This is a genomic window from Priestia sp. 40 (genome assembly GCF_049368575.1).
Classification (GTDB): domain Bacteria; phylum Bacillota; class Bacilli; order Bacillales; family Bacillaceae_H; genus Priestia; species Priestia zanthoxyli.
On sequence record NZ_JBMPZA010000022.1, the window covers coordinates 57,672 to 138,887 of the forward strand.

The window sequence follows — 81,216 nt, forward strand, 5'->3', positions numbered from 1 at the left end:
ACGGTAGAAAACCGACATCCCCTACTTATAATATTCAGGGAGTAGCTCTTGGATGAGTTCAAAGGTAATAACTACCGATTCTCACCAACCATCGGCTCTCTGACAAGTTTAGATATCCTTCTACTATTTCCAATCTTTGCTTATTATTATTTGATTACATGCAATATTATATCTATCTATTCAATTTGTCAACGTATTTTTTTGAATACAAAATTTATTCTGACTATAATAATATCCTTTTTGCAAATTATTAATTTGCACATAAATATCCACTATCCTTAAGTAATGTTTAGAGTGCTTTCTTAAAAATTTTTTTATATTACTACATTAGTGAAAAACCAATTATTTGTCGTCACCTAGAGTAAATGGTACAACTTTAATTTTTATAAAAGAGGTTGTGCATTTACATCTATATATAAAATTAATTTACTATTTATCTTTAACAAAGATTACGTTAATAAAAGCACTCTAAAGTTAAATGATTATAAATTTTCTTTTAAGTCATTATGAATACAAAAATTTTTTTAGAGGTAAAGATAAAATAGATTGATATATATTAAAAGGTGAAAATGTTTATTTGTTGTTGCTAAGTATAGATAATAAAATATTAATCTTTATGATTTAATTTTTATCTTTTTTCAGCTAATTGAAGACATATGAAAAATATCTAAAAAGAATATAGGAGCGTAATTACGCATATTACATATTATTCTATGTCTCACTTCATCTATCAACCTTGCATAAAAAAAGTGCAAAAGGGAATACTGTTTGCAAAATAGAAAAGATAAAGGGGTTGACGTTTTATGGAAAATAATGTACTTAATGAAATGAATCAAGTTGATCCAAATTTAAGCGATGAAATGTTGGCTGAACTGTTTTTAGATCAAATGATGAATGACTTCAAAAGAAGTAAGATTCTCGAAAAAATTGATCAGTCCTTAGAGAATAAAGATAAAGAAGCTTTTTTATGTTTAACAGAGAAACTTAAATCCATACCTTGATCAAGGAGATATTATTATAATAGAAGAAACTTATAAAAAAACCTTTACGTGTTATGTTTAGTAAAGGTTTTTTCTTATAAAGAATTTAAAATTACTTTAATAGTTATATATATTGTAGAAAAAGCCTTCTATTAATAGATTATTAACGACAAGAGTAAATAAGTTATGTTAACTAGGTACGAATATTTTGAAGCGCTAGAGGTGCCTTAATTATATTCCTATCCCTCTATAGGTGGTATAATATGGATGATTGTATCAGTGAAAGGGGAGAAAGAGATGGACAAACTTGTATTCAAACAATTTGAAATCGGAAGAGAGTACTTCCTCAAAATCATAGAGGCTGTTTCTAAGGGGCAAACTGATGTACAGCCAGATGGTTTTAACAACACAATTCATTGGCATACAGGTCACGTTTTGACAATTACTGAACAAACTATGTTTGGTTTTCCTCATGCAACAACCCATCTTCCAGCAAATTATATGGAATTGTTCGGAAATGGTACGAAACCAGCCGATTGGACGGGGGATGTACCTACTATGGATGAGCTTAAGATCCAACTAAAAGATCAATTGGCTCGTATTCAGCAAATTCCTGCTGAACAGCTAAACAATAACTTGGAAAAGCCATTTTTGGGATGTAAAACCTTTGGAGAGCTGGCGGGTGTTACACTGATGCATGAAGCGACTCATATGGGCCAGATTCAGGCAATGAAGCGAATAATTGAACATGTGGGTGTGAAAAATTAAATTTTAAAAAAATGATATAACAAAGTTATCGGAGATAATAAAGCCTATATATTTTTTATATAGGCTTTAGCAGTTTATCGTTATATTGAAGCCGAAACTTTTTGTTTTCTTCTCAAGTTTAAGAAGCCAGAAGCTGTTAAAACACCTAAAATAACTAAACATGTACCTATTACTTGAGGTAATGTAATAAGGGATCCGGTTAAAATAGAAAGAATCATGGTGACGACTGGAACTAAATTAAAAAATAAAGATGTATTACTTGCGCCAATCGTAGCCATTCCTTTATTCCACCACAGATAGCCTAATACACTTGTAAATAGAGCCATAAAGAGAATAGCTCCCCAAGCTGACCATGTAACGTGAGACAAAGGCTGAGGGCTTGGTGAAAAAGCTGTTAAGACTAAAAGACAAAGAGAACCAACAATCATTGTATAAGTAGTTGTCTCCATTGAAGAACTACCCTTTAAATATTTTCTTCCTAATACACCATATAAAGCCCAACATAAGTTCCCTGTTAAGATTAATAAATCCCCTTTAGAAATCGATAGTGTTAGAATAATTTTTAACGAACCTTGCGTAAGGACAAGAATAACGCCTACTAAAGCAAAGGATATACCCAACATTTGCTGTTTTGTAATGGGATTCTTTAAAATAAAATAAGCAAAAAGTGCAGTTACTAGAGGGTTAGTTCCCATGATGAGAGCCCCGTTTAAAGGTGAAGTATATTGCATTCCTAAAAAGAAAAAAGCATTGAACCCAAAGATTCCTATGATGCCAAGTAAGATATACATTTTCCAATAGTTCTTAATGGCTTTTGACTTTATTTGTTTTTGTAATCCTAATATAAGAACCATAGCGAGTGCAGCAATACCAAATCGCCATGCTGCAGCACTTGCAGGGGAGAAGTAGTGAACAGCATACTTAGCCAAATTGAATGTAGCACCTGTAAATATAGCGAAGCCTATCAACATAAGGTATATTCTACTTTTCATCTTTTAAGTCTCCAATCATTGTTTTGTACGCCTCTAATTTCTCTTTTGTCACGTTCATAACAGTTTCAATCTCTTGTTTTTGCTTCTCTAAAAGAAGTAAGTGTTTGTTTAAAATCTCTGCCCTCGTTTGAATCTTTTTTAATTGAATGGCTGTAGAATCAATATTTTCTAGGAGACATCCATCCTTTAAAAATTCCTGGATATCTTCCAAAGACATCCCTGTTTGTTTTAACATTTTCATAAATTTAAGAAGGCGAATTTCACCTTCTGTATATCTTCTTTTTCCACCTTTTCTTAATGGTGAAGTTAATAACCCAATCTTTTCATAATAACGTAATGTATGAGCTGTGAACCCAGTTTTCATAGCAACTTCAGATATACTATACATTTCCATTTCCTCCTTTCTTTACATGTTACAACTTAGAGTTAGCTCTAAGTCAACGGTTAATTTGCAAACAATAAAAAAAGACTCAGATTTTTTCTGAGCCTCTTTGTTTAGTTACCCTAATGTGAATTATCGGCAATCATTGAAATATCTATATTAAGTTAATGGACTACCTGATGTTATCTTTTTAACCCATTCTTTTAGCTCCATATCTTCATGAAAATATATATTTGGTTCAATTTCTAAATCAATACCTAACAAAAAAATAAGGTATTCATGTAGTTGTTCTTCATCAGAAGAGAGGATATTTCTACTCTCTAGGTTTTGAACCCATTTATAAGACCATTGATTAAATTGTTCTCTAGACATATTTCCTTTAAGAACTTTCTCTAATTTGTTTATCAAATCTTGTTTAGTTGGCTGACTTTCAAACATTGATTTCACCTTTCGCTTTCTGAATAACAGCTGTTATAAATGGTGCTTTCGCTTCTGTATATCCAACTCGGTCAAAACTATATTTTTGAACCAATTCAATCTTCAACTGATTATATTGATCGCGTATATCTGAATATTTTCTTAGATAATCTCGAAATAAAATATTATTATTCCATTCTTCGCTTTGGTATTTATATATGTGTAAATGATGTGTTCCTGCTCGCCATAACCCTTTTCTAAAGAACCTTCTATTTGGAAAATCCTGATGAAATATATGTTCATATCCAATATTATTTAGTGGTTCAATAAAGGCAACTACTTCTTCTAGGTTACAAACTCCAACCATAATGTCTAATATTGGTTTAGCTCCTAATCCCTTAACAGATGTACTTCCAATATGTTCAATTGATAGAGCCATATTGCTCATAATATCTTTTAAAAGCTTTTCCTCTTCCTTAAAAGATAAGGCCCAATCAGACGTATATTTCTCAATAACTACTCGCTTATCCATATGTATGTCTCCCTAGTATAATATATATTTTTTCCTACCGATATAAAGTAAATGTGATGAAACGCCTAAAGTATAAGGGTCGGTTGCTGTTTTCTTTAATAATTCAATTAGTCGATCAACTTCGGCTTGTCCCTTATTTGTCCAGTAATCCCATTGTTCTTTAGATAAAAGGGAACCAATACTAGATGATCCCACTACACTTAGAGTTTCAAATCCTTTAGATTCCATAAAAGGATTAATTTCTTGTATATCAAAGTAATAAGCTCCTGTAAATCTTCCTTCATCCTGATGATTAAAGTCCCCAGTAGCAATAAACTCTTCGATATTGTCTATTGTATTATTGGGTTTCCACGATTCTGGATGTAACAATGAAGAGATAGTGTGCCTAATTCGGGACATAAAGGCAACAAATACAACTCCCTCATCTTTTGTCACTCGGTACAATTCTTTAACTGCTGCGTCACGATCTTGTTCATTCTGTAGATGATACATTGGCCCCATCATCAAGCAAGCATCGAATTCTTGATTTTTTAATACACTTAAATCCTTTGCATCCATAATATGAAATCCATTAAATTGATTAAAAAGCTCAAGCTCTTTTGCTTTATGTTCAGCTACCTTTACTAATTTAGGAGTGAGATCAGTTAGCGTTACCTGAAATCCTTTCTCGGCTAGTTTCATTGCATATTTACCTGGGCCAGCCCCATTATCTAAGATACATCCGTTTTCCGGTAGATACTTTTGTATATAATGCCAGTTAATTTGAAACTCTAACGGTTCCCTATCTAGACGTCCCCACTCGTCAAATGTTGAGTAATAATCCATTACTTTGTTCATTAATTAAATCCCCTTTTATGTCTTATACAACTTCCAATATAAGTATTATTCCTTTTGTGGAATTTGTAAACTATTGATGGATATGAGATACAAAATCAATTAACATAATGTATCAGTTGTATCGGTATCTTTTCAAATTTAGTTAGTTTACCTTTTCATACACATGAAAGTAATGTTCATAATGATTGTTTTCATCCTCAGTACCTTTCTCAACCGATAACTCTTTCCATAGGGAGAGATCAACTTCTGGAAAAAAGCGATCACCCTTAAAATAATGATTGATCCTAGTTATGTATAATTTATGAGTATAGGGTAAGAACTGGCGATAAATTTCTTCTCCGCCAAGGATAAATACTTCTTCTCCTTCACACATGGAAAGAGCATGTTCAATTGAATATGCTATATGACAATCTTGAGCTTTATAATTTTCATTTGTAGTCATGATGATATTTTTACGTCCATCTAAAGGTTTTCCAATAGATTCATAATTTTTCCTACCTAAAATAATTGAATGCCCCATAGTAACTTTCCTTAGATACTTCCAGTCATTTGGGAGCCTCCAAGGAATATCGTTATCCTTTCCAATTACATTTCCTTTTCCTACAGCAACCATTGCAGATATAATCATATATTTTTCATCTCCTCCACTATAATTTTACCAAATAAAGAAATCCTTAACTTATAATATATCTATAAATGGTAAAGGAGGAGATATAATGGATTTCAATCGAATAGATGTAGCTTACAGTCTATTAGTAGACAAGGAGAAAGAGAAAATCTTAGTGGTATTAAACAGAAATAATACATGGTCCCTTCCAGGTGGAGGAGTAGAGAAAGGAGAGACTCTGGAACAAGCAGCAATCCGAGAAACAAAAGAAGAAACGGGATATGATATCAAAGTAGATAGTATCGTTAGTTTGAATGAAGCATTTATAGATAATAATCATATTCTTTTTATAGTATTTAAAGGGCAAATCACCCAAGAGTCAAACCAAATTCCTCTGGATGAAAACATCCTGAAGGTGGAATGGGTTGATTTAAAGACAGCAGATAAACTTATGCCTTATTATCCTAATGGCATCAGTACTTTAATTAGTTCTCCAAATGCTCAATACATAGTTCAAGAATAAAAATTAATTGTGAAATTTAGATTTTACTTAATGTATATCATATACAACCTTAGTTTACGTAAAGGGATTTATCGGAAATCACATGTAAAAAAGCCCTTTTATTAAGGGCTTTCACTTGTTTACTCTTATATATTTAATGTTACATTTTGGGAGCTTCCATACCGAAATTCGACCAATCTTCTTTTGATGGCCCATAAATACCTGGAACGGGTAATCCTGCCTGCCTCATAAGAACGGTCATTTGTCCCCGGTGGTGGGCTTGATGTTGTATTAAAAACATTAAAAGTGACCCATTTGGTATTTTCTTACCCAAAAAGTCTATTCGTTCTTCTAACGTTTTGTCGATCCATTGAGTTTTTAATGCTTGTACAAATGCGTCACTTGCTTGCTGATAGCTGTCTGCTATAAACTGAGCCGTAGTCGGAACAGGCCAATCTTCAGACGGTGCCTCAAACGTTAAGTTAGTATTTGAAGCAATTATGTGAATGGCAGCTACTGTATGCCAAGCAATACGTCCTAGAGTCCAATTCTGTGAAGTAATTTCCTGTTTAAGAGACCCATCAGTTAAATTTTTTAGTAATCTCTGGGTAGCATTTGCTTCATATTCCCAAGATTTTAAAAAACTATCTAAACTTTGAAACATAAAAATCCTCCTTTTGTTTATCCTTTTAATTCCATTTTAACAATAGTTGTATTATAAAACATTATGTATGAGACGTTCATTCCTAGTTAATATAAAACGGTTTATCGATACTCTTAGAGAACATTATTACTTGATTAAACTAGCTTCATATATTCTTGAGATACTCCCCCAAGGGTGATAACCATCTCCTATATATGAGAAATCGTACTTTTCATAATATCCGATATGATTGGTACATAAATAAAGCTTATTGAATCCAGCATTTTTAGTATCTTCTTTGATTTTTAAAAGAAGCTTTTCCCCTAAAGACATACCTCGATAGCCTTCTTCAATATAAAGAGCACATACCCATGGCCACAAATCCATACGACTGATGAAATCGTTACTAATAAGTCCTGCACAGCCAATGATTTCTCCTCTATTCTCTAACAGATACCAAATTGGAAGGCTGTTATCTGTTTTCAAACTATGTACAATACAATCTTCATAAAGCTTGAGAGTATTTTCGTTTGCCCATTTGTTCTGAATGTATTTTATTGCTTTCTCTTGATACTCTACATGTTCTCTAACATTAATGATTTGCATAATATATTTCCATCCTTTATAAAAAATAACATGTCATTATTTATATTCTACATGTTTTTAATTTACATAAAGAGAATTATCTATAATTTAGTTACCATAATGGATTTTATAGGGAGTCATCTCGACTACTCTATACTCTATTTACAAGACAAAGCTACTGATCCCTGTTCAGTAGCTTTGTCTTTTTAAAATGAATATTCTATACATTTGTAGTTAACATAAAACCATTTGTAGGTACTAAAAAGTCTAATAAACTAAAAATGGGTTTATTAGGCTTTATCTTTAAATAACGTTCCTTTTAATTAAGTCCCTAACTGCATTTTGTACGCTTTCAGTTTGGGAATATTTAGTCTTGAAGCCTAAACTTCTTATTTTTTCATCATCCCAAATCCGATTTGTACTGAAAGTACTTAAAGCGTAAGATAGGGGTGTACTTTCCTCTACTATTTTAGATAAGTCACGTACACTTGCTACTTTCCCTCTAGCCTCGTCTATAGCTGTTTTTAGACTTCCCCAGGTTGTATCAAATCCTTTAAGTAAAAAGACGTTTTGTTTTTTTGTAAACGTCTTATAGGTACCTAGCCATTCCATTGCTCTTCCTATATCGCGTGTATCAATTAAAGAAACTATTGTTTGGCCATTTTTCAAAATCGGAAATTTATTATCTGAATGATCTTTTAATAATCTTGAGAAAAAAGAAGCCTTATCTCGAGATCCTATTGCACTTGCTGGACGTAGGATAATTGTTACCATATCTGTTTCTTTTCCTATTTCTTGAACAATCTCTTCTCTTTTTAGAAGTAACTTCTGAATAGGGTACTCTGGACGTATATCATAGGATTCAGTTATAGGTTTATTTGTACGAAAATCATATACTACAATTGAGCTTAATTGTATAAAACGCTCAACGCCATTTAAAGCAGCCTGTTTAAGGAGTTTTCTTGTCAATTCAATCTCCACAGGTGCTTCTAAATTAACTTCAGTGCTTAGGTTAGCATCTGCGGTACAGTTATAAACTTTTTGATGCCCTTTAATAATCTCTCCAAAAGATTCTGTTCTGGAGAAGTCTACTCTAACTACTCGCACACCTAAGTTATCCAAAAAGGAAGTTTCGCTAGTTTGGCGAACCACCGCTGTAACCTCGTGTCCTTTTAACCGCAATTGTTCTACCGTATGACTTCCTATAAAACCTGTACCTCCAAAAACAATGGCTTTCATCCTTATCATTCCTTTTATAAATGTATTATAAATAACCATTTACTGGGCGATTTATAATAATTATACTAAATGAAGTACTTTCATTTTTATAGTCCTGATATTTTTTATAGTAAGTATCCTTATGAATAGTAATGGAGGAATATCATGAATAATCAACTTGAACTAAAATCTAATTCTTCTAAATGTCCTATAGAAAAGACGATGAATGTTATTGGAGGGAAATGGACCTTCTTAATCTTAAGGGAACTTTTTACTGGACCAAAACGTTTTGGAGAAATACAAAAATCTTTAAAAGGAGTAAGCCCTCGGACTCTTTCTTTACGTTTAAAGGAACTACATGAGGAGGAAATTATTACACGTAAAATATATTCAGAAATACCTCCTCATGTAGAGTACTCTCTTACTGATAAAGGAAAAACAATGCGCCCAATATTTGAAGCAATGAAGGAATGGGGAAATACATGGGATGTGTTAGGTATTAAAGAAAGGGAATAAATACTTTTTAGTTGCCAAACCTTATGTATGGCATATTTAATCTTTTAACGTAATCACAGTTCTAGGAAACAACAAATAAAGAGCCTTAAATAATAAGGCTCTTTATTTGTTCTCTATTTACCTTTGTGCTTGGCCTTTGCTTTTTGTTTCTTCATTAGGTATTTTTGTTCCTTCAGTTCTTCACGATATTGTTTAGCTCTCTTTTTTTTGCTTTTTTTCTTTTCTTCATATTCTTGTTTTATGGCTTCTTCAGCTTTAGTCGAAACACCAACTTTATTTCTTTCTTTTGCTACTTGGCGCTGTAAACGTTTAGGATTTATCTTTTTATCGGATTTTCTTTTTACATCAAGACCTGAATGAACCGATTGATTGATAATATCTAGCAGTCTGTAATAAACAAAGTCTAATATCTCTGTATCTTTAGGCTCTGCTCCAAATACATAACGAAATGCTCTTAATTTACCGTCTTCTACAACTTCAATAATTCCTACCCAAAACTGACCATCATGGTAAATCGTTAGTGACATAACGATTCCCTCCTCTAAACATACTATGAAATGATGGACATCCCGAGGAGGGGAAGGTCACTGACATTAATACATATTAATGCCTTCGGACTACCAACCGAAGTGTGTTTTTACATTCCATATACAAATTTTAACATAAAAACATTCAGTATAGATATTTTCCTTTAAAAGACTATTTAAAGATGCATATTAAACATATCGTAGTTAACATATCGTAGTTAACATAACCATTAATATCGGAAGTAATAATCTCATATAAACAATAATATTGTTTATAAATCTCTTATACGTTTTTTAATATCTGCTGCCACGCTAGTGGAATCATCAATTTCAAAAAAGACATACTTGTACCTTTCATGCCCTTCAAGTTCAATCATTACAAGAGGTACTCTGTTTTCGTAAGAAAGAAAATACCATTCATCGGCGTATTTAAAACTTCCCTCAAAAATATTAAGAGGAGAAATTGATGTTCCAGGCATGCGAAGCATCCATTTTGGAGCATCAAAATAGTCAACATATACATTTTTGATAGTGCTATAGGGCATTTTTAATTCGGACTTTAATGCAAAGAATCCTGTCATTCCATTTAATTTTAGAATCATAACTTCATCATTAAACTGTACTTCTCTTTTCATAATTCTTCTCCCCTAACTTTATTAATTAAATTCAGTTTTTTAAATTTACAACTATAATTAAGACGATTTATTTCATCAAAACGTTCATTATTAATTATTTTTTTTTTGCATATTGTATTCACTTCTAGTTTACATAATCACGATTATCAGAAATAAGTAATAGCATCTTATTTAATAAGATGCTATTACTACTGAGCTTAAATACTTTTTAACTTAGTTTGTTTAACTGACTCATTTTTATATTTCTCTTGAAATTTATTTAACATAGAAATGTTTGTTAATACTCCCGTAGCCAACATTAATAATGTAAGGGAGGATCCACCATAACTCACAAAAGGTAAAGTTACACCTGTGATAGGCAAGATACCGGTTACTGCTCCAAGATTAACGAACACTTGAATACCAACCATAACTGAAATACCTATAGCTAACAGTGCTCCAAAAGGTTCTTTACATTTTTTTGCTATGGTTAGACCTTTTACAATAATAAAAAGTAATAGCCCTAAGACAATAAGCACTCCCCAAAAACCTAATTCCTCAGCAATAACTGCCATAATAAAATCTGTGTGTGATTCAGGAAGATAACCAGCTTTTTGAACCCCTTGTCCTAACCCTTGTCCTGTCAAACCCCCAGTACCTATAGCCAAGTAGGAGTTAACCAGTTGGTATCCATCTCCTTGCTGATTCGCAAAAGGATGGAGAAAACCCGTGAAACGAGCTAAACGAACAGGAGAAAAGACGGTAGCAATATGTCCTGTTATTAATAAAACGAATAGCATAACAATAATGCCTATTACTCCTAGTACGGCAATCTTTATCATTGATTTTATTGAGATGCCTGAACATAAGACAATAGCTGCGACAATACCCAAAATGAGGAGAATTCCACCATAGTCCGGTTGCATGGCAATTAAGAAGCAAATAAAAAATACAATAAGCATAGGCGGAATAACAGAGCGCTTTAAGTCGTTTATATACTCTTGCTTATTCGTAAAGACGGCTGACAGATACAAAATGATGGCTAGTTTAGCTAATTCTAGTGGCTGTATTCTAATTGGGCCCAGTATAAGCCAACTTTGTGCATTCCCTGCTGTGTGTCCAACGATAAGTACCAACACAAGAAGAATAATCACTGTTACTAATAAAAATTTTAACACTTTTTTCTCTTGATAAATTTTATAAGGCACAAAGGCTGCCATACAGAAAAGGAAAAACCCTGCTATAAGAGCAAGTTTTTGCTTTTGATAAAAGTAATCACCTTCTACCCCATATCGACTAATAGCAGTTATCATACTTGCACTATAGACCATCACTAAACCGATAAGGCATAGAACAACTAAAGCTGCAATGAACTTGTAATCGTAACACCTTATAATTTTCTTAAACATAAAACGTCCTCATTTCTTGCAAATATAGAGAATTATAGTTCTTTTAAAAAAAGATACTCAATAAATTATATAAACCAAATCCCGAACTTGCTGCTATTGCCGTAATCCCTGTTGCTTTATTTCTTGTAGTTAAATAATAGTTTACGGCATGTAGTATAAAAGCAATGGAGACAACAATTATGGCTGCTTCGTACCAAATAGAACTATTTAGATACCACCCTAAGCTCATAAAAACAAGAAGAAGAGCTAAAGAGATACCTCTTATTTTACTTTCTGTAACAACGTCTACGTACTTCATATAACACTCCTATTACTCTATAGAATTACATATATCTATTTTGGTGCTAGTAAATAGTTAAACTTCCTTTAGAAATGGACTACTTATTAAGGTATATCTAGAAGTAAGGCTCTTATAAGAGATTTCTGTGAAAGTATTTCCTTTTTTTAATAAAAGTGTGCGATGTTTATCGTCTTTTTCTGTTAAGACGTACCCTTTCTTTTTCATCATTTCGATGTACGTATCCAAATGTCCTTTAGGTACCAAATACATAATGTTATTATCAACATCTGTCGTTTCAGCTATATCCTTATCTTTAAATTCTAATTGGTACATCGCTTTAGCATTTGCTATAGGTCTGGTGTCACCAAAGATATGCTCCCAATTAATAAAAATAACAGAGAGTACTATAATGGTTGATATAAGAATAGCTAAAAATAATGCCAAAATCTTTTTTGCTTTATCCATTATTTCGTTCCTTTCAGAGTTAATTACTAATGTCATTTAGGAAATAAACACATACAATTATTACATAAATTAGAAAATATTTAAATTTGTATTTTGAAATATGTTTAATTCTGTTTTTTTCTTTGAAAAATATCTCGTTTTGGATGCACAAAAATAAGCAATGCACCATTTTGCATGCATTGCTTATTCTTTATAAATTGCTTCGTAAACTACATATGCAATGAACAAAGCTATAAAAGTAATTCCTATTTCTATAAACAATCCACAGATTATACCTTCAACACATATTTGGCCATTATAAAAAGACACTCCCACAGTTAACATCCCTATATATAACGGTGTTAAAGTATATGTTTGTATGTGTCTTTCTAGTTAACATAAAACGTGTTATCGGAAAAGTATTAGTATAAATCTTTATAGAGTGAATTTTTTGATAAGTACGACCTAATATTTTAATTCTCGTGCAAACATTATTCCTAGCACTAGACCTTTTAGATAAGTAAAATAGACTTTTATCGGGGGATTGAAAATAATAATTTTATGTTATAAAATGAAAGCATTCTACAATAAGGAGGATTATTAAAAATGACTGCTTCAATCAGATTGCGTATCCGTACTTTGAACAAGTAATTTAATACGTTCAGAGGCTCTGTTTAATACTTGCAGAGTAAACAGGATCAGTCTGTCCATTTTTAATAATCTTCAACGGACATAGCAATGTGTGACATGAGAAAAGGTGGGTTCATCTATCTTTCTTTTGTTATACCTAAAAATGTACTTTTTTTCTTGAACAATTCATTGTTATGGTTTCTTCAAGGTATTACTGAGTACATGGACGTTGATACTTGTTTACTTTAAGCTGCAGACAGAGATTTCTGCAGCTTTTTTTGTGTTTCTAATTGTTGATCTATACTGATAAATAACTATTAATTAATAACATTAGTTGTGAGAAGAAGAGCTATAGATAATAAAAAGGGCAATGAACAAAGTGAAAAAAATTGAACATTTATGGGAGGATAATTAAGGTGAATAAACTAGAAATTAAAGAATTAGCAAAAAGAAAAGGCCTAAATGTAATCGAAAAAACAATGAAATTGAATGAATCAGGCTTAGATTTCCAAGTTGCCCATGCAGAGGATGAGCAGGGACAAAAATGGATTTTACGAATCCCGCGCAGACCAGACTCTATGACAAAAGCTAATCAAGAAAAGAAGGTTTTAGATGCGGTAAATCGATATACAACCATTCAAGCACCCGATTGGGAAATTTTCACCAATGAACTCATTGCTTATAAATCATTAGACGGAGTGCCAGTGGGTACCATTAATCCTAAAATTCAAAATTACGAGTGGGTTTTAGATATAGAAAATATTCCGTCCACATATTACGAATCATTCGGACGCATGTTAGCAGAGTTACATCAACTGCCAACAAACGTAGTAGAGAAGGCTGGTATTAAGATTTATACGGCAACTGAAGCAAGAGAGTTAATGAAAGAAAAAATGCAAAAAGTAAAAGATGAATATGAGGTGCGTAATAATCTGTTAAATCGTTGGGAGGCCTGGGTAGCTAATGATGATATGTGGCCAAACTATACCGGTCTTAGCCATGGTGACATTCATCCGGGGCATATTTTGATTAATCACCAAGCAGAGGTCACTGGCTTAATAGATTGGACCGAAGTAGCTGTTACAGATGTATCTCGTGATTTTCTTGCTCACTATTTATTCACTGGAGAAGTTGGATTGGAAAAAGCTATTACTGCATATGAGAAAGCAGGGGGGAAAGCGTGGCCACTTATGAAAGAGCATATCATAGAGTTAGCAACAACACAGGCGATTACGGTTGCTGAATTTGCTAAAAGCTCTGGGATGCAAGAGTATAAAGATATGGCCCAACAGATGCTTGGTCCAATTGAGTAATAAAATAACTTTGATAAAAACTTATATAATGAGCAAACTACTTAAGAAATCTTTTAGGACTCCACTTACAACCTAATTTGTTTATCAGTAGAAAAAGCTATCTTCCCCAAAGGTAGCTTTTTCGCCTTTTATCGGAAATCTAAATATAAAAATAAAGCCTCTTCTAGAAGTAGAGGCTTATTAAGCTTACCTTTAAAACTGTATACATTAAATCTGATTAGGCTTTAGAACCTTTGCATAAATACAGGTGTCTCTCAAGTCTAACCCATTAGCTGATACATCATCATTTTCTAAAATACCTTCTAGCCTAAACCCTAGTCTTTCAGGTATAGCACGACTTTTAATATTACTTGAGTCACATTTAATTTCTAACCTTTTGGCCCCTAATTCTTTTAGAGCAAAATTCATAATTCCTTCAACAGCTTCAGTCATGTATCCTTTCTTACTAAAGCGAGAATTAATCCAGTAACCAATTTCAAATTTAGGAACATTCCAATTTATACGATGTAAACCAGAAGATCCAACGAAGTCACCCGTCTCTTTTAGAAAAATTAAAAGCCTTAAGTCTTCTCTTTGTAAAAACTCTGTATGAGATTTTCGAATACTTATTTCTGCTTCTTCTACGGTTTGCTTATTTTTAGCAAAAGGCAGCCATGGTTTTAATTCTTCAATAGATTCATTTATTGCTTGAGATACAACTTTTCCATCCCCAGGAAGAGGCAGTCTTATAAAGAGCCTTTCAGTATAAAACTTCGTAGGGAAATCTAATAACAGTGGATTCACTTAAACACTCCCCAACTTTTCTTCATTTATTAAAATAAGTCTATATTATTAATAAAAAAATGCAAAGAAATCATATATATGATGTGCATTGCTAGTTTACATAGTCACAGTTATCCGTAGAAAAAGTACTTGAATTAATTCAAGTACTTTACAAATAGAACCTTATCTTGATTTGGTTTATTCCCCTGTTCAATTTCAAAACCCATTTTAGTATGATAAGCAATTGAAGCTTTATTCACAGGAGAAGTCACACAGCGAACAATATTGCGGCCATTTTGTTTAATTACATCGAAAAATTGATTATATAATTGTTTCCCAATACCTTTTCCCCTGTACTCCGGATCGATTCCAACAAAGTGAATATATGCTTCATTCGAGTAGAATTGAGATAAGAATCCAATTAAAAAACCTATGATTTTACCTTCTTCTTCAACAATAAAGCTAGTATTTTTAAAATGATCAAAAAAAAGCTTTGGCAACAAGTCAGACATTTGTCTTCCATTCCACCAATCGTTAATTAACGGAGATATTATATAATAATCTGATCCTTTCACTAAACGAATTGTCATTATGATCTCTCCCTAATTTATTTATGAATTCACTTAAATTGATGCTATCACAGGAAGAAAATGTTATGTTGTTCTTTCTCTTTTTTTTAATAAATTCCAATGTGAAAAGTGAATAGAATATACAAAATCAGTTTACATAATGTTTTTTTATGGGCAGCAATAAAGAGCTTGGATCAATTGATCCAAGCTCTTTACCAGTTATACCAAATAAAAATTCCGACTATAATTAAAGGCACACAGGCCATTAAGACTCCATAAAGCGAGAACTCGAATTTCTCTGGGTTACCCATATAAGATCTTATCCCTGCTCTATCTAGGCTAGGCTTTTCAATTTCCGATTCCTCTTTCTCTTTATCAGACATACTAATCCACTCCTCCATCTGGAAATAAAATTCCAGTTAAAATAATTACTAATCTAGAAATCATGTATTCTATACATATTTTTAATATTGTAAGCAACTTTTTATAACTGTCCGGCTACTGATAACAGTAAAATTAAAAGAATCACAAATACTAATAAAGTTGAGCCTCCTATTATTAGCAAAGTCTTTTTGGTGTTTAAGTTGTAAGCTTTTCGTAGGAATAATCCAAGAAAAGTTATCGCTAAAAACATGGACCAAACCCCTAGCCACTCTAGATGTATATATTCTAAAATTGAAAAATTAAATATAAATGGCATAAAAAGAAATTCGTGCAAAAAAAGAAATGTAAAAAATATAAATAAAAAAAGGTATGTAACAGATGACAAGCTTTTAAACAAGTTTATTTCCTCTTTCCTAAACAACATTAGAAGTTATATAAACTAGATAATATTGCTTTATTATTTCTCTTTCTTTCTAATTAATTTTACCATAAAAGGTATTTAGAGGTAATTTATTAGTGTATATACCGTGCATTTTTAGTTACCATAATCAGCATTCTAGGTAGCAGAAGAAACCTATAGAATTTTCTATAGCTTTCTTTAAATATCTTAACTAATAAGTTAACTTAAAAGAAATTATTTACCATCATGTTGGTTGCGATTATACATTCCGTTTTGAACCATATAATATTCTATCACTTGATCTAACCATTTTTCTTCTTCCTCTGTATAAGGTGAGGCCATCATACTTTGAAAATCTTCTATTTCCTCGTTCTCTAATTTTCCAAAAGCATATATAGCTTCCTCACCAACGTATTTAAGAGATGCCTGCAAATGTTTATTTGCCAACTCTTGTACTTCTGGATCATGAACTGGTTTTCCGACTAACCTTTTCGCTTCTCTCGATAAATCAATAAATTCTCTATCTAAGGACAAATTCTCCTCGTCAGATTTATCATAAACCTTATCTGCAATCTCTTTAGAAGTGAAATGCTCAAGCCATGTACGTTGATCTTCTTCATTTTGAATGTTATTAATCAAACTAATTAATATTTCACTTGGAACATCCTCTTGATCACCTAATAAAGAAATCGTCTGATTAATTGCCTTCAGAACTTTGTCTAAATGCTCCTTTTTCTTCTCAAATGCTTTTTTCTGTTGAATTAAAGTGTTCTCTAAGTTTAAGTTCAGATTTGTATTTGTTAGCATTAATCCTATTTCTTCTAGGTTATAACCTAAGAATTTTAATGCTAAGACTTTTTGAAGTTTTACTATATGGTCCTCTCCATATAGGCGATGGCCAGAACTGAGATCTTTTTGAGCTTTGAGTAGCCCTATTTCGTCGTAATAATGCAACGTCCTTATTGAAACACCCGTTTTCTTAGAAAATTTACCAATTGAGAAACCTAAATCATTACCCAACTTACATAACCTCCTTAAAATCTATTATTAATCTAATTAATTTCATCATAATACCTGACGTAACCGGAGGTTCAAGTGTTAATTTTTAAATATACATTTGTAGTTAATATAATGTGACTTATCAGTACAAAAAAAGCCTTTAGACTCATAAATCTAAAGGCTTAAAATATGGTTAACACTTTATTAGCTATACCTGATTAAAAGCTTGGTAAAAATAAGTCCACTTAATGATGGGAACAATAAATACGCTCCTAGTGCTCCCAAAACCATTCCATCCCATCCGCCTACTACCAAAATGCTAATTGCGATTATAGTCAAAGAGATGACAAACCCAATGTTAAAAACTTTATCCCCTATGTGTTTATCAGAGTTTCTTTTTCTCTGAACCGAATGAAATATATAGGCTAATACTAATGCAGCTATAATGCTCACTAAAATGATCTTAATATCCATAGAATACCCCTTTTATCCTTTTAATTCCATTTTAACAATAATATTAAGTGAAATCACTATGTATATCATATACAGAGCTAGTTTACATAAACACTCTTTCCGGAAGACATACCAAGAAGAACCCCTTGTAGCACAAGGGGTTTGTTGAGTTCTCTTTTTATCGATTATGCAGTTTTTTATACATCCTTGGTGTCACAAGGTTTCATTCGATGGGATCAACTGAAATGATGTATAAAAAGTGCACCTTTTATACATATGCAATATCTCACCAGAGATAGCTTTTTTTAGGAAAAAATGTTAATATATAATTCCATAATGATGATGTTCAAAAGGCAACCTCTACTGACGACCAGAGGTTGCCTTTTAATTTTGCTTACCTTTTGATTAAACAAATTATAACCTAATACTATATTTTAGATATGTACATGTATATTTCACTTTTATCACATCTATATTTATCTATTAGAATAACGCTCTGCAAGCTTCTCTTTATGTGAGTTGAATATTTCTTCTAAAGAAATATCATATTTGTTAGCAATAACAATCAAGTTACCTAACACATCTCCTAGTTCTTCTGTTAGTTCTTTCTTATTCTCTTCTAAAGTTCCAGTTACTTCATCTGGTCGATCCCTTCCGATTTCTAAAGCCCTAATAGCTCTTGCTACTTCACCGGTTTCTTCAGCAAGAAAGCCAATTCGAACAAAAATATCTAAGTCTGACCAACCTCTCATCTTATAGTAGTCCTTCACCCATCGTTGAAATTCTGTTACATCCATTGATTGGTTCCACCTTTCATTTTTAAAGATCCACCTAAGTTTAACAAATGATCCATTATTATGTATAATCATTAACGGTGATTTAATTAGGAGGGGATACTTTTGAAAAGAATAGCTGTATTTTGTGGCTCAAGTAACGGGGCATCTAATCTTTATATTGAAGGAGCAAAAGCTCTAGGAAGAGAGCTTGCTAAACGTAACATTTCGCTTGTATATGGTGGGGCAAGTGTTGGAGTAATGGGTGCTGTGGCTGATGCTGTGTTAGAAGCTGGCGGACATGTCATTGGCGTCATGCCTACTTTCCTTGAAGAAAGGGAAATTTCTCATAAAAACTTGTCAGAGCTTATTGTTGTTGGATCTATGCATGAGAGAAAAGCCAAGATGGCTGAACTTGTAGATGGATTCATTACGTTACCAGGGGGTCCAGGGACATTAGAGGAATTCTTTGAAATTTTTACATGGGCTCAGTTAGGGTTACATCAGAAGCCTTGCGGATTATTGAATATTAATGATTATTACACACCACTTATTTCTTTATTTAATCACATGACAGAAGAGCAATTTCTACAGGAAAAATATCGTTCTATGGCTCTGGTAGACACAGAACCACAAGGTTTATTAGATCAATTCAATACATATCAACCTCCTTCAGTTAAAACATATATCACAAAAGCTCAAAGCTAACAAAAGAACAGGATTAGATAGTAACTAATCCTGTTCTTTTTTGTTTATTTGCAATGTAGCTTAACATAATGTACCTTTCCGGAACGCACCACCAAAAAGAGTCCCCTTGGCATTGGGGTTCTCGATGAGGCCCTGTTTCTGTTTTATGCAGCTTTTTATAAATCTTTGAAATAACTGCGTTTACTCGATACCTGAATGGGAGGAGAATGTATCAAAATTGCATGTTATATATGTATGTTCGCACGGTAAAATGTAGTGTGTATGGAAGAGATGAGATATTATTTACTTGCGGTTATATTTGATAATTAGCATTTCTACTAGAAAGCTATTTCGCTTGCCAATGGCGGGGTAGCTTTTTATATTTTCTACAATTCTTATTACGCTCTTAGTCAAAAAAACCTTGGCTAAAAGATAATTAGAAGTTTCTTATACCGTTAGTACATTTTTTTATTAAAATTTTAAGCCAAATGCCCAGTCACTTTGTCTAATAGGTATAAAAGGAAAAAGTAGAGAGGATGAATTTCGATTATTAGGATCATTAAAAAAGCTCAAAAAGGTAATGATAAAGCCTTTTTGAAGCTTTTTCAGACATATGAACAAGATATTTATCGAATGGCTTATGTATATGTCAAAAATAAGGACGATGCCTTGGACGTGGTTCAAGAAGTAGCATACCGTTCTTTTAAAAACATAGATACATTAAAAAAGCCGGAATACTTTAAGACATGGTTAATCAGGATTACCATTAGGTGTGCAATCGATCATCTAAGAAAGAATAGCAAGGTCGTTCAATTGCACCCAGAACATGAGGAAATTATCGGTTCAGATATTGAAGATATTCCCCTTACATTATCCCTTCATCAATTAGTGGAAGAATTAAATGAAGATGAAAAAAGTGTTGTTATTTTACGGTTTTACGAAGGCTATTCTTTTAGGGAAATTGCTGAGACGTTGACCATTCCTTTAGGCACGGCCAAATCTATTTTATATCGTGCTTTAGCTAAACTTCGTAAACAAGTGAAAGGCGTTGGTATTTATGAAGAATAAACTAAAACAAGAACTTGAACAAATTGAAATTCCAAAAGAATTACATATGAGAGCCAAACTCGGTGTAGAAAAGGCTAAATCAGAGCAACCAAGAAGAACGTTTAAAAAAGCAATTGTATTTCCAGCTGCCGCAGCTTTATTCCTTATAGGTTCCGCAGGTGTAGGAGCAGCGACATTTCCAAGCTTCAACCACTTACTATCTCTTGTTAGTCCCGACATTGCCTTGTTTCTTCAACCTATTGAAACCACTAGTGAAGATAAAGGAATAAAAATGAAGGTTATAGGTGCCATGAACGATGACGAAATGGCTGTTATTTACGTTACGATGCAAGATTTAACAGGTAATCGCCTTGATAAAACGCTGGATCTTTATGATTACACATTAACTGACGGGCATATGTTTAATAGCCAAATTGTTGACTACGATAAAGATACAAATACAGCCACATTACGAATTCAAGCAAATGGAGGCACAAACTTTAATAATAAAAAAATCAAATTGCGAATAAGCTCTTTCCTTAGCCAAAAGCATAAGCATGAGCGAATCAAGATAGATACTAATCTGTCGGAGCTAAAGAATAAAAATGTAGATACAATCTCTCTTAGCACAGATAGTACATCCGGAGGAGGTGGGGAAATTACTGACCAACTCGACACGGGAGAAAGTATAGAAATCTTAAAGCCTAACGAAACCATTCTTTCTCTGCCAAAAATAAAATTTATGCATGTATCAAATATTGGATTTGTGAATGGTCAACTTCACGTTCAAACAAAGTGGTCCGATGAAGATATAGATAGCCATGGAGATTTTTATTTAGTTGATCCTTCCGGAAAGAAGATAAATGCTTCTTCTAACATCTCTTATGGAGTAGATAAATCAGGGGAAACTGTTTACGGAAATAACTACGTAGAATATATTTTTGATGTAAATAGTAAAGATCTTAGTAAGTTAAAGCTTATGGGAGACCTTGTATCTAATGGTAACTATACAAAGGGTGATTGGAGTACTACATTTAAATTGCATTCTGTAGAAAGCGAAAAAAGTCTGAGCTTTAATGAAGGCTTTGGCAGCTGGGAAGCAACTAAAATCACTCTTTCATCACTAGGTGTAACGCTATACGGAAAAGGGCATTTTAAAGACACTGATAACATAAAAGTGAGTGTTAAAATGAATAATGGCAGCATTCAATCACTCGATTCGTTACAAAACTTTAGTGATAATAAAAGCGTTAAAGCTAAATTTCTATCTTCTTCTCCTTTAGATTTATCAAAAATCAAAGCAATTAATGTAAATGGTACAGTTATTAAAGTACCTAAATAAAAGATAAAGCAAAGTTTCTTAATCCTATGAATAAGAAACTTTGCTTTTTTATTGTTCACTGTTTTAACGGCTACCTTAATATTAGTCCATTAAGATCACAACAAACACAGTCCGTAAAAGTATACATTTACGGACTTTTCTTTTATGTAATAAATCTATCATTTTTATTGTTCGTTTAAGTCAAAAAACCAATTGCGAACGTACACTTGAATTCAATAACTTTTACGAACGTTTTTTTGCAGAATAAGAGAGATCTTTACAGAGTAAACGTAAAAATGAAATTTATAGTGCCAAAATGAGGGTGCTATGTAAATAATAAAAAAATTCATACCTATTATAGGTATGAACCTTTTTAAAATATAATTAGTTTCCAATAGATATTTTTTATAATAGAACCAATCCAGCTACTAATAAAACAGCACCAAGCATAATACGGAACCCTGAAGAAGAGACCGGATCCGTTACTATATCCGATGCTACTGCTAAAAAAGCTAAAGTTTTCTTAGTCTTTCCTTTTGTGTTTTTATCTTTTACAACTATTAAAATTCCTGAGATTAATAGATACAAACCAATTAATAAAACTAATATAGGTATGAAAATCCTTTCCACCTGCTTTTATGTATTATAGTGTATTTATTTTCTATGCTTTTTATAATTTAACTTAACCTTCCGATAAACCATATTTCGTCGCGGTTCTCATATTCATATTCAGCATCAATCGGTTTATAGCCTTTAACGCTTAATCCTTCAGGTATGTTTATCTTCCACTTTTTTTCAAGATTTTGGGTTTGGTGTAAACGTATAAACGGTGCTTCATCTATCTCTGTACTAAAAAAACCTTCATAGAAGCTATCCATCCCTTTTTTAGTAAATAAAATTAGGATAACAGAATCGTCCAAATCAGATGAATTAAAGCTACAAAATATGCGGTATTCCTTTTGCGTTTCCGTTCGTATGTCAAGAAGATATTGTATTTTATTAACAATCTTCTGTACAAAATATCTTTTTACGTTAATTGGAACATTCTTTGAATGGGTAAAAAACATACTAAAAGGAATATGAAGAGAGGTATATCCTTTATAATTTGGATCTTTATTATTCTGTACAGGTAGAGAATCAATTTGTTCATTAAGATATTTTGAAAAAGTACGAAGCCTTCTTCCTAAGCCTCTTACTTTCTTTTTTGAATAACAATTCTGGTTCCATTGATTCATGTATTGATTTTCCTCCAATTAATCTTTTTCTCAGTGTCCATGTTAAATTTATAAACTCTGTCTATAATATTACCTAGACAGACTTAATTTTATATTAATTTTTGCATATTCACATATTTTTTAGTAAATATTCACCTTAAAATCCAAAAAAAGTTTTTTGGTTCCGATAATCAAACTTATGTCAACTCGAACAGAAAAAGCTTGTATCTTCTTAGATACAAGCTTTTTCCATACTGTTTAGGAATTTGTTTGCCCTTGTGAGGCCCTTTCGTTACGTATATCGGTTCATAACCAAAGTGCCTTGTGTAAGATATGAATATCTACTCTCAATTTGAGGTAATACGTTTGTTGAAGTCGCTGTTAATTCTTTCAAAACTAATCAGTCCCTTCATAAATTAAGTATTTACCTTTTTACAACAATCAATAATAACATTGGTGTTGTACTGTATGTTTACCACATGTTTTAAAGTTAAAACGTTAATCGTATAAATTCTTATAGATTTTTTCTTCTTAATGAAACGCTACGTTTATATTAAAAGCCGAATAATAAAATTAAAAATCATCTAGAGTATAATTTAAAGAGTACAGATATTTAATGCTATGCCTATATGTACTCCTTTTAATAACCATTATAGTGTGAATAGAAATTAATTATAGAAAATATATGGAAAGGAAGACACCAGTGATAGGAATTGATTTCTGTATTGCCAATAATGAAAAAGAAGCAGCTGTTTCTATTAAGACTGTAAAGTTCGAGGAAAATATACAGGATTACCTGTTAGAAAGTAAGTTGGGGGATTCATTCGAATTATTAACAGGATTAGATCAATATGGTGACAAGTTGTTTTCTGTACAAGAAATAAATCAATTAATAAAGATATGTGAAGTATTGCAGACTACCTGTCGACAACCACAGGAGATAGATCTAAAAGCGAGAACATTTGCTGAATCATTAAAGGGTCTTTGCTTAGAGGCACTAGAGCTAAATAAATTAGTATTTGCGGCTGGCGATTGATGTAGTATTAAAGTTGGAATCAACGCTGTAGTCCCATCGCTTCGATAATATGAATTAATAAATTCAAAGGGGAAAACATCTTGAAAAAAACATTTTTAAATAAAAATAACACACTTATAGGACTAGGATATGAGTTTTTAGTGGTTTGTCCTCATTGTGCCTCTTGTGCAAAAGTCATAGCTTTAGATGACCCGAGCCCCTATGTTGCTAACGTCAGAAGAAGGTTTATTTGTACTGCTTGCGGAGCAACAAAAGACAAAGTTATAAAAGCAAATGGTTACGGAGAAGCTAGAGTCTCCTATGAACCTAAAGCTAATTATGAAGTAATTTTAACTGGGGACCCCTGTGACTGGTATTTTAAACTTCCACTCTACTTGCAAATTGAATGTAGTGGAAACATCTTATGGGCATTAAACTTAGAACATTTAATTTATATGGAAAGCTATATAGAAGCTGAAATTAGGGAATCACATCCCTATTATTTGAGTGTCGAGAGTCGACTTCCAAAGTGGATGAAGCTTGCTAAAAACAGGAATGAAGTATTAAGAGCTATTCAGAAACTAAAGAAGAGGCTAAATGAAAAGAACTAGTAAGTGCTACTTTTTTGTCTCTATGATAAAGCAATAGAACCCTATATACGAATTGCTACAGGTGAGTATAAGAATTAGTTTTAGACAGAAGAGAAATTGATGCTCCTTGGGTACTTACTGAAAAACCGAGTTAGTATTCTTTTATCTTCTGACTACTGCGTTAACATATATTTTTAAAATAATAAAGGAGCTGTTAAGAAGTGATGAGCAAGCATTAAAGCAAAAGAGCAAACTCTAGTGATAAGGAGTTTACTCTTTTTATTTATGTCTCTTGAAACCAAAATGCATCATAGAAGCTATTACTAACGAGATAACAGCAGCAATAGCAATCTTTATGTAAGAAAGCTCTAAAGCCCAAGGCCCATATTTATCTAAATTCAAACGATACATAGACCACCACTGTCCATTTTCACCTTTAAAGAGCGATACGACAATCCATAAAAGAATTAATAACAAAAACCATACAAAAAAGATAATATAGTTCGAAACTTTCCTATTCACTGGTCATCCCTCCCCTTCATAATTCATACCCAACATTCTTGTCTCTTATTATAGTAACAATAATCGGGAAAACTTTAGAATTTTTATTGATTAAAGAACATTTGTTCGTATATAATATATAGAACAAATGTTCTTTAATTTAAGGAGTTCTTTTAATGGATGATGGGCAGCTACCAAACAGAGTGATTATTTGTATAGACATGAAATCGTTTTTTGCCTCGGTTTCCTCTGTCATACGGGGGTTAAATCCGTTGAAAACAAGGCTTGCGGTGGTGGGAGATATCAAAAGATCAAGATCGGTTGTGCTAGCTGCCACACCTTTATTAAAGAAAGAAGGGATCAAAACAGGAAGTCGTCTTTTCGACATTCCTAAAAGGAAAGATATCCATGTGGTGAATCCATCTATGGAGAGATATATTAAGGCTTCGAACTATATTTCGAGTTTGGTGTTACAGTATGTGGCTTCTGAAGATTTTCATGCCTATAGCATTGATGAGTTGTTTATTGATGCCACAGCTTCTTTGCATTTGTTCGCTAAAACACCAGAAGAATTAGCTCATCAAATCATCAACGAGATTTACCGTAAGACACGGCTGACAGCTACTGCAGGTATCGGTCCGAATCTCTTACTGGCGAAGGTAAGCTTAGATCATGAGGCCAAGAATATCCCAACAGGAGTTGCCTATTGGCGATATGAGGATATTCCCTTTAAGTTGTGGTCCATTCATCCGATGAAGGATTTCTGGGGGATCTCATCTCCTACGGAACGACGCTTGAACCGTTTGGGTATTCACTCCATAAAAGAACTCGCTCTTTCCTCTGTAGAGATGTTACAAAAAGAATTTGGTGTCCTGGGGGAAGAAATTCACCAACATGCGAATGGCATCGATTACAGTCGTATTTCAGATGTGTACATTCCTAGCTCTCGTTCCTTTGGAAAGAGTCAGATTCTCTTTCGCGATTATATTAACCGAAAAGAAGTGGAGTTATTGCTGTTGGAACTATTAGACGATGTATGTTTTCGCTTACGCATGCATCAAGTGGTGGCCCAAACGGTTCATTTATCCATTGGCTACAGCAAACAAACAGGTGGAGGCTTCTCCAGACAAAAGAAAATGGGGAGAGCTTCGAACTTAAGCCAGGATATCTTTCCCTATTGTTTAACCATTTTACATATCTATGATAGTGGCATGCCGATTCGCTCCATCGGTATTTCCTTATCACACACTAGCATTCAAGAAGAAGAGCAAATGAGTTTATTTGAGGACATTGACCAGCGTGAAAGAGCCCATGCTCTTGCCAAAACGATTGATGATATCCGGCTGCGTTATGGCAAGAATAGTGTACTACGTGCGTCTAGTCACCTTCCTCATTCAACAGCTCGTTATCGAAACGGCCTTATAGGTGGCCATAAAGCTTAAGGAGGAAAAAGAGATGGAATCTAGAGGAATGAAAAAATGGCGTCCATTCGCCACGATGCCCGAGCAATACATAGGATTAAAGGAAGTTATAAATAAGCAACTAGAGGTAGATCAACCTGTTTTAACAGAAGAACAAATGGAACAAGTGAATTTCACCTTAATTGAAGCCTTACATACAAATAAGCAAGTGTACCTTACTTATTATAAGCGAGGTCAATGCATAACAGAGACAGGATTTATTCAGTTTGTTGATTCTCTTGGGAATGTATTCATTTTCATTGATAACGTATTTGAGTTAAAGAATAAAATGAGATTAAGCAAGCTCATTGATGTACAATTTGTCTAACCTGGAAAAATCAAGAAAGTACGATTGATGTTTGTCCAAACAAGACAAAGAAAGGCTACTCATTTGAGTAGCCTTTCTAAAACAGCACCTAAGAGGATAAAAGGGAATTAGGGTTCCTTTTGATAGTATATCTATTTGTTTAGATGCCCAAAATTCTCTTTAGGTTTGGGTGAATACTCCGATATATAAATCGCAATTAAAATGAAAAAGGCACCTAACCATTCTATTCCTTGGACAGTTTCCTTGAGGACAATAAAGGCAAATACAGTAGCGAATATTGGTTCACTTAACTCTAAAAATTGAACTTTATTGGCCTCTAAATAATTAAGAGCTCTCGTCGTACAATAAAAGCCTCCTATAGTAGGAAAGATTGCTAAGGCTATTAAAGATGGCATTGAATTTAATTCCGGTATTACGATACCTTCTCGGTAGAAGGGAACGAACAAGTAAATGATTCCAAATAACATGAAGTACCAAATTAATGATAAACCGCCCTCTAAAGAGAATTTTTTGGTTAATACTAAAAATAAGCCATAACCAATACCTGCAATTCCAGCAAGTATTGCTCCCGTTGAAAGCCCTCCAGTAGCACCTTGTGCAAGAGCCATTATTATTAAACCGATTATCAATAAGATTAGTCCTACATATTTTAACTTATTCTTTTTTTCCTTTAGTAATAACGAACTAAATACAAAAGTTGTTAGAACAGATGAACCTAGTAAAATGAATACAACAAAAGGTACAACAGCATATTTATAAGCAGTTGTTTCGAAAAAGTATAAAACGAATATTCCTAAGAAGGAACAAAGAGCAATAGCCTTAACGTTTTTCGTTAATACAATAATATCTTTTCTGAAATTAGAGTTTAAAATAGCAAATATAGAAAGGACAATAAAAGCAATAAAACATTTATAAAACGAGACAGCTGCTGGCGTTAAACTACTTGAAAATAAGCCCTTACTCAATATTCCTACAGTACCATTTAGAATAGCTGCTCCTAAAGCCAAAATGACTCCTAGAGTGTATGTGTTTTTCATGCGCTTTTCCTCGATCTTTTTATAATAGGTAATTTATTATTTTTTATTAAATCAAAAATTAAAGGTGAATTAGAGTTAGAAGATATAAAAACTCCTCCCATTTTTTCATTCAGGTCTCTATATGTATTATCTTTCATCATAATAGTGTGTGCTTTAGAGATATTCCAATAAGGTATACTAGCTTGAAGATGATGAGTTAAATGGTAATTCTCTGCATGTATACTCAAAAAGAATGCTTCAGTCCAATGGCTATATCTATTACGGGTCATCTTAATACTTTTTTTATTATTTAGTACTAATGGATAATGCTCTGCCATTTCTATAAACCACCCAATCACCATAAAAGAAGTGAAGTATGGAATAATCCAATATAGAAGAAGATATTTTAGAGAATCGAAGTATGCAAGTACACCAACAATTAGAATCCACATTACAATCATAGCAGTAAATTGTTTGGGATATTGTTTAAGCTGTAGCATTCTATATTTAAAAACATAATAAGCGTAGCTTAAGATATTTAATAAGAAAAGAGGCCTTAACACATATTTAATAAGAAAATGATTGCTGTTTTTTAACTTATATAAGCCTGCTTCTATATGATACTGGTAATCAGGGTCTTTGTCAGGGTCGCCTAAATGAGTATGATGCCCCTTAACGTGAGAATCCTTATATATATTAAATTCTTGTCCAATAAGATAACCTGAAAAGTATGTTCCTAATATGTAATTTAGCTTTCGATTTTCGGCCAAACATAGGTGAGATGCATCATGAAGTATGGTTGCTAAAGCCCTTTGTCTCGACCCAATTATAAGTATAGAAATTAAATAAAGCCATATGTTGTACTGACCTAGTAATATAGATGCACTAATGATAAGGTAATCATACAAAATACCGATTATTCCTCTATAGTTATTTGACTTATACAATGGCCTTAATTCTTCTCTTACTTCCTTAGAGAAATTGTGGTATTCGTAACTAGCCAATTTAAAACCTCCTTGATAATTTTTAACACATTTACTAATATTATATAATTTTTACATTTTTGTCTATAATAAAAATTCTTCTTTGTGGTTATTTATTCATTAATCACAAAGAGATAAGAATTAAACAGATTATTAATCCTGTAGCAAATGCTTTTTGTCATAATCCTTTTCTTGATCATCCATAACTGTAAATAGCCAATAAATAGGTTAGGAAGTTGTTAATTTATACTTATAGAGAACTTTAAGTAAGTTGAAAAGCTAAGTAGTATATAGAATTACAGAAATTTATAATTAAGCAACTACTTTAATAGAAGAGCAAATGGAACAGATGAATTTCACCTTAATTGAAGCCTTACATACAAATAAACAAGTATACCGTACATGTTGTACGCAACAAAAACGAGATGCAAACGATTATGCATCCCGTCATGTGAAGAAGGAAAAAGTAGCTTTTGATATCGAACAAGGTCAACTTGGAGCACAAGCTGCTAACGTTCACAAAGCATAATCAAAAGTAATCACAAAAAGGACTCCTGTAAAGGAGTCTTTTTTTATGGTTTTATAATTAGGAAACCGTTATTTACCTATAAAGAAATAGATGTAGAAAAAGATATATACCTATACATTTTCTTTTACAATTCACCCTTTAAACCCTTATTATGGTAATAAACTCAAGATAAGATGGGAGATGAATTTATGAGAGCAAAGATTGAGAAAGCAAACCATGTGGTAATGTTTGAAACGGCTGGTGAATTTTATGCACATGAAGTGACTCACGGTATTAATGTAGGTTTCTTTGCCTGTCCCTCTTGTGGAGTAAAAGTGTATCACAAACAGGATCATTTCTTTTCACGTGAGCATGCGCGTACGTGTACTTACGTACAAGAGCAATCTAAGACAAAGTTCTAAAAATGTATTCTCCTAGTTTGTAAATTTATCATTGGTCAATTTATACATTTATAGTATAATATGAAAGTTGTACTTATGAGCATATAAAAGGAGAGTCAGCATGAAGGGACTAAGTACGTTGAGAAAGATAGATGCAGTAGGTCGTATAGTAATTCCTATTGAGCTCAGAAAGCTACTGGATATAGGTAAAGATGATGAAGTAGAGATTTTATTGGAAGACGATCATATAGAGATAAAAAAATACAAAGAATCTAATGAATGTCTGATTACAGGTGAGATAACGCCACAAAACTGTAGATATGCAAATAACTTAGTTCTAAGTCCATTAGGCGCAAAAATTTTATTTAACGAAATAAAAGACAAGCAAAAAACCTTTGAATCGTAAATTCAAAGGTTTTTTAAGTCGACCTATTTTTTATTCTGTATACTTTCCAACCAGTTTTGTACAGAAGACCCTAAGCTAGTTGCTCCTACTTTTAATTCATCCATAATATAAGAAATTAAATTGTGTAAACTGTACTCTTCCTTATAAGGGTTATTTTTATTGATGAATTTTAATACCTCTTTTAACTCCTTTACTCTTCCCTGATCCAATTCTTCTTCTAAATGCCGAGTCATGTATTCATCAACAAAATCAGAGTTCCTTATACTCGCTTCAATTAAGAAAGATCCTGCTAATGCTGGAGAGCAATCTAAAGCATAAGCTAAGCGTTTCAGAATATCATACGTTTCTCCATGTCCATCTTTTAAGCGCGTAGAGACACGCTCTTTCTCAATATTCTTGTATAGATGTCTAATTGGCTCTTTGGACATATCTCCCATATACACAGTGCTGCCAAAGCTAAATCCTCTTCTAAAATAATTTGATAGGTAGTCCATCACTTTTGAAGAAGCAAGGCCTGATATACAAATTGATTCAATTACATTTTTCACAGGTGTATTTGTAATGTAAGACAATCGATAAACACATTCTTTAAGATCAATCGGAAGTGATGGTTTTACATCTCGTTTTTTGTCACTTCGAATTTTTCTTTTCTTCTCTTCTACTCTCACATAATCACTCCTAAAATCTAAAATTATCTCTAGGACAATGACTTTTTGTACATACCTAAAACATGTATATGGCAGGGGAGGGAGGAGCATGTATATTTTTTTGAGATAGTGGAAAAAACTTATAATAGTAGAACATGAGAGGAGTCTTTTGTATGAAAATGACGAAAGAAGAAGCACAAGAAATCGCAAAAAAAATAAAAGAAAACTCTAATAAGTACGGCTTACCTGTGAAAAAAAAGAAAAATGCTAGTGCAACTTAAAAGGGGATATATAAGAAAAGGTCTTCAATTTAATAAAAAATAGAACACTTATATTTTCCTACTATAGTACGCAATAACATTTAGTACGCCGCATAATAAAGATAAATAGATATAAGCTAACTCAATTACAATAAACTTCAAATTAGATGTGCTGATAATGAGGAAGTTAAAAAAGGGACTGCCTAACAAATTAATTTGTTAGGCAGTCCCTTTTTTAATTATGATTATTGGTGACGTAATTTATCAATTTCTTCTGGTGTAAGGTTTGTAAATTCAGCGATTGTTTGGGTATCTAAACCCTTTTGAATCATACTTAGGGCCACCTTTATGATCCCTTTCTTTTCGCCTATTTCTTCACCTATTTGTTTTCCTTTTTTTTCTCCAAGTTTCTCAGCTCGTTTTAAAGCTGACTTTTCATCTAATAATGCTTTTCTTCGTGCTTCATATGCTAGTAGCACTTCTGGATCTTGGCTAACACGTTCCCACTCGTCCATTGCTTTCTTTAATACTTGATCTTCTTGCATCGCAATCTCCTCCAATACCTGAGTGATTTCTTCATCTTCGGATGCTTCAAGTAATAATAACCATCGTACAAGCTGATCTTCCCGTGGATCTACCTCTCTGTTACGCCATTTTATTAATAACTTAGGTAGCTCCATAAAATGAATTTCCAGCATATCCGTTAAGAGTAATTTTTGCTCTCGCTCATATAACTGAAAAGTGGAGTGATAATCATGAATATGAGATAAATAACGGAAGTTCACAATGTTAATGGTAATCGTTTTACAAAGCTCTCCGTAGTCCATTCCTTCTTTCATTTGACTACTGTACATTTTAGACCAGTAATAGAGTGTTCGTTTTTCCATGTCATGTTTGTTATTAAGCTGAATTTCAATATTAACTCGGCTTCCATCCTCTAACTGTGCATGCACATCTAAAATAGAGCGTTTATCTTCTTGGTTTTCTTTATTAAAATGCGGATCTAATAACTGCACCGTCTGAATTTTTTTATCATCTGGAAAACGGAGTGCTGCGTTCAAAAAAGCAGCTAAAATAGATTCATTTCCATGTGTGCCAAATAGTGATTTAAATGCAAAGTCGACACGCAAATCTAATCGTTTTGTCATAATACCCTCCATCATTTCCATGTTTGTTATTAGTATACCATGACTATATCGATTCCTTCTATCTAACACTTTAGGAGTAATTTTATTATCAATACAGTATCTGTTACACCTAATTATTAATGTTCTTCGGACAAAGAAGTAAGGAGGGGATTTAGAATAAATAGAAGTACTCGTGCTGATTGCTATTGCTCATAAATAAAATCCTCTTTACCACTATTCTTTTAGTCCGATCAGGTTCTTTATACATATAGAAATACATTAAAAATCAATAGAACATGTAAAGCAAAAAAGCCACTAGAATACTTAGTGGCTTTTTATTTTAAAAATCGCTATACTCTTCCAAATCATCGTCGTCTAAAGAACCAGATACTTGCTCTAAATCTGCAATCTTACCTTCTTTTAAGGTTTGACTTTCTGAAGGCTTGTCTTCTAATGCCTCTTGCTTGACTACAAAGCCATTAGTCTTAGCTAATTGTTTTAATTCCTTCAGTTCTGAATTGATATGTTCAAGAAGTTCTTCTGTTCTGTGACCTGAATCTACTTGGTCGGTAGATGAATGATGAAGGTCCCGAACAATTAAAGATGAAATATAGTCCCCTAATTTTCGAGACTTCGCATATTTTGCAAGTACGTCATAGACTTCATCACTCAATCGGTTGGTCTTAATCGTAAAGGCGTTTTGACGCTCTGACATGGTTATCACCTACGCTGTTAGGATTTAACGGCTTTCTTCTCAGCTTGTTTCTTTTGAAGGTAACCGATGCTTCGGATTTCTAGGCCAAATAAGTTTAAGTGACGGCTATCCTCTGGTACTTTATGATATTTCTCTGTACGTTCTTCGCCAATCTTTTCACTCATGCTTGTCATAATCGCTACTTCTAGTGTTGGAGCGACACCACCACTATATACGTATTTACGGATTTTATTTGCCGGTGGTGGGGCCACATCATTTAACTTCGCTAGTAAAATCTCCACATACTCTTTTAAAGAAGATGTAATTTGAGCTGTTAAATCAATGGCTGCGCCTGTATTTTCATTTTTTAACTCGAATTTTTGTTTACTATAGTTATCTAAAATAAATTGGTCAAAAGCACGTAAATCGGTAAACAGCTCTGGGAACTTCTCTTTACGTAACTTATCAATATGAGCTAAATAGGGAATACCCTCGATACTTTGGAATGATTCGCGACTGTTTGCAGCTTTTAATCCTTCAGGTAAGATAACAACATCAATGGATCCTCCACCAATATCGACCATCACCGTTTCACATTCTACATATTCATTAGCATCTTCACGATCTTGAAGTGTTAGGTCTTTCTTTAACGCAAAGCGCGCGATTTCGCCTTCTTTCAGGCAAGCACTTTCGTCCACAGCTACCTTCAATTCTTTTTCAAACCCTGGAGTATGAATACGGAATGTATGGTCACCTAGGAAGCGAGTAGCCATGGCTTTTTGAGCTTCTCCAAACGTACTTTCTTTTTTCAGTAACCAAATTGGTAACATCGTAGAGAAGTAGTCAATCTCGATGCTATTATCCTTTGGATCTTTCGCATGCAATGCGTGGTAGTATGCAATGGCAGCTAGAAATGTCACGTAAGGAATATGACTCGTAATTTTGTTATGTAAACGATTTATGTGATTGTTCGCAAGTTGTTGGCTTGCTGCGATATCACCGACTAAGAAATAACGTTCTTTCTCTTCGTCATCGATTGTTGTAGATAGTAAGATACGCTTCTTAAATTCTTCTGGTGCTGTCACCGCATCTGTAAAGAATGAATCAGCAGCCTCTTTTTGGAGTTCTACAACGTTGGTTGGGAAATCAAATAGGTATCCATCAATGATATTCATATCAACGGAGTTTCCACAGTCTTTATTAAAACGTGAAATTTTCATCTCTATACACCTCATTTTTAAGTTGAACTTCTGTTAAACTAATTATACAAGAATAGGGTTGTGTTTTCAAGCATTTAGTTAAACTTATCTATCAACAAAAACTTACATTTATCAACAATCATATTTGTTTAGTTGAACTTATTTTAAGATTAAAAATCTGAAGGTATACGTAGGTTTTTTATAGAATAAAAAGAGAGTTTTTAACACTCTAAAAAATAAGAGAGCATACAACATTTAGTTTTATCTAAAGAACTGATATTTGCTGCAATAGAGCTACCTACATAAAAAGGGTATCCTTTATTTGGTATTTGGAGATGAGGTATAGCATGAAAACGCCAGGGAGTATGCGAAAGTTAGACGAGTTAGGTCGTGCTGTCACTTCAATGGGGTTACGAAGGGTTCTTAGTATTAAAGAAAAAGGTCCTTTAGAAGTATTTTTTGACAGAAGTCATATTATTCTCCAGAAATATAAAGCTTCCAATGAATGTAGAATTACAGGAGAAGTGACTTTGCAAAATAGAGAATATGAAAAACAAGAAAAGCCCTCATACTTTGAGGACTTTTCTTACCTATGAAGAAGAAATGGACTTTTTATTCGCATCTACAAGACGTATTGTAACATATATAAAGTACAAAAAATGAGCTATTCAGACCTTAAAAAAGGTATTCTAAGACTTCAGCTGGTTTTTACAGAGGAAAGATGTTGTCATTCCGTAGAATTCTAGTTATTGTTAAATAAAAATATAACAGTTTAGGGAAACAGGTGATTGGGTTATGCAAACATATAGATACAATAGTGCTTTAAGAAAAGCTTTGATTGTAGATATAGAGGCAGGAAGAGAACTAATGGTTCAAATAGGTTTAGAAGAAGGATTTACTAGTAAAAATACCCTTGTCATCAGTCACTTTATTGATCAATTGTTGAACCAGTTAGCAAAGATCAATAAAACTGATTAGGGGTATCTTTCATGGAAAAGTAAAAGCAACCTCCGCATTGGCAAGCGAGGCTGCTTTTTATTTTGCTGTTGTGTGATATATATATAAATTTTTCACTGTGGTGTATGGAGAGGAGAAAAAGTTCCCTCTCTTTTTTTTGTGATTATATGGTATAATTGTAAAGTTTATCTTTACTGAAAATATAAACAGGATTATGCTATTTTAATCCAGAAATTAATTGTTTAACATTAAAATAAACAATATTCTTTGAAAATAAGATATAAGGAGAAGTGTATGAAAAAAGTAATTCTTTTTAACTTCAACGGGACCATTACAAATACAAAATTTTTAGCAATTGATATGTATAACGAAATTGCCGAGAAGCAGGGATACAAAAAAATTTCAGAAGAACATGTTCCTTATTTGAGTGCATTATTGATACGTAATAGATGCAAGGTACTTAATCTACCTTTATATAAAATGCCCTTAGTTGGTATCGCTATAAAAAGAAGATCTCAACAATATATTCCTAATTTAAAACCTGTGTCTGGAATGAAAGAAACTCTCAGTCTTTTAAAACAGGAGGGTTATAAAATAGGATTTACAACAAGTAATAATCAAGTTGTAATGAATAAATTTTTAACAAATCATTCTATTAATATATTTGATTATAGTCATTTTTCTTTTAGTCCTCTCTCTAAATCAAAAGATATTTCTTCATTTTTGAAAAAGTATGATTTAAAGAAAGAAAATGTGGTTTATGTAGGTGACGAACTAAGAGACATTAAAGCAGCTAAGAAAAATGGCCTTTTTTGTATAGCAGTATCTTGGGGATTCGACTCAGTAGAGCTTTTAAATACAGGACGTGCAGATAAGGTTATAACACAACCTAAAGAGATTGTAGATGTTTTATCAAGAATATAATAATGGCTTTTATATTTCTTAATCTATTCCGATAAATTTGAAAACCCTTTGCTTATATGGGCAAAGGGTTCTTTTTTTATGTGAATATTTCTTAAGTTGCAAACCCGTGGAGTTATATTTGTAGTCCTTTTTTTCCTGTATGTAATCTATCAGTATTTGGCGTTCATCCTCAAATAACATTTTTAAGTTACTAATCTCTGATAAAGGCTTCCAGCAAATATCTAATATCAACTCATCTGGATCTTGAAATTTCCTTTCCCCACCTAACAACTTCACTTCGAAATACTTAATATGGACATTTACATCATATGTGACTGTATCACGTTCACATATTTTATCAATGACCGAAATCTTGTATCCCGTTTCTTCCCAAACCTCTCTTATACAGCATTCTTCATATGTCTCAGAGCCTTCTATACCACCTGAAGGTACTGACCATAGTTCTGGCTGATTCGCCTTCTCCTGGGCTACCATTAATATTTAAATTTTTCAGATGCAACTAGTAGAAAAGCCAAAGTAATTTCAACATACACCTTTTATGTAAACCTAAGTGTGTTAGTCTATTAAAAGCGAAATAGAAAAGAGTGACCAACCTGGAAGAAATAAAAAAGCAAGAAATCGATCTTAATAAAGTGTATGACTATACTGAATTTCCGGATAAGATCTTAAATGGACTAAACTAATAAGAGGATATTATGTTCAATATATGAGCATATATCCTCTTTTCTTATTCGCATAAAGATCTCTATAGATATTTTAGTAAAATCATTGGTTCATTATTAAGAAATCATTTGTATTATCTTTTAATTTTATGGAATTAGTAACCTTTTTTTGTTTCAAATTATATTTTTCAAGAGTTTTACTTTCTGTAAGATAATAAAGGCTATCTTGCCAGTATTTTGTTTTAATGATTGCTTTATTAATTTTTAATTCTGTTTGATATATATAGCTATCATTGTAAAGAACAAATGTTGTAGTGTTTTTAGATGTATTATGTTTTATTAAAAATCCTTTTTTTAATGGAATAACTTCATTACCATTATCATATTTTAAATGAATCTCCTTTAGTTCGTTACTTTTGAGATTATAAATCAAGACTTTGCTTTCACTTTGCTTACCTTCTTCTAAATTAAACATTGTTAGATAAATTTTATTGTGTTTAATATTCATATCTGACAGCGCGTATGGAATGTCTAATTTCACTTTCTTTAAGACTCTTAAATCCTTTGTCGAAAGAATATTCAAAGAAAATTGCTTATCTATAGGTTCATTCATATTTCTGGCTACAGTATATATTTTATTACCATATTCCTGTACTGAAAATGGTATGCCTTCTAATCTTTTACTAACCAGTTCACCAGAACTTTTTTTTAATTCATAAGTATAAAAATTTATATCATTTTTTTTATCAAAATTATAAACCATTAGGTCCCAATTATTATTATAAATATTAAATAAAGGGTAGGGCAAAGAGGAATTTTGTTTCTTTACTTTACCATTAGAAAGAGTAATTATTTTAGAATTATAGCTAGACAGTATCTTATACTCCTCTGCATCATAAGATATTTGTGTTAAACCTGATTCGTTGATATTTTCAGTTTTTATATTATCCAGTTCTTTGTCCAAAATTGTAACTTCGCTATTATTGCTATCTAAATCACTGCTTAATACAGCTATAAATTCTCTGTGATTAGTACACCCGGTTAAAATAATTAAGAGTATACATATTATGGTTATATTCTTGTACATTAAAATACTCCTAACGAAAAAGAAAGCGATATAAACTCATCGCTTTCTTTCTTTTATAATATTATTTCAGTTTATTACTTTTTCGAATATCAACAGGGAATACACCTGGGATACTACTTGAATCTAAATCATATCCTTGTTCTTTCCAGGCTCTCCATACCAATTGTGAGCAATACCATGAATCTGTTTTATTCTTAGAAGCAAAATTATAATTGTATGGTTCATACAGCTGAGCTTTAGTATATTTGACGGCTTTTGCTCTTTGAGAGGCTGTAGAATTTTTTACTCTTTGTACCTTCGCGTCTTTCCATCTATTTTTCCAATTATTGGACCAATAGCGTACTCCATCTTTAGAGGGTCCTTTATTTCCATAAGCTTCAATAGTGTTAGCTGAGTCTACCACTATTGCAGCATGACCTCCTGGCCAGGCATTAGCAGTAGAACTACTTCCTTTCATAGTAGTCAATACATCCCCAGTACTCCCCATGGAACCAGATACAGCCGACGCATGATAAGTATTTTGCTGTTCTGAAGATAATGACTCTTCTCTTATTTGGTTAACAGTTTCCTTTTTGACACTCTGTAATTCTTTACTGTATTGATTGGAAAAATCACTATACTGTAATTCTTCACCCTTTTTTTGGTAGTAATCATCAGAATTTATTTCTTCAGCACTAGCGCTATTATAATTTCCCATTAACAAAGAAGTGCTTAAAGATAATGTAACTATGGACAACAAAGCAGTTTTTCTGTTCATGTAACATATCCTCCATTTTATTTTTTACTTAAAGATCCGTTACCACTTGTACCTTTGACATAAGGTGACATATTAAGTTGTTGTAACCTAATTGAATATGTACCATTTGTAAGAGATACTGTTTTGTTCAAGCTCTCTCCTGATTTTAGAGTCCAAAATTTAACTTCTCTATCAGGATAGCTATCGTAGGGGAACATTATAGAAACTCGCATACTAGCCTTTCCAGTGTTTTTAGCTTTGATAATGGCTGTGGTTTTTGTTTCTTTAGGCTTCGTAGAAAATATTTTCACCCATGACCCACTCGAACTAGTCTGGTTAGAAGTTAACTTTGCACTGGAACTGGCAGCTTGAGCTAGTGATGATGAAGTAAACACTAGAACAAGCATTACAATTAATGCAGTTACCAACTTTTTAATTTTTGTAATTTTCTTCATAATTTATCTCTCCTTTCCATTTAACATATTACAAAAAAGTAAAATAATTGTAAATAATATTTTGTTATTTTTTGTTATTTATTAGTTTAAATGTGATATATTCATTGCTGTATATTAAGATAAAATGGAAATCAACATGTATTTAGTGTAAATTTACACTTTGTGTATTGAAAATAAGCTTATATCCTGTATAATCTTAATAGTAAAATAATCCAAAGGAGTATTAATAAAGATGAAAAGTATTTTTATTACTATTTTATATTCAATTATAATAGTTGGGCTTCTATTGATTTTTATTAATGATTTTTTTATGGTAAATCCAAACATATTTCATTTTTCTGTAACAGAGAAGTTAGGAATTTCGCAGTATAGTTATTTGGCCATATTTCTAGCTGTTTTTTTCCTTGCTTTATATTTACGGTTTGAAAAAAACTTTTCGTTAAAGAAAACTATGATTATATCTTTAATTTTGTGTGTAATTATTATTTTAATTATGTTGATATTGATAGGAAGCGTTGCTGGTAATATATAAGTTATAAATCATATATCTATTCTAATGATAAGCATTTTTAATAAGCATTTTATAACCTAGAAGGGCAAACATGAACGAAGATAATCAACTTTGTTCATGTTTGTCCTTTTACATACATGGAGAGAAAACTTTTTGAAATTTAGGATCTATAATCCCTGACCAAGAGAAGAAAGCGTTGACATCATCTTCATTCATAGACTATAATAAGCGAAAGAAACCGGTTCCAAGTCGACTTTCATTTAGTAAAAGTAGCTTCTATGAAAAGAAACATTCAATTACTTATAAGCTGTTTTTTTTAGTTTTTTGGAACCGGTTCCTACTTGTTCAGGCTATATCTTTTATAGATAGCAAGAAATACAGTCACGATCGAATCAGAAATATTAGTTTTTTTCTTATTACAGTTTCATTATATTATCATCACCAAAGGGGTGTTATCATCAAGTGGAAAATGGTTACAAAGACATAGCTAGCAAAGTAGTTGAGGCAATAGGTGGAAGAGAAAATATTTCATCATTTGCTCACTGTGCAACAAGATTGCGTATTATGGTACATGATCAAACAAAAGTAAATCAAGAAGCAGTCGAAAATATAGAGAAAGTAAAAGGTGCATTTTATAATTCCGGACAATACCAAATTATTTTTGGTACAGGAACTGTTAATAAAGTATATGAAGCAGTGAATGAGTTGGGTATTAAAGGCACGTCTACATCTGAAGTAAAAGCAGAAGCTAAGAAACAAGGAAACGCTTTTCAACGAGCTATCCGAACCTTTGGTGACGTTTTCGTTCCAATTATTCCAGTTCTTGTTGCAACCGGATTATTTATGGGTTTACGTGGGGTACTAACTCAAGAAGCAGTGTTAAATTGGTTGGGTTATACACCCAATGATATCCCTGAAAACTTCATAATGTTTACACAAGTTGTTACAGATACAGCTTTTGCATTCTTACCAGCATTAATTGCATGGTCAGCCTTTAAAGTATTTGGTGGAAGCCCTGTTCTAGGAATTGTCTTGGGATTAATGTTAGTAAATCCAGCACTTCCAAACGCATATGCAGTAGGTTCAGGAGACGCACATCCTATTCACTTCTTTGGATTTATTCCAGTTGTAGGGTATCAGGGTTCTGTTTTACCAGCTTTCTTTGTAGGTCTTTTAGGGGCAAGATTAGAGCGTTGGATTCGTAAAAAAGTGCCCGATTCAATTGATTTAATACTTACGCCATTTCTGACATTATTGATCATGATTACATTAGGTCTCTTCGCTATCGGACCAGTCTTTCATTCATTAGAAAACATAATTCTAACAGGCACAAAAGCAATTTTAGATTTACCGTTTGGTTTAGCTGGTATTATTATTGGTGGCCTACAACAAGTTGTTGTAATTACTGGCGTTCATCATATATTTAATTTACTTGAAATTCAATTATTAGCTGATACAAAATTTAATCCATTCAATCCATTAATTACTAGTGCAATCGTAGCTCAAGGGGCTGCAACGCTAGCAGTTGGATTGAAATCTAAAAATAAAAAAGTGAAAGCATTAGCATTCCCATCAGCATTTTCAGCCTTTTTAGGAATTACAGAACCGGCTATATTTGGAGTAAACCTAAGGTTCTTTAAACCCTTTATAATGGGCCTTATAGGAGGAGCAGTAGGGGGATTCTTAGCCTCGATTTTTCATCTAAAAGCAACAGGAATGTCTGTTACAGCTATTCCAGGCTTATTATTGTACTTGAATAATCAGATTTTTATCTATATTTTCGTTAATTTGATTGCCTTTGCTGTATCATTTATTCTGACATGGCTGTTTGGTTATAACGACAAGATGCTTAAGAATCGTTAATTATATATAAATTGTAATTAATAAACTACAATGAATGACATTAGAAAAAGCCTTATATCTAAATGGGACTGACCCCTAATAGTGAGACAAATAAAAAACACCTTTAAGTTAAAAAACGGGTATATACTACCTAACAATCACTTGGAGGTGTTTTTTCTATGAGGACAAGAGTTAGTTATCCAGCAGAGTTAAAGATAAAAGCTATTGAGATGAGATTAGCTGGTATACCTGTCAAAGAAGTGCTTTCCCAATTAAATATTCGCAGTTACACCCAATTAAAAAGGTTGATGAGATGGTATAAAAATGGAGAAATGCCTCGATTTGAACAGCCTGTAGGCAAGCAGTATTCATATGTAAAGGGACCTGGCTTTAAAAACGAAATGTCAAAATTGAAAGCAGAAAACCGGTATTTAACACAACAGATTGAGGTCTTAAAAAAGTACAAGGAATTGGAGAGGAAGTGGTCCTAGAAATCGTAGTGAACGTAGTAGAAGAGTTAAAAGATAAGATGCCAGTCTATCAAATCTGTCAGCACCTTGATATCCCTCGATTGACTTATTATTGCTCGAGGAAACAGGAACAATCAGAACGGACAAAGAAAAAGAAATGGATGGAACAACAGATCGGTGAGCAATGTCAAAAACATAAGTTCCGATATGGCTATCGAAAAATTACAGCCTTACTTAATCGAACGATGAAGATTAACCATAAATTTGTACAACGTGTCATGCAGAAATACGCTTGGCAATGTCGCGTAAAACGAAAAAAACGAAAGCAAACAGGGCAACCTTATCAGGTTGCAGAGAATATATTAAATCGTGAGTTTCAAGCTGATCGCCCTCTTCAGAAATTAGTAACTGATATTACCTACTTGCCTTTTGGACCTAAGCAGTTGTATCTTTCAAGTATTCAAGATTTATTTAATGGGGAAATCATTGCATATTCGATTGGTGATCATCAAAATGTAGAATTTGTCTTAGATACGTTAAGCCAACTTCCTTTTTTACCTAAAGAATGTACGTTGCATAGTGACCAAGGATCTGTGTACACATCGCATCTCCATCAACAAAAAATTAAAGAAAGAGGCATTATCTGCGGATGTCCCGTAAAGGAACATCCGCAGATAATGCCTCCATTGAATCGTTTCATTCCTCGCTAAAGTCTGAAACGTTCTACCTCGACGAGTTAACATATACGACGACCACCATCGTCGAACAAATTGTCGAAAACTATATTACTTATTACAACAATGCCCGTATTCAAACGAAACTAAACAACCAGTCACCAGTACAATACCGGCAGCTGGCTGTTTAAAAGGTGCTTTGAGTCCTGTCTTACAAACAGGGTGCAGTCCCATGGTTAATAGGGGTTTTTAATTTTTAATCCAAATATGTATCTGATATACAAGCAAAAATATTTTTTATACCGAAAATACGCTATATGTAAACTGGTTCTGCATATGATATAAATTTAAAGTAGACATCTTCTTCATTTGTAAAGGCAAGCCATTCTTGTTGGCTTGCCTTATTTTGTGCTATTCTTATTTTGTGCTATTCTTATTTCATTTTATAATTTTTCTACTGCATATAATAACAATTCCTCAATGTTTCTTTTACCTAATTTTTTCGCTTTTTGCTGTAACTCTTCTTTCAAATCACTTGTTACTTTTACCCGTATAACTTCTAAGTCGCTATCAATATAAATCCCACGGCTGCGTTTATTAATATTCCCTGAGATAAGGACCGACTCTAATAACTCCACGATTTCTTGTGCTGATTCCGTCAATAATACAGGTTTGATTTCAACGATAAATTGCTCTTTCTCTTCTTGTGGTGTAATCCTCATATTGGTGGGGCTTAGGTACTGATAAAATAAATCCATGAGCTTATAAAGCTGTGATTTCGCATAAGCTGTCTGCTTAAAAGCAAACGTGGCATATCCTTCTTTGGTAATCGTTTTTTTAGATTCAATTTTATAGGCTGCTTCAAAGCCTCGATGAAGTAATTCCTCTAATGTTATCTCTTCATGCTGTTCTGTAACAGCCATAATTGGATCCTCTACCGAGATAATACGGGCAAGCTGCTCTTTTTCTTCGTCTTTCTTCACAAAAAGCTGAAATAGCGCAATGTTTTGTTCGGCATGATAAAAATGTCGCTTACTTGGTTTGCGCCCAACCTCATGAGTACGCTTAAACTCTTCTAAATCTTCCTCATTCACAAAATAACAATTGATTCCCCGGTATTCTTCTTGGAACGCTGGTAACAGTTCTTGTTTAATATACTTATTGACTGTTGTGACGGAGATATCCAGTTGCTGCGCGACTTCTTTTGTCGTAAGCCCAGGCTTCTTTAACTCTTCTTGTAAACGAACAACATCCTCGATATCAAATTCATAGCGTCCTTCAATATGCCAGTCATCTTTATTAATAGGATTCAATTTTCCTTGTTGAATATATGTATAAATCGTTTTCTTTGATGAAATAGATAACATCTCCATCACATCTTCAATGGTAATAATTTTAGTAGGATTATCAATCATGACATACACTCCTAATCTTTTTCTTTTATCTAATAATTAATTATATCATATTTACATATAGTTATATATTAAAAGTTTTCTTAACAGATATGTAAATGATAAAACTAACTTATATAATTTTATGTTTTAATATTTACTTTAGATGATGACAAATAGGAGATTTTTCTACAAACTATATAAATAATAAACTATTTTTACAAAAAGTAAGTTTACACTTTTACTTTTAAATAAGTTACAATTAATAAGTAATAAATATAATAAGTAACTGTAAAAGAGTATTTAATTATAGAAACCTTATATATTTATTTATTACAGCTAGTATTTTTAACATTTTTATTAAAATTATCAATGCGTTTAAAAGGGTAGTTGTAATCTATATACATATAAACAGAAACTTAACCCCTGAATAGAGAAAAAGATATCTTAAGACAAGGGAGATCTATAAATAAGATGGCATGCTTTACGAAAGGAGAGGTTTTATGCAAGATTTCTCATTAGTACATGTAGGAACAGAAGTAAGGGAAAGAAAAGGAGATTTCAATAAAATCGTTTCATTAATGCTGGACACTACATACTACGATGCCTTAGAAGAAAGAAATGAGCATCACCAGAGAAAAAATGAAGATATGTTTAGCGATTTTACGGATGAAGAAATGATGTACTACTATGTCCATCAACGAAAGCATATCAGAAAGGATCGAGAACGAAAAGAAAATACAAAAACCGAATACGTACGGATTTTGTTGCAGTTTTATCAGTATGCGGTACAAAGTGAGTCGTTCCTGCGCCAAGATGTTGACTATTATATAGAAGAAGCTATTTTTAAAAACCTACGTCCTTGGCATATACGTAACTACCAGGCCTATTTAAGTACCGCATTATTGGGTAAGGGTGGGAAACCTTATTCACCCGCAACTTTAGATGCCAAAATGACGATTTTAAAGAGTTTTATGAAGTGGTTACATGAAATAAAATATATCCAGCATTCTTTACATAAAGAAATCTTGAGTACATCACTATCTGAACAAGAAATTCCGAACCGAGATTTGTATTATCATGAAGTCAAACAGCTGCTAGACTACTACAAAGATCATCCCATTAATCATGGATTGTTAACGATGCTAGCCATGACAGGCCTTCGTGTTCAAGAAATAGCTAAAGCCTCGTGGGGAGACATATACCTAGACAGTTTAAGTGGTCATTATCGACTAAGAGGAGTAGGGAAGGGTGGAAAGAAATTTGATAAGTTACTCCATCCAAATCTTTATAAACGTATTCTTGCTTTTCGAGAACGGCGTCATGTCAGTACAGCATTAAATTCAAGTGATCAAGGTCCATTATTTCCAACTAAAGATGGAGACTATTATCAATATAAAAACTTAAGTAATTATATTGTGCGTATCATTGAACGAACGGAATTACCTTTTGTAAAAGAACGGAATGACAGGATTACGCCTCATTATTTCCGTCATTTTTATGCGATTTATAGTAGGCAGCAGGGAGCCGATATTTTCTTAATTCAAAAGGAGCTTGGCCATAGTGATCGTAAAACAACGGAACGTTATCTAGAGAAGGTTTTGCAAAGAGAGCAAGAAATTGGGCTAATGTGGAAGGAACAAGATTTTTAATTGAAATAATATTCTTCAATACCTCATAAAACTATTAGTATATTAGTTAACTAATATTATAGATTGGAGTCAAAATGATTGGGATATTAGGATATTGGGTAGCTTTACTGATTTGGTGGTTAATTAAACATTTTAAGGGTAGCTCACTTGGAGATATAAAAGACTTCATGAATGGATTGCCAGTGGGTTTTTGGACATTGCTAACCGGTATTTTAACGGCTATTGTAGCACTTGCTACTTTATTGGTCACACAGCTTATGAATGCTAGAACACAGAAAATTCAAATAGGTCATCAAGCAGAATTGTTAGAGAAACAATTAAGTCACCAAAGAGAATTGGCTCAAATTGAATACTTTAGAGATAAGAGAACAGAAGCTATATTGGACTTTCAAAAGAACTTGGAAGAGTCACGAGGTATCTTAGAATATTTCCATAGTGAAACAGCTGATTTTGAACGTCGCATGAAGTTGAAAATAAAATATAAAAAAGAGTTTTTGTCTACTTATCCAAAGTCACAAGAGCATGTTATACAAGAATTTGAGGCAGAGAATGTAAAAAACATGGTGGAATGCGCTTCTCATCAACTTCACAATATTGAAGAAAAGGTTTCATTTTTAAAAACGTCTTTTAATTTACTTGTAGTATATTTAGAAAAAGATGAAGAGAATGCATTGAGAGAGATTGTGAACGATATAGACTTCATATCTCATTATTTAACCTCTAAATTTAAGTTACTAAAAGAACCTTACTCTTCTGTCCATGAGCTGGATGTTTTAAGCTTGGTACATATATATGAGCCAAGTATAGTTTATCTTCAAAGGTCTCGTATAAAACTTGAACATGTAAGGAAAATCCTGCGTAGCTATTTACATTTTGAAAAATAATTCTTATCAAACTAAATCTGCATCTTTTATAGACATAAATATTATTGAAGTTAAAATCACACACCCTGTCAAGGTAGTATTAGATTGATTAAACTCAAGTAATTGTCTAATAAAAGCAAAATAGAGAAGAGTGATTAACTTGGAAGAAATGAAGGAGCAAGAAATTGATTTTGATAAAGTATATGACTATGCTCAATTTCCGGATAAGGTTAGTGGCCCATGCGATAACTGTAATTCAGCTTACTTCAAAAGTTCTGTAAAAGGTGGCGTTTTCTTACGTGAATGCCGGGAATGCGGAATGAAGAAGAGTATATAAACATATGATAACTGGGTCCTTCAGAATTTGAAGGGGCCTTTTTATTTATATGTAATATGGTTTAGTAATAGATATTTAAGTTTAAGCGAGAAGGCTAATAATTTAAACATTACGGTTTAGGCTCAATGTAAGAAGGAAACTCGGTAGGGTGTTGCATTCCTGTTACAATTAGAAGATAAGAAAACAGCAGAAATATAGTAATGATCCCTATTACTACAACGAAACGAAGAAATTTCTTGATTTTTCTATGTCTACGGAACTCATAAAAATTAATAACATTATTCATTCAAATACTCCTCGTCTTATTTTTTAGAAAAGCAGAATAAAAAAGGAAGATAAAACCTCCCCACTTATAATTCATAAGGTAGTTTTATCTCCCACTATACCATTATTTTATCTATATTATACTTATAATTTAAAATTATCTGTTATTTTCAATGTTAGCAACATTGGACACAACATTGAGAATTAGACTTTGTGACATTAGAGTTTCTAGATACAATACCTTTTATTTTTGAAAGGTAAGTCTCTTGAGCTAATGAATTAGTATCATGTATCTGTTGACGGGATGCGTAATTCATTGCACGTTGCTCTTGCATGAGTATAAACTCTAATTCATACATCATAATCAATCACTCCTTTATTATGTTATGCTTCTTTCTTCTGAACTTTATTGTTTTCACTTGAGCAACAAGTGCTTTTTTCTTCTTTTACTTCCACAATCTCAATATTGCAACAATCTTTCTCTTTCTTATTTCCTTTAAAAATCGACATTAGACCCATTTTCATCCACCTCCATTAAAGTTCTAATACTAAGAATAAATAGCCTGAAACAGTTGCCATTAAAAATACTGATACAATAAACGCACTTACTAATTTCTTGTGGAAAATACTCTTCAACATAATAATTTCAGGTAAACTTGCACCAGCACCTCCTATTAGCAGCGCCATAGTCGGAGCAATAGGGAATCCATTAACAAGTAAAGCTTGAGCAATTGGTAACATCGTTGATAGACGAATGTATAATGGAACTCCAATAATAGCTGCTAACGGAATAACCCACCATTGGTTTTGATCAGAAATAAATGTTAAGAAGTTGGTTGGCACTGCCTCTTTAATAATTGCTCCTACGAATGCACCAATTAATATATATACGAGAACTGAACGAATTAAATCTATAGTTTCCTTAATGGATTCCTTAATGTTTAAGACAAGATCTTTTCTGCGACGTTCATCTTGCTCTGGGAGATTCCCTTTAATCATGACTTTCTTTACTTGCTCTTTATAGTTTTTCTTATCTAAGTACCATCCAATGATCATAGAGAAAACAAAAGTTGTGACGGCGTAAATAGCTGTTACCTTTACCCCATAAATATAAGCCATCAACCCTAAAATCCAAGGATCTAATAAAGGTGAAGTAAATAAATAAGTCATTACGGTTTGGAAAGGAACATTACGATTAAGCATGGTTACCAGTAACGGAATAGTGGAGCATGAACAGAAAGGCGTAATAAATCCAAGCAAGGCACCTGCTAAGTTTCCTAGAAAAGGGTTTTTACTACCCATCCATTTTTCTACTTTTTCAAAAGGAACATAGGCTTGAATAAAACTAATGAAAAAAGAAATACCAAGGAATAAAACTAATAAGTTCTTACTTAAAGATAGAAACTCCAATAATACTTTGGTTACTACATCTGGCATAAAGCATTCCTCCTAATTCATTTAAATTTTGAAACTATGTATATTTACAATAGTTGCAAAATACAACTATTACTTTTAGAAAAAGAGGCATTAACAGCAACTGCTGTTTCTCATAGCCTCCAAAATTAAATCAATACTTTCTAAAACTTGACCACGTTTATTTTCTGGTACGTTAGAAAGGATTTCTTGAATATATACATTCATCTGTTTAGCAATTTCATCTTCGTATTTCTCTCCTTCAGGAGTAAGTGTAATCGTTACATATCTACGGTCGGTAGGGGATTGTATACGACTTACTAAATTGCGTTCTACCAACCCTTGAATATGACGACTTAATGTACTATTGTCTAGACCTAATGAAGACGATAGTTCATTTAATGAAGGTTTTTTTGTGCGCTCCACTTCAAATAATATATGACTTTGTACTAAGGAAACCCCACAACATTGGGCACCTTCTTTTTCAAGTAAACCAAAGCGTCTAATTAAAATTTGCAGCATCTGACGAAATTGATGAGATTCTTTTCCTACTTTTACGTTGTTCATATCCTTTTCACCACACCTTATTTGCTTGTTGAAACAATTGTAATCTACAACTATTTCAATTGTCAACAAATTAATTACCATTTTTTTCAGAATTTTTTTATTGACGCACCTAATAATTGGTTATATCATTTAATTAACAATAGATAACATTTTTATTTTTTACATAAAAATGTTAATTAAGTTAAAAGGAGTGTTGTAAACATGTTAGCTTTAAATCAAAAATTAAATTCTTATTTTGAAACCTTTTTTACTGAAGCAGTAGAAGGAGGCACATTACCTGAAAGAGAAAAAGTTGTAGCTATTCTAACATCAGCTACTTTGTTAAATGATCAAGCTACATTGAAGAACGCAGTTCTAACAGCTAAACAATTAGGGTTTACAAAAGAAGAAATCGGTCAAATAACAGGTATTGCAATCGCTGTAAACTCTCAAAAATTAAAGGATCAAGTTGAGTTAAAGGTAGAAAGTAAATCATCCTCTACATGCTGCCAGTAAGGAGACGATCTATGGATAATCAATATGTTATTTTAGTTAGCCCTAGAGATAATGAAGTTCAATTGGTACAAGAACAAGGTTATAAAACCATTTTATTAAGAAAAGAGATTTCATTTGATGAAATTTTCGATGTGGATGTGCCTGTTGAGATTGATTTAAACCATGAAGAAACCGTGTTAGAAAAGTGTCTAGAACTGGCTAATCAACTTGATATAATTTCGGTTTTTACTATGAATGAATATCGAATTCCTTTAGCATCTAAGATAAGTGAAATGCTGCAATTAAAGTATCAACTACCTTATGAAGCTAGCTTAAGATGTAGAAATAAAAAAATGGCTAGGCAAAAATTAAATGAATCTGGTGTAGGAGAGGTTCAATATCGTCTTGTTACTTCTGAAAAGAAGCTAGAATCTCAACTTCAAGGCATGGATTTTCCTCTTATCGTCAAACCATCTAACGATTCAGGAAGTAAAAATGTTTACTTATGCCAGAATCACTCAGAAATATCAACAGCTATTAAACATATTGTGCAAAGTAAGAAGAATATCGTGGGTCAAACCATTGATTCAGACATACTTATTGAAGAGTTTTTAGATGGGCCGGAGTTTAGTATTGAGTCTGTAACGGTTAATGCCCAAACTACTATTATTGGAATTACAAAGAAACTTGTAACTCCATACCCTCTTTCTATTGAAGTAGGACATGACTTTCCTGCAAACTTAAATGATAATGAAGAGAATGAAATTAAAAGGCTAGTAGAACAAAGCTTAGCTGCTTTAGGTGTGGATTTTGCTGTTACTCATACTGAAGTGAAATTAACAAAAAAAGGGCCAAGAATTGTAGAAGTAAACGCTCGACCAGGAGGTGATGAGATACCACATCTCGTCAAAGCAGTCACGGGGATTGATCTTAAAGCATTAGCTTTCCTTGTTACTTTAGGTAAAGGCATCGACTCTTTAGTGACATCTTCATCTACTGTTCCATCTGCTTCTATTCGATTTCTTTTAGCTAATCAGGATGGAAAAGTACAGTTTGACGAACAGTTCCGGTCTTCCTGCATAAAAGAACAAAAGTGGTATGTTAAAAATGGGGAATCAGTCAAACGAACCGAAAGTAATTTTGAACGTTTAGGCTACTTCATTGTCTATGGAGATGAACAGAACCTTTCAAGTAGCATAGCAGATTCCATAGAAAAGAAGTTATCTCTAAAAATTGGGAACTTGTTGGGGATTTAAATATGATTATAGACGTTGAAAATAAATTTAAAGCTCTTGGTGATAAAACTAGACTTGCACTTTTAAAGGAAATTTCCTGCTGTAAGGAGTTATGTGTCTCTGATCTACAAAAAAAGTTTGATATTTCTCAATCGAAGTTATCTTATCACCTAAAATTACTTGTAGATGCGGGAATCCTTATCCGTTGCGAAAGAGGAACTTGGTGTTACTATCAGGTAAATGATAAAGAAGTTAAAAGTATTCTGTCGCCTGTTACCTACCAAGAAATAATAAAAAACAGTGAGTCCAAGTAACTCACTGTTTTTTATTAAAAGCATTCTTTATAGGAATCTGCAGCTTTCTGATAGTCTCCTAAATGGAAGTAAACGTCGGCCACCTTTTTGCATACATGATCACATGGCATTGCTTGATTTACTAAAATCTTTTTTGCCTCCTCATAATTCTTTAGTGAGGTCTCTGTATTAGATAATTTATAATTAATATCTCCTAAAAGTTCGAATGCCTGTGCCTTATGCTTATTAACGTCATTCAGCTTTATAATGTCCTCGCATAAAGAAGACGCTTGTACATATTCTTCTTGTAAATAATATACTCTTGCAAGTTCTACCTGCGCATTCATAATTCGTGCTTCTTCAGCGTTAACATTCTTATAAATATTTATAGCTGTTCTCAAATCAAGGTCAGCTTGATAATAGTCTTTTTGGTAAGAAAATAAAATTCCTAGATTTGTATAGGTACCGGCTTCATGGTATTTATTTTCACTAAGTTTAAAATATTTAAGAGCCCGTTCGTAAGAGACTTTGGCATCTTTATAACGTTTCAACTCCATATTACAAATTCCTAAAGCCATAAAGATTTCCCCAGATTTATAAAAAGTACCTAGATTATCATTTAGATCTCTTGCTTCTTCTAAAAAGTTAATGGCAGAATAAAACTCCTTTAATTTACCGTGAACAACCCCTAGATTAACTAAAATTGATATCCTTATCATTCCACTAATTTGGTCATAAATCATAATACGATACGCTTTATTTAAGATATGAAGGGCTTTTTCATTATTGCTAACCTGACTGTGACAAGATCCTAGGGAATCTAAAGAGCGTAGCATCTCATTCGTATGTTTGCCTTTTTCAAGCTGGGAATAACTCTTTTCAAAAAAAGTAATAGCATGATTGTAGTCTTTTTTATACTCATAATACTTTCCATGTATCCACATTAAAATGCCTTTGTCATATTCATTTAAATCGTTACGAGACAAATATTCTTTCTTCTGAATAAATGTTTCAACTTTATCAAATGAATTCGCATTTACTTGGTTTTCTGCAGTTTTTATTTCTTTTTTCACTTGTGATAAAAGTAAGTCTTTGTTTTCTATTGTTTTAAAGAAATCATCAACTGTACAATCAAGTTTTTCGCTTAACTTTTCTAATACATCAAATGAGGGCTGAACAAGGCCTTTTTCAATTTGGCTTAGATAGCTTCTAGTAATGATGCCTTCTGATAAATCTTGCTGCGTTAACTTGGATTCTTTTCTTAATTCTTTTATGCGCTGACCTAACATAAAAACTACCCCAATCTTTTCTTATTTACCTATCTCTATTATTAACATTTTTGAACAAAATGTAAATAGTTTGTTAAATGTTCAAAATATGTTGACAAGGAATTCCACATCTATTACTATTTACTTAAAGATTTAACATTAATAACAAAAGTAAATAAAAATAAAAAATGTTAACTAATGTTAGTTAATGTTATAAGGAGGAAGATTAGGTTTTAGTTTGAAAACTATTAAAGAAGAATTACCCTTATTGTGATTGGTAGACAAATACAACTTAAATATTTTGAATATTTTTAAAAAAGGGGATAGGACGATGAAATTAAAATATAAGGTTTTGTTTATGAAGGTTACAATGGCAGCAGCTGTTATTATCATGATGTCAGACCCAGTTTGGCCAAGAGTTTAAATAAATAAATGAAATCAAAATTGAAATGTAAAATTGGGTTTATGTACGCAACGATAGCAGCAACTACTATTATCATGCTGATGACAGATCCGGTTTGGCCATAAGAAGAAATCAGGGGGATTAAATGATGAATATTTTACTAGTTTCAAACTTTGAAGGCGGCTTTCAACCCAACACTATTGCCACAGCAGCAACACCTTTAATCAAAGAAGGATTTAACGTTTCGATTTTAGATACGTATGTTGAAGGAATAGTTGAAGAAAAATTTCTAGATAAAGATTTAATTGCAATTTCGGTTCCCCTATTTGACGCAGTTCATGCTGGAATAGAAATTGCAAAACAAGCAGCTAACCTTAACTCCAAAGCTCACATCACATTTTTTGGACAACATGCTACTATCAATGCTAATCGTTTAGCTGGTAAATATAGTGATTCCTGTATTTGTGGGGAATGGGAACACCCATTAACTTTATTAGCTAAGCATCTTTCAGGCGATGTACAAGAAAAGATTCCAGGATTATTAAGCGCTGAACAAGCTATAAAAGGGGAATCAATACATCCTTACATGGCACGTAATCACCTAGACATACCTTCACGAGATTTACTACCACCTTTGTATAAATACCCTCAAAAACAAATTAATCATATTTTAGGATCAGAAGAAGTTGTAGGCTCAACTGAAATTGCTAGGGGCTGTCATCATAAATGCTTATATTGTTCAGTATTTGCAGCATACGACGGCAAAGTTATTTTAGTTCCAGAGGATATCGTGTTAACAGATATTCGAAATCTCGTAGCAGGAGGAATGACGCACCTTACATTCATCGATGCAGATTTCTTTAATGCGAAATATCATGGAATCAAAATTTTACGTAAACTTCACGAAGAATTCCCTGACTTAACATATGATTTTACAACTCGCGTAGATCACATCTTAGAAAATAAAGAAACTCTTTTAGAAATGAAGAACTTAGGAGTTAAATTTATTACGTCAGCATTAGAATTTCCTTCAGAAGAAGTACTTGATGCTGTCGCAAAAGATACGACGGTTTCAGATATCGAAGAAGCGATTGCTTACTTAAGGGAAATTGATATCAAATTAAATCCAACTTTTATTATGTTTAATCCATGGACTAAATTTGAAGATCTTACAACGTTCAGATCTTTCGTAGAAGAAAACCAATTAGGGAACATTGTAGATCCAATTCAATATGAAACAAGACTATATTTGTATAAAGGTTCTCCATTATTACACAAGGAATCTATTAAATCCTTAGATTTAGAAGAACATGAATTTCACTATGACTGGAAGCATCCAGATCCCAAACTGGACGAACTTTATTTTGAAATGTTAACGCCAGCTGAAGAGGGAATCTTCAAGCGATGCTGCTTGAAGTGCTAAGGAGGAATAACTAGTGGCTGAGAAATCTATGGTAGCAGCTCCTGTTAGGCAAGCACATGTCTTACCAAAGCTAGACCCTTACGCTGAAACAAAGAAAAAATTGATAGCAGAGTTCATTGGGACCTATTTTCTTGTTTTTGCAGGGACAGGAGCAATTGTTGTTGACTCTCTTACAAAGAGTTTAACTCATGTTGGAGTAGCCATCACGTTTGGTTTGGTTGTATTGGCTTTAATTTATTCATTTGGACATATCTCAGGAGCTCATTTTAATCCAGCAGTCACACTCGCTTTTCTATTTCTCGGTGAAATCAACAAAAGAGAAGCGACACTATACCTTTTTACGCAATTGATCGCAGCATCTGCATCAAGCATAACTTTATTACTTATGTTTGGGAATGTAGCGCACTTAGGGTCTACTCTACCTAGTGGTTCTTGGATACAAAGTTTCGTTTTAGAGTTTGTTTTAACATTTGTGCTTATGATGGTTATTTTAACATCAGCTGTGCATGGTAAAGCAGTTAAGTCATTTGCTGGCATGGCAATAGGAGCAACTGTAGCTCTAGAAGCAATGTTTGGTGGTCCAATTAGTGGAGCATCCATGAATCCTGCTCGATCATTTGGTCCAGCAATAGTATCAGGTACATTTAGTACTCTATGGGTCTACTTAGTAGCCACGGTATTAGGGGCCATTAGTGCTGCCTTAATTTATAAAATACTTCATGAAGAAGAGTAAAAAAACAGGGGGAATGGAAATGAAAACTGCAAAACTAGTGTTACTTGGAGGATTTTTAGGAGCTGGTAAAACGACTACAATGATTAACTCAGCTTTAAAACTTGAAGAGCAAGGCTATCGTGTCGCAATTGTAACGAATGATCAAGGAAAAGAGTTAATTGATACTGAGCTAGCTCGTAAAAATGGTCTAGATACAAAAGAAGTAACAGGTGGTTGCTTCTGCTGCCAATTTGAAGATTTATATGAAAATTTAACTGGTTTATTAGAGGAAAAGCAGCCTGATGTAATTATTGCAGAGGCTGTGGGAAGTTGTACAGATTTAGCTGCTACTGTGATTCAGCCTTTAAAACAGTATTATTCAGAACAGTTTAAGACTGCACCTTTAACAATTGTGGTAGATCCAGCGAGATTAATGCATGAGCTTAATGCAACGGATAAAACAAGACCTTCTTTTTCACAGTCAGTAAGCTATATTTTTGAAAAGCAATTAGCTGAAGCAGATATCATCGCGCTGAACAAATTAGATCGCTACTCTTCTGAAGAAGTTGAAAAACTATATAACTATTTACAACAACGTTATCCGCAAACTGTCATCCAAACAATCTCCGCAGAAAGGGGAGATAACCTTGATGTACTAACAGAAACATGGTTAACAACAGATTTAGGTGGAGACAAAGTACTTGATATCGATTACGAACGCTATGCAGAGGGAGAAGCTCAATTAGCATGGATGAATATTTTAGGTGACTTAAGTTCTGATCGAGACGTAGACCCACGTCAGTGGGCTGAAAGCTTCTTAGATAAATTAAATGCCCACTTTATAAGAGAGAAAATGGCTATTGCACATTTAAAAGTTCATGTAGGACTTGAAGATGGATACGTGAAAGCGAGTATGGTTCATACAGGTGATGAACCAACATTTACTGAGGAAAATGTACAAAATGCAAAACAACTACGAGTTGTTTTAAATATCCGTATTGAAGCATCTCCAGCTATCTTAAATCTGGTGGTGGCCGATGCCATTGGAGCTCTGAATAAAGAATTAGGTACGAAATGGAATGAAACATATAATGAGTGCTTTAGCCCACTACCACCAAAACCGGTTCATCGTTTATACGAAGTAATGTAAGGAGGACAAATAGATGAAATCAAATGATTTAATCGAAATTTTCCCAAGTATCCCAAGTGGCCAAGGAGATTGTTGTGATACAGATGCAGATTTAGTTACAGATACTGGTTGCTGTGAAGATAGCCAAAATTTTTATGAAGAAAGTCTAGAGTTAAAGGATCAATTAAAAGAGCACTTTGATAAATCAGTAAATGTACATCTTTATAATTATGATATTTCAATGGATCGAGTAATGGCTCAGAAAAAACTCAGTGAATTGATTAAAAAAAGAGGATTTGAGTATATAAGTGAGGATACGATTCTTAAATATGTAACGCCAGCTGTTGTAGTAAACGGTAACTTAGTAAGCTTTGCTACTAAGCCTCACTTAGAATTGGTAATAAAAGAATTTAATTAAGCGATAAGGAGTCAGCATGCTGGCTCCTTATTCATAGTAAGACTTATAGATAAAACATTGGCTTCCTAAATAAAAAGATAATCTTCCTTAAAGCTAAGGGACTATATCAGGATGAAAGGGTTTGAAGATAGAGATGCAAAATCAAAAGATAAGTACAGATATAGCAGTTCAAACAGGTTTAAGAAAGAAATTAAATATTGGGACTAACCCTTTAACCGGTTTAATCATTGCCATTTTAACTACATCTTTCTTTGTGATGACTGGTATTGTGCCATCAGGGTCTTTTATAACTTTTATAGGGTTATGTGTTGTAGCTTGGTTAGCAGCAGAAAATGGAGGAAACGATGTTTCTAAAGGTGTATCCTCATTAGTAGCTTCTGGCTACGCTAGTGCGTTAACAGCTATAATATATGGCGTTGTCATGACCGTAATTGGAGGAGTATGTTCCTTCTTTCTTGCTTCTAAACTAGTTGGTTTATTTACTGCCGGTTTAATGAATTCGGAATATCAACTCACAGGTATCATGGCTTTGGCTATGGCACTAGGGGCAACTCTTTGGGTAGCACTTGCCACTAAATTTTCATTACCTGTTTCTACAACACATGCCATTATCGGAGCCGTTATCTTAGTCGCATGCATCTCACAAGGTGTATCTAGTGTATTATGGGGGAATCTTGGAAGTAAATTTGTTTTACCTTTACTTCTTAGTCCAGTATTAGGTTTATGTATAGCTTGGTTCCTTAATTTATTTGTAGACAAAATTAAAATCAATCCTCAAGTAGGAAAAGGTATTGCCTGGATCTCTAGTGGTTTAATTTGTTTTGTTCGGTCGGTTAATGATACGCCAAAAATTGTAGCAATTGCTTTACTAGTCTCTGTATTAAATGGTTCCTCAGAGCAAGGCAGTACCTTACCTTTTTCATTCTTCATTTTAGTTACTGTAGCGATGAGCCTAGGGAGCTTAATTAAAGGGCTGCCAGTAACGGAATTATTAGCAAAAAAAGTGACTAAATTAGATGAAAATAGCTCCTTATCAGCAGTGCTCACTACCACCTCTTTAGTTATGGCCTCGAGTCAATTTGGATTACCGGCTTCTACAACCCATGTAAGTACTTCTTCTATTATTGGAGCTGGATTAAAAAATGGACGAGAAGCAATGAATTTCGGAGTTATTAGAGAGATTCTTCTATCCTGGGTTGTTACTTTACCTGGTGCCGGAATTATTGCAATGGTCTTCTACTATATTCTAAAGTTACTCCTTTAACAGCTATTATATCTTTATACGATTTCCGAAGTAGAAGAACATGTTAGAGATTCAAAAAAAGCCTGTCTCCTTGAAGAGGCAGGCTTTTCATTTAACAACAAGTTTTAGGGGCTTTTTCATTTGGCCCTACATTGGAGCTGATTTTATGAACATCACTATTTGCTTTAGTGTAAAAGAATTCCCATTCATTTCCGTCCGGATCTGTTACCCAAAATTTATCTTGAACAGCATAACAACAAGTTGTATCCATCTCCTCACGAGCAAAGAATCCTTCTTTCTCTAATCGTTCTTTATGAGCAATTACTTCTTCTGCATCATTAACTTGGAATCCAAAGTGGTTGACTTGGTTCCCGTTTACCTCATCACGTACGTTTAGAGTAAAGTTAAGTCCTGGTTCATCTAATAGAAATTTCGCATAGTCTTCTTTTATCTTCTCAGGTTTTATGCCAAATACCTTTTGATAGAACTCAATCGATTGGTCTAAATTCGTTACGTTAATTCCTACATGAACATATTTCATTTAAAATTCCTCCTTAGTAATATAAGCACTACGTTAAATCAAAAAAAATTGATATATCCGGTAAAAAATAAGGATAAAATTATCCTTTTTCATTTTTAAATAAACAACGTAGCTCCTCAGACAATGAATGATTTAGCTCTTCGTTGTTTAGATCATAGTAATTCCAAGTTCCCTTTTTTTCTTTTGTAATCAAGTTAGCATCCAATAAAATCTTCAAGTGATAGGATAGTTTTGACTGGGATATACCAAAGAATTCAGTTAAATCACACACACATGTTTGACCTCGTTGACAAAGCTCATGCATAATTTCTAGTCTTTTTTGATCCGCAAGAGCTTTAAACTTTTGTTCGTATTGTTCAAATGTTTGCTTCATATCTTTTACTGTATCCATTACTCTTCTCCTTAATCAACTTTTTTTGATTTAATAGGTAAATGTATTGTATGCTTTTTCAAAATTTGTATACGTAGTTTTTCCGCGTAACATTGGATCATCATGAAAAAAACGTTTGAATATAAGGGTTTTAGCTTCGTTTTTGTCTATATTTTGTGTATTGACGACTAATCGGAAATAAGCATGAAAATACTCTACAGATAGGTTTCCTGAATTGTTAATTCTCATATTTTAACCTCACATTGAATGAATCAAAATTTCTTGATGTATTAATCATATCAAAAAAATTACAGAAATCAATTAATACATCAAAAAAAATTGATATAATAATTAAAGACTTAAGATAGGGGGAGTTTTATGAATGTTCGAATCATGAAAGAAGAGGATTTACCACAAGTTTTAAGTATTTATAACGAAGGAATTGAAGACAGAATTGCTACTTTAGAGGAAGATGTAAAGGATTTACCTTACATAAAAGAATGGTTGTATCATCGCAATGATCGGTATGAGGTTATTGTGGCCGAAAGAGAAGGAGAAATAGACGGATGGGCTTCTTTAAATCCCTATTCTCATCGTTGTGCATATAATGGCGTAGCTGATGTATCCGTCTATATTCAACGTGAGAGTCGAGGAAAGGGGATTGGAAAAGCTTTATTGCACACCTTAGAAATTATCGCAAAGAAAAATAATTTTCATAAGCTAGTTCTCTCGACTTTTCCTTTTAATGAAGCAGGTCAGAAACTATACCGTAGTTTGGGGTTTCGAGAAGTTGGCGTTTTTTATGAACAAGGAATATTAGACGATCAGCATGTAGATGTGATGGCAATGGAGAAAATCCTTAAATAATTCGTAAAATCCTCTAAGGAATAATCTTGGGGGATTTTTCACATATAAGTAGAAGTTGATGTGAAGGTTAATTATTACATGAATTTCTTTATATATAAGTGAACAGTTAGATGGGTGCATGATAACAAGATGGGACTGATCTAACTTATTTAATCAAAAGGGTTGTAAATGTTTTAAAAAGCAAGTATATTAATACATATAAACATATAAGCAAATTATTATATATTAATTCTAGTTAACTAGGAGGTGTATGTACGTGGGTGTGAAAACAGTAGTTGAAATTGAAAAAGCAGCTCAAATTCTAAAATTGTTGGGTGATAAAACGCGCCTATCAATGATGAAGCTTTTACAAACAAATGAATGCTGTGTTTGCGAATTAGTAGAAATCTACAAGGCTAGTCAGCCATCCATTAGTCAGCATTTACGCAAGTTAAAAGATATTGGTTTAGTGAAGGAAAAACGAAAAGGACAATGGATTTTTTATTCTCTTAACGAAGCACATGAAAATCACGATTTTATAATCAGTTTGCTTGCTTCATTACCAAGTCAAGATGAACGTTTAACTGAATTAGAAAAACAGGGCTTACGTATTAGTTGTTGTGAGTAATTGGAGGTTTAAAAATTGACATCAGTTGTCCTGGCGTCACTGATCTTTTTAGTGACATTAGTTTTTGTTATTTGGCAACCTAAAAACCTATCTATAGGTTGGTCAGCCTGTGGGGGAGCCGTCCTGGCTTTGCTGGCAGGAGTCGTTGATTTTCAAGATGTTCTGGATGTAACAAGCATCGTATGGAATGCGACCCTCACATTTATCGCAGTTATTATTATTTCCTTAATTTTAGATGAAATTGGTTTCTTTGAATGGGCAGCATTGCATATGGCAAGAGCTGCAGGTGGCAATGGTGTTCGTATGTTTGTATATGTTTCGCTACTTGGAGCCGTTGTTGCAGCCTTATTTGCGAATGATGGAGCAGCCTTAATTTTAACGCCGATTGTACTGGCAATGGTTCGCGCATTAAAGTTTGAAGATAAAATGGTCTTTCCATTTATAATTGCAAGTGGATTTATTGCAGATACAACGTCATTACCACTTGTGGTTAGTAACTTAGTTAATATCGTATCAGCTGATTTTTTTGGTATTCGATTTTCTGAGTTTGCATCACGTATGATTGTGCCAGATTTGTTCGCACTCTTCTCAAGCATTATTGTTTTATATCTATACTTCCGCAAAAGTATTCCTAAGAAGTACAATGTTGCGGATTTACAGAAACCAGTCGATGCGATTAAAGATGAAAAGATGTTCCGATTATCTGGGATAGTACTCGTTATTCTAGTCCTTGGTTACTTTGTTGGTGAATTTTTCGATATTCCGGTATCTCTCATTGCAGGAATTATTGCTGTTTTCTTCTTAGGAATAGCAAGAACAAGTCCAGCAGTGGAAACAAAAACAGTATTAAAAGGAGCACCGTGGGCCATTGTCTTTTTCTCCATCGGTATGTATGTCGTGGTATACGGTTTACGTAATGTTGGTCTAACAGAAGTGCTAGCCGATGTGATTCAAGCAACAGCCGATCAAGGCCTGTTTGCAGCAACCATTGGCATGGGATTTATTGCAGCCATTCTTTCATCCATCATGAACAATATGCCAACCGTTATGATTGATGCCCTTGCGATAGACGCAACACATACAACAGGGACGATTAAAGAAGCACTTATTTACGCCAATGTTATTGGATCAGATTTAGGTCCGAAAATCACGCCAATCGGTTCTCTTGCCACACTCTTATGGCTTCATGTTCTTTCTACAAAAGGCGTGAAAATCTCATGGGGAACCTATTTCAAAACAGGTATCATTTTAACCATTCCAACACTGTTTATTACACTTGTTGGTTTATATATTTGGTTACTTATTATTTCATAACATTTCTAAAGGAGATTTGACACATGTCTAAAAAAACACTTTATTTCTTATGTACAGGTAACTCTTGCCGTAGCCAAATGGCAGAAGGTTGGGCAAAAAAACATCTAAATAATGAAGAATGGGATGTACGCAGTGCAGGTCTGGAAGCACATGGGCTAAACCCCAATGCTGTCAAAGCGATGAAAGAAGCAGGCATTGATATTTCGAATCAAACATCTGATGTTATTGATCCTGAAATTTTAAATAATGCGGATTTAGTCGTCACGTTATGTGGTCACGCAGCAGATCACTGCCCAGTAACGCCTCCTCATGTAAAACGTGAACACTGGGGATTTGATGATCCAGCAAAAGCAGAAGGAACAGATGAAGAGAAATGGGCATTCTTCCAACGTGTACGTGATGAAATCGGAGAGCGTATTCACCGTTTTGCTGAAACAGGTAAATAATCATTAAAATTAAATAGCCGGGAGAGTTTCTCTCGGCATATCCTTTATCTTTTATATAAGTATATTATTATAAACTACTTTTAAAAAGGTATAGTCTACATAAAGGGAGATGAAATTATGAAGAAAGTAGAGATTTTTGATCCAGCTATGTGTTGTTCAACAGGTGTTTGTGGTCCTAGTGTTGATCCTGAATTAACAAGGGTGGCTTCAGCCGTATTCGCCTTGGAGAAAAAAGGGTTCGATATCACACGTTATAACTTAACAAGCGAACCAAATAAGTTCGTTGATCAAGTAGCAGTTAATAAGATTCTTATGAGTAAAGGTCCAGATGCTTTACCAGTAGTATTAGTGGATGGTGAAGTAGAGAAAACTGGAAGCTACCCAACCAATGAAGAATTTGCTGAATGGTTTGGTGTTAAAACTGAAGAATTAAAGAGCGAAAAACCACGCATGTCGATCAAATTAAATATTAATAATCCAAAATAGGGAGGTAAAAGAAATGTTCAAATCTTTTCAACCCGAAAAAATGGTTCAAACACCCTTTTTATTTTTTACAGGTAAAGGCGGTGTTGGCAAAACATCCATAGCATGTGCTGTAGCTGTTTCGTTAGCAGATAACGGTCATAAAGTACTGATTGTTAGTACAGATCCTGCTTCAAATTTACAAGATGTATTTGAAATTGACTTGAGAAACGAGCCAATTGAGATACCGATGGTGAAAAATTTATATGCTTGTAACCTGGACCCTGAAGAAGCAGCAAAAACATACCGTGAGAAAGTCGTAGGACCTTATCGTGGAAAACTCCCTGATGCTGTTGTTTCTACTATGGAAGAACAATTATCTGGAGCTTGTACGGTAGAGATTGCTGCATTTGATGAGTTTACAAATTTACTTGCTAATGAAGAAATGGTCAACCAGTTTGATTATATTCTTTTTGATACAGCGCCAACAGGGCATACACTTCGCTTGTTACAATTGCCAAGTGCATGGACTGGTTTCTTAGATGAAAGTACACATGGAGCTTCTTGTTTAGGGCCTTTATCAGGTCTAGATGAAAAGAGAGGTTTATACGCAAAAACGGTAGAAGCTTTATCAAATCCGGATCAGACGACTTTAATGTTAGTGGCTCGGCCCGATGTTTCTTCTCTAGAAGAGGCAAATAGAGCTTCAAAAGAATTAAAAGATATTGGCATTTTAAATCAAAACTTAATTGTGAATGGGTTAATGAGTCAATATGTACAAGGCGATGAAATATCTACTGCTTTTTATACTCGACAACAAGAATCATTAAAGAAAGTGCCAGAAGAACTTCAACAAATGGTTATGTATTCAGTGCCTTACGTATCTTACCCTTTAACGGGTATTAATCATTTACGTCGTTTGTTTAAATCAGAGACATTACCAGAAACCGAAATTAAAAATGTAGAGCTTTCTCCAGAAAAGTTAACCGAGTTTAAAGATGTTGTAGAAGACTTCTCTAAAAATGGAACAAAAGTTATTTTCACAATGGGTAAAGGCGGTGTTGGTAAAACAACAGTAGCATCTGCCATTGCAGTAGGACTAGTTGAAAAAGGCCATCGTGTTCATTTAACTACCACAGATCCTGCAGCCCATTTAGATTTTATTTTTAGTAATAGTGAAGCAAAGGAATTACTAAGCATCAGTCGAATTGACCCTAAAGCTGAAGTAGATGCTTATAAAAAAGAAGTACTTACAAAAGCTAGTGAGGAACTTGATGAAGATGGCATTGCTTATATTCAAGAAGACTTAAATTCACCATGTACAGAAGAAATTGCTGTGTTTCGAGCTTTTGCGGATGTGGTAGCTAAGTCAAATGATGAAATTGTAGTCATTGATACAGCACCAACTGGTCATACGTTGCTTTTACTTGATGCTAGCGAGTCTTATCATAAAGAATTGGAAGAAGCTACAGGAGAGGTTCCAGAAAGCGTTAAAACGTTACTGCCACGTTTACGTAATCCAAAAGAAACGAGTGTAGTTATTGTAACTCTTGCAGAAGCAACGCCAGTATTAGAAGCGAATCGTCTTCAGGAAGACTTGAAACGTGCTGAAATTACGCCAAAATGGTGGGTTATCAACCAAAGTCTGTACGCAACAGATACAAAGGATGCTATTTTAAAGGGAAGATCACAAGCTGAAAAAGCATGGATTAAGAAAATAAAGAATGAATTAACATCTAATTGTGCTATTATTCCCTGGCAACCAGAAGAGAAAATCGGTTACGAAAAAGTCAAAGAGTATATTCAATAATTCAAAGTGGGAAGTAACCTGTTTTAATAATGATTCAGACATTAAAATTATAGAGGTGGACAACATGAATAACAAAAATTATCAATCATTAATTGACAATCGTATTTTTATTGGTGGTGCAGCTGATGTAAAAGAAATAATGAAAAATGATAAAGTAGATGTGATTTATGACTTACGTGCAGAATCATTAGAACATGATGCTCCAGAAGTACGTGTTCATACGCCAATTGTAGATGATGCAGAAAACCAAGATGAATCTATTGAAAATGCAATTAATGAAGTAATAAAATCGTACAAGGAAGGGAAGAAGATTTACTTCCATTGTGCAGGAGGAAGTAATCGTACTGGTACGATTGCAATTGGAACTCTGTTAGCACTTAGAGAAGCTGATTCCATTGCAGAAGCCGAAGAAAAAGCAAAAGCAGCTCGTGCTAAAATTAATGTAAAACCTGAAATGAAAGCTTCACTTCAACGTTTATTTCCAGAAGCTTAACCAATAAATATAATTGAAGATAGGGAGAGATTAGATGAATATCACAGATGGAGCTAAAAAGATGTTAGAAGATGTATTCGCTGAACAAGGAGCTAAAGGCATTCGTTTTTACTCTGAAGGTGCTGGATGCTGTGGACCTCAAGTCGGTTTATCATTGGACGAACCTACTGAGGATGATACAGTCCAAGAAATTAACGGTATTCAAGTAGCTATTGAAAATACAGTACTATCTACAACTCAAGGGCTTACACTTGATGTTCAAGAAGGTCCTCAAGGTGCAGGATTTGTTTTGGTAGGAATGGATAACAGCTGTTGTTAATTAAATAATTAACTTTAAAACTGTAGAATATATGTGGTAAAAAGAGAAGGTTAAAATCTTCTCTTTTTTATTTACCTTTGTTTACTTCTTTTTAGGACCTAGAAGATACAATTCGTTATGCTGCCAGTAATTCTCATTACGTTCTACTTCAATTTTTGATACAACTTTAGATCTCCCATTCAGTTGATGAAAAATATACGCGACTAAGCCACGTTCCAACATATAAAGAAGAGCATATATTTTATAAACATCTAATGATCACCTGCTGCTGTATAGTTTCTTTTTATTTCTATGAGTAGACAGGCAAAATTGTGGGTTTTAATATAAATTTAAATTTTTTATATCTCAATTTCAAAAGTATTCTTAAAAAATTGAGATATAAAAAAGCGCAGTCTAAGACACTCAAACGATTTTACTCTATCTATAAACTAACTCTATGCACTTACTATTATATTGGACCATAAAATGCCCCCTTTCTCCTGAAATAAATTGGTTTCTAGAATTTATCTTATGTAAACTAGAAAAAGAAATAAGGCAAACCTTCCTCATTTCTGAGTTAGGGTTGTAATTTTTATTTATGCATGTAACTGCTGATTAACCAATCTCTTTACTCTCTCATAAGCTTTGACCTCGCCTTGGTAAAAACATGCACTGTTCAAGTCTTCCCTTTTCTCTGCATCCTTTCTCCACGCATCAGATTGTTCCATTAACTTATCAATGTGTTCAATAAACTTCTTTCGTTCCATTTAATCACCTGCTTTTATCATAATTGGAAATATTTATACGGAATTTTAATAATTAATATTTCTAGAATTTAGTGAGAATACCTGTTGGAATTTAATATAACCTCCAGGACTTTTAGGAATAAAAGAAATGACCCTTAGTAATGAAAGTAATTTCTTTTATTTTATTGCCTGTTTATGCTCATTTTAATGAGTCATTTTGGTTCTTTTTTGATTTTAGAAATATTACTTATGTTAATTTAAAGAGCAATAAAAAAGCTGCCAATACAGTTAGGCAGCCCTTCCTTAAATATTCCTAATTATTCTCTCTACTATAAACTATAAAGAAGATATACTTATTTCTTTTGCTTGTTTGTTGATTTCTCATTGTTTTTTCCTTTTTCAGAAGTCGTAATATTCGTGTCTTTAATTTGACTTTCTGGTTTCTGATTGTTTACTGAGGTTGCAACCTCTTCAATCTCTTTAATAACAGGAGAAGTTGCACTGACCTGTGCCCCTCCGTCTCGTATGGCGACTCCCTAACCTTAGTATGTGAAGGAATTGTTTGAGTTTCATCCACATCAATTAGAACAAGGATTTTCCCTTCCTTTACATCTATTTCACACCGTTTTGCAGTAAAGTTTTGAAGTTAGGCCACCAGCTTGGGTAGTAGAAAGCATTCCACCTGTCATCATGGTAAGAAAGCTGTCCATCATCACACCTGCCAACGAACTTACAGCTGGTGTTCCAGCTTCTATCATTACATTCGTTTCAGTCCCTAACTGTAAAGTATTATTGCTATCCTTTGCTACTACTAATATATCTGTTTCACGATACCCCTGATGTTTTAACACCTTAATTGCATGTATCGCTTCTTGCTCTGAATGAAAAGTCCCTGCAACTCCTTTTCTTGTTCCCATTTTCCCATCTCCTTAAATTTTAATTAAACGAAAACTTATTTTCACGTTTAATTCCATCCTTAACATGATAAAACACTTAAATAAAACGCTTTCATTTTTTGTTCTATTCACTTATTTCCTTTGTTACAATGAAATTATAGGGATTAGAGTAGAAGGGTAGATGGGAGATATGAGTACAAATCTATTGATAATTTTAGAGGCTATATTTCTGACAGCAGTAGCTATCACTATTTTAATTAAGATGCCGGAGGAAGATTAAACGACACTATAAAATAAAAAGCACCTCATTCTATTGGCATTGGAGAGTGAGGTGACTTTTTTTGATTTTGAGTTATACTTTGCGAAAGTATAAGAAAGGTTAGGTCTACTAGTAATTATAACATATTGATTGAAAGGTTGTCATACAAATTTTATTATAGGAGAGCACCCATGTATTCGGATAACAGGGGTGCTCTTTAGCATGGTCGTAAGTATTTTTATCATTGCTGCTAACACTGTTTTTCTAATTTTAGTATGGATTGCTGGCCTAACTGGCATCACTGTTTGGATGTTAATTACCTTATATCAATTAAATTTCCGGAAAGCTCATATTGCAGAAGGAAATAAATACAATAATATTAAAGAGAAGTTCTGGGGAATAGACCTAGTGAGAATTGCATTCTTCCTTTAATTAATGAATCATTGAGTAAATCACGATGTTTTCATTATCTCTTTTTGATTTTTTAGCAGATTTTATCTTTGGATCAGACCTGCTTTTTAATTACAATTCAAGTATTAAGTAATTAGTAATTAATTTTTGACAAGAGACTTACGAGCATTTTCGTACTGGAACTAATAGGTTCTCTCATTATAAGTTTAATTTATTATAAAAAGATATATATAAATGTGAAATAAAAAGAAGCCTCAGTCTTTAAAAAAGAAGGCTTATTTTTAATGAATTTCTTATATATTACATCGTTTTTATTAAGATACAGATTTAAGTTCCTCTGTTAAACGTAAAAAAGCTTGTTTATCTTTATTTTTTAAAGACTGGTCTATTTCCTTAAGGATCTTACTTCTTTTGAAATCGTTCATCGTTTGATCCAAAAACAATTCAGCCAGCATTTCATCACGTAAACTTGGATCAATGTTTTTAAGTACATTATTTTCCATTAAAAATCAACCCCTTTATCTTTTCTCCTTTTTAAACATTATTAACCTTTTTGACGTTATTTATACGAGATTGATAGATAAAGTGAAATAATGAATATATTTACCCCATGTATTGATAATCCTTTTGTTATTCTGATTGTTATTTCATACTTATAAACCCTAAAGCGAGCACAAAAACTGTTTTATTTATTTGTTGAAGGAGATCTACAAACTAACTTTTAAGAATATAGGTTCTGCCAGTCATGTTTAACAATGGCAAACCATTAGCTTAATTTATTTTCCTATCAGAAACGTTCATAAAGGTGTATAGTTTTTAGAAGACGTTCGTCATTTATTTTCAAACTTAACCGAACGATGAAAATGACAGGTTTTCTATATAAGAGAAAAGTTCGTAAACATATACTTTTACGGACAAGATATTCAAATCTATTACAAGATGTTTAAAGTAATTATTATTGCTAACAAAATGATTAGTAATAATAAGTGAGGTGATTAAATGAAGGCTATATATCCAGGGAGCTTTGACCCAATTACAAATGGACACATTGATATTATAAATAGAGCCAGTGAATTCTTTGATGAAATTTTAGTTGCTGGTTTGGTGAATTCTAAGAAACAATATTTATTTTCTACCGAAGAGAGAAGACAGCTAATTGAACAATCATTTAAAGATAATAAAAAAGTCAAAGTTGATACATTTGAAGGATTGCTTGTAGATTATATGAAAGAACACAATTATAGAGCGATTATTAAAGGCTTGAGAACTGTGACTGATTATGGGTATGAAGCCCAGATGGCGTTAACAAATAAAAATCTATATAAAGAAGCTGAAACATTCTTTATTCATTCAGAAGAAAAATATTCTTTTCTTAGTTCAAGCATGGTAAAGGAAATCTATTCTAACGGTGGAAGGTTGAGCAGTTATATTCCAGAGCACGTTGAAAAAGCACTTTTATTGAAAGTTCCATGTTACCAAGGATAAATAATGTACACGCACATATTATCTTTGGGTAAGGGTGCTTTTTTTAATAGAAAGGTGTCCTTTCCTATATTTTTATGAACATACTCTATTTATAGTAGTAAATGAAAAGACCCTACATCATTTTGATGTAGGATCTTTTTGTGTTGTCATGTGAATCATCTTTGTTTAGATTGTATGTATAGAAAATTATTCCCTTCTCATTAGTCATAAAGCTCTTGATCCTAATTACATTTTCTCTTTTTAACTATTACTCTTTAATTCTTTAAATACTTTTGAGATCAATGCATTTGTTGCTTCTATAACAGCTTCTTTATCTTTATTCATTTTAGGCACATGAATAGCATCACCTAAAATGATAAACCTTCTTTTTCTTCCTAATAAGTCTTTTATGGTATGAGGCCCTACATATACTGCTGGTATAATAGGAACACTTCCCCTTGAAGCAATATGAATAGCTCCATTTTTTAATGCTTTCTCTTCTGAGTTTCTTGTTCCACTTGGAAAGATCCCAACTACTTGTTTCTTTTTTAGCAATTGCAAAGGTATTTTTAAGACACTGGGTCCAGGTTTACTTCGATCTACAGGAAATGCATTTAATTTTTTTAAAAGCTTTTTGATAAAAATCTTATTAAATAACTCTTTCTTAGCCATAAAGTGAATAGGAGTCGGATATAATGCTATTCCTAAACACACTACATCAATCCAGCTTTTATGCGTACAAACAACAATAAACGGCTCATTTTGAGGAAGTTTTTCTTTGTTTACTGTTTTCATTCTCCCGTTCATTAAAAATAGTATAAGCTGTAGAAATCTTGTTGCAAAGGTATACATTGATTATTTACTCCTTACCTAAATCCCATTTAATAATATGACCTGCGTGGGTAAGGCCTCCTCCAAATCCATAGAGTAAGAGAACGTCTCCATCTTTTAATTTCCCTTCGTTTATCCCTATTTGTAGTGCTAGAGGAATGGAAACGGAAGAAGTGTTTCCCATGTACTCGACACTAGTTAATGTCTTCTCAACCGGAAACTCTGATCTTTCACATATAGACTCAACCATTCGTAAATTGGCACTGTGTGGAACGAACCAATTTACTTCACTCTTTTGTAGATTTGCTTGTCCTAGCAATTCAGCCATACCTAAAGGAATTGTTCGAGATGCCCACTTATATACTTCTCTTCCGTTTTGCACCATCTTGCCACTCGAACTCAAAGGTTGTCCATGCATGGTAGTAGATATATTGGTGCGGTATACATGTTTACCTCCCTTTCCATTTGTACCAATATGCGTAGCAATAAAACTTGGGCGCTCTGCATCACTTTCGACCAAAACAGCTGCAGCTCCATCTCCAAATAGAACACAGGTAGTGCGATCTGTATAATCTGTAACCTTTGTTAACGTTTCTGCAGTTACGACTAAGACTTTATCATGAAGTCCAGATGTAATAAAGGCGTTTGCCATGTGTAATCCGTATGTAAAGCCCGCACAGGTAGCATTAAAGTCTAGCGCCCCAGTTGTAGGAATATCAAAGTAATCTTGTATTTGGGCTGCTACACTTGGAAATGCATAGTCGGGTGTTGTAGTTGAGACAACGATACACCCTATATCCTTTAACTCTTTTTGATACTGCTCTACTAAGTTTTCAATTGCTTTAATAGCTAGGTCAGAAGAATATTCATTTTCATCGGCAATTCTTCTTTCCCTCATGCCAGTTCGTTTCACGATCCATTCGTCGTTAGTATCTACAATTCGTTCTAAATCGTCATTTGTAAGTCTTTTTTCTGGTACGTATGTACCTATTGCTGTAATACGTGCAGTTGATTTCATTATATTCACCCTTCTTTATTACTAAGATATATAAATAGATATTAGTACTAGGTACTAATAAAGTCAATGAAATTATATGAAAAAAATGTAAATTTGGTTTATTTAGATCTAATAATAAAAATAAAAACCCTTTAAAACTATTGATTTTAAAGGGTTTTTGCTTATTATAATACCTGTTGTGTAAATTAAATTTGTGTATGATATATAATTAAAAAAGAAAAATTTGGATAAAGGTATTGTTAAAATTACTTTTATTATGTAAAATTTTCTTATAAAACAGACTATGTGTTACTGGCGTAAACATGGAGAACCATGAGGAAGCACATAGATAACGGCCGTACGCCTGGGCAAAGTATTTGAACATGAGTTCAAATACTTTTTTTATTTGGAAAGGAGATTTTCAAGTGAAAGAAATTGGTTTACGATACGGGATGAATCCAAATCAAAGTAAAGCTAACGTTCAGAATGCTGAGAACACGCCTATTAAAATCTTAAATGGAGAAGCGAGTTATATTAACTTTCTAGATGCATTAAACGCTTTTCAACTGGTTCGGGAGCTTCGACAGGCTACTGATCAACCTGCAGCTGCATCTTTTAAACACGTAAGTCCAGCAGGTGCAGCTGTGTACTCTCCACTAAATGAGACACTTACTGAATCCTATTTTGTTGAAGGCCTAGACCTGTCTCCTTTAGCGATTGCTTATGCAAGAGCGCGTGGGACAGATAGGATGTCTTCATTTGGAGATTGTGCTGCTTTTAGTGATGAAGTAGATGTAACTGTAGCTACTCTCCTCAAAACAGAGGTTTCTGATATGATTGTTGCACCAAGCTACACCCAAGAAGCATTAGAGATTTTGAAACAGAAAAAGAAAGGAAAATATCTAATTTTAGAGATTGACCCAAACCATGTGCCTGATCCAATTGAAAAAAGAACGGTATTTGGCATTACTCTAGAACAACAAAGAAATGATATACAGATTGGAAAGGAAGTTTTTAATCATATTGTTACGACTCAATCTGATATTCCTGATCATGCAAAGAGGGACCTTCTTGTCGCTCTTATTACATTAAAATATACACAATCAAACTCTATTTGTTTCGCCTTAGATGGCCAAACAATTGGGATTGGTGCCGGGCAGCAGTCCCGTATTCATTGTACGAGGTTGGCAGCTGAAAAAGCTGATAAATGGTGGTTAAGACAACATCCAAGAGCACTTAATATGAAGTTTAGAGAAGGCATTTCTCGTGTAGAAGTGAATAATGCAATTGATGGATGGTTGCATGATGATATTACTGAAGTAGAAAATGAACAATGGAAACAGTGTTTTAAAGAGATCCCTGCTAGGCTAAGTAAAAGTGAAAAACAAGAATGGTTAAAAAGATTAAAAGACGTTTCTTATGCATCTGATGCCTTTTTACCGTTTCGTGACAATATAGATCGTGCGGCTCAGAGTGGTGTTAAATATGTGGTTCAAACAGGCAATTCTTTACGAGATGAACAGGTTACAGAGGCAGCAAATGAATATGGAATGATCATGGCACATTCAGGTATACGTATATTTCACCATTAAGCTATGAATTAATATATAATCAAACCAAAAGAGCCAAGATCTCATAAAGGGACGGGCTCTTTTATACTGTTTCCGATAAGGCACAATATGTTAACTAATTCTGAATATCGTGTACAAAGTTCTTTAGTTTAAGAAATCCTTTTTATATCTAACAGCAAGATATATACCTGCAGCAAGGAATGCGAGGGAATATTTAAATAAGAAGAAAATTTGCCACATATAATCTTTTGGGAAAATGAGGTCGCATAAAATGATTCCACACAACATAATAAGGGCACTTTTTAAATTTATTTGGTTCGTTCTTTCGTCAGATACACTCATACCCAATTTTTTTTGAAATACGTATACCAAAATTATTGCGACTATAAGCGATAAAAGTCCAATACCAATCAGCATATTCCAGTTACTATTCGATTGTTCTGTCCAGGCTTTCAAAGGATTGAAAATGGCCTTTTCTATTTTGTCAGTTACCATTTCAGTCACTTCCTCTCACATAATTAAAAATATCGTTAACATCTACATCGAAAAAATTAGCTATTCGAAAAGCTAAAACGAGAGAAGGAGAATAATTATTTTTCTCCATCACATATATGGTTTGTTTGGACACCCCTACAGCGTCAGCCAATTCTTTTTGAGACATTCTTTTTAAAACTCGGTGCTCATACACTTTATTTTCAACGTAGTCACCATTTTTTTCTTTCAATGTAATCACCTTCCTTTTTTTGACTACAAATAAATAATACAACAAACTTATATAAAGGTAAAGTAAACTTATACAAAAGATAAATATTATTATACAATTTATGATAATAAAAAGGGTTAGACTCTTAGCGAGGAGTCTATCCCTTTTTACATTTTTAATAAACAATATAAATTCTTTCTCACTGTCTATAGCATATTATGTTAACTAAATTTGTTTGCGATATACATAAAAAAGTAGATATTTTGTAAAAGATGTTTGACATAATGAAAATATTACCATATACTATAAATGTAAAATGTTTTTTACATTTTAGAGGTGGGTTGATAAGTATGGATAATCGAATCAAAGAAATAAGGAAATCTAAAAAGTTATCTCAAGAAGCGCTAGCTAATGCTTGCAGTGTATCGAGACAAACGATTAATGCGATTGAAAATAACAAGTACGATCCGAGCTTAGAGCTAGCATTTCAGTTAGCAGGAAATTTAAATGTTAGTGTAGACGAATTATTTTTATACAAAAACAGGGGGAATTTATAATGAGAAATGTAAAAAACAATTATGTATGGGCTGCTATTATTTTACTAAGCTGCGCTTTTGCATTATATACGATTTATATAACAGATTTTAAAGATGGAGTTAGATTAGGTGTAACGGGAGTTATAGCAATAGTTTTGGTTATCACTACTTTATGTCAACTTGCTACGTGGGGATTTGATCGACAAATTCAAAAAGATGAGATGGGTAAGAAAATTGCTACGATGAGTGCTAAAAGAAGCTATCATATCTTAACTATAGGTCTTTTCATTCTTTGGATTTTAGATCGTATTGTTTTTGTCAGAAAAAATGATTTTGGAAATATCTCTTTGTTTGCAGCTTTATGTCTGGCATTGGTTATCTTTCCAATTGTTCAATTCTTTTCTGCCAGACGTTATAGATAATGTTTAAAAAGCCTAGAAACACTATGTTTCTAGGCTTTTTAGTTCTTATAGACAGTTTTATGCTAACTAGAAATGTATGGAATATAAATAAAAAAAGCCTTTAAACCTTAAGAGATATATTTAAGGCTTAAAGCAAAGTAAATAGTAAATGAAATAACTAAGTAACAACTGATAATCCCTATTCTTACAGGCTTAGAATATCCTTTTAGCCATCCCCATCTTTTATCGTCGTAATCGAAAATAAAATAGTCTGCAACGACCGACAAAATAATAATGATCCCTACTATTAGCAAACTCATTTTTTATCCTCCATTTTTTTATTTATTAAATAATATACCAAAATTAACAATAAATAACAAAAAACATCTAGAATATCTGCTATATTAATTTCAATTAAACATATATAAATGAAATATATGAAAATATATGGAACTTTTATACAGATAAAGCGTATAAGCATATGGGAGGGGATTTGGATGTTTGGGCTATTTGGAAAAAAGAAAATTGTCATTGATTTTGAAGAAAGATACTACAACCTAACTGATTTAAAGAAAGCTGTAGTAAAACATTTTCAGAACAAAGGAACGACCTGTGAAGTTATTGATACTCACACCTTGCTAGTTGATCATCAGAAATATATGTTATCTGAAAAAACAATAAGCATGGGCGGTGTTCCTTTACAACGAGTCATTTTAAAAGAAGTTTAGATAGCTAGATGTTTCTACATAATGTATTTGTCATTAAATCTATTGGAGGTGTAAGTCTTACTTAGGTAAGACAACTAATTGGACATAATTAACTTGTTATTGGTAGCAATACTAATTGGATTGACTGGTTTCTTTGTAGCCACAGAATTTGCGATTGTAAAAGTACGAAGCTCTAAGATTGATCAACTTGTAGCTGAAGGTAAAAAAGGTGCTGTTTCTGCTAAAAAAGTCATTACGCACTTAGACGAATATTTATCTGCTTGTCAACTAGGTATTACAGTAACAGCGATGGGATTAGGTGTGCTTGGTGAACCTACGGTAGAAAGATTGCTAAGTCCTGTTTTTATGAGATTCGATTTAAATGAGTCCATTACGCACCTTTTATCATTTGGTATTGCCTTTATTGTGATGACCTATCTTCATGTGGTGGTAGGTGAATTAGCACCTAAGACATTTTCAATACAGAAAGCAGAAGCTGTCACATTGTTATTTTCAGCGCCCATCATCTGGTTTTATAAAATCATGTATCCGTTTATCTGGATTTTAAATGGTTCTGCACGAATACTGGTTGGAATGTTTGGGTTAAAACCTGCTTCAGAGCACGAATTGGCCCATTCAGAAGAGGAACTTCGTCTCCTGCTGGCTGAGAGCTATAAGAGTGGTGCTATTAATCAGAGTGAGCTAAAGTACGTAAACAATATTTTTGAATTTGATGAACGTCTGGCGAAAGAAATCATGATTCCACGAACTGAGATGATAACAATCTCTGAACATCACACGATTGGTGCATTTTTAGAAATGGCTGCATTGGAGCAGTATACTCGTTACCCTGTGACAAATGATGGAGATAAAGACCAAATCATAGGAATGGTAAATATAAAAGAAATCTTAAGCGATGTTGCATTTGATGACACATTACGGGACCAACTCATTAGCCATTACGTTAAACCTGTGATTCAAGTCCTTGAATCGTACTCTATCAATAAGCTATTAAGAAAGATGCAAAAGGAACGTATCCACATAGCAGTCTTACTTGATGAATATGGAGGAACAGCTGGTTTAGTAACCGTTGAAGATATTTTAGAAGAAATCGTAGGGGAAATCCATGATGAATTTGATTCTGATGAAGTGCTCGATAGGCAAAAAATCGGTGAACGTCACTATGTTTTTAATGGAAAAGTATTAGTAAGAGACGTAAACACACTAATGGGAACGAACATTGAAACTGATGAGGTCGATACGATAGGTGGATGGATCTTATCTCAGAAAATAGACGTTAGGTTAAATGAAGTCCTTGTGTATAATGATTTTGAGTTTACTGTGAGAGAACTTGATGGGCGAAATATTCAAACCATCGAGGTAGCAAATAAACAGCATTCTTTGAGCTTAGCTAAATAGTAAATAAAAAGCAACCTCATATCCCATGGCATTGGAAAGAGGTTGCTTTTTGTCATTCATACTCGTTGAAGAATGCATAGCATAGCACCGCAAGTAAATAGTATCATATATTTACCACAATTACTATATTTTTCATATTTATAAAACGTGCAATTTTTATACATCCTCCTCCCACTTGGGTATTGAGTAAACGCCGTAATATCAAGGATGTATAAAAAGCTGTATAAAGTAACTCGTCATATTATCTTAAACCTCTTGCGCCGCAAGGGGTTCTTTTTGTCGTGTGTTCCGGAAAGAGTGATTATGTAAATTAACTATTCATATCGTATACAGGTTAAAAATAGAAAAAGCTACTGAACAGGGATCAGTAGCTTTTTCTCTCCTCGTAAGGATTGAAGGATCATTCTATGATACCTCACGGCGTCATGCATAGTTTGTTCAAAACGTTAAAAATTTATGTTTGGCTTATTCAACATTTGGAAATTCATGAGACTTTCTTTGGAGTTTGCGTAAATTTCCACGGACGAATATATCTTGAAATTCATCACACCTAAAGGGAATAAGGGGTGACAAATATGGTACACCTACTGATTTTAACTGTACAAGGTATAGAATAACAATAGTTGAAACAAGCATAATAATTGGCAAATCAAAGTAATAGCAAGTGAAAAAATATAAAAATCGTAATGAACCTATCCCGGTTTGTCCGCGATAAATAACTAAAGTAGATAGATACACACTCAGTCCTGTTACTACGAGGCTTGCAGGATGGATAAGTTTAGCTGAAACAGACATTTCCCCAATAACAATAGTTGCTAACAATGTGATAATGATAACCGTTCCTTTGGGAGCACGTGTGCCTATATCAATTAATATGCGAAATAAAATAAGTAAAATGGCTATTTCCCAAAACGTAGGTAATAATTCTCCATGGTTAAATAAATCTTTTTGGATTTTTTTACTGTATGTATCACTATGGAATTTTTCTAGACCCACATAAATACCAGGGATAAGAATTGAACTGATAAAGCCAAAATATCGAATAAATCGATTGACCAAACGTCCAGTCTTCAAATGAAAATCATCTGGGGATTGAAAGAAATCGACAAATAAACTCGGAGCTATGATTGAATAAGGAGACCCATCTACTAATACAATCACTTTTCCTTCTAAGAGAGATGAAGTGGTTGTGTCCACACGTTCTTTTGTCATAACAAGGTTAACAAAAGTTTTAGGCTTTCCTTCAATAGCATCCTCGACTATTCTTGAAGCTAGTATGTAGTCTACATCTATCTTAGAGATTCGATGCTGTACTTCTTGCAAAATAGATTGATCCACCAAGTGTTTCATATAAATAATAGATATATCTGTTTTTAAATGTGTGCCATAGGGCTTTGTATCAATGATTAATTGGGGTGTCTGAATAATACGTCGTATTATATTTATATTGGTAGTTAGGTTTTCAGTGAAACCTACTGCTGGTCCTCTTATCGCCCGTTCTCCTAATGTTTCTTCTAACCCTCGCTCTATCCATTTAGTTGTAGGTATAAGCAATCCACTTATTTCTCCCTTTATAAGAAGAAAGGCATTTCCTTTAACCAAAGCATCCTGAATCTCTTCAACAGACTGAGTTTCTTTCAGAGAAGCAGAATTAACAACAGTCTTTATTTGCTGGATAGATGGATTATCTTCATTAACCGTTTCCCATGATTGCTGTAAAGGTTCAATAATATATTTTTGTATCTGGTCTTTATCTACAATTGTATTTAAATAAAATAGTGTAATTTTATCTTTTAAAATCGTCCTTTTCTCAAAATCGCTTGTGATTTTAAATTGTCTTTCAATTCTCTTTGAAATATTTTGAGAAGATTTATTTAATGAAGAAGACATTATATTCACCTTTAAATTAGTTTTATTGTTTAATTTGTGCATATTCAACCATTATTATGCGGTGTATATAGTCGTTAAGAAAATAAAACTCTTACCTAATATCAGCTAGAATGGAACATTATATATCATTAAGTAGAAAAACTGTCCTTTGCCAAAATAGATTGTTTAGAAAGGTAACTTTTTAATTATAGGAATAGTAAGTTATACGTTTTTCTTTATTAAATGGGTGGTCTTATGACTCTGAATGTTTGGAAAAGCAATTCCACCTAGAATGATGATTACACCGACCCATTGAAGGAAGGTGACGGTTTCGTGGAGAACAATTGTAGACATAATTACAGCCATTGGTAACTCTGATGCACTTAGAATGGTGCCCAAGCTTCCCCCTACTTTAGGCATGCCAATATTAAATAAAATAGGTGGAACAAGTGAACCGAAGAATCCTGTAAGAAGCCCATACATAAATAGCCCATCTGTAAGCGCACCGTTTATAAGAAATACTGGTGGTAGCGAAATAAATATAAGCAATGACGCTCCAGTTGTCATAATAGCGCTTTTATAAATAGGATGCACAGGTATATTGGTGTTTCCACTTATAAAAATAAAAGAAGAAAAGGAGACAGCAGCAAGTATCCCCCAGCCTATCCCAGCTAAAGAAAAAATGATGCCAGTTTGCAAAAATCCAGAAGCAAGGACAGAACCGAAAAGAATAATTATCGTTGAGATTAAGCTTTTTCGACTTGGTGCTTCTTTCGTAAAGACATATTGCAAAATCATACTTATCCATGTAAATTGCAGTAGAAGAATGATAGCAAATGAGGCATTAATATAACCAAGTGCTTGATTATAAAAAATACCCGTTAGTCCCATCGGTATGCCTCCTATGGCCAAAGTAAGCCATTGTTTACCTTTCAAACGTTTCTTTGGAACAAAGATTGCAATAGCCCACAACATAATAGCACCAAAGAAGTATTGACTTCCTGTCACTTCACTTAGTCTAAACCCCTCACTGTACCCTAATTTAACAAACGTTGATACCACTCCATAAGAACAACCACCCAGAAAAACAAGTAAAGCATAGTTCAAAATTTTCATTATAAAACCCTTCCTAAAACACAATAAAGCCACCCATCTCCTATAGGAGATGGGTGGCGAAAAGTAAAAGAATAAATTTAAACGAAAAATCCACCTGCTGTAAACAGACTTTTACAGCTTTTAGTTATTTTAGTTATTTTAATAATTTATATTATAGAATCCCCACTCCTAAGTATCAAGCTGAAATTTAGAGGAGACGATGGAAGAACAATAATTCCCGGTAATACCTTTTATGTTAACTGGGTCTGTATATTGTATTCATTTCAAGCTTCTTTTTTAAGAATAAAATAGTAAAAAGCAGAAATTCCTAAGCTGACCAATATAATAGGTAGCACAATCATTGTATGTTCACCTTCTTTTTCATAAGGCCTGTTTGGATAGACGTTTCAGCTGTTACTGGAGATTCAAAAAATACTCTTTTTAATTTTTTATATTCAAAGAAAAGTAAAGCTATACTCATACAGGTTAACAATGTGGTAACAGAACGAGCTGGTATCTCAAAACAAAAATCAAGAATAGTAATATTTACTGTGATAGGTAAATAAATAATGTTTCCTAAAGTTGCTGTCTTTGGAATTACTAATAATAAGGCTGCTGTTATTTCTCCAAAAGCAATAAAAAGATTATATGTATCCGAATATCCAAAGAAGTGCCAAGCTAATTGCATTGCTGAGTCCTTTGTTCGAGTCATATATAAAGTCGCCAGTAGAAAACTGGCCTGGATAGATTTTGGCAATGCCGTAAATCAAGAAAGTTAATGCTAAAGACCATCTAAATGTAGTGATAATTGTCATTCTAAGCTTTTTTAGAAATGTACTTCTATTCATTGATTTTCCCACTTTCTATTTTCGTTTTAATAAACCTATTTTGTATTTCTTTGCTAGGGACGAGACAACTTTCTTTTTTCCCAAAGAATCGATATCGATTCTTTGCAATAAAACGGTACACTCTATCTCGGATTTTTTTAGGTATTATCCAAAAGAGAATGAAAAACCTTATAGGTCCGGTAAGCTTATTTATGATATGTAAGATTGCTGTAGATTCCGTATATATTTGACCTTTGTCAATTAAGATAATGGAATCCAATTGCGTATTATTCGGATTGTGATTTATTATTAATGAACGTGCTAAATCCGATTGAAGGGACAAAAATTTAAATATGCCTTTAGGATCTCTTTTTATCACAAATTGGACCCAATGATTACATACGTTACATATACCATCAAACATAATAATAGGTTGATTGTCTTTTTTTACCTTCAATATATTTCATCCCTTTAGTTAATTGTAAATATTTTCTACAAATAATTATAATACGAGATTTAATGAAGCTCATCTAACAATAATGTAAGACGGGCTTACAATTTTGTTAGATGAGCTTCATTTTTTTATTAAGAGTGCCTAGAACTCACATTATGGTAACTTACGTATATAGGATTATGAAATGAGGTTAGTTAGTTTATGAATGGTAATTATACGTGCCCTTGCTGCGGATACAAAACACTAGATGAAGAACCACCAGATACCTTTGATATTTGTGAAATATGCTTTTGGGAAGATGATAGCGTGCAATTTCAAGATCCTGACTTTGAGGGTGGAGCAAATGTTATATCATTAAGACAAGCACAACAAAACTTTGTAAAGTATGGGGCCTGTGATGAAGAAAGTTTAAAATTTGTAAGAAGCCCAAATAAATTTGATATAAAAGATTCGCAATGGAAACCTTTATAATTTCACTTACTTATCCTAGAATCCGTTTTATGTTAACTAAAAGCGTGTATCATACGCTGATTAAAAGTAGATAAGAATACTGTTCGTGAACTAGCCTCCAGGCGTTGAGCTGTGTCTAACACCTGAAGGCTAGTTCATTTTAGTTAACTTATGTTTAATTTTTATCTTTAATTAGGGTTAATTCATTCGTTTGAGATATTAAATCAATTTTTTTATTTCCTTTTTCATAATAAGTAGAGGCTCCTTCTCGATCTTTCCCCTGCCATCCTTTTGATTTAATTACTAATTTATATCCTTGATGGTATCCCATTTTCTTCAGAAGCTTTAGACCAATCATACATGTCTACACGTTCGTTTTCTTTTACTAACTGTGTATTTTTAGGTACAGGGAAACCGGAGAATTTATCAGACGGGGTATATGCAAAAAATGTAACAAAGTAAAAAGTTGCTGCCCCTATTAGTACAATTGCTGTAAGAGTGATTGTCACATTCTTTTTCAATTTACTGCCCTCCTTTTATATTCATTATTTTACCATTAATTATAATTAAAGGAAGTTTATTTGCCAGGTTTTTTATCTCAAGAAACATCTGTATAAAAAAGAATCCTTTGCCTACGAGGCAAAGGGTTTTCAAATTTATTGGAATAGGGGGAATACGTTATTATTCTGGCCAGATTTGTAGATTCATATACCCATATCTTTTAAAAAAATCTCATAACCGGATATAATTTAACTAAATAACTTCTTCTAACTATTATAATCTGTTGTGTAAATAGTAAAGTATTTCATTTATTATTAAGGTTTTACTATTTACTTTAAGTGACGACAAAGTATCTATTTGTCGTCACTAAGTGCAAATGATAAAACTTTATTCTTTATAAGTTAGTTTATATATTTACTCCTTTGTATAAAATAAATTGTTTTTGTATTGTTAGTTAACTGCATGTTAAAAATATAGTAACGTTAAATATTCGTGAGCTTAATGTTGTTATCTATCTTAAAATGTAAT

At 33.1% G+C, this 81,216-nt stretch carries 98 protein-coding genes, 2 pseudogenes, 1 riboswitch and 1 other annotated feature (1 of these 102 cut by a window edge); of the genes and pseudogenes, 47 read left to right on the top strand and 53 right to left on the bottom strand.

Annotated elements, in window-relative coordinates:
* Positions 1–146, bottom strand: a binding site (T-box leader) (it extends 98 nt beyond the left edge of the window).
* Positions 147–803: 657 nt separating this feature from the next.
* Together ACO1DI_RS22800 and ACO1DI_RS22805 are read left to right on the top strand one after the other, a co-directional pair.
* Positions 804–1,001, top strand: coding sequence for an IDEAL domain-containing protein (locus ACO1DI_RS22800; RefSeq protein WP_047752041.1), 198 nt, complete (start codon positions 804–806; stop codon positions 999–1,001).
* Between the two features lie 276 nt (positions 1,002–1,277).
* Complete coding sequence (locus ACO1DI_RS22805; RefSeq protein WP_047752079.1) at positions 1,278–1,748, top strand: DinB family protein; 471 nt, start codon at positions 1,278–1,280, stop codon at positions 1,746–1,748.
* 80 nt (positions 1,749–1,828) lie between these two features.
* Here the strand turns inward: ACO1DI_RS22805 and ACO1DI_RS22810 are convergent, their stop codons facing one another.
* The 6 genes from ACO1DI_RS22810 to ACO1DI_RS22835 all read right to left on the bottom strand — a co-directional run bounded on the left by ACO1DI_RS22810 (position 1,829) and on the right by ACO1DI_RS22835 (position 5,536).
* Positions 1,829–2,740: a DMT family transporter gene (locus ACO1DI_RS22810; RefSeq protein WP_228307881.1), complete on the bottom strand. Its 912-nt coding sequence runs from the start codon at positions 2,738–2,740 to the stop codon at positions 1,829–1,831.
* The gene (locus ACO1DI_RS22815; RefSeq protein ID WP_047752039.1) at positions 2,730–3,128 is read right to left on the bottom strand and encodes a MerR family transcriptional regulator; all 399 of its coding nucleotides are present in this window, start codon (positions 3,126–3,128) and stop codon (positions 2,730–2,732) included. Before ACO1DI_RS22815 ends, ACO1DI_RS22810 begins: the two co-directional genes overlap by 11 nt.
* A gap of 153 nt (positions 3,129–3,281) precedes the next feature.
* Positions 3,282–3,560, bottom strand: coding sequence for a hypothetical protein (locus ACO1DI_RS22820; protein ID WP_047752038.1), 279 nt, complete (start codon positions 3,558–3,560; stop codon positions 3,282–3,284).
* Positions 3,553–4,071, bottom strand: a complete 519-nt coding sequence (locus ACO1DI_RS22825; protein WP_423145636.1) for a GrpB family protein — start codon at positions 4,069–4,071, stop codon at positions 3,553–3,555. The genes ACO1DI_RS22820 and ACO1DI_RS22825 overlap by 8 nt, the downstream gene beginning before the upstream one ends.
* Positions 4,072–4,083: 12 nt before the next feature.
* Positions 4,084–4,908: a class I SAM-dependent methyltransferase gene (locus ACO1DI_RS22830; protein WP_047752036.1), complete on the bottom strand. Its 825-nt coding sequence runs from the start codon at positions 4,906–4,908 to the stop codon at positions 4,084–4,086.
* Between the two features lie 142 nt (positions 4,909–5,050).
* Entirely contained in the window at positions 5,051–5,536 is a 486-nt protein-coding gene (locus ACO1DI_RS22835) for a dihydrofolate reductase (RefSeq protein WP_047752035.1), read from the bottom strand.
* Between the two features lie 88 nt (positions 5,537–5,624).
* On the opposite strand from ACO1DI_RS22835, the gene ACO1DI_RS22840 reads away from it, so the two are divergent.
* Positions 5,625–6,038, top strand: a complete 414-nt coding sequence (locus ACO1DI_RS22840) for an NUDIX hydrolase (protein ID WP_228307882.1) — start codon at positions 5,625–5,627, stop codon at positions 6,036–6,038.
* A 139-nt stretch (positions 6,039–6,177) separates the two neighbouring features.
* Here the strand turns inward: ACO1DI_RS22840 and ACO1DI_RS22845 are convergent, their stop codons facing one another.
* From ACO1DI_RS22845 to ACO1DI_RS22855, 3 genes are all read right to left on the bottom strand, one after another.
* The gene (locus tag ACO1DI_RS22845; protein WP_047752033.1) at positions 6,178–6,681 is read right to left on the bottom strand and encodes a DinB family protein; all 504 of its coding nucleotides are present in this window, start codon (positions 6,679–6,681) and stop codon (positions 6,178–6,180) included.
* A gap of 126 nt (positions 6,682–6,807) precedes the next feature.
* Complete coding sequence (locus ACO1DI_RS22850) at positions 6,808–7,266, bottom strand: GNAT family N-acetyltransferase (RefSeq protein WP_047752032.1); 459 nt, start codon at positions 7,264–7,266, stop codon at positions 6,808–6,810.
* A gap of 282 nt (positions 7,267–7,548) precedes the next feature.
* The gene (locus tag ACO1DI_RS22855) at positions 7,549–8,484 is read right to left on the bottom strand and encodes an NAD-dependent epimerase/dehydratase family protein (RefSeq protein WP_047752031.1); all 936 of its coding nucleotides are present in this window, start codon (positions 8,482–8,484) and stop codon (positions 7,549–7,551) included.
* A gap of 144 nt (positions 8,485–8,628) precedes the next feature.
* Here ACO1DI_RS22855 and ACO1DI_RS22860 point away from each other — a divergent pair, with 144 nt between their 5' ends.
* The gene (locus tag ACO1DI_RS22860; protein ID WP_047752030.1) at positions 8,629–8,979 is read left to right on the top strand and encodes a winged helix-turn-helix transcriptional regulator; all 351 of its coding nucleotides are present in this window, start codon (positions 8,629–8,631) and stop codon (positions 8,977–8,979) included.
* A gap of 113 nt (positions 8,980–9,092) precedes the next feature.
* Here ACO1DI_RS22860 and ACO1DI_RS22865 read toward each other — a convergent pair whose 3' ends face one another.
* From ACO1DI_RS22865 to ACO1DI_RS22885, 5 genes are all read right to left on the bottom strand, one after another.
* Positions 9,093–9,506 (bottom strand): YjdF family protein, encoded by a 414-nt coding sequence (locus tag ACO1DI_RS22865; protein ID WP_047752029.1) that lies wholly within the window; start codon positions 9,504–9,506, stop codon positions 9,093–9,095.
* 272 nt (positions 9,507–9,778) lie between these two features.
* On the bottom strand, positions 9,779–10,141 hold the full coding sequence (locus tag ACO1DI_RS22870) for a hypothetical protein (RefSeq protein ID WP_047752028.1): 363 nt from the start codon (positions 10,139–10,141) through the stop codon (positions 9,779–9,781).
* Between the two features lie 197 nt (positions 10,142–10,338).
* Positions 10,339–11,529 carry a putative lipid II flippase FtsW gene (gene ftsW / locus ACO1DI_RS22875; RefSeq protein WP_047752027.1) on the bottom strand — a complete coding sequence of 397 codons (1,191 nt, stop codon included), beginning with the start codon at positions 11,527–11,529 and terminating at the stop codon, positions 10,339–10,341.
* Between the two features lie 43 nt (positions 11,530–11,572).
* On the bottom strand, positions 11,573–11,827 hold the full coding sequence (locus ACO1DI_RS22880) for a hypothetical protein (RefSeq protein ID WP_047752026.1): 255 nt from the start codon (positions 11,825–11,827) through the stop codon (positions 11,573–11,575).
* Positions 11,828–11,884: 57 nt separating this feature from the next.
* Positions 11,885–12,274 (bottom strand): hypothetical protein, encoded by a 390-nt coding sequence (locus ACO1DI_RS22885; RefSeq protein ID WP_047752025.1) that lies wholly within the window; start codon positions 12,272–12,274, stop codon positions 11,885–11,887.
* A 1,025-nt stretch (positions 12,275–13,299) separates the two neighbouring features.
* On the opposite strand from ACO1DI_RS22885, the gene ACO1DI_RS22890 reads away from it, so the two are divergent.
* Entirely contained in the window at positions 13,300–14,196 is an 897-nt protein-coding gene (locus tag ACO1DI_RS22890; RefSeq protein WP_047752024.1) for a macrolide 2'-phosphotransferase, read from the top strand.
* 207 nt (positions 14,197–14,403) lie between these two features.
* On the opposite strand, the gene ACO1DI_RS22895 is transcribed toward ACO1DI_RS22890, so the two are convergent.
* The 6 genes from ACO1DI_RS22895 to ACO1DI_RS22920 all read right to left on the bottom strand — a co-directional run bounded on the left by ACO1DI_RS22895 (position 14,404) and on the right by ACO1DI_RS22920 (position 18,560).
* Positions 14,404–14,979: a GNAT family N-acetyltransferase gene (locus ACO1DI_RS22895; RefSeq protein WP_047749698.1), complete on the bottom strand. Its 576-nt coding sequence runs from the start codon at positions 14,977–14,979 to the stop codon at positions 14,404–14,406.
* Positions 14,980–15,113: 134 nt separating this feature from the next.
* On the bottom strand, positions 15,114–15,548 hold the full coding sequence (locus tag ACO1DI_RS22900) for a GNAT family N-acetyltransferase (protein WP_228307801.1): 435 nt from the start codon (positions 15,546–15,548) through the stop codon (positions 15,114–15,116).
* A gap of 191 nt (positions 15,549–15,739) precedes the next feature.
* Positions 15,740–15,910: a hypothetical protein gene (locus ACO1DI_RS22905; protein WP_157862161.1), complete on the bottom strand. Its 171-nt coding sequence runs from the start codon at positions 15,908–15,910 to the stop codon at positions 15,740–15,742.
* 635 nt (positions 15,911–16,545) lie between these two features.
* Positions 16,546–17,331 (bottom strand): MerR family transcriptional regulator, encoded by a 786-nt coding sequence (locus ACO1DI_RS22910; protein WP_047752022.1) that lies wholly within the window; start codon positions 17,329–17,331, stop codon positions 16,546–16,548.
* Between the two features lie 183 nt (positions 17,332–17,514).
* Positions 17,515–17,784: a YesK family protein gene (locus ACO1DI_RS22915; protein WP_423145637.1), complete on the bottom strand. Its 270-nt coding sequence runs from the start codon at positions 17,782–17,784 to the stop codon at positions 17,515–17,517.
* A gap of 455 nt (positions 17,785–18,239) precedes the next feature.
* Positions 18,240–18,560: a MazG-like family protein gene (locus ACO1DI_RS22920; RefSeq protein ID WP_310876606.1), complete on the bottom strand. Its 321-nt coding sequence runs from the start codon at positions 18,558–18,560 to the stop codon at positions 18,240–18,242.
* 102 nt (positions 18,561–18,662) lie between these two features.
* On the opposite strand from ACO1DI_RS22920, the gene ACO1DI_RS22925 reads away from it, so the two are divergent.
* The 3 genes from ACO1DI_RS22925 (at position 18,663) to ACO1DI_RS22935 (ending at position 21,612) form a co-directional block, all read left to right on the top strand.
* Positions 18,663–19,244, top strand: a complete 582-nt coding sequence (locus tag ACO1DI_RS22925; RefSeq protein WP_423145638.1) for a TIGR00730 family Rossman fold protein — start codon at positions 18,663–18,665, stop codon at positions 19,242–19,244.
* Between the two features lie 519 nt (positions 19,245–19,763).
* Entirely contained in the window at positions 19,764–20,291 is a 528-nt protein-coding gene (locus tag ACO1DI_RS22930; RefSeq protein ID WP_310876625.1) for an RNA polymerase sigma factor, read from the top strand.
* On the top strand, positions 20,281–21,612 hold the full coding sequence (locus ACO1DI_RS22935) for a DUF4179 domain-containing protein (protein ID WP_310876604.1): 1,332 nt from the start codon (positions 20,281–20,283) through the stop codon (positions 21,610–21,612). Before ACO1DI_RS22930 ends, ACO1DI_RS22935 begins: the two co-directional genes overlap by 11 nt.
* Positions 21,613–21,996: 384 nt before the next feature.
* Here the strand turns inward: ACO1DI_RS22935 and ACO1DI_RS22940 are convergent, their stop codons facing one another.
* Both ACO1DI_RS22940 and ACO1DI_RS22945 read right to left on the bottom strand, forming a co-directional pair.
* Positions 21,997–22,179: a hypothetical protein gene (locus tag ACO1DI_RS22940; RefSeq protein ID WP_255293484.1), complete on the bottom strand. Its 183-nt coding sequence runs from the start codon at positions 22,177–22,179 to the stop codon at positions 21,997–21,999.
* 89 nt (positions 22,180–22,268) lie between these two features.
* On the bottom strand, positions 22,269–22,826 hold the full coding sequence (locus tag ACO1DI_RS22945) for a DUF3916 domain-containing protein (protein ID WP_228307845.1): 558 nt from the start codon (positions 22,824–22,826) through the stop codon (positions 22,269–22,271).
* Positions 22,827–23,508: 682 nt separating this feature from the next.
* Here ACO1DI_RS22945 and ACO1DI_RS22950 point away from each other — a divergent pair.
* Together ACO1DI_RS22950 and ACO1DI_RS22955 are read left to right on the top strand one after the other, a co-directional pair.
* Complete coding sequence (locus ACO1DI_RS22950; RefSeq protein WP_228307844.1) at positions 23,509–23,841, top strand: hypothetical protein; 333 nt, start codon at positions 23,509–23,511, stop codon at positions 23,839–23,841.
* 80 nt (positions 23,842–23,921) lie between these two features.
* Positions 23,922–24,431 (top strand): hypothetical protein, encoded by a 510-nt coding sequence (locus ACO1DI_RS22955; protein ID WP_228307843.1) that lies wholly within the window; start codon positions 23,922–23,924, stop codon positions 24,429–24,431.
* 258 nt (positions 24,432–24,689) lie between these two features.
* Here ACO1DI_RS22955 and ACO1DI_RS22960 read toward each other — a convergent pair whose 3' ends face one another.
* Positions 24,690–24,932 carry a hypothetical protein gene (locus ACO1DI_RS22960; protein ID WP_228307842.1) on the bottom strand — a complete coding sequence of 81 codons (243 nt, stop codon included), beginning with the start codon at positions 24,930–24,932 and terminating at the stop codon, positions 24,690–24,692.
* Positions 24,933–25,087: 155 nt separating this feature from the next.
* Here ACO1DI_RS22960 and ACO1DI_RS22965 point away from each other — a divergent pair, with 155 nt between their 5' ends.
* A complete protein-coding gene (locus ACO1DI_RS22965) occupies positions 25,088–26,353 on the top strand; it encodes a DNA polymerase thumb domain-containing protein (RefSeq protein WP_228307841.1) in 1,266 nt (421 codons plus the stop codon).
* Between the two features lie 13 nt (positions 26,354–26,366).
* A complete protein-coding gene (locus ACO1DI_RS22970) occupies positions 26,367–26,699 on the top strand; it encodes a YolD-like family protein (RefSeq protein ID WP_228307840.1) in 333 nt (110 codons plus the stop codon).
* Positions 26,700–26,830: 131 nt separating this feature from the next.
* Here ACO1DI_RS22970 and ACO1DI_RS22975 read toward each other — a convergent pair whose 3' ends face one another.
* Together ACO1DI_RS22975 and gntB are read right to left on the bottom strand one after the other, a co-directional pair.
* A complete protein-coding gene (locus tag ACO1DI_RS22975; protein WP_266105076.1) occupies positions 26,831–27,706 on the bottom strand; it encodes a DMT family transporter in 876 nt (291 codons plus the stop codon).
* A gap of 26 nt (positions 27,707–27,732) precedes the next feature.
* The gene (gntB, locus tag ACO1DI_RS22980) at positions 27,733–28,719 is read right to left on the bottom strand and encodes a guanitoxin biosynthesis L-arginine gamma (S) hydroxylase (RefSeq protein ID WP_228307838.1); all 987 of its coding nucleotides are present in this window, start codon (positions 28,717–28,719) and stop codon (positions 27,733–27,735) included.
* A 319-nt stretch (positions 28,720–29,038) separates the two neighbouring features.
* Between gntB and ACO1DI_RS22985 the strand changes: the two genes are divergently transcribed.
* The 3 genes from ACO1DI_RS22985 (at position 29,039) to ACO1DI_RS22995 (ending at position 30,013) form a co-directional block, all read left to right on the top strand.
* Positions 29,039–29,227 (top strand): hypothetical protein, encoded by a 189-nt coding sequence (locus tag ACO1DI_RS22985; protein ID WP_228307837.1) that lies wholly within the window; start codon positions 29,039–29,041, stop codon positions 29,225–29,227.
* A gap of 188 nt (positions 29,228–29,415) precedes the next feature.
* Positions 29,416–29,628: a hypothetical protein gene (locus tag ACO1DI_RS22990; protein ID WP_228307836.1), complete on the top strand. Its 213-nt coding sequence runs from the start codon at positions 29,416–29,418 to the stop codon at positions 29,626–29,628.
* A gap of 100 nt (positions 29,629–29,728) precedes the next feature.
* On the top strand, positions 29,729–30,013 hold the full coding sequence (locus tag ACO1DI_RS22995) for an AbrB/MazE/SpoVT family DNA-binding domain-containing protein (protein ID WP_228307835.1): 285 nt from the start codon (positions 29,729–29,731) through the stop codon (positions 30,011–30,013).
* 23 nt (positions 30,014–30,036) lie between these two features.
* Here the strand turns inward: ACO1DI_RS22995 and ACO1DI_RS23000 are convergent, their stop codons facing one another.
* From ACO1DI_RS23000 to ACO1DI_RS23015, 4 genes are all read right to left on the bottom strand, one after another.
* Positions 30,037–30,681: a hypothetical protein gene (locus ACO1DI_RS23000; protein WP_228307834.1), complete on the bottom strand. Its 645-nt coding sequence runs from the start codon at positions 30,679–30,681 to the stop codon at positions 30,037–30,039.
* A 484-nt stretch (positions 30,682–31,165) separates the two neighbouring features.
* On the bottom strand, positions 31,166–32,068 hold the full coding sequence (locus ACO1DI_RS23005) for an Rpn family recombination-promoting nuclease/putative transposase (protein WP_228307833.1): 903 nt from the start codon (positions 32,066–32,068) through the stop codon (positions 31,166–31,168).
* Positions 32,069–32,387: 319 nt separating this feature from the next.
* Positions 32,388–32,762, bottom strand: a complete 375-nt coding sequence (locus tag ACO1DI_RS23010; RefSeq protein WP_228307832.1) for a hypothetical protein — start codon at positions 32,760–32,762, stop codon at positions 32,388–32,390.
* 17 nt (positions 32,763–32,779) lie between these two features.
* The gene (locus tag ACO1DI_RS23015) at positions 32,780–33,961 is read right to left on the bottom strand and encodes a hypothetical protein (RefSeq protein ID WP_228307831.1); all 1,182 of its coding nucleotides are present in this window, start codon (positions 33,959–33,961) and stop codon (positions 32,780–32,782) included.
* 326 nt (positions 33,962–34,287) lie between these two features.
* On the opposite strand from ACO1DI_RS23015, the gene ACO1DI_RS23020 reads away from it, so the two are divergent.
* The 3 genes from ACO1DI_RS23020 (at position 34,288) to ACO1DI_RS23030 (ending at position 35,821) form a co-directional block, all read left to right on the top strand.
* A complete protein-coding gene (locus tag ACO1DI_RS23020; protein WP_228307830.1) occupies positions 34,288–34,536 on the top strand; it encodes an AbrB/MazE/SpoVT family DNA-binding domain-containing protein in 249 nt (82 codons plus the stop codon).
* Between the two features lie 199 nt (positions 34,537–34,735).
* A complete protein-coding gene (locus ACO1DI_RS23025; RefSeq protein WP_228307829.1) occupies positions 34,736–34,918 on the top strand; it encodes an aspartyl-phosphate phosphatase Spo0E family protein in 183 nt (60 codons plus the stop codon).
* 273 nt (positions 34,919–35,191) lie between these two features.
* Positions 35,192–35,821, top strand: a complete 630-nt coding sequence (locus tag ACO1DI_RS23030) for an HAD-IA family hydrolase (protein WP_423145640.1) — start codon at positions 35,192–35,194, stop codon at positions 35,819–35,821.
* 129 nt (positions 35,822–35,950) lie between these two features.
* Here the strand turns inward: ACO1DI_RS23030 and ACO1DI_RS23035 are convergent.
* From ACO1DI_RS23035 to ACO1DI_RS23050, 4 genes and pseudogenes are all read right to left on the bottom strand, one after another.
* A pseudogene (locus ACO1DI_RS23035) lies at positions 35,951–36,295 on the bottom strand (NUDIX hydrolase); the annotation flags it as partial.
* A 291-nt stretch (positions 36,296–36,586) separates the two neighbouring features.
* The gene (locus ACO1DI_RS23040; RefSeq protein ID WP_228307827.1) at positions 36,587–37,570 is read right to left on the bottom strand and encodes a hypothetical protein; all 984 of its coding nucleotides are present in this window, start codon (positions 37,568–37,570) and stop codon (positions 36,587–36,589) included.
* Positions 37,571–37,631: 61 nt separating this feature from the next.
* On the bottom strand, positions 37,632–38,327 hold the full coding sequence (locus ACO1DI_RS23045) for a YiiX/YebB-like N1pC/P60 family cysteine hydrolase (protein WP_228307826.1): 696 nt from the start codon (positions 38,325–38,327) through the stop codon (positions 37,632–37,634).
* A gap of 17 nt (positions 38,328–38,344) precedes the next feature.
* Positions 38,345–38,761, bottom strand: coding sequence for a hypothetical protein (locus ACO1DI_RS23050; protein ID WP_228307825.1), 417 nt, complete (start codon positions 38,759–38,761; stop codon positions 38,345–38,347).
* Between the two features lie 973 nt (positions 38,762–39,734).
* On the opposite strand from ACO1DI_RS23050, the gene ACO1DI_RS23055 reads away from it, so the two are divergent.
* Both ACO1DI_RS23055 and ACO1DI_RS23060 read left to right on the top strand, forming a co-directional pair.
* Positions 39,735–41,135: a sucrose-specific PTS transporter subunit IIBC gene (locus ACO1DI_RS23055; protein ID WP_228307824.1), complete on the top strand. Its 1,401-nt coding sequence runs from the start codon at positions 39,735–39,737 to the stop codon at positions 41,133–41,135.
* Positions 41,136–41,293: 158 nt separating this feature from the next.
* Positions 41,294–42,449, top strand: a pseudogene (locus ACO1DI_RS23060) (IS3 family transposase).
* Between the two features lie 252 nt (positions 42,450–42,701).
* On the opposite strand, the gene ACO1DI_RS23065 reads toward ACO1DI_RS23060, so the two are convergent.
* On the bottom strand, positions 42,702–43,673 hold the full coding sequence (locus ACO1DI_RS23065; RefSeq protein ID WP_228307823.1) for a helix-turn-helix domain-containing protein: 972 nt from the start codon (positions 43,671–43,673) through the stop codon (positions 42,702–42,704).
* A 479-nt stretch (positions 43,674–44,152) separates the two neighbouring features.
* Between ACO1DI_RS23065 and ACO1DI_RS23070 the strand changes: the two genes are divergently transcribed.
* The 3 genes from ACO1DI_RS23070 (at position 44,153) to ACO1DI_RS23080 (ending at position 46,501) form a co-directional block, all read left to right on the top strand.
* Positions 44,153–45,301: a tyrosine-type recombinase/integrase gene (locus ACO1DI_RS23070; protein WP_228307822.1), complete on the top strand. Its 1,149-nt coding sequence runs from the start codon at positions 44,153–44,155 to the stop codon at positions 45,299–45,301.
* A 74-nt stretch (positions 45,302–45,375) separates the two neighbouring features.
* Positions 45,376–46,185, top strand: coding sequence for a hypothetical protein (locus ACO1DI_RS23075; RefSeq protein ID WP_228307821.1), 810 nt, complete (start codon positions 45,376–45,378; stop codon positions 46,183–46,185).
* A 139-nt stretch (positions 46,186–46,324) separates the two neighbouring features.
* On the top strand, positions 46,325–46,501 hold the full coding sequence (locus ACO1DI_RS23080; protein ID WP_228307820.1) for a hypothetical protein: 177 nt from the start codon (positions 46,325–46,327) through the stop codon (positions 46,499–46,501).
* A 648-nt stretch (positions 46,502–47,149) separates the two neighbouring features.
* On the opposite strand, the gene ACO1DI_RS23085 is transcribed toward ACO1DI_RS23080, so the two are convergent.
* From ACO1DI_RS23085 to ACO1DI_RS23095, 3 genes are all read right to left on the bottom strand, one after another.
* The gene (locus tag ACO1DI_RS23085; RefSeq protein ID WP_264388366.1) at positions 47,150–47,284 is read right to left on the bottom strand and encodes a hypothetical protein; all 135 of its coding nucleotides are present in this window, start codon (positions 47,282–47,284) and stop codon (positions 47,150–47,152) included.
* Positions 47,285–47,299: 15 nt separating this feature from the next.
* Entirely contained in the window at positions 47,300–48,202 is a 903-nt protein-coding gene (locus tag ACO1DI_RS23090) for a permease (RefSeq protein WP_228307819.1), read from the bottom strand.
* Positions 48,203–48,292: 90 nt separating this feature from the next.
* A complete protein-coding gene (locus ACO1DI_RS23095; protein ID WP_228307818.1) occupies positions 48,293–48,745 on the bottom strand; it encodes a MarR family winged helix-turn-helix transcriptional regulator in 453 nt (150 codons plus the stop codon).
* A gap of 201 nt (positions 48,746–48,946) precedes the next feature.
* Here ACO1DI_RS23095 and ACO1DI_RS23100 point away from each other — a divergent pair, with 201 nt between their 5' ends.
* Genes ACO1DI_RS23100 through ACO1DI_RS23110 form a run of 3 tightly spaced genes read left to right on the top strand, consistent with a single transcriptional unit; the run spans position 48,947 to position 50,768 of the window.
* The gene (locus tag ACO1DI_RS23100) at positions 48,947–49,240 is read left to right on the top strand and encodes a carboxymuconolactone decarboxylase family protein (RefSeq protein ID WP_047751984.1); all 294 of its coding nucleotides are present in this window, start codon (positions 48,947–48,949) and stop codon (positions 49,238–49,240) included.
* An 11-nt stretch (positions 49,241–49,251) separates the two neighbouring features.
* Complete coding sequence (locus ACO1DI_RS23105) at positions 49,252–50,475, top strand: ATP-grasp domain-containing protein (protein ID WP_228307817.1); 1,224 nt, start codon at positions 49,252–49,254, stop codon at positions 50,473–50,475.
* 2 nt (positions 50,476–50,477) lie between these two features.
* Entirely contained in the window at positions 50,478–50,768 is a 291-nt protein-coding gene (locus ACO1DI_RS23110; RefSeq protein WP_228307816.1) for an ArsR/SmtB family transcription factor, read from the top strand.
* Positions 50,769–50,782: 14 nt separating this feature from the next.
* On the opposite strand, the gene ACO1DI_RS23115 is transcribed toward ACO1DI_RS23110, so the two are convergent.
* Positions 50,783–52,036 (bottom strand): helix-turn-helix domain-containing protein, encoded by a 1,254-nt coding sequence (locus ACO1DI_RS23115; RefSeq protein ID WP_228307815.1) that lies wholly within the window; start codon positions 52,034–52,036, stop codon positions 50,783–50,785.
* A gap of 530 nt (positions 52,037–52,566) precedes the next feature.
* Here ACO1DI_RS23115 and arsL point away from each other — a divergent pair.
* The 5 genes from arsL (at position 52,567) to ACO1DI_RS23140 (ending at position 57,364) form a co-directional block, all read left to right on the top strand.
* A complete protein-coding gene (gene arsL / locus ACO1DI_RS23120; RefSeq protein ID WP_228307814.1) occupies positions 52,567–53,841 on the top strand; it encodes an arsinothricin biosynthesis radical SAM protein ArsL in 1,275 nt (424 codons plus the stop codon).
* A gap of 13 nt (positions 53,842–53,854) precedes the next feature.
* Complete coding sequence (locus tag ACO1DI_RS23125; protein WP_228307813.1) at positions 53,855–54,574, top strand: aquaporin; 720 nt, start codon at positions 53,855–53,857, stop codon at positions 54,572–54,574.
* Positions 54,575–54,593: 19 nt separating this feature from the next.
* Positions 54,594–55,703: a GTP-binding protein gene (locus ACO1DI_RS23130; RefSeq protein WP_228307812.1), complete on the top strand. Its 1,110-nt coding sequence runs from the start codon at positions 54,594–54,596 to the stop codon at positions 55,701–55,703.
* Positions 55,704–55,716: 13 nt separating this feature from the next.
* Positions 55,717–56,100 (top strand): ArsD-related vicinal cysteine protein VcpD, encoded by a 384-nt coding sequence (vcpD, locus tag ACO1DI_RS23135; protein WP_228307811.1) that lies wholly within the window; start codon positions 55,717–55,719, stop codon positions 56,098–56,100.
* Between the two features lie 121 nt (positions 56,101–56,221).
* A complete protein-coding gene (locus tag ACO1DI_RS23140; protein ID WP_228307810.1) occupies positions 56,222–57,364 on the top strand; it encodes an inorganic phosphate transporter in 1,143 nt (380 codons plus the stop codon).
* Between the two features lie 91 nt (positions 57,365–57,455).
* Here ACO1DI_RS23140 and ACO1DI_RS23145 read toward each other — a convergent pair whose 3' ends face one another.
* Together ACO1DI_RS23145 and ACO1DI_RS23150 are read right to left on the bottom strand one after the other, a co-directional pair.
* On the bottom strand, positions 57,456–57,884 hold the full coding sequence (locus ACO1DI_RS23145) for an ArsI/CadI family heavy metal resistance metalloenzyme (RefSeq protein WP_047751976.1): 429 nt from the start codon (positions 57,882–57,884) through the stop codon (positions 57,456–57,458).
* Positions 57,885–57,963: 79 nt separating this feature from the next.
* Positions 57,964–58,257, bottom strand: a complete 294-nt coding sequence (locus tag ACO1DI_RS23150; RefSeq protein WP_228307884.1) for an ArsR/SmtB family transcription factor — start codon at positions 58,255–58,257, stop codon at positions 57,964–57,966.
* A 375-nt stretch (positions 58,258–58,632) separates the two neighbouring features.
* Here ACO1DI_RS23150 and ACO1DI_RS23155 point away from each other — a divergent pair, with 375 nt between their 5' ends.
* The 8 genes from ACO1DI_RS23155 to ACO1DI_RS23190 all read left to right on the top strand — a co-directional run bounded on the left by ACO1DI_RS23155 (position 58,633) and on the right by ACO1DI_RS23190 (position 64,572).
* Positions 58,633–59,121: an arsinothricin resistance N-acetyltransferase ArsN1 family A gene (locus ACO1DI_RS23155; RefSeq protein ID WP_228307809.1), complete on the top strand. Its 489-nt coding sequence runs from the start codon at positions 58,633–58,635 to the stop codon at positions 59,119–59,121.
* 256 nt (positions 59,122–59,377) lie between these two features.
* Complete coding sequence (locus ACO1DI_RS23160; protein WP_195694661.1) at positions 59,378–59,728, top strand: ArsR/SmtB family transcription factor; 351 nt, start codon at positions 59,378–59,380, stop codon at positions 59,726–59,728.
* A gap of 15 nt (positions 59,729–59,743) precedes the next feature.
* Complete coding sequence (locus ACO1DI_RS23165; RefSeq protein ID WP_047751971.1) at positions 59,744–61,042, top strand: arsenical efflux pump membrane protein ArsB; 1,299 nt, start codon at positions 59,744–59,746, stop codon at positions 61,040–61,042.
* A 23-nt stretch (positions 61,043–61,065) separates the two neighbouring features.
* The gene (gene arsC / locus ACO1DI_RS23170) at positions 61,066–61,488 is read left to right on the top strand and encodes an arsenate reductase (thioredoxin) (RefSeq protein WP_047751970.1); all 423 of its coding nucleotides are present in this window, start codon (positions 61,066–61,068) and stop codon (positions 61,486–61,488) included.
* A gap of 117 nt (positions 61,489–61,605) precedes the next feature.
* The gene (arsD, locus tag ACO1DI_RS23175; RefSeq protein ID WP_047751969.1) at positions 61,606–61,974 is read left to right on the top strand and encodes an arsenite efflux transporter metallochaperone ArsD; all 369 of its coding nucleotides are present in this window, start codon (positions 61,606–61,608) and stop codon (positions 61,972–61,974) included.
* A gap of 13 nt (positions 61,975–61,987) precedes the next feature.
* Positions 61,988–63,760, top strand: a complete 1,773-nt coding sequence (gene arsA / locus ACO1DI_RS23180; RefSeq protein WP_423145641.1) for an arsenical pump-driving ATPase — start codon at positions 61,988–61,990, stop codon at positions 63,758–63,760.
* A 64-nt stretch (positions 63,761–63,824) separates the two neighbouring features.
* A complete protein-coding gene (locus tag ACO1DI_RS23185) occupies positions 63,825–64,253 on the top strand; it encodes a protein-tyrosine phosphatase family protein (RefSeq protein ID WP_228307807.1) in 429 nt (142 codons plus the stop codon).
* A gap of 34 nt (positions 64,254–64,287) precedes the next feature.
* Positions 64,288–64,572, top strand: coding sequence for a HesB/IscA family protein (locus tag ACO1DI_RS23190; RefSeq protein WP_047751966.1), 285 nt, complete (start codon positions 64,288–64,290; stop codon positions 64,570–64,572).
* Positions 64,573–65,147: 575 nt separating this feature from the next.
* On the opposite strand, the gene ACO1DI_RS23195 is transcribed toward ACO1DI_RS23190, so the two are convergent.
* Entirely contained in the window at positions 65,148–65,318 is a 171-nt protein-coding gene (locus ACO1DI_RS23195) for a hypothetical protein (protein ID WP_228307806.1), read from the bottom strand.
* Positions 65,319–65,914: 596 nt separating this feature from the next.
* On the bottom strand, positions 65,915–66,214 hold the full coding sequence (locus tag ACO1DI_RS23200) for a general stress protein (RefSeq protein WP_228307805.1): 300 nt from the start codon (positions 66,212–66,214) through the stop codon (positions 65,915–65,917).
* A 460-nt stretch (positions 66,215–66,674) separates the two neighbouring features.
* Here ACO1DI_RS23200 and ACO1DI_RS23205 point away from each other — a divergent pair, with 460 nt between their 5' ends.
* Positions 66,675–66,884, top strand: a complete 210-nt coding sequence (locus ACO1DI_RS23205; protein ID WP_228307804.1) for a hypothetical protein — start codon at positions 66,675–66,677, stop codon at positions 66,882–66,884.
* Between the two features lie 293 nt (positions 66,885–67,177).
* On the opposite strand, the gene ACO1DI_RS23210 is transcribed toward ACO1DI_RS23205, so the two are convergent.
* The gene (locus ACO1DI_RS23210; protein WP_228307803.1) at positions 67,178–67,366 is read right to left on the bottom strand and encodes an IDEAL domain-containing protein; all 189 of its coding nucleotides are present in this window, start codon (positions 67,364–67,366) and stop codon (positions 67,178–67,180) included.
* Positions 67,367–67,862: 496 nt separating this feature from the next.
* On the opposite strand from ACO1DI_RS23210, the gene coaD reads away from it, so the two are divergent.
* Positions 67,863–68,348, top strand: a complete 486-nt coding sequence (gene coaD / locus ACO1DI_RS23215) for a pantetheine-phosphate adenylyltransferase (protein WP_216876807.1) — start codon at positions 67,863–67,865, stop codon at positions 68,346–68,348.
* A gap of 240 nt (positions 68,349–68,588) precedes the next feature.
* On the opposite strand, the gene ACO1DI_RS23220 is transcribed toward coaD, so the two are convergent.
* Both ACO1DI_RS23220 and ACO1DI_RS23225 read right to left on the bottom strand, forming a co-directional pair.
* A complete protein-coding gene (locus tag ACO1DI_RS23220; protein WP_423145642.1) occupies positions 68,589–69,122 on the bottom strand; it encodes a lysophospholipid acyltransferase family protein in 534 nt (177 codons plus the stop codon).
* A gap of 64 nt (positions 69,123–69,186) precedes the next feature.
* Complete coding sequence (locus ACO1DI_RS23225; protein WP_228307847.1) at positions 69,187–70,176, bottom strand: ketoacyl-ACP synthase III; 990 nt, start codon at positions 70,174–70,176, stop codon at positions 69,187–69,189.
* 277 nt (positions 70,177–70,453) lie between these two features.
* Positions 70,454–70,532, top strand: a riboswitch (ZMP/ZTP riboswitch).
* Between the two features lie 48 nt (positions 70,533–70,580).
* Here ACO1DI_RS23225 and ACO1DI_RS23230 point away from each other — a divergent pair.
* A complete protein-coding gene (locus tag ACO1DI_RS23230; protein WP_228307848.1) occupies positions 70,581–71,747 on the top strand; it encodes a phosphoribosylaminoimidazolecarboxamide formyltransferase in 1,167 nt (388 codons plus the stop codon).
* 123 nt (positions 71,748–71,870) lie between these two features.
* Here the strand turns inward: ACO1DI_RS23230 and ACO1DI_RS23235 are convergent, their stop codons facing one another.
* Together ACO1DI_RS23235 and ACO1DI_RS23240 are read right to left on the bottom strand one after the other, a co-directional pair.
* Positions 71,871–72,221: a DUF2178 domain-containing protein gene (locus tag ACO1DI_RS23235; RefSeq protein ID WP_137739058.1), complete on the bottom strand. Its 351-nt coding sequence runs from the start codon at positions 72,219–72,221 to the stop codon at positions 71,871–71,873.
* 1 nt (position 72,222) lies between these two features.
* Positions 72,223–72,450 (bottom strand): helix-turn-helix transcriptional regulator, encoded by a 228-nt coding sequence (locus tag ACO1DI_RS23240; RefSeq protein WP_137739057.1) that lies wholly within the window; start codon positions 72,448–72,450, stop codon positions 72,223–72,225.
* A 329-nt stretch (positions 72,451–72,779) separates the two neighbouring features.
* Between ACO1DI_RS23240 and ACO1DI_RS23245 the strand changes: the two genes are divergently transcribed.
* Both ACO1DI_RS23245 and ACO1DI_RS23250 read left to right on the top strand, forming a co-directional pair.
* The gene (locus ACO1DI_RS23245; RefSeq protein ID WP_228307849.1) at positions 72,780–72,986 is read left to right on the top strand and encodes a helix-turn-helix transcriptional regulator; all 207 of its coding nucleotides are present in this window, start codon (positions 72,780–72,782) and stop codon (positions 72,984–72,986) included.
* Complete coding sequence (locus ACO1DI_RS23250) at positions 72,986–73,387, top strand: hypothetical protein (RefSeq protein WP_168760822.1); 402 nt, start codon at positions 72,986–72,988, stop codon at positions 73,385–73,387. Before ACO1DI_RS23245 ends, ACO1DI_RS23250 begins: the two co-directional genes overlap by 1 nt.
* Before the next feature lie 107 nt (positions 73,388–73,494).
* On the opposite strand, the gene ACO1DI_RS23255 is transcribed toward ACO1DI_RS23250, so the two are convergent.
* Positions 73,495–73,686: a hypothetical protein gene (locus ACO1DI_RS23255; protein WP_057240453.1), complete on the bottom strand. Its 192-nt coding sequence runs from the start codon at positions 73,684–73,686 to the stop codon at positions 73,495–73,497.
* Positions 73,687–73,863: 177 nt separating this feature from the next.
* Here ACO1DI_RS23255 and ACO1DI_RS23260 point away from each other — a divergent pair, with 177 nt between their 5' ends.
* Together ACO1DI_RS23260 and ACO1DI_RS23265 are read left to right on the top strand one after the other, a co-directional pair.
* Positions 73,864–74,094: a hypothetical protein gene (locus ACO1DI_RS23260; RefSeq protein ID WP_098113898.1), complete on the top strand. Its 231-nt coding sequence runs from the start codon at positions 73,864–73,866 to the stop codon at positions 74,092–74,094.
* A gap of 78 nt (positions 74,095–74,172) precedes the next feature.
* A complete protein-coding gene (locus tag ACO1DI_RS23265) occupies positions 74,173–75,492 on the top strand; it encodes a hemolysin family protein (protein WP_228307850.1) in 1,320 nt (439 codons plus the stop codon).
* A gap of 465 nt (positions 75,493–75,957) precedes the next feature.
* Here ACO1DI_RS23265 and ACO1DI_RS23270 read toward each other — a convergent pair whose 3' ends face one another.
* From ACO1DI_RS23270 to ACO1DI_RS23285, 4 genes are all read right to left on the bottom strand, one after another.
* Positions 75,958–77,382, bottom strand: a complete 1,425-nt coding sequence (locus tag ACO1DI_RS23270) for a spore germination protein (RefSeq protein WP_053001515.1) — start codon at positions 77,380–77,382, stop codon at positions 75,958–75,960.
* Positions 77,383–77,583: 201 nt separating this feature from the next.
* Complete coding sequence (locus ACO1DI_RS23275) at positions 77,584–78,477, bottom strand: EamA family transporter (RefSeq protein ID WP_423145643.1); 894 nt, start codon at positions 78,475–78,477, stop codon at positions 77,584–77,586.
* Between the two features lie 337 nt (positions 78,478–78,814).
* A complete protein-coding gene (locus tag ACO1DI_RS23280; protein ID WP_423145644.1) occupies positions 78,815–79,213 on the bottom strand; it encodes a hypothetical protein in 399 nt (132 codons plus the stop codon).
* Between the two features lie 83 nt (positions 79,214–79,296).
* Positions 79,297–79,707: a thiol-disulfide oxidoreductase DCC family protein gene (locus ACO1DI_RS23285; RefSeq protein ID WP_047752068.1), complete on the bottom strand. Its 411-nt coding sequence runs from the start codon at positions 79,705–79,707 to the stop codon at positions 79,297–79,299.
* Between the two features lie 231 nt (positions 79,708–79,938).
* Between ACO1DI_RS23285 and ACO1DI_RS23290 the strand changes: the two genes are divergently transcribed.
* Positions 79,939–80,208: a CPCC family cysteine-rich protein gene (locus ACO1DI_RS23290; RefSeq protein WP_228307852.1), complete on the top strand. Its 270-nt coding sequence runs from the start codon at positions 79,939–79,941 to the stop codon at positions 80,206–80,208.
* 287 nt (positions 80,209–80,495) lie between these two features.
* Here ACO1DI_RS23290 and ACO1DI_RS23295 read toward each other — a convergent pair whose 3' ends face one another.
* The gene (locus ACO1DI_RS23295) at positions 80,496–80,708 is read right to left on the bottom strand and encodes a hypothetical protein (RefSeq protein ID WP_228307853.1); all 213 of its coding nucleotides are present in this window, start codon (positions 80,706–80,708) and stop codon (positions 80,496–80,498) included.
* Positions 80,709–81,216: the final 508 nt, after the last annotated feature.

Excerpts from the sequence above, each read along its gene's own strand:
- ACO1DI_RS22800 (WP_047752041.1), top strand. The coding sequence starts at position 804 with ATGGAAAATAATGTACTTAATGAAATGAATCAAGTTGATCCAAATTTA.
- ACO1DI_RS22805 (WP_047752079.1), top strand. The coding sequence starts at position 1,278 with ATGGACAAACTTGTATTCAAACAATTTGAAATCGGAAGAGAGTACTTC.
- ACO1DI_RS22810 (WP_228307881.1), bottom strand. The coding sequence starts at position 2,740 with ATGAAAAGTAGAATATACCTTATGTTGATAGGCTTCGCTATATTTACA.
- ACO1DI_RS22815 (WP_047752039.1), bottom strand. The coding sequence starts at position 3,128 with ATGTATAGTATATCTGAAGTTGCTATGAAAACTGGGTTCACAGCTCAT.
- ACO1DI_RS22820 (WP_047752038.1), bottom strand. The coding sequence starts at position 3,560 with ATGTTTGAAAGTCAGCCAACTAAACAAGATTTGATAAACAAATTAGAG.
- ACO1DI_RS22825 (WP_423145636.1), bottom strand. The coding sequence starts at position 4,071 with ATGGATAAGCGAGTAGTTATTGAGAAATATACGTCTGATTGGGCCTTA.
- ACO1DI_RS22830 (WP_047752036.1), bottom strand. The coding sequence starts at position 4,908 with ATGAACAAAGTAATGGATTATTACTCAACATTTGACGAGTGGGGACGT.
- ACO1DI_RS22835 (WP_047752035.1), bottom strand. The coding sequence starts at position 5,536 with ATGATTATATCTGCAATGGTTGCTGTAGGAAAAGGAAATGTAATTGGA.
- ACO1DI_RS22840 (WP_228307882.1), top strand. The coding sequence starts at position 5,625 with ATGGATTTCAATCGAATAGATGTAGCTTACAGTCTATTAGTAGACAAG.
- ACO1DI_RS22845 (WP_047752033.1), bottom strand. The coding sequence starts at position 6,681 with ATGTTTCAAAGTTTAGATAGTTTTTTAAAATCTTGGGAATATGAAGCA.
- ACO1DI_RS22850 (WP_047752032.1), bottom strand. The coding sequence starts at position 7,266 with ATGCAAATCATTAATGTTAGAGAACATGTAGAGTATCAAGAGAAAGCA.
- ACO1DI_RS22855 (WP_047752031.1), bottom strand. The coding sequence starts at position 8,484 with ATGAAAGCCATTGTTTTTGGAGGTACAGGTTTTATAGGAAGTCATACG.
- ACO1DI_RS22860 (WP_047752030.1), top strand. The coding sequence starts at position 8,629 with ATGAATAATCAACTTGAACTAAAATCTAATTCTTCTAAATGTCCTATA.
- ACO1DI_RS22865 (WP_047752029.1), bottom strand. The coding sequence starts at position 9,506 with ATGTCACTAACGATTTACCATGATGGTCAGTTTTGGGTAGGAATTATT.
- ACO1DI_RS22870 (WP_047752028.1), bottom strand. The coding sequence starts at position 10,141 with ATGAAAAGAGAAGTACAGTTTAATGATGAAGTTATGATTCTAAAATTA.
- ftsW (WP_047752027.1), bottom strand. The coding sequence starts at position 11,529 with ATGTTTAAGAAAATTATAAGGTGTTACGATTACAAGTTCATTGCAGCT.
- ACO1DI_RS22880 (WP_047752026.1), bottom strand. The coding sequence starts at position 11,827 with ATGAAGTACGTAGACGTTGTTACAGAAAGTAAAATAAGAGGTATCTCT.
- ACO1DI_RS22885 (WP_047752025.1), bottom strand. The coding sequence starts at position 12,274 with ATGGATAAAGCAAAAAAGATTTTGGCATTATTTTTAGCTATTCTTATA.
- ACO1DI_RS22900 (WP_228307801.1), bottom strand. The coding sequence starts at position 15,548 with ATGACAATTCGTTTAGTGAAAGGATCAGATTATTATATAATATCTCCG.
- ACO1DI_RS22905 (WP_157862161.1), bottom strand. The coding sequence starts at position 15,910 with ATGTCTGATAAAGAGAAAGAGGAATCGGAAATTGAAAAGCCTAGCCTA.
- ACO1DI_RS22915 (WP_423145637.1), bottom strand. The coding sequence starts at position 17,784 with ATGGATATTAAGATCATTTTAGTGAGCATTATAGCTGCATTAGTATTA.
- ACO1DI_RS22920 (WP_310876606.1), bottom strand. The coding sequence starts at position 18,560 with ATGGATGTAACAGAATTTCAACGATGGGTGAAGGACTACTATAAGATG.
- ACO1DI_RS22935 (WP_310876604.1), top strand. The coding sequence starts at position 20,281 with ATGAAGAATAAACTAAAACAAGAACTTGAACAAATTGAAATTCCAAAA.
- ACO1DI_RS22945 (WP_228307845.1), bottom strand. The coding sequence starts at position 22,826 with ATGAATCAATGGAACCAGAATTGTTATTCAAAAAAGAAAGTAAGAGGC.
- ACO1DI_RS22965 (WP_228307841.1), top strand. The coding sequence starts at position 25,088 with ATGGATGATGGGCAGCTACCAAACAGAGTGATTATTTGTATAGACATG.
- ACO1DI_RS22970 (WP_228307840.1), top strand. The coding sequence starts at position 26,367 with ATGGAATCTAGAGGAATGAAAAAATGGCGTCCATTCGCCACGATGCCC.
- ACO1DI_RS22985 (WP_228307837.1), top strand. The coding sequence starts at position 29,039 with ATGGAACAGATGAATTTCACCTTAATTGAAGCCTTACATACAAATAAA.
- ACO1DI_RS22990 (WP_228307836.1), top strand. The coding sequence starts at position 29,416 with ATGAGAGCAAAGATTGAGAAAGCAAACCATGTGGTAATGTTTGAAACG.
- ACO1DI_RS22995 (WP_228307835.1), top strand. The coding sequence starts at position 29,729 with ATGAAGGGACTAAGTACGTTGAGAAAGATAGATGCAGTAGGTCGTATA.
- ACO1DI_RS23005 (WP_228307833.1), bottom strand. The coding sequence starts at position 32,068 with ATGACAAAACGATTAGATTTGCGTGTCGACTTTGCATTTAAATCACTA.
- ACO1DI_RS23010 (WP_228307832.1), bottom strand. The coding sequence starts at position 32,762 with ATGTCAGAGCGTCAAAACGCCTTTACGATTAAGACCAACCGATTGAGT.
- ACO1DI_RS23015 (WP_228307831.1), bottom strand. The coding sequence starts at position 33,961 with ATGAAAATTTCACGTTTTAATAAAGACTGTGGAAACTCCGTTGATATG.
- ACO1DI_RS23020 (WP_228307830.1), top strand. The coding sequence starts at position 34,288 with ATGAAAACGCCAGGGAGTATGCGAAAGTTAGACGAGTTAGGTCGTGCT.
- ACO1DI_RS23025 (WP_228307829.1), top strand. The coding sequence starts at position 34,736 with ATGCAAACATATAGATACAATAGTGCTTTAAGAAAAGCTTTGATTGTA.
- ACO1DI_RS23030 (WP_423145640.1), top strand. The coding sequence starts at position 35,192 with ATGAAAAAAGTAATTCTTTTTAACTTCAACGGGACCATTACAAATACA.
- ACO1DI_RS23040 (WP_228307827.1), bottom strand. The coding sequence starts at position 37,570 with ATGTACAAGAATATAACCATAATATGTATACTCTTAATTATTTTAACC.
- ACO1DI_RS23045 (WP_228307826.1), bottom strand. The coding sequence starts at position 38,327 with ATGAACAGAAAAACTGCTTTGTTGTCCATAGTTACATTATCTTTAAGC.
- ACO1DI_RS23050 (WP_228307825.1), bottom strand. The coding sequence starts at position 38,761 with ATGAAGAAAATTACAAAAATTAAAAAGTTGGTAACTGCATTAATTGTA.
- ACO1DI_RS23065 (WP_228307823.1), bottom strand. The coding sequence starts at position 43,673 with ATGATTGATAATCCTACTAAAATTATTACCATTGAAGATGTGATGGAG.
- ACO1DI_RS23070 (WP_228307822.1), top strand. The coding sequence starts at position 44,153 with ATGCAAGATTTCTCATTAGTACATGTAGGAACAGAAGTAAGGGAAAGA.
- ACO1DI_RS23075 (WP_228307821.1), top strand. The coding sequence starts at position 45,376 with ATGATTGGGATATTAGGATATTGGGTAGCTTTACTGATTTGGTGGTTA.
- ACO1DI_RS23085 (WP_264388366.1), bottom strand. The coding sequence starts at position 47,284 with ATGGGTCTAATGTCGATTTTTAAAGGAAATAAGAAAGAGAAAGATTGT.
- ACO1DI_RS23090 (WP_228307819.1), bottom strand. The coding sequence starts at position 48,202 with ATGCCAGATGTAGTAACCAAAGTATTATTGGAGTTTCTATCTTTAAGT.
- ACO1DI_RS23095 (WP_228307818.1), bottom strand. The coding sequence starts at position 48,745 with ATGAACAACGTAAAAGTAGGAAAAGAATCTCATCAATTTCGTCAGATG.
- ACO1DI_RS23100 (WP_047751984.1), top strand. The coding sequence starts at position 48,947 with ATGTTAGCTTTAAATCAAAAATTAAATTCTTATTTTGAAACCTTTTTT.
- ACO1DI_RS23105 (WP_228307817.1), top strand. The coding sequence starts at position 49,252 with ATGGATAATCAATATGTTATTTTAGTTAGCCCTAGAGATAATGAAGTT.
- ACO1DI_RS23110 (WP_228307816.1), top strand. The coding sequence starts at position 50,478 with ATGATTATAGACGTTGAAAATAAATTTAAAGCTCTTGGTGATAAAACT.
- ACO1DI_RS23115 (WP_228307815.1), bottom strand. The coding sequence starts at position 52,036 with ATGTTAGGTCAGCGCATAAAAGAATTAAGAAAAGAATCCAAGTTAACG.
- arsL (WP_228307814.1), top strand. The coding sequence starts at position 52,567 with ATGAATATTTTACTAGTTTCAAACTTTGAAGGCGGCTTTCAACCCAAC.
- ACO1DI_RS23130 (WP_228307812.1), top strand. The coding sequence starts at position 54,594 with ATGAAAACTGCAAAACTAGTGTTACTTGGAGGATTTTTAGGAGCTGGT.
- vcpD (WP_228307811.1), top strand. The coding sequence starts at position 55,717 with ATGAAATCAAATGATTTAATCGAAATTTTCCCAAGTATCCCAAGTGGC.
- ACO1DI_RS23145 (WP_047751976.1), bottom strand. The coding sequence starts at position 57,884 with ATGAAATATGTTCATGTAGGAATTAACGTAACGAATTTAGACCAATCG.
- ACO1DI_RS23150 (WP_228307884.1), bottom strand. The coding sequence starts at position 58,257 with ATGAAGCAAACATTTGAACAATACGAACAAAAGTTTAAAGCTCTTGCG.
- ACO1DI_RS23155 (WP_228307809.1), top strand. The coding sequence starts at position 58,633 with ATGAATGTTCGAATCATGAAAGAAGAGGATTTACCACAAGTTTTAAGT.
- arsC (WP_047751970.1), top strand. The coding sequence starts at position 61,066 with ATGTCTAAAAAAACACTTTATTTCTTATGTACAGGTAACTCTTGCCGT.
- arsD (WP_047751969.1), top strand. The coding sequence starts at position 61,606 with ATGAAGAAAGTAGAGATTTTTGATCCAGCTATGTGTTGTTCAACAGGT.
- arsA (WP_423145641.1), top strand. The coding sequence starts at position 61,988 with ATGTTCAAATCTTTTCAACCCGAAAAAATGGTTCAAACACCCTTTTTA.
- ACO1DI_RS23185 (WP_228307807.1), top strand. The coding sequence starts at position 63,825 with ATGAATAACAAAAATTATCAATCATTAATTGACAATCGTATTTTTATT.
- ACO1DI_RS23190 (WP_047751966.1), top strand. The coding sequence starts at position 64,288 with ATGAATATCACAGATGGAGCTAAAAAGATGTTAGAAGATGTATTCGCT.
- ACO1DI_RS23195 (WP_228307806.1), bottom strand. The coding sequence starts at position 65,318 with ATGGAACGAAAGAAGTTTATTGAACACATTGATAAGTTAATGGAACAA.
- ACO1DI_RS23200 (WP_228307805.1), bottom strand. The coding sequence starts at position 66,214 with ATGGGAACAAGAAAAGGAGTTGCAGGGACTTTTCATTCAGAGCAAGAA.
- ACO1DI_RS23205 (WP_228307804.1), top strand. The coding sequence starts at position 66,675 with ATGGTCGTAAGTATTTTTATCATTGCTGCTAACACTGTTTTTCTAATT.
- ACO1DI_RS23210 (WP_228307803.1), bottom strand. The coding sequence starts at position 67,366 with ATGGAAAATAATGTACTTAAAAACATTGATCCAAGTTTACGTGATGAA.
- coaD (WP_216876807.1), top strand. The coding sequence starts at position 67,863 with ATGAAGGCTATATATCCAGGGAGCTTTGACCCAATTACAAATGGACAC.
- ACO1DI_RS23220 (WP_423145642.1), bottom strand. The coding sequence starts at position 69,122 with ATGAAAACAGTAAACAAAGAAAAACTTCCTCAAAATGAGCCGTTTATT.
- ACO1DI_RS23225 (WP_228307847.1), bottom strand. The coding sequence starts at position 70,176 with ATGAAATCAACTGCACGTATTACAGCAATAGGTACATACGTACCAGAA.
- ACO1DI_RS23235 (WP_137739058.1), bottom strand. The coding sequence starts at position 72,221 with ATGGTAACTGACAAAATAGAAAAGGCCATTTTCAATCCTTTGAAAGCC.
- ACO1DI_RS23245 (WP_228307849.1), top strand. The coding sequence starts at position 72,780 with ATGGATAATCGAATCAAAGAAATAAGGAAATCTAAAAAGTTATCTCAA.
- ACO1DI_RS23250 (WP_168760822.1), top strand. The coding sequence starts at position 72,986 with ATGAGAAATGTAAAAAACAATTATGTATGGGCTGCTATTATTTTACTA.
- ACO1DI_RS23255 (WP_057240453.1), bottom strand. The coding sequence starts at position 73,686 with ATGAGTTTGCTAATAGTAGGGATCATTATTATTTTGTCGGTCGTTGCA.
- ACO1DI_RS23260 (WP_098113898.1), top strand. The coding sequence starts at position 73,864 with ATGTTTGGGCTATTTGGAAAAAAGAAAATTGTCATTGATTTTGAAGAA.
- ACO1DI_RS23270 (WP_053001515.1), bottom strand. The coding sequence starts at position 77,382 with ATGTCTTCTTCATTAAATAAATCTTCTCAAAATATTTCAAAGAGAATT.
- ACO1DI_RS23275 (WP_423145643.1), bottom strand. The coding sequence starts at position 78,477 with ATGAAAATTTTGAACTATGCTTTACTTGTTTTTCTGGGTGGTTGTTCT.
- ACO1DI_RS23285 (WP_047752068.1), bottom strand. The coding sequence starts at position 79,707 with ATGTTTGATGGTATATGTAACGTATGTAATCATTGGGTCCAATTTGTG.
- ACO1DI_RS23290 (WP_228307852.1), top strand. The coding sequence starts at position 79,939 with ATGAATGGTAATTATACGTGCCCTTGCTGCGGATACAAAACACTAGAT.